General features: G+C 64.0%; 93 protein-coding genes and 3 pseudogenes (2 of these 96 cut by a window edge). 57 read left to right on the top strand and 39 right to left on the bottom strand.

Annotated features, from left to right (window positions below; all coding sequences use genetic code 11):
* Both Rhe02_RS04255 and Rhe02_RS04260 read right to left on the bottom strand, forming a co-directional pair.
* Positions 1 to 21, bottom strand: partial view of a hypothetical protein gene (locus tag Rhe02_RS04255; RefSeq protein WP_203906727.1) — the 5' end (the start) only. Its footprint begins 624 nt before the window's first position; only the first 21 of its 645 coding nucleotides appear in the window; its start codon is at positions 19 to 21; its stop codon lies beyond the left edge, outside the window.
* A gap of 28 nt (positions 22 to 49) precedes the next feature.
* The gene (locus tag Rhe02_RS04260; RefSeq protein WP_203906728.1) at positions 50 to 544 is read right to left on the bottom strand and encodes a GNAT family N-acetyltransferase; all 495 of its coding nucleotides are present in this window, start codon (positions 542 to 544) and stop codon (positions 50 to 52) included.
* Between the two features lie 421 nt (positions 545 to 965).
* Here Rhe02_RS04260 and Rhe02_RS04265 point away from each other — a divergent pair, with 421 nt between their 5' ends.
* From Rhe02_RS04265 to Rhe02_RS04305, 10 genes are all read left to right on the top strand, one after another.
* Positions 966 to 1,871: a DMT family transporter gene (locus Rhe02_RS04265; protein ID WP_275412023.1), complete on the top strand. Its 906-nt coding sequence runs from the start codon at positions 966 to 968 to the stop codon at positions 1,869 to 1,871.
* Positions 1,872 to 2,286: 415 nt separating this feature from the next.
* The gene (locus Rhe02_RS04270; RefSeq protein ID WP_203906730.1) at positions 2,287 to 5,166 is read left to right on the top strand and encodes an AfsR/SARP family transcriptional regulator; all 2,880 of its coding nucleotides are present in this window, start codon (positions 2,287 to 2,289) and stop codon (positions 5,164 to 5,166) included.
* Between the two features lie 152 nt (positions 5,167 to 5,318).
* The gene (locus Rhe02_RS04275; protein WP_203906731.1) at positions 5,319 to 6,164 is read left to right on the top strand and encodes an alpha/beta fold hydrolase; all 846 of its coding nucleotides are present in this window, start codon (positions 5,319 to 5,321) and stop codon (positions 6,162 to 6,164) included.
* Positions 6,165 to 6,178: 14 nt separating this feature from the next.
* Positions 6,179 to 7,012, top strand: coding sequence for an alpha/beta fold hydrolase (locus tag Rhe02_RS04280; protein ID WP_203906732.1), 834 nt, complete (start codon positions 6,179 to 6,181; stop codon positions 7,010 to 7,012).
* Positions 7,013 to 7,014: 2 nt separating this feature from the next.
* Positions 7,015 to 7,593, top strand: coding sequence for an alpha/beta hydrolase (locus Rhe02_RS04285; RefSeq protein ID WP_239123340.1), 579 nt, complete (start codon positions 7,015 to 7,017; stop codon positions 7,591 to 7,593).
* Positions 7,590 to 7,814, top strand: coding sequence for an alpha/beta fold hydrolase (locus Rhe02_RS49615; protein WP_239123342.1), 225 nt, complete (start codon positions 7,590 to 7,592; stop codon positions 7,812 to 7,814). The genes Rhe02_RS04285 and Rhe02_RS49615 overlap by 4 nt, the downstream gene beginning before the upstream one ends.
* 199 nt (positions 7,815 to 8,013) lie before the next feature.
* The gene (locus Rhe02_RS04290; RefSeq protein ID WP_203906733.1) at positions 8,014 to 8,769 is read left to right on the top strand and encodes a PP2C family protein-serine/threonine phosphatase; all 756 of its coding nucleotides are present in this window, start codon (positions 8,014 to 8,016) and stop codon (positions 8,767 to 8,769) included.
* A gap of 364 nt (positions 8,770 to 9,133) precedes the next feature.
* Complete coding sequence (locus Rhe02_RS04295) at positions 9,134 to 9,307, top strand: hypothetical protein (RefSeq protein ID WP_203906734.1); 174 nt, start codon at positions 9,134 to 9,136, stop codon at positions 9,305 to 9,307.
* A 667-nt stretch (positions 9,308 to 9,974) separates the two neighbouring features.
* On the top strand, positions 9,975 to 10,670 hold the full coding sequence (locus tag Rhe02_RS04300; protein ID WP_203906735.1) for a DUF4386 family protein: 696 nt from the start codon (positions 9,975 to 9,977) through the stop codon (positions 10,668 to 10,670).
* 109 nt (positions 10,671 to 10,779) lie between these two features.
* A complete protein-coding gene (locus tag Rhe02_RS04305; protein WP_203906736.1) occupies positions 10,780 to 11,271 on the top strand; it encodes a transposase in 492 nt (163 codons plus the stop codon).
* A gap of 254 nt (positions 11,272 to 11,525) precedes the next feature.
* On the opposite strand, the gene Rhe02_RS04310 is transcribed toward Rhe02_RS04305, so the two are convergent.
* From Rhe02_RS04310 to Rhe02_RS04320, 3 genes are all read right to left on the bottom strand, one after another.
* Positions 11,526 to 14,237 carry an ATP-binding protein gene (locus Rhe02_RS04310; protein WP_203906737.1) on the bottom strand — a complete coding sequence of 904 codons (2,712 nt, stop codon included), beginning with the start codon at positions 14,235 to 14,237 and terminating at the stop codon, positions 11,526 to 11,528.
* 171 nt (positions 14,238 to 14,408) lie between these two features.
* Positions 14,409 to 14,639 carry a hypothetical protein gene (locus tag Rhe02_RS04315; RefSeq protein WP_203906738.1) on the bottom strand — a complete coding sequence of 77 codons (231 nt, stop codon included), beginning with the start codon at positions 14,637 to 14,639 and terminating at the stop codon, positions 14,409 to 14,411.
* A gap of 389 nt (positions 14,640 to 15,028) precedes the next feature.
* Positions 15,029 to 16,249 carry a NucA/NucB deoxyribonuclease domain-containing protein gene (locus tag Rhe02_RS04320; protein ID WP_203906739.1) on the bottom strand — a complete coding sequence of 407 codons (1,221 nt, stop codon included), beginning with the start codon at positions 16,247 to 16,249 and terminating at the stop codon, positions 15,029 to 15,031.
* A gap of 592 nt (positions 16,250 to 16,841) precedes the next feature.
* Here Rhe02_RS04320 and Rhe02_RS04325 point away from each other — a divergent pair.
* Positions 16,842 to 16,991 carry a transposase gene (locus tag Rhe02_RS04325; protein WP_203906740.1) on the top strand — a complete coding sequence of 50 codons (150 nt, stop codon included), beginning with the start codon at positions 16,842 to 16,844 and terminating at the stop codon, positions 16,989 to 16,991.
* A 247-nt stretch (positions 16,992 to 17,238) separates the two neighbouring features.
* On the opposite strand, the pseudogene Rhe02_RS04330 reads toward Rhe02_RS04325, so the two are convergent.
* Positions 17,239 to 17,706 (bottom strand): annotated as a pseudogene (locus Rhe02_RS04330) (ATP-binding protein); the annotation flags it as partial.
* A gap of 96 nt (positions 17,707 to 17,802) precedes the next feature.
* Here Rhe02_RS04330 and Rhe02_RS04335 point away from each other — a divergent pair.
* A complete protein-coding gene (locus Rhe02_RS04335; RefSeq protein WP_203906741.1) occupies positions 17,803 to 18,231 on the top strand; it encodes a hypothetical protein in 429 nt (142 codons plus the stop codon).
* A 919-nt stretch (positions 18,232 to 19,150) separates the two neighbouring features.
* On the opposite strand, the gene Rhe02_RS04340 is transcribed toward Rhe02_RS04335, so the two are convergent.
* Positions 19,151 to 19,870 (bottom strand): integrase core domain-containing protein, encoded by a 720-nt coding sequence (locus tag Rhe02_RS04340; protein ID WP_239123344.1) that lies wholly within the window; start codon positions 19,868 to 19,870, stop codon positions 19,151 to 19,153.
* Between the two features lie 105 nt (positions 19,871 to 19,975).
* Here Rhe02_RS04340 and Rhe02_RS49620 point away from each other — a divergent pair, with 105 nt between their 5' ends.
* The 4 genes from Rhe02_RS49620 (at position 19,976) to Rhe02_RS04355 (ending at position 29,590) form a co-directional block, all read left to right on the top strand.
* The gene (locus tag Rhe02_RS49620) at positions 19,976 to 20,326 is read left to right on the top strand and encodes a hypothetical protein (RefSeq protein ID WP_239123347.1); all 351 of its coding nucleotides are present in this window, start codon (positions 19,976 to 19,978) and stop codon (positions 20,324 to 20,326) included.
* Between the two features lie 53 nt (positions 20,327 to 20,379).
* Positions 20,380 to 28,095, top strand: a complete 7,716-nt coding sequence (locus tag Rhe02_RS04345) for a polymorphic toxin-type HINT domain-containing protein (protein ID WP_203906742.1) — start codon at positions 20,380 to 20,382, stop codon at positions 28,093 to 28,095.
* A gap of 3 nt (positions 28,096 to 28,098) precedes the next feature.
* Entirely contained in the window at positions 28,099 to 28,608 is a 510-nt protein-coding gene (locus Rhe02_RS04350; RefSeq protein ID WP_203906743.1) for an SMI1/KNR4 family protein, read from the top strand.
* 433 nt (positions 28,609 to 29,041) lie between these two features.
* Complete coding sequence (locus tag Rhe02_RS04355; protein WP_203906744.1) at positions 29,042 to 29,590, top strand: tyrosine-type recombinase/integrase; 549 nt, start codon at positions 29,042 to 29,044, stop codon at positions 29,588 to 29,590.
* 631 nt (positions 29,591 to 30,221) lie between these two features.
* Here the strand turns inward: Rhe02_RS04355 and Rhe02_RS04360 are convergent.
* Positions 30,222 to 31,223 carry a LacI family DNA-binding transcriptional regulator gene (locus Rhe02_RS04360; RefSeq protein ID WP_203906745.1) on the bottom strand — a complete coding sequence of 334 codons (1,002 nt, stop codon included), beginning with the start codon at positions 31,221 to 31,223 and terminating at the stop codon, positions 30,222 to 30,224.
* Between the two features lie 146 nt (positions 31,224 to 31,369).
* On the opposite strand from Rhe02_RS04360, the gene Rhe02_RS04365 reads away from it, so the two are divergent.
* From Rhe02_RS04365 to Rhe02_RS04410, 11 genes and pseudogenes are all read left to right on the top strand, one after another.
* Complete coding sequence (locus Rhe02_RS04365) at positions 31,370 to 32,410, top strand: LacI family DNA-binding transcriptional regulator (protein WP_203906746.1); 1,041 nt, start codon at positions 31,370 to 31,372, stop codon at positions 32,408 to 32,410.
* Positions 32,411 to 32,685: 275 nt separating this feature from the next.
* Entirely contained in the window at positions 32,686 to 33,531 is an 846-nt protein-coding gene (locus tag Rhe02_RS04370) for a carbohydrate ABC transporter permease (RefSeq protein ID WP_239123348.1), read from the top strand.
* On the top strand, positions 33,524 to 34,351 hold the full coding sequence (locus Rhe02_RS04375; RefSeq protein WP_203906747.1) for a carbohydrate ABC transporter permease: 828 nt from the start codon (positions 33,524 to 33,526) through the stop codon (positions 34,349 to 34,351). Before Rhe02_RS04370 ends, Rhe02_RS04375 begins: the two co-directional genes overlap by 8 nt.
* 32 nt (positions 34,352 to 34,383) lie before the next feature.
* On the top strand, positions 34,384 to 35,694 hold the full coding sequence (locus Rhe02_RS04380; RefSeq protein WP_203906748.1) for an ABC transporter substrate-binding protein: 1,311 nt from the start codon (positions 34,384 to 34,386) through the stop codon (positions 35,692 to 35,694).
* Between the two features lie 88 nt (positions 35,695 to 35,782).
* Positions 35,783 to 36,883 carry a Gfo/Idh/MocA family protein gene (locus tag Rhe02_RS04385; RefSeq protein ID WP_203906749.1) on the top strand — a complete coding sequence of 367 codons (1,101 nt, stop codon included), beginning with the start codon at positions 35,783 to 35,785 and terminating at the stop codon, positions 36,881 to 36,883.
* Entirely contained in the window at positions 36,880 to 37,791 is a 912-nt protein-coding gene (locus tag Rhe02_RS04390) for a DUF6807 domain-containing protein (RefSeq protein WP_203906750.1), read from the top strand. Before Rhe02_RS04385 ends, Rhe02_RS04390 begins: the two co-directional genes overlap by 4 nt.
* Positions 37,788 to 38,567 carry a cupin domain-containing protein gene (locus Rhe02_RS04395; protein WP_203906751.1) on the top strand — a complete coding sequence of 260 codons (780 nt, stop codon included), beginning with the start codon at positions 37,788 to 37,790 and terminating at the stop codon, positions 38,565 to 38,567. Before Rhe02_RS04390 ends, Rhe02_RS04395 begins: the two co-directional genes overlap by 4 nt.
* 141 nt (positions 38,568 to 38,708) lie before the next feature.
* Positions 38,709 to 41,102, top strand: coding sequence for a right-handed parallel beta-helix repeat-containing protein (locus Rhe02_RS04400; RefSeq protein ID WP_203906752.1), 2,394 nt, complete (start codon positions 38,709 to 38,711; stop codon positions 41,100 to 41,102).
* A gap of 263 nt (positions 41,103 to 41,365) precedes the next feature.
* A pseudogene (locus Rhe02_RS50845) lies at positions 41,366 to 41,575 on the top strand (BON domain-containing protein); the annotation flags it as partial.
* A 21-nt stretch (positions 41,576 to 41,596) separates the two neighbouring features.
* Positions 41,597 to 42,034, top strand: a complete 438-nt coding sequence (locus Rhe02_RS04405) for a BON domain-containing protein (RefSeq protein WP_239123349.1) — start codon at positions 41,597 to 41,599, stop codon at positions 42,032 to 42,034.
* Between the two features lie 102 nt (positions 42,035 to 42,136).
* A complete protein-coding gene (locus Rhe02_RS04410) occupies positions 42,137 to 42,433 on the top strand; it encodes a hypothetical protein (protein WP_203906754.1) in 297 nt (98 codons plus the stop codon).
* 531 nt (positions 42,434 to 42,964) lie between these two features.
* Here the strand turns inward: Rhe02_RS04410 and Rhe02_RS04415 are convergent.
* Both Rhe02_RS04415 and Rhe02_RS04420 read right to left on the bottom strand, forming a co-directional pair.
* Positions 42,965 to 43,627, bottom strand: a complete 663-nt coding sequence (locus Rhe02_RS04415) for a DUF6766 family protein (protein WP_203906755.1) — start codon at positions 43,625 to 43,627, stop codon at positions 42,965 to 42,967.
* Positions 43,628 to 43,631: 4 nt separating this feature from the next.
* Positions 43,632 to 44,108: a hemerythrin domain-containing protein gene (locus tag Rhe02_RS04420; protein ID WP_203906756.1), complete on the bottom strand. Its 477-nt coding sequence runs from the start codon at positions 44,106 to 44,108 to the stop codon at positions 43,632 to 43,634.
* 463 nt (positions 44,109 to 44,571) lie between these two features.
* Between Rhe02_RS04420 and Rhe02_RS04425 the strand changes: the two genes are divergently transcribed.
* The 4 genes from Rhe02_RS04425 to Rhe02_RS49625 all read left to right on the top strand — a co-directional run bounded on the left by Rhe02_RS04425 (position 44,572) and on the right by Rhe02_RS49625 (position 48,069).
* Positions 44,572 to 44,997 carry a TetR/AcrR family transcriptional regulator gene (locus Rhe02_RS04425; RefSeq protein WP_203906757.1) on the top strand — a complete coding sequence of 142 codons (426 nt, stop codon included), beginning with the start codon at positions 44,572 to 44,574 and terminating at the stop codon, positions 44,995 to 44,997.
* Positions 44,998 to 45,296: 299 nt separating this feature from the next.
* Positions 45,297 to 46,235, top strand: coding sequence for a PP2C family protein-serine/threonine phosphatase (locus tag Rhe02_RS04430; protein WP_203906758.1), 939 nt, complete (start codon positions 45,297 to 45,299; stop codon positions 46,233 to 46,235).
* Between the two features lie 147 nt (positions 46,236 to 46,382).
* Positions 46,383 to 47,216 carry an SDR family oxidoreductase gene (locus Rhe02_RS04435; protein WP_203906759.1) on the top strand — a complete coding sequence of 278 codons (834 nt, stop codon included), beginning with the start codon at positions 46,383 to 46,385 and terminating at the stop codon, positions 47,214 to 47,216.
* Positions 47,217 to 47,643: 427 nt separating this feature from the next.
* Complete coding sequence (locus Rhe02_RS49625) at positions 47,644 to 48,069, top strand: hypothetical protein (RefSeq protein ID WP_239123350.1); 426 nt, start codon at positions 47,644 to 47,646, stop codon at positions 48,067 to 48,069.
* A gap of 11 nt (positions 48,070 to 48,080) precedes the next feature.
* Here the strand turns inward: Rhe02_RS49625 and Rhe02_RS50755 are convergent.
* Positions 48,081 to 48,185: pseudogene (locus tag Rhe02_RS50755) on the bottom strand (hypothetical protein); the annotation flags it as partial.
* 51 nt (positions 48,186 to 48,236) lie between these two features.
* On the opposite strand from Rhe02_RS50755, the gene Rhe02_RS04445 reads away from it, so the two are divergent.
* Positions 48,237 to 49,238 (top strand): serine/threonine-protein kinase, encoded by a 1,002-nt coding sequence (locus Rhe02_RS04445; protein WP_203906760.1) that lies wholly within the window; start codon positions 48,237 to 48,239, stop codon positions 49,236 to 49,238.
* 49 nt (positions 49,239 to 49,287) lie between these two features.
* On the opposite strand, the gene Rhe02_RS04450 is transcribed toward Rhe02_RS04445, so the two are convergent.
* Positions 49,288 to 49,794 (bottom strand): Hsp20/alpha crystallin family protein, encoded by a 507-nt coding sequence (locus Rhe02_RS04450; RefSeq protein ID WP_203906761.1) that lies wholly within the window; start codon positions 49,792 to 49,794, stop codon positions 49,288 to 49,290.
* A gap of 362 nt (positions 49,795 to 50,156) precedes the next feature.
* A complete protein-coding gene (locus Rhe02_RS04455; RefSeq protein WP_203906762.1) occupies positions 50,157 to 50,705 on the bottom strand; it encodes a hypothetical protein in 549 nt (182 codons plus the stop codon).
* Positions 50,706 to 51,053: 348 nt separating this feature from the next.
* Between Rhe02_RS04455 and Rhe02_RS04460 the strand changes: the two genes are divergently transcribed.
* Entirely contained in the window at positions 51,054 to 51,389 is a 336-nt protein-coding gene (locus tag Rhe02_RS04460; RefSeq protein WP_203906763.1) for a MerR family transcriptional regulator, read from the top strand.
* 91 nt (positions 51,390 to 51,480) lie between these two features.
* Here Rhe02_RS04460 and Rhe02_RS04465 read toward each other — a convergent pair whose 3' ends face one another.
* From Rhe02_RS04465 to dnaK, 8 genes are all read right to left on the bottom strand, one after another.
* Entirely contained in the window at positions 51,481 to 52,026 is a 546-nt protein-coding gene (locus Rhe02_RS04465; protein WP_203906764.1) for a DsbA family protein, read from the bottom strand.
* Positions 52,026 to 52,493: a redoxin domain-containing protein gene (locus tag Rhe02_RS04470; protein ID WP_239123353.1), complete on the bottom strand. Its 468-nt coding sequence runs from the start codon at positions 52,491 to 52,493 to the stop codon at positions 52,026 to 52,028. Before Rhe02_RS04470 ends, Rhe02_RS04465 begins: the two co-directional genes overlap by 1 nt.
* A gap of 328 nt (positions 52,494 to 52,821) precedes the next feature.
* Positions 52,822 to 53,247: a thioredoxin gene (trxA, locus tag Rhe02_RS04475; protein ID WP_203906766.1), complete on the bottom strand. Its 426-nt coding sequence runs from the start codon at positions 53,245 to 53,247 to the stop codon at positions 52,822 to 52,824.
* Positions 53,244 to 55,850, bottom strand: a complete 2,607-nt coding sequence (clpB, locus tag Rhe02_RS04480) for an ATP-dependent chaperone ClpB (RefSeq protein ID WP_203906767.1) — start codon at positions 55,848 to 55,850, stop codon at positions 53,244 to 53,246. The genes trxA and clpB overlap by 4 nt, the downstream gene beginning before the upstream one ends.
* Complete coding sequence (locus tag Rhe02_RS04485; RefSeq protein WP_239123355.1) at positions 55,841 to 56,125, bottom strand: chaperone modulator CbpM; 285 nt, start codon at positions 56,123 to 56,125, stop codon at positions 55,841 to 55,843. The genes clpB and Rhe02_RS04485 overlap by 10 nt, the downstream gene beginning before the upstream one ends.
* The gene (locus Rhe02_RS04490) at positions 56,125 to 56,955 is read right to left on the bottom strand and encodes a DnaJ C-terminal domain-containing protein (RefSeq protein ID WP_203906768.1); all 831 of its coding nucleotides are present in this window, start codon (positions 56,953 to 56,955) and stop codon (positions 56,125 to 56,127) included. The genes Rhe02_RS04485 and Rhe02_RS04490 overlap by 1 nt, the downstream gene beginning before the upstream one ends.
* Positions 56,955 to 57,452: a nucleotide exchange factor GrpE gene (locus Rhe02_RS04495; RefSeq protein WP_203906769.1), complete on the bottom strand. Its 498-nt coding sequence runs from the start codon at positions 57,450 to 57,452 to the stop codon at positions 56,955 to 56,957. Before Rhe02_RS04495 ends, Rhe02_RS04490 begins: the two co-directional genes overlap by 1 nt.
* Positions 57,453 to 57,462: 10 nt before the next feature.
* Entirely contained in the window at positions 57,463 to 59,376 is a 1,914-nt protein-coding gene (gene dnaK / locus Rhe02_RS04500) for a molecular chaperone DnaK (protein ID WP_203906770.1), read from the bottom strand.
* Positions 59,377 to 59,580: 204 nt separating this feature from the next.
* Here dnaK and Rhe02_RS04505 point away from each other — a divergent pair, with 204 nt between their 5' ends.
* Complete coding sequence (locus tag Rhe02_RS04505; RefSeq protein ID WP_203906850.1) at positions 59,581 to 60,264, top strand: BON domain-containing protein; 684 nt, start codon at positions 59,581 to 59,583, stop codon at positions 60,262 to 60,264.
* Positions 60,265 to 60,269: 5 nt separating this feature from the next.
* On the opposite strand, the gene Rhe02_RS04510 is transcribed toward Rhe02_RS04505, so the two are convergent.
* Positions 60,270 to 61,310, bottom strand: coding sequence for a mechanosensitive ion channel family protein (locus Rhe02_RS04510; RefSeq protein ID WP_239123357.1), 1,041 nt, complete (start codon positions 61,308 to 61,310; stop codon positions 60,270 to 60,272).
* Positions 61,311 to 61,446: 136 nt separating this feature from the next.
* On the opposite strand from Rhe02_RS04510, the gene Rhe02_RS04515 reads away from it, so the two are divergent.
* Positions 61,447 to 63,132, top strand: a complete 1,686-nt coding sequence (locus tag Rhe02_RS04515; RefSeq protein WP_203906771.1) for an FAD-dependent oxidoreductase — start codon at positions 61,447 to 61,449, stop codon at positions 63,130 to 63,132.
* Positions 63,133 to 63,136: 4 nt separating this feature from the next.
* On the opposite strand, the gene Rhe02_RS04520 is transcribed toward Rhe02_RS04515, so the two are convergent.
* Positions 63,137 to 65,719 carry a winged helix-turn-helix domain-containing protein gene (locus tag Rhe02_RS04520; protein WP_203906772.1) on the bottom strand — a complete coding sequence of 861 codons (2,583 nt, stop codon included), beginning with the start codon at positions 65,717 to 65,719 and terminating at the stop codon, positions 63,137 to 63,139.
* A gap of 257 nt (positions 65,720 to 65,976) precedes the next feature.
* Positions 65,977 to 66,426: a DUF1931 family protein gene (locus tag Rhe02_RS04525; RefSeq protein ID WP_239123359.1), complete on the bottom strand. Its 450-nt coding sequence runs from the start codon at positions 66,424 to 66,426 to the stop codon at positions 65,977 to 65,979.
* Positions 66,427 to 66,577: 151 nt separating this feature from the next.
* Here Rhe02_RS04525 and Rhe02_RS04530 point away from each other — a divergent pair, with 151 nt between their 5' ends.
* Positions 66,578 to 69,115, top strand: a complete 2,538-nt coding sequence (locus Rhe02_RS04530) for an excinuclease ABC subunit UvrA (RefSeq protein WP_203906773.1) — start codon at positions 66,578 to 66,580, stop codon at positions 69,113 to 69,115.
* A 139-nt stretch (positions 69,116 to 69,254) separates the two neighbouring features.
* Here the strand turns inward: Rhe02_RS04530 and Rhe02_RS04535 are convergent, their stop codons facing one another.
* The 3 genes from Rhe02_RS04535 to Rhe02_RS04545 form a co-directional block, all read right to left on the bottom strand.
* Positions 69,255 to 69,647, bottom strand: coding sequence for a DUF2267 domain-containing protein (locus Rhe02_RS04535; protein WP_239123360.1), 393 nt, complete (start codon positions 69,645 to 69,647; stop codon positions 69,255 to 69,257).
* Between the two features lie 287 nt (positions 69,648 to 69,934).
* Entirely contained in the window at positions 69,935 to 70,147 is a 213-nt protein-coding gene (locus Rhe02_RS04540) for a hypothetical protein (RefSeq protein ID WP_203906775.1), read from the bottom strand.
* Between the two features lie 546 nt (positions 70,148 to 70,693).
* Entirely contained in the window at positions 70,694 to 71,311 is a 618-nt protein-coding gene (locus tag Rhe02_RS04545) for a Dps family protein (RefSeq protein WP_203906776.1), read from the bottom strand.
* Between the two features lie 844 nt (positions 71,312 to 72,155).
* Between Rhe02_RS04545 and Rhe02_RS04550 the strand changes: the two genes are divergently transcribed.
* The 6 genes from Rhe02_RS04550 (at position 72,156) to Rhe02_RS04575 (ending at position 78,306) form a co-directional block, all read left to right on the top strand.
* Positions 72,156 to 73,418 carry an IS110 family RNA-guided transposase gene (locus Rhe02_RS04550; RefSeq protein ID WP_203906777.1) on the top strand — a complete coding sequence of 421 codons (1,263 nt, stop codon included), beginning with the start codon at positions 72,156 to 72,158 and terminating at the stop codon, positions 73,416 to 73,418.
* Positions 73,419 to 74,437: 1,019 nt separating this feature from the next.
* Positions 74,438 to 75,142, top strand: a complete 705-nt coding sequence (locus Rhe02_RS04555) for a hypothetical protein (RefSeq protein ID WP_203906778.1) — start codon at positions 74,438 to 74,440, stop codon at positions 75,140 to 75,142.
* The gene (locus Rhe02_RS04560) at positions 75,139 to 76,059 is read left to right on the top strand and encodes a hypothetical protein (RefSeq protein ID WP_203906779.1); all 921 of its coding nucleotides are present in this window, start codon (positions 75,139 to 75,141) and stop codon (positions 76,057 to 76,059) included. Before Rhe02_RS04555 ends, Rhe02_RS04560 begins: the two co-directional genes overlap by 4 nt.
* A 167-nt stretch (positions 76,060 to 76,226) precedes the next feature.
* Positions 76,227 to 77,789 carry a B12-binding domain-containing radical SAM protein gene (locus tag Rhe02_RS04565; RefSeq protein ID WP_203906780.1) on the top strand — a complete coding sequence of 521 codons (1,563 nt, stop codon included), beginning with the start codon at positions 76,227 to 76,229 and terminating at the stop codon, positions 77,787 to 77,789.
* Between the two features lie 34 nt (positions 77,790 to 77,823).
* Entirely contained in the window at positions 77,824 to 78,129 is a 306-nt protein-coding gene (locus tag Rhe02_RS04570) for a GNAT family N-acetyltransferase (RefSeq protein WP_203906781.1), read from the top strand.
* Between the two features lie 36 nt (positions 78,130 to 78,165).
* The gene (locus tag Rhe02_RS04575; RefSeq protein ID WP_203906782.1) at positions 78,166 to 78,306 is read left to right on the top strand and encodes a hypothetical protein; all 141 of its coding nucleotides are present in this window, start codon (positions 78,166 to 78,168) and stop codon (positions 78,304 to 78,306) included.
* Between the two features lie 439 nt (positions 78,307 to 78,745).
* Here the strand turns inward: Rhe02_RS04575 and Rhe02_RS04580 are convergent, their stop codons facing one another.
* Positions 78,746 to 78,943, bottom strand: coding sequence for a hypothetical protein (locus Rhe02_RS04580; protein ID WP_203906783.1), 198 nt, complete (start codon positions 78,941 to 78,943; stop codon positions 78,746 to 78,748).
* A 186-nt stretch (positions 78,944 to 79,129) separates the two neighbouring features.
* Between Rhe02_RS04580 and Rhe02_RS04585 the strand changes: the two genes are divergently transcribed.
* The 6 genes from Rhe02_RS04585 to istB all read left to right on the top strand — a co-directional run bounded on the left by Rhe02_RS04585 (position 79,130) and on the right by istB (position 89,668).
* Positions 79,130 to 80,245 carry a hypothetical protein gene (locus tag Rhe02_RS04585; protein ID WP_203906784.1) on the top strand — a complete coding sequence of 372 codons (1,116 nt, stop codon included), beginning with the start codon at positions 79,130 to 79,132 and terminating at the stop codon, positions 80,243 to 80,245.
* A gap of 282 nt (positions 80,246 to 80,527) precedes the next feature.
* Entirely contained in the window at positions 80,528 to 82,051 is a 1,524-nt protein-coding gene (locus Rhe02_RS04590) for a tetratricopeptide repeat protein (RefSeq protein WP_203906785.1), read from the top strand.
* Between the two features lie 1,801 nt (positions 82,052 to 83,852).
* Positions 83,853 to 86,270 carry a P-loop domain-containing protein gene (locus Rhe02_RS04595; protein ID WP_203906786.1) on the top strand — a complete coding sequence of 806 codons (2,418 nt, stop codon included), beginning with the start codon at positions 83,853 to 83,855 and terminating at the stop codon, positions 86,268 to 86,270.
* Positions 86,249 to 86,578, top strand: coding sequence for a hypothetical protein (locus Rhe02_RS04600; RefSeq protein ID WP_203906787.1), 330 nt, complete (start codon positions 86,249 to 86,251; stop codon positions 86,576 to 86,578). Before Rhe02_RS04595 ends, Rhe02_RS04600 begins: the two co-directional genes overlap by 22 nt.
* Positions 86,579 to 87,302: 724 nt before the next feature.
* Complete coding sequence (gene istA / locus Rhe02_RS04605) at positions 87,303 to 88,892, top strand: IS21 family transposase (RefSeq protein ID WP_203906788.1); 1,590 nt, start codon at positions 87,303 to 87,305, stop codon at positions 88,890 to 88,892.
* Positions 88,889 to 89,668, top strand: coding sequence for an IS21-like element helper ATPase IstB (gene istB, locus Rhe02_RS04610; RefSeq protein ID WP_203906789.1), 780 nt, complete (start codon positions 88,889 to 88,891; stop codon positions 89,666 to 89,668). The genes istA and istB overlap by 4 nt, the downstream gene beginning before the upstream one ends.
* A 643-nt stretch (positions 89,669 to 90,311) precedes the next feature.
* Here istB and Rhe02_RS04615 read toward each other — a convergent pair.
* The 4 genes from Rhe02_RS04615 to Rhe02_RS04630 form a co-directional block, all read right to left on the bottom strand.
* Entirely contained in the window at positions 90,312 to 90,776 is a 465-nt protein-coding gene (locus tag Rhe02_RS04615) for a hypothetical protein (RefSeq protein ID WP_203906790.1), read from the bottom strand.
* Positions 90,777 to 90,976: 200 nt separating this feature from the next.
* Positions 90,977 to 91,207 (bottom strand): hypothetical protein, encoded by a 231-nt coding sequence (locus tag Rhe02_RS04620; RefSeq protein WP_203906791.1) that lies wholly within the window; start codon positions 91,205 to 91,207, stop codon positions 90,977 to 90,979.
* 326 nt (positions 91,208 to 91,533) lie between these two features.
* Positions 91,534 to 94,926: a P-loop domain-containing protein gene (locus Rhe02_RS04625; RefSeq protein ID WP_203906792.1), complete on the bottom strand. Its 3,393-nt coding sequence runs from the start codon at positions 94,924 to 94,926 to the stop codon at positions 91,534 to 91,536.
* Positions 94,927 to 96,866: 1,940 nt separating this feature from the next.
* Positions 96,867 to 97,175 (bottom strand): trypco2 family protein, encoded by a 309-nt coding sequence (locus Rhe02_RS04630; protein WP_203906793.1) that lies wholly within the window; start codon positions 97,173 to 97,175, stop codon positions 96,867 to 96,869.
* Between the two features lie 627 nt (positions 97,176 to 97,802).
* Between Rhe02_RS04630 and Rhe02_RS04635 the strand changes: the two genes are divergently transcribed.
* The 7 genes from Rhe02_RS04635 to Rhe02_RS04665 all read left to right on the top strand — a co-directional run bounded on the left by Rhe02_RS04635 (position 97,803) and on the right by Rhe02_RS04665 (position 109,990).
* Positions 97,803 to 99,431 carry a hypothetical protein gene (locus Rhe02_RS04635; protein WP_203906794.1) on the top strand — a complete coding sequence of 543 codons (1,629 nt, stop codon included), beginning with the start codon at positions 97,803 to 97,805 and terminating at the stop codon, positions 99,429 to 99,431.
* Between the two features lies 1 nt (position 99,432).
* Positions 99,433 to 101,427 (top strand): hypothetical protein, encoded by a 1,995-nt coding sequence (locus tag Rhe02_RS04640; protein WP_203906795.1) that lies wholly within the window; start codon positions 99,433 to 99,435, stop codon positions 101,425 to 101,427.
* Between the two features lie 248 nt (positions 101,428 to 101,675).
* On the top strand, positions 101,676 to 103,793 hold the full coding sequence (locus Rhe02_RS04645; protein ID WP_203906796.1) for a hypothetical protein: 2,118 nt from the start codon (positions 101,676 to 101,678) through the stop codon (positions 103,791 to 103,793).
* Between the two features lie 1,118 nt (positions 103,794 to 104,911).
* Positions 104,912 to 105,427: a site-specific integrase gene (locus tag Rhe02_RS04650; RefSeq protein WP_203906797.1), complete on the top strand. Its 516-nt coding sequence runs from the start codon at positions 104,912 to 104,914 to the stop codon at positions 105,425 to 105,427.
* A 370-nt stretch (positions 105,428 to 105,797) separates the two neighbouring features.
* A complete protein-coding gene (locus Rhe02_RS04655) occupies positions 105,798 to 106,721 on the top strand; it encodes a hypothetical protein (protein ID WP_203906798.1) in 924 nt (307 codons plus the stop codon).
* Between the two features lie 486 nt (positions 106,722 to 107,207).
* Entirely contained in the window at positions 107,208 to 108,563 is a 1,356-nt protein-coding gene (locus tag Rhe02_RS04660; protein WP_203906799.1) for a DUF4365 domain-containing protein, read from the top strand.
* Entirely contained in the window at positions 108,560 to 109,990 is a 1,431-nt protein-coding gene (locus Rhe02_RS04665; protein ID WP_203906800.1) for an argonaute/piwi family protein, read from the top strand. The genes Rhe02_RS04660 and Rhe02_RS04665 overlap by 4 nt, the downstream gene beginning before the upstream one ends.
* 232 nt (positions 109,991 to 110,222) lie before the next feature.
* Here the strand turns inward: Rhe02_RS04665 and Rhe02_RS04670 are convergent, their stop codons facing one another.
* Together Rhe02_RS04670 and Rhe02_RS04675 are read right to left on the bottom strand one after the other, a co-directional pair.
* Positions 110,223 to 110,399, bottom strand: coding sequence for a hypothetical protein (locus Rhe02_RS04670; protein WP_203906801.1), 177 nt, complete (start codon positions 110,397 to 110,399; stop codon positions 110,223 to 110,225).
* 133 nt (positions 110,400 to 110,532) lie between these two features.
* Entirely contained in the window at positions 110,533 to 110,781 is a 249-nt protein-coding gene (locus tag Rhe02_RS04675) for a hypothetical protein (protein ID WP_203906802.1), read from the bottom strand.
* Positions 110,782 to 110,962: 181 nt separating this feature from the next.
* Between Rhe02_RS04675 and Rhe02_RS04680 the strand changes: the two genes are divergently transcribed.
* Complete coding sequence (locus Rhe02_RS04680; RefSeq protein ID WP_505973673.1) at positions 110,963 to 111,796, top strand: DnaB-like helicase C-terminal domain-containing protein; 834 nt, start codon at positions 110,963 to 110,965, stop codon at positions 111,794 to 111,796.
* A gap of 391 nt (positions 111,797 to 112,187) precedes the next feature.
* Here Rhe02_RS04680 and Rhe02_RS04685 read toward each other — a convergent pair whose 3' ends face one another.
* The gene (locus Rhe02_RS04685) at positions 112,188 to 112,451 is read right to left on the bottom strand and encodes a hypothetical protein (protein WP_203906804.1); all 264 of its coding nucleotides are present in this window, start codon (positions 112,449 to 112,451) and stop codon (positions 112,188 to 112,190) included.
* Between the two features lie 313 nt (positions 112,452 to 112,764).
* Here Rhe02_RS04685 and Rhe02_RS04690 point away from each other — a divergent pair, with 313 nt between their 5' ends.
* Entirely contained in the window at positions 112,765 to 113,079 is a 315-nt protein-coding gene (locus Rhe02_RS04690) for an ArsR/SmtB family transcription factor (RefSeq protein WP_203906805.1), read from the top strand.
* Positions 113,080 to 113,139: 60 nt separating this feature from the next.
* Here the strand turns inward: Rhe02_RS04690 and Rhe02_RS04695 are convergent, their stop codons facing one another.
* From Rhe02_RS04695 to Rhe02_RS04710, 4 genes are all read right to left on the bottom strand, one after another.
* Entirely contained in the window at positions 113,140 to 113,415 is a 276-nt protein-coding gene (locus Rhe02_RS04695; RefSeq protein ID WP_203906806.1) for a hypothetical protein, read from the bottom strand.
* Positions 113,416 to 113,673: 258 nt separating this feature from the next.
* The gene (locus Rhe02_RS04700) at positions 113,674 to 114,003 is read right to left on the bottom strand and encodes a hypothetical protein (RefSeq protein WP_203906807.1); all 330 of its coding nucleotides are present in this window, start codon (positions 114,001 to 114,003) and stop codon (positions 113,674 to 113,676) included.
* Positions 114,004 to 114,250: 247 nt separating this feature from the next.
* Positions 114,251 to 114,856, bottom strand: coding sequence for a hypothetical protein (locus tag Rhe02_RS04705; RefSeq protein WP_203906808.1), 606 nt, complete (start codon positions 114,854 to 114,856; stop codon positions 114,251 to 114,253).
* Positions 114,857 to 115,053: 197 nt separating this feature from the next.
* Positions 115,054 to 115,343, bottom strand: partial view of a peptidoglycan-binding domain-containing protein gene (locus Rhe02_RS04710; RefSeq protein ID WP_203906809.1) — the 3' portion only. The gene runs 118 nt beyond the window's last position; the window shows 290 of its 408 coding nt (coding positions 119-408); its start codon lies beyond the right edge, outside the window; it ends in the stop codon at positions 115,054 to 115,056.

A 115,343-nucleotide genomic window follows, 5' to 3' on the forward strand; every position in this document is an offset into this window, starting at 1 on the left:
TTCAGAGTCGGTCGGCCACATACGCGCATCGTCCTTCCGCTCGCACCGTTCATCGATTGGGATTCGGTTCGTGGTCGCCAAGCGACAGCTCATATTCCACGAGCACAGGATGCGGAGGAAAGGAGGTGGTGGACCGTGCTCCTGTGGGACGCCAGCCGAGTTTTCTGTAGAAGCTGATCGCCCGGTGGTTCTCCTCGAAGACGCGTAGCCGAACCAGGCTGTGCCCCGCGGCGGCCAGGTGCACCAGGATCTCGTCGTGGACCGCTACCGCCAGGCCGGTTCCCCACGTGTCCACGGCTGTACCGAAATGCAGCAGTTCGTTGCCGCGGGTGGCCGCGAATCCGCTGATGACGCCGGTGTGCTCGACAACGTAGACGTCGATATCCGGGTGGGCGATCTCAGCGATCCACCGTGCATGGATCTGGTCGCGCGGGAACGGATAGTCTTCTTGCGGAAAGATATGTCCGAGCCCACGCACCGCCCCGACGTGTTGAAGGTCGACCAGAGCATCCAGATCATGGAGACCGGCAAGTCGCAGCAGCATCGCTGGATCCTCATCCAATGCCTGCGCTGAACGCAATCGAATAGATGCCGCCGCGATCGGTGTGGGACACCGCGATTGGCGCCATCCTCGCCCTGACGGTTCCGGTCACGGCCACGGCACCATCCGAAGAGGTGCCCACAGCCAGCTGAAGACACCAGCGCGGTGTGGCCAGGTACTCACCGGAAGGTACATCGGCTGGTCGGCTCACCTTCGCCGGCGTCCCAGTGATCGGGAATGATCCGGCGCGACACCCGCAGGGTCGTTACTGTCCTGCCGCATGAGCCGTTGCCTCCTTCCTCCACCAGTCGTCGCCTGAGCGCGAGCGACACCTGCTGAGCTTGCCGGGCTGCATTAAGCCCGGCCGGTGAGTCGTTCGCACAGCCGTATCCGGCCCGACGACTTTCCACAATGGAGCTAAAGGATGCACAAAGCACTTCAGGGCGCTGTCTATGTGGCAGTGGCCGCGATCGCCTGGGGCATGGGCGGTGTGGTGGCCTCGGTCCTCTATCGCACAAGCGGAATCGGCCCACTCGCGGTTTCGTTCTGGCGGGCGGCGTTCGGCATCGCCGTGTTAGCGATCGTCCAAAGCGCACGGCGCAAGAGCGTTCGGCAGAATCACAAGGTCATCGTCGTGATCGGGATCGGCTTGGCGGTCTATCAGTCCGCGTACTACCTCAGCATCGCGCAGGCAGGTGTGGCCGTCGGCACCGTCGCGACCCTCGGCGCCTGCCCGGTGATGGTCGCCCTGGGCGGACGGCTCTTTCTGCGTGAACGCCTCGCTGCGCGTACGGTTCTGGCCATCGGGATCGCCGTCGCGGGTCTCGCTCTGCTGGTCAGCGGAGGAGCTGTGGGTCCGCATCCGGTCGCCGGGTTGCTCTGGGCGCTCGGGTCCGCCGCGGGCTATGCGACGGTCACTCTCGTAGCTCGCGAATACGCGTACCACATTGGACAAGACGACATAGCAACAACGCTGAAAACGTTCGCTGTCGCAGCCGTCTGTCTGCTGCCCTTCGCCGTGGCCGAGGGTATCTTCCCGACCGCGCACGCCGAAATGGCTTTTGTCTGGCTATTGTTTTTGGGAATCGTGCCTACCGCCGTTGCTTACACCCTGTTCTTTGTGGGTTTGAGGACCGTGACCGCCTCCGTGGCTGCGATCTTGGTGCTGCTGGAGCCGGTGAGCGCGCTGGCAATGGCGGTCGGGTTGCTGGGCGAGCGGCTGACGCTATCAGCGATCCTAGGCACCGCGCTGTTGCTGGCGGCGGTAGTCACGACGATACGCGGCAGCCAGATGCGGCGAATTCAAAGACCCGCACCCCATCCCGGCTGATGCTGGGTCAATCGAGGCGTAGCAGATCCATGCCCGCCAACGGGGAACGATGGCGGCGGGCCAGACCGAGCCCTACCTTGGACGCTCAGGGGTATTCCGGACATCAGCGATATCGCTGGCCAACTCAACCTTTTGCGCGGTTGCTGGAACTCACTCGCGAAGCCGATCTGGCCGGTTTGCGAGGGAAGTAAGGCGAATCGGTCCAAGGCTGGCAGGTCTGCGCGATGCCGCAGTTCCGCGCGAGTCGAAGTATGTGATCTACTACTGGCCGGGACGCTCGAAGGCGCGAGTCCTGGTCGAAGAACGATTGGGCGGCTCGGAGCGGTTCGACGGCAAGATGCGCTGCCCGATAAAGAAACTTGCTTCTCGGGCGGTGTGTTCAGGTGGGCTTGTTCGTCGAGGTCCGAAAGCGCGTGTGGCATCGCATGAACTGGCCACTGCGTGCGATCCGGTGCGACACGGCGGTCTGCCGGTGAGCGGGCAGGTGCGTCTGGCGGTCCTGGGGTCGATTCGCGGCTGGCGCAACGGGGTCGAGTTTGCGCTTCGCCCGCCACAGGCACGCGCGGTGCTGGCGGTCCTGCTGGCCCGGGTTGGCCGGCCGGTCAGTGTGACGGACATGTTGGACGTCGTGTGGGGTCCGCAGGCGCCAGATGCTGCAGCGAACGCCGTTCATGTCCACGTGCGGACGCTTCGCCGGTTGCTGGAACCCGAGCTGGTGGCTCGTGACGGCGGCGAGTGGCTCCTGCGCGGCAGCGGTGGATACCAGATCGACGGCACTCACGGCGTGATCGACCTGCTGGAGTTCCGCGGGCTGATCGATCAGGCAAGGTCGGCTCAGGACACCGCATCCGTGGTGACAAGCTATCGGTCCGCGCTGAAGCTGTGGACGGGCCCGATCGCCGGCAACATTGACGCCACGGTCCGTTCGCATCCGCTGTTCCAGGAGGTCGAACGCGAATGTATGGAGGCGGCACGCACCGCCGCTGACGCAGCGCTGGCTGCGGGGCAGGCCACCGCCATGTTGCAAGCCATCCACACCATCGCCGAACGTGACATCCTCGACGAGTCGATGCAGGCCAGGCTGGTCTTGCTGCTTGCCGCGGCGGGCCGCCAGGCGCAGGCCCTGGAAAGGTTCGAGCTGGTCCGCCGGACATTGGCCGACGAACTGGGGGTCGACCCAGGCGAGGAGTTGACTGCCGCCCATCGCGAGGTGCTGCGCCCGGCAGCGGTCATACCGCTGACGTCGACGGGACAGGCGAGCGCGGCCGCGGGACCCGCGCAGCTGCCACCCGATCTGCCGACGTTCACCGGCCGCGTCGCCGAGCTTGCCGCTGCGGCGGCGCTTAAGCCCGACGGAGGCGCCGTGTGGCCGCTGATCACCGTGGTCGGCATGGCCGGTGTGGGCAAGACCGCGCTGGCGGTGCGCCTGGCCCATGAGGTGGCTGACCGCTATCCCGACGGCCAGCTGTTCGTCAACCTGCGCGGCTTCGACCCCGGCAGCGCGCCAACCGACCCGGCCGACGCGCTGCACGGGTTCCTCGAAGCGTTCGGGATCACTGCGGCGAAGGTGCCGCGCACGCTCGACGGGATGGTTACCTCGTACCGCAGCCTGCTGGCTGGGCGGCGGGTCCTAGTTGTCCTCGACAACGCCCGCGACGCCGAGCAGGTCCGTCCACTTCTGCCCGGCAGCCGCGGCTGTCTGACTGTCGTCACCAGCCGGACCACGCTGTCAGGCCTGGCGGTGACCAACGGTGCGCATCCGCTGCCGCTGCAAGCGTTGTCCACACAGGACGCCCTCGACCTGCTGGCCCACCGACTCGGCCGCGAGCGGGTCGACGCGCAGGCGCAGGCAGCAACCGCGATCATCCGGTACTGCGGCGGCCTGCCGCTGGCCCTGGCCGTCGTCGCTGCGGCGGCTGCCACTGACCCGGCGCTGAGCCTGGAGGCGATCGCCGCCGACCTTGCGGCCACGCACGGTCGCCTCGACGCGTTCGCCGCCACCGAAGCGGTGACCGACGTGCGCGCGGTGTTCTCCTGGTCGTATCAGGCCCTCAGCGCTGAGGCCGCCCGGCTGTTGCGGCTTCTGGGCACGGCGCGGGTCGGACCGGACATCGGCGTTGCTGCGGCGGCAAGCCTGGCCGGGGTGCCGCTCGCGCAGGTTCGCCCGCTGCTGTCTGAGTTGCTCCAGGCCAGCCTCGTCAGCCGGTCCGCGGTGGATCGGTACGTCTTGCACGACCTGATCGCAGCGTTCGCCGCCGAGACTGCCACTGGCGACGGCGAACGTCAGGCGGCCCTGCACCGGTTGCTCGACTACTACCGCCTCACCGCGCTGGCCGCCGAGCGCCTCTACCTGCCCGTCCGAGAACCGATCCAGCCGGACCTGCCCGCGCCACCGGTCGAAGGCCCCACCGACCGCGATGCGGCCGAGGCGTGGTTGACCGCGGAACGGCTCACCCTCCTGGACGCGGTACGCCAAGCGGCGGCATTGGGGATGGCCGACCACGCCTGGCACATCGCATGGAGCACCGCCCCTTTCCTGCACCTCACCGGGCAGTGGGACGACATGCGCACCGGCCTGCAGCTGGCGCTGGCGGCCTGCTCGGACACGGCGGACGCCCAGACGGTGGCAAACATCTGCGTGGATTTGGGCATCGTCACGACTGAGCTGGGTCTGCATGAGGAGGCCCAGACGCATCTCGTGCGTGCCGGTGAGATCTTCGGCACGCTCGGCGATCGCAGGAATCAGGGCAGGGTCTCCCGGCAGATGGCGTACCTGTGCGTGCAACGCGACAGCCTCGCCGAGGCGCTGGCGCATACCGCCGACGCGCTGGCGCATACCATCGCCGCCGGGTACCGGGCCGGCGAAGCTTCGGCATTGAACTTTGCCGCCTGGATCCACGTGCTTGCCGGCGAACCCGCGCTGGCCATCGACAACGGCGAGCGTGCGATAGCGATCTTCCAGGAGGTCGGCAACGAGCCTGGCGTCGCCAGCTCCTGGGACACGCTGGGTCATGCGCACCACAAGCTCGGCGACTTCGCGCGCGCTGAGGACTGCTATTTGGCTGCGCTGTCCCTGCGCCGCAAGCAACGAAGCCGCGTCTTCGAGGCGGATATCCTGCACCGCCTCGGCGACAACCACCTTGCCGCAGGCGCATCCGACAAGGCGCGGGAGCATTGGAAGCAAGCCCTCGTCATCATGGAGGAGATGGGCGGCCCCGGCGTTGAGGAGCTGCGGCGCAAGGTCGCCTCCAGCGCGGCCGCTCAGGCCGATCACGTCACCGTGCACCGCCGCTGAGGCGCTAGCCCGTCACCCCGCGTCGCGCTGTGGCGGGCGCGTGGCTTCCTGCCGTTCAGATTTCATTCAGACCTCGCCATCCGTCGTGTCCATACCGTGGTGCCACACCGAGATCCGTGGCCGCGGCCACGGGCACCGACGGAAGGAAACCCATGGCACACCACACATCGCGCGGCGAATACCGCCGCCGAACCTTGCTCACCGGCGCGCTCGGCGCCACGGCGGCCGTGCTCACGCCGACGCTGTTCACCTCGGCCGCCTCCGCCTCGGTCGCACCGACCTCGACCGCGCAAGCACGTCCGACCGTGGTGCTGGTCCACGGGGCGTTCGCCGACGCCTCCGGGTGGGGCGATGTCATCCAGGCGCTGCGCCGCGACGGCTACCCGGTGCTGGCGCCGGCCAACCCGATCCGCGGCGTCGCGTCCGATTCCGCGTACCTGGCATCGATCCTGCACACCATCACGGGGCCGATCGTCCTGGTCGGACACTCATACGGCGGGGTGGTCATCACCAATGCCGCCACCGGCAACCCGAACGTCAAGGCGCTGGTCTACATCGCAGCGTTCGCCCCAGACGAGGGCGAAACGGTGTTCGGGCTGCAGACGATGTTCCCCGGCTCCAAGCTCAGCGAAGCAGCGCTGGACTTCCGGCCGTACTCGTTGCCTGGCGGCGCCGCCGGAGTTGACGGGTACGTCAAGAAGGACGCGTTCCGTGAGGTCTTCGCCGGCGACCTGCCCCGGGCGACCACCGACCTGATGTGGGCCACCCAGCGTCCGGGCGATACGAACACCCTGCAGCAGGTTTCCGGCCCACCGGCGTGGAAGACGATTCCGTCGCACTACCTGGTGGCCCGCAACGACAACCTCATTCCCGCCGCCGCCCAGCGCTTCATGGCCACCCGTGCGGGCGCCCGAACGGTCGAGGTCAATGCCTCCCATGTCGCCATGATGTCCCGCCCCGACCTGACCACAGACCTCATCAGGCGCGCCGCGCGCTGAAAGGAGCAGCTCCGATGGGCTACGTCACCACCGAGGACGACACGCAGATCTTCTACAAGGACTGGGGTACGGGCCGTCCGGTCGTGCTGTCGCACGGCTGGCCGCTCAACGCCGACAGCTGGGAGGCGCAGGCACTTTTCCTTGCCGCCAACGGCTACCGGGTCATCGCCCACGATCGGCGCGGGCACGGCCGTTCGACGCAAACCTGGCACGGCAACGACATGGACACTTACGCCGACGACCTCGCCACCCTCATTAACACGCTGGACCTTAGCGACGCCACCCTCGTCGGGTTCTCCACCGGCGGCGGCGAGGTCGCCCGCTACATCGGCCGGCACGGCACCGGCCGCGTCGCGCAGGCCGTCCTGGTAGCCGCTGTGCCGCCGTACATGCTGCGCACCGCCGACAACCCCGGCGGCGTACCGGTCGAGGTGTTCGACGGTATCCGCGCAGGCTCCCTGGCCGACCGCTCCCAGCTGTACAAGGACCTCGCCGACGGGCCGTTCTTCGGCCACAACAGGCCGGGTGCCAACGTCTCACAGGGCATCCGCGACGCGTTCTGGCTGCAGTCGATGGCATCAGGGCACCGCAACGCCTACGAATGCATCGCCGCGTTCTCCGCCACCGACTTTCGCGGCGACCTGGCCCGATTCGATGTCCCGACATTGATAATCCACGGCGACGACGATCAGGTCGTGCCTTTCGAGGTCGGCGGCAAGACCTCCGCGGCGCTCATCAAAGGCGCCGAGCTGATCGTGTACCCCGGAGCGCCGCACGGCATTACAGACACTCACAAGCAGCAGCTCGGCCACGACCTGCTCGCCTTCCTTAACACGTTCGGAGTCTGACCGTGACCGACAAACCCGACACCATCGTGCTCGTGCACGGCTTCTGGGTCACCCCCCGCAGCTGGGAACACTGGATCACCCACTACGAGCGCAAGGGCTTCCGCGTCCTCGCGCCCGGCTACCCAGGCTTCGACGTCGAGGTCGAGGCCCTCAACGCCAACCCCGACATCATCACCGCCGTCACCGTCCCGGCCATCATCGAACACCTCGAAGCGGTCATCCGCCCGCTGCCCAAACCGCCGATCATCATGGGTCACTCCGCCGGCGGCGCGTTCACCCAGATCCTGCTCGACCACGGCTACGGGGCCAGTGCGGTCGCGCTCAACTCCGCCCCGACCGAAGGCGTTCACGTCGTGCCGTTCTCCCAGGTGCGCTCGACGCTTCCGGTGCTGCGCTCGCCGGCGAACCGGCACAAGTCCATAGGGCTCACCTTGGAGGAGTGGAAGTACGCCTTCACCAACACGTTCAGCGATGAGGAGTCCCAGGCGCTTACGAGCGATACCACATCCCGGCCAACGGCGGCATCCTATGGGGCAGCGTCCTCGCCAACTTCCAACCCGGCCACCAGGACACCTGGGTGAACTACCGTAACGACCAACGAGCGCCACTGCTTTTCATCTCTGGCAGCGAAGACCACATCATGCCCCCAGCGGTGCAGCGCTCCAACGTCAAGCACTACAAGTCGAGCACTGTCACCGAACATGTCGAGTACGACGGCTACGCCCACCTGCTACCCGCGCAGAAGGGATGGGAGGACATCGCCGACTTCGCCCTCGACTGGGCCTTACGCCACGCCCGATGAACCTGAGGCGCATCACCCACATGGCGGCTCGTGCGAGGCCGGTGATGGCGCCATCTGTGCCGATGTAGCCAACTGACCATCGCCCACCAGGAGCCGTCCCGTCACTGTACAAAGCACATCCTGACGGGACGGCTCCGCTCGGCGGTCATTTCGTGCGGGCGCATCAAAGTCGCGCGCACCTCACGACAAGGAGAATGACGTGATCGATGTCGCCGCCCCCAGCCTCGGCAAGCCGCAGAGCCTGCGACACCGGCTGGCCCGTCAGCGTCGCATCAACCAGCTTCTGCAAGAGGCGATTCAGCCCACCCCCGGCCTGGTGACCAATCTGGGCGGGCTGAGGATCGCGGCGCGCTGCCACAGCGCCGACCCTCAGGTCCACATCGGAGGTGACTGGTACCTCGCCACACCGCTGCCTGACGGGGACCTGGTCCTTGCCGTCGGAGACGTTGAAGGCCGCGGCATGCGCACTGTCGAATCGATGGTCGGTCTGCGCTACACCGCAGCCTCCTACGCGGCCGCGGGCGAGCCCCCGGCAATGATCCTGTCGAGGTTGAACACCCTGCTGCGGCACGCCTCAGGCGCCATCTCAGCGTCCGCTGTCATAGTCAGATACCGGCCCAGCCTTGGCAGGCTGGTGTGGGCCCGGGCCGGGCATCCACCGATGCTGCTGTCGAACCACCGGCGCGTGGTCCAGCTACCCCATCCACGCGGCCCCCTACTGGGCATGTTCACCCATCCGCCGTACGAACAGCACTCGCGTCACTTGCGCATAGGCGAATCAATCATGCTTTACACCGACGGCATGATCGGGCGGGGGACCCTCGAAGAGGGCGTCCGCCAGCTTGCCGATCGCCTCGTCGGCGTCCACGATCCCGCAGCTCTGCTCGAACAGCTCGACTTCCACGCCGCCCCTGGACACGACGCCTGCGCCCTCATCGCCCGACGCACCGACTAAACCCCCGCCGCGTAACTACTGGCGGGCTCGCGGTGAGGTTGGCAAACCGGCCATCGCGTACCCTGACCGCCCGGCTCACAAGCATGAATCGCACGGGTGTCCCCCCGGGTGCTGGCCGATCCAGTGCGTATGTGGACTGTGCGATGTGGATATCGGCGTTTCTCAGGCGGTTGTTTACGTTGGTCGCGGAGGCAAGCCGGTATGGATGAGTGCGCGGCCGGTGGAGCGGCGGGCGAAGGTCGCGGGTGGGTGCGGCGCTTGCAGCAGAACAATTCCGGCTCATGGACGAGGATGTGTTCGCTGCGGCGTCCACCACGGTCTGGGCGTCATCGCCGCCAGGACCTTGTAGGACGTCGAGCTCGTCGTGGACACCGGCGCGCGCACCTTTGACGCCTACCCGAACGAATCGCTGGCCCTCAACGACTGGGGCTACACCGGCCGAACGAACGTCACCGACCTGTCGCTATCCCGGTTTCCAACCGCCGGCTCGATCACGACCACCTTGGACATCGACCACCTCAGCGTCATCTTGGGCTGAGCCCCCACATACCTACCGGAATCCCGGCCCGGCGGCCCGCTTCCCCGGGCCGCCATCACTTGACGGACGGCGCCGCGTTCGATCAATGATGATCGCCGTGGTCAGCAAGCTATCCGGATACCTCGCCCTGGTGCTACTCGCTAGCACAGCCTGTTCGGCGCCCGTAAAAAGCGCCAGCGTCGCCCACCGCTCTGGCTGAGGCAACGGCGTCGGGCGGAGACGGTGCCCGCAGGCACCACCCCGCCCAATCCCGGTCGGTACCGGGTCCGGGCGGGTCGTTCCGGGCCGTTGCCTGACATGACCCTGACACAATCTGGCCTATGGGAGTGGTGGTCTGTAGGCCAGATTTGTATTGGGGACAGGGCAAGCCGGGTGTCAGGCGCATTGGCGCGGGGCGTCGGAAGACACGACCGATCCATAACCGCCGTGTTGTGGTGGGGCTCGTAGCGGCTGTGCGCCTGGGATGCCCGAGGGAAGGTCGTGATCACCGTCTGACGACCGGACCGACGAGAACGACCCAACCCGGTGCGTGTGCACGCCCAGACCTGCCGCCAGCCCGGCGGACGAACCGCTCCTGTCGAAAGAAAGAACCGATGACCATCTCAACGAAAACCCCGAACCTGCTCGACAACCCGCCGGTCATCCGACCGTAACGAAGGAGTAAGAGATGAGCTCACCGGAGAACACCGCCACCACGCCAGCCCGCAGTTGGCTCGTTCGAGGCCGGCTCGTCGGTGCCGCGGCGATCGCGTTCGCGGTGTTGGTGGTGATCGAGAACGTGTTGTTTGCGGTAACGGGCGCGCCGGGCTACGACGCTCCGATCGAGGACGTGCTGGCCTACTACGCGGCCAACCGCGACGCGGTCGCGATCGTGTCCGGTCTGGTAGCCCTGTACCTGCCGCTGCTGCTCGTGTTCGTGACGGGCCTGCACGGCCTCGTGGAGCGGCGCGGCGGAGCGGGCGCCGACTGGTCGCGCCTTGCCTTGGCCGCTGGCGCGACGCTGTCGGCCATCTTCGTGCTTGTCAACGTCCTGCAGATCGGGCTCGCGCTGTCCGCCGGCGGGCTCGCCGAGCCGACGCCCGCGTTCGGGCTCGTCTGGCAGATTCACGGGGCGGCGTTCGCGCTGGCGCTGCCGATGCTCGGCACCACCTGCATCGGCACGGCCCTCGCCGCGCACGCGAGCGGGCTGACTCCGGCTTGGCAGCGGCTGCTGGGCATGGTGGGCGGGAGCCTGCTGCTCGCCGCGGGGCTGGGCAACCTCGCGATCGCCGACGGCTCGCCGCTGATCTTCGTCGGGCTCCTAGGGTTCGTCGCCTGGCTCGTCTGGCTGCTCGCGACCGGCGTGCGCCTCGTCCGGTCGTGACCGAGATGAGGGCGGTGCCGAGGTCGCGCACGCGGGCGAGGACTCCGTGGAGGGCGCCTGGGGATCTTTATACAATCGACGCCCCTCAGCTCGGTCGCGGCGTTCGGGGATGCTTCCAGCGGCCTACGCGGGGCTGGGAGTCATCATCAGTGCCAGAATCCTGGCCGAGATGGGCGATGACCGGCAGCGGTTCGGCAGCGCCCGTGGGCTCAAAGCCTATGCCGGTTCCGCGCCGATCACGAAAGCATCAGGACGGGCCCTGACCATCACCCACCGGCCTAACAAGAACAACAGGCTCAACGCCGCAGGGATCCTGTGGGCCAGCGTCACGATCCTTCACCCCGGCCCGGAACGACAGCACTACCTGCGCCGGCGCGCCCACGGCGATCGTCACGTCGCCGCGGTGCGACACCTGTTCAACCGGATGCTCGGCCAGCTTCACCGCTGCCTGCAAGCCGGCCAACACTTCGACCAGGAAGTCGCCTACCCCGAATACTTCAGCCCGGCTGTGCTCGAAGCGATCGACTTGGACGGCACAGCGGATCTATCGGTGAACAATCTTGAAACTAGCTACCTAGACCGCTTGGCAGCCACCCACTAGCGTCGAAGTCGAGGCGGTCCAGGCCGCGGTGTGGGGGTTGGCCCACTGGTTTGTGACCATCGCTGGTTGGCCTGCCCGTTGCAAGTCCACAACGCCACAGCGGTGCCGTGGCTTGGCGCGTGCGGTGTGCGCAGCGTCCGGCATCGCCAGCGTCCTTGCTGAGGCGCCGACGACCGGGCTGTAAGACGGCGAACTCGTTGTCCCACAACAAGGCAGGTGGTATCCCACGAGCAGGCAGGTGCGGTCATCCGCTTTCACTCAATGGCGGTTGGTGGATGTTGTTTATCGAGCTTGGTGAGCTGGGCGCGGATGTTGGGGACACTGGTCTCGATGTCTTCTGTGTGGTCGGTGCCGAGGCTGGTGAGGATGTCCAGGGCATGTTGCCAGTGTCGGCGGGCTCGGTCGTGGTCGTTGAGGGCGTGGTGGGCGTGGGCTAGGCCGTCGTGGGCGCGGGCTTGATCGTCTGGCTGGTTGAGGTCGGTCGCGTACCGTAGCGCCTGTTCGTGGTGGGTAAGTGCGAGGTCGGGGTGACCGGTGGCGTGATGCAGGCGGCCAAGGCCCTGTAGGGCTTCGTATTGCCAGTTGTCGCTGCCGAGCTCACGGGCGAGGTTGTATGCCTGCTGGTAGCAGTTGGCGGCTTCGCTGTAACGGCCCAGCATGCGGTGGACAAGGCCGTGACCGTTCAGCGCGTTCAGCTCGCCGTTGCGGTTGCCGATAGCTTGGGCGATCTGCAACGCCCGCCCGTAGTAGTCGCCGGCCAGTTCATGCAGGCCTAGCGTCCAGTGGATGTGGCCGAGACCGTTCAGCGCGGACAGTTCGCCGATGCGGTTGCCGTTGTCCTGGGCGATCTGCAACGCCCGGCCGAAGTAGTCCGCGGCCTGCTCATGGTGGCCCAGCATCCAGTGGATGTGGCCGAGACCGTTCAGCGCGGAGAGTTCGCCGCCGCGGTCGCCGATGTCGTGGGCGATCTGCAGCGCCTGGCTGAAGCGGTCGCCGGCCTGCTGATGGCGGCCCAACATCGCGTGGACTTCGCCGAGACCGTGCAGCGCGGCCCGTTCGCCGTCGCGGTCGCCGATGTCGTGGGCGATCTGCAGCGCCCGCCCGTAATGGTTGCCGGCCTGCTCGTGGCGGCCCAGCATCCGGTGGACATAGCCGAGACCGTTCAGGGCGGTGAGTTCGCCGCCGCGGTCGCCGATGTCGTCGGCGATCTGCAACGCCCTTCCATAGTGGCCGCTGGCCAGGTCATAGCTGCCCTGCATCCGGTGGGCTTGGCCGAGGCTGTTCAGTGCGTTCATCTCGGCTGGGTGGTTGCCGTGGTGACGGGCCAGGTGCAGGGCGTGCTGGTGCAGTGTTTCCGCATCGCGGTAGGGCCCACGCGTACGCAGATGGCGGTCCAGGGTGGCTGATAGCTGCCAGGTGTGTTCGGGCCATCCATGCTCGGCGACGGTAAGCAGATTGGCCAATTCGGTGTCCAGCCACAGTTCGGCTTGCTTCTGCTCAGCCAGGTCTGGTGTGGGGGTGTTGGCAGCTGGGATCGTGGGGCCGCGGTGCCGGGCGTGGGGGCGGGCCAGGTTCATGGCGGTCGCGGTGGTGGCCACGTAGAAGTCGAACAGGCGGGTCAGAGCTGCGCGGCGTTGCGATGGATTGTCTTGGTCGTCAGCCCGGCTCGCGGCATAGGCACGTACCAGGTCGTGGAAGCTATATCGGCCTGGGGTGGCCTGCTGCAGCAGGTGATCGCGGCACAGGTGCTCGAGCATCGTGCCGGCGGTGGGCGGGTCTGTGTCGGTCAGGGCGGCGGCGGCATATGCGTCGAAGTCTTGACCGGGGTGCAGGGCCGCCATACGCAGCACGCGCTGCAGGTCGGTGGGCAAGTGTTGGTAGGACAGGTTGAGGGCAAGTTCCACACCGCTTTCCAACCGGCGGCGGGTGTGGCGATCGTCGAGCCGGTCGGCGTGATCTGTCAATGTCCAGCCCGGTGTGTTCCGGATGTGCCCGGTGACCAGTCCCAGGGCCAAAGGTAGGTAGCCGCAGCGGCCGGCGATGCGGGCCGCAGCCTGCGGATGCGCGCCGACGGGAACCTCGGGTACGGCAGCGGTGAGGAACGCTATGGCCTCGTCGGGGGTGAACACGTCCACGGTGAGGTGGATCGCCGATGGCAGGTCGGTGAGGCTGCGCCGGCTGGTGACCAATGTCAAACACCCCGGCGTTTGTGGGAGCAGGGGCCGGATCTGCTCGGCGTCAGCGGCGTTGTCCAACACGACCAGCGTGCTGGTGCCTGCCAACCGGTCACGGTAGGCCGCGGTGCGGGCGGGCAGATCGTGGGGGATCTGCTGCCCGGGTACCCCGAGCAGGCGCAGGAACCCGTCGAGGACGGCGGCCGGGTCGGCCGGTGGCTGTGCCGGGTCGGGATAAAACCCCCGCAGGTTGACAAACAACACCCGATCAAATGCCTTCTTGCGGGTGAACAGATGCCCGGCGCGGACGGCCAGCTGGGTTTTGCCGACCCCGGCCATCCCGGCTATCGCGGTGATCACCACCGCCTCGCCGTGCTGCCGCGCGTGGTGAAGGGCCTGGCGGAGTTGTTCCAGCTCGATGGTGCGGCCGGTGAATTCGGCCAGATCCTGTGGAAGCCGGTCCTGGACTCGGACTTGCGACGCGGCCTCGATCTCGCCGCCGATGACCCGCAGCGCCTGGCGCCACTGGGTCACATACCCCACGTCCGGATGCAGCGCCTGCACCACCGCGACGACCAGGTGGGGGTTCAACCGCCGCCGACCGATCTCAAAACAACGCACCACAGTTGTCTTGCTCGCCAGCTCAGCCGACGGACGGCCAGCCGCGCCCCACACCGCGTTGATCCGGTCAGTGATCCGCTCGTAGGACGGGTCGCCTGCCCACACCTTCAACAGCCGTAACCGCTGCACCAGGTCATCCAGGGTGCCGGCCTGGCCAGGATCAGGCGGCACCGCAAACCTTTCGACCGCTGGGTTGACCGGTTCCCGTGAGGACGGCACGGCTTCCCCCAAAGCCTCGGATCAATACCTCGGACGCGGCTAAGGCTACCGACCAACCACCGTGCCGGTCTGCCCCGCGACGCTGCACCGCCGAGAAAATTGCCGCATTCGCCGGGCCACGACCTACTTCGAGCTCGACGAGATCGCCGACCTGATCGGCCGCCCTCGAACCGGATTTTTGAACCGTTCGAGCATGTCAGCGACGCCGCCAGTGACCTGGCGTCCATCGAAGATCTCGCTCGTCGGCATGAAGCACAGGATGTCGGTCCCGTCGGCGACGGCCTCGTCTTGGACTGCGACAGTCTGTTCAGCAGTCTCGCCGACGGCGATGTGCGCGGCGGGGACATGCCACACGCCCGGCTACTCGGATGCGGTGCGAGTGCGCTGGCGCACCAGAATGTGCCCCGCGCGGTTCACCAGCAGCATCGCTGCCATCCGGGCGGTCAGGCCAGATTTCCGGCGGCGGGGGTAGGCGTTGATTGGATGCCGAACTTTTCGATCACAAACCGCCAGAACAGCGGGACGCCGTCATCGAGCGGCCGAATGACGGCCCGCGTGAATGATCGACGCCGAAGTAACGGAGCAGGATGGTCCGGCGGCGTCGACGTCTACAACGAACCAACGCGTTGCTGGACCCAACATGGTTTGATCATCTTTGGTCAGCTGACGCGGATCCACTTGCGCCTTCCTGTGACGGCCGACGGGGTGACCCAAACCGAGCCGGCTAAGGCCACCCCATTGTTCTACGGGATTACCTCGACGTAGAACGGGTCAGCGACGCCGCCGACATCCAAGATCCGGTTGTTCCAGTAGAAGGTGCCGAGTTTGACGCCGGCCTGTTCGTTCTGCCAGCTCGGTATCATTGCTCGGCTGAAGTTGCCTCCCGACATATAAGCGCCCTCATAGGTCGACTTGAAGGGATACTCGTCACACTGTGTACCTGGCGGGCGTGGCTCCGACGGTGGACAGGCGAGCAGCGTGTTCGCGTTAATTGACGGCGCATCCGTCAGTCGGTGCAACGGTGTGGTTCCTGGAGCACCGGGCAGGCCCCGTACTGTTTGGGCATAAGTAACATGGTTGGCGTAATCTGGCCACAAGCTCTGTGAGTATTGCAGGACCGGATGAAAGTCGGTAAAAACGCAGCCCGCATTTGGACCGAGGTAGGACATCCAGTCGCATCGGATATCTCTGAGCGCTATCCAATGGTCCGTCGATGGCGCGCCCGGCATAGAGAACCAGAAGATCAGGGTGTTCTCCACGTGAGTCACACCGTTGTACGGCACGTTGCTCTTGTTGGTCTGCTGTCCCTCGGCCGGAGTGTTCGTAATGGAGATGGGATAGGGCTGGATTCCCTGATCATCGATGATCTGACAGTCGTAGGTGGCATCCACGCACCACCAGAAGCCGGCGACCGTGATGCCGCTGATGTCGCCCGCCTGACCGGTCTTCTTGATGCTGGCGGTATTGAGCATGTAGGCGCTCGTCGCTGTCGTCATGGTGTGCATCTCGATTTTCCAAAACATCGTTCCCACGATGTACGGTTCGCCGTTCGATGCCCACGCGATTTTGTTTACTTGGCCGGATAGCCAGCCACACATGTCGTATCTGAAAGCCTTGAACCCAGCAGCCATCCCGACACATTCGGCGGGAAGCGAGTTCAATGAGGGGCCTTGCTCGCCAGTCTTTCCTGTGCCCTTGGCATCGGTGGATACGCATAGTGCACTGGTGTATCCCTGAGCCAGGGCATTGGCCTTCCGCTGGTTACAGTCGGGCTGCCCGCTCTTCGTGGCAGCCATCGTGGCGGCGGCCCGCTCGGCGAGATTGACGCGCGGTGCCTTACCGGTCTCACCGACCTTGGCGGCAGCCGGACTGGCCACCGCGATAAGCCCTGTCACGACAGTCACCGCCAGCGCGCGAAAGAACCTTCCACGCGTCTGTCTACTTGCCAACCCCAAGATCGTCACATTTTCTCCTTCGGAAAGCTTGCATTGATTGATGCAAATCTCACGAGTGCAATTGACATCCGGTCTGTCAGACTGCTCGCTGATGCACACATTTGGATGTGGACCATTTTCACTGGGTCGGCAGCCACCTCGGCTAACAGCTGCCGCTGACGTGGCGGGCAGAACTATTGCCGCGAAGAGAGTTGGTGCCGTGGGCCAGCATTCTCCTCATAGGCCTCCCTTTTGAGAGACGTGGTTCGATGTGCCGCGTTCAGCGTGCGAGGCGGCAACGCGTACACGACGAAATGGACTGGCAACTTGCCTACTGGCCGCGCCTCCTTAAGGTGGGGTACTTATCTGCCTGCCGCCGACTATCCCGAGTGGATGGATACGGCGGGGGAATCCGGGCCGAATCGGAACGGCCGTGAAGGCCCGGCACTCGCGTGTGGAGGATGGCGTCACGTGCAGACAACTGGCCGACGCGGGACGCTCGAGTGGCTTGCGGTGGCTTGGACGGGCCAGCAGGTCCCCGGCTGGCCGACAAGCTCGCGGTGCCGGTGCACCCGTCCGGCCGATCCACAGGATCCCCGCACCGCGGCAGCCAGCTCCGCGAGTGTTGGGCGTCGACGACTTCGCCGTCCGCAAGGGCCACACCTGCAACACCCTTCTGGTCGACATCGAGACCTCGCTTCCGGTGGATGTGCTCCCGGACCGCGACGCTGACACGCTCGCCGCGTGGCTGACCGCCCCATCCCGGCGTTGACATGGATCTGCCGCGACCGGGCTGCCTACTTCGCTGACGGTGCCTCACGGGCGGCGGAAACGCGATCCAGGTACCGACCGATGGCATTTGATCCACAACGTATGCAAGGCGGTCGAGTGTGCGTTCAACGGCGACGCAAGCATCTGCGCCCAGATCCGCCGAAGCTGCAGATAACGCCCACGGACACATGTCAACGCTTCCCGAAAATTGATCACTCACGGATTCCTGAAAATTGCCCCCTGGGCGGTCATGCGTTGCTGGCGCGGTTCTCTTTGGCGAGGAGCTCGCGTCGTTGCCTGGTGCGGTAGGAGTCGTCGGCGAGGGTGAGCACCTCGGCGTGGTGGACGAGCCGGTCGATCATCGCGGCGGCGACTACTTCGTCTCCGAAGACCTCGCCCCAGCGGCCGAAGGGCAGGTTGGAGGTGACCATGATCGAGCCTTGCTCGTATCTGGACGCGATCAGCTGGAAGAACAGGTTCGCTGCATCCTGGTCGAACGGGATGTATCCGACTTCATCAATGATGATCAGTTTGTAGCGGCGTATCTTCTTCAATTCGGCGTCCAGGGCGTTGGCCTTGTGTGCCGTGCTGAGGCGGGTGATCCAGTTGCTGGCGGTGTCGAACAGCACCGAGTAGCCGGCTTGAGTGGCTTTGACACCCAGGCCGATGGCCAGGTGGGTTTTACCGATTCCGCTTGTTATCCGAGGTGGAGCGAGTTTCTGCGTTCGTTTGCCCAGCTTGTGCCGGTGTTGATATGGCAGTGACAGGGTTTGCTAGGACGTTGAGCAGCGCGGCGTCCGTAGGATCGCGGCATGCCCGATGACGAACGCGTGATCCGGTCAATGTTTGCCGGTCGGCTCCAGCCCATCTCGGTTCGTCGGCCGATGCCGTCGGTGCCGCGCCGGAGGTGGTCCGACGAGGATTGGGCGCGCATCCAGCTGGGTTACTGCTCCCGGGACATGGATGACAAGTGGGACGTCTTGGTCGAGGGAAATGTCGTCTTTCTGTATCGGAGCTGGACCGGTTACGGGATATTCGAGGCGACCTTCGCCCGGGTGGAGGAAGGCAGTTGGCGGATTACTGAAGCCGTGGTGGAGCGCGACCAGGAGCGTTATCGAAATGACGATGAGGAGTACGACTGTGTGATCCTGGAACTGCTGCTTAGCAATGTCGTGCTCGGTGAGGCTGCGTTGGAGCTCCGTGCGAAGTTCGTGGAGTTGACGCGCAAAGCGTCGGGTTGATGTGAGGCTCCTGTTGGGCTGGCGCAGCTCGGCGCTGTGATTCGTGCTCAGTTTCGTCCGTTTGATGCCAGAGAAAATCATCCTGGCGAGGTGCCGGGATGATCTTGTCTGGTCCAGCCGCGCCGGTGGAGTTCGCGGCGGAGGTCGAGGTGTTCGCCGTGGGTTTGTGCCAGGGCGGCTTCGAGGGCTTGGACTTTCTTGGCGATGCCGCGCTTTGAGCTGGCTGATCTGGGTGGTGAGCACCAGGACGAGGGTGTCGTTCTCGTTGGGTTGGATACGTTGGCCAGGTGCGGGTTGGGTTTGTGCGCGTAGGTGCTCGATGCGGCTGCGCAAGTCGGGGTGGTTGTAGAGGAAGGCGTGCGACACGCCTGCTTCTTCGAGCAACGCCGGCCAATCGGATAGGCGGCGTCAGCTCCGGATCGGATTGACGGGCAAAGACAGTTGGACGATCGACGTGGCTCCGTGATGCCGCCGAGGGTATCGGTGGAGCGTTGTTTGGCGCCGAGCCAGCCGTGAGTGCCGTCGCAGTCTAGTCTTCGGGATGGGACCGATGCTTCGGCATGTTTCGCCTCTTTTCGCGCCAGCGCCACAACTCCAGGAACAACATCACCGCAGTTGCGGCCATGAAGCCGCCACCGAGTACTCGAGCAGCCACGTTATCAGGATGATTTGCGTAGAATATCCATGCCACGAAGAACCCGGACGCCATGCTGATGACCCAGTTCTTTGCGCGAGCGTCAGGCATCAGCGGACGCGCCTACGCACTCTTCCACTGTATCCGTATCCATATAGCCATTTTGGACTGCCTCCCATAACCGTGGAGGTCGTTGTACAGGTCATTGACACCCATCCAAGACAGCGCAAGCAGCGCCGCGCCTTTCGCGGTCTTGCCTATCGGGCTCGTAAAACCGGGTTTAGGTTATGCGGCCTGCGTGTATTCGTTAATCAGCCCGCCGAGGATCGGGCGTCGCTGAATCCGTGCGGCGGTGAGGTCGATGACTTGTGGTGGTGGGTTTGGTGGTTGCTGGCCCAGCGATCGGTGTGGCCGGTGGCCGTTGTAATGGGCGGTGTATTCGGTCGGGACGCTGGACAGATGCTGTTCGCCGACGATAGGCATCCGGTCGGTGCACTCGCGCCGCACCGTGCCGACCCAGCGTTCCGCGAAGGCGTTCACCCTTGGCGCCTGAGGTGGTGTGCGGAGAACGTCGATACCGGCGGCGGTGAACACCCTGTCGAACGCCGCGGTGAACTTCGCGTCCCGGTCACGCAGCAGGAACCGCAGCCAGCCGAAGCGTTGGTCCAGAGCCATTAGCGGATTGCGGGCTTGCTGCGCCACCCACGTGCCAGGGGGATGTGCGGTGACACCGGCGACGTGGACCTGCCGGGTAGCCAGTTCGATGAAGAACAGCACGTAGATCCTTTTGAGGAACACCGTGTCGACCGTGAAGAAATCACAGGCCAGGATCGTGTGTGCCTGGGCAGTCAGGAACTGCCGCCAGGTAGGTCCGGCCCGGCGGGGTGCTGGGTCGACCCCGGCCTGGCTCAGGATCTTCCAGCCGGAACCGGCCCCGATGCCGACGCCCAGGTGGGATGTCAGATCGGCAGTCAGCCGATGGGCGGGGCGTGCCTGAGCGACCACGCCGGACACGCTGCGAGCGCTCCGGTCTTCCGTGATGCCGCCATGACGTGACCATGACGGTGCTGAGGATCCTACGCGGGACAGTCCGACCGAAGGAGTCCTGTCATGGCAAAGTCCTATCTGGCAGAGCGTCTGACACCCATAGGCAGGTACCCGACAGGCGGCTGTGAGTCGAAGTACGCAGACGACGCTCGTGCGGAGCGCCCCAATGGGCGCATGACTGTTGATATCCGGTTGTTGGGCGTGATTGAGCTGCACGTCGACTGTCGCGTGACCGGCATCGGTCATGCCCGGCAGAAGTGTGTGCTTATTGGCAAGGGCAGCTGGTATGGGTACAACACCTTCGCTGCTGCATCCACAGTGGACAGGTACACGTTCATTGAGCCGCAACAGATCCCTGAACCTATTGGTGTGTCTGCCAGCGGGCAGTCGACTGTCTGGGGGAGATTGTCGTGAATGTCAGCCGGCCTTTTGGCCATACTCGCAGGCCGCTCGCTGTGCTGCTTGTCTTGACTGTTGGTGTGCTCGGTTTGCCCGTCCCGATGGTGCGGGCCGTTGCCGTGCCGGGAGCGGAGCCGATCCGGTACGCGTACGACGACGCCGCGCGCCTGGTCGGCGTTACTGATCCGGCCGGTGACACCGCGGCCTACGCCTACGACGCGGCCGGGAACCTGACCAGCATCAACCGGTACCCGTCATCGCAGGTTTCGGTCCTGAGCCTTACGCCAAGCCGAGGTTCGGTGGGCATTGAGGTGGTCGTCAGCGGCACCGGATTCAGCGCGACCGCCAGCGACAACACGGTGACGTTCGCGGGCACGGCCGCTGCGATCGTCTCGGCCAGCCCGACGCAGTTGGTGGTGACTGTGCCGGCTGGGGCCGCGTCTGGCACGGTCGCCGTGGCGACCCCCACCGGCAATACGGCCAGCATCCAGCCATTCACGGTGGAGCAGGCCGCCGGCGCGCCGACCATCGGCGGGTTCTCGCCGGCGAGCGGCGGCGAGGGGACCGTCGTCACCATTAGCGGCACCGGATTCGACCCGGATCCCACCCGCAACACGGTGTTGTTCAATCAGGCGGCCCGCGGGAAGGTCACGGCCGCCACCTCAACCAGCTTGACGGTCGAGGTGCCGAAGGTAGGCGCTGGAACGATTGCGGTGCGCACCAGCGCAGGCGTTGCTGTCAGCGCTGAGGACTTCAGCGTCGCGCCCGGTGTCTACGCCCTGTCCGAGGTGAGCACGACCACCCGAGTGGTGGTGGGCGGGGCGACGGCGACCGCGACGGTCAGCACGCCTGGAAAGGTTGCGGTGCTTCGCTTTGACGGCGAGGTGGGGCAGCGGCTCAGTCTGGCGTTCACCGGTAAGACCATTGCGGGCAATGTGAAAGTCCGCTTCTACCAGCCGGTTGGGGCCGAGTTCAGCGGCGTCGAATTCAGCGGGGCCTACTCGGTCTTCAGCAGTGCCAGCCTGCCGTTGCCGCCGCTGCCCGCGACCGGGACCTACCAGGTCGTCGTTGACCCGGATGATCAGGCCGCGACGGGCTCGATTGTCGCGACGTTGTCGCAAGACCTGGACGCCGGCACGCTCACGCCGACTGCGCCTGGCAACGCCGTCGCCATCTCTCGGGTGGGCCAGCGGGCCCGCTTGGTCTTCGACGGCAATGCCGGGGAGCGCTACACGGTCGCGTTGTCGGGCAATACCCCCGCGAGCGGCTCGGTGACGCTCAACGTCCTGTGGCCCAACGGCGAGGCAGTCTTCTCGTCGGCGAACTTCACCGGAAACCGAACGGTGGCACTGGATCCGCTGCCCCAGGCGGGCCGATTCCAGGTGGTCGTCGACTCGGGGATCACCCTGCGGTCATTCACGGTCAGCCTTTCCACACCGACCGACCTGGGATCGATCAGCCCGGCCGGCCCCGGGGTCGCGGTCTCGTCGGCCAGGCCCGGGCAGAGCACATTGCTGCGCTTCGACGGCGCCGCGGGGCAGCTGCTCACCCTCGGAATCACGGCCTCCACCTACAGCTCCAGCCTCAGTGCCACCGTAATCAAGCCGGATGGTGAACCTCTCACCTACTTCCCGCTGGCCTTCTCAACCACGCTGCTCCTACCGGAGCTGCCGCTGACCGGGACCTACGAGATGTTCCTCAGCCCGGCCGCGGGCAGCACCGGGGTCGCCACGATCACGCTGTCGCTGGAGCTGGACGGCGGGTCGCTGACCACGACCGGCCCGGGAACCGTCGTCACGGTTGCCCGGCCGGGGCAGAACGTGCGGTTGCGCTTTGACGGGACAGCCGGGCAGCGGTTGGGCCTGGGGTTCACGGGAGTGTGGTTCACCGGCTCCTCCTCGGTCAACGTTTTCCAGGCCGATGGCACGGCCTTGGTACAGGTCGAATTCCTCTCTGGAGAGGGCTCCATCAATCTGCCGGTCCTGCCGGTGACCGGGACTTACGAGGTTCTCGTCAGCCCGGTGAGCGTTCGCACGGGTACAGCCACGGTCACCCTCTCAACCGATCTGGACAGCGGCTTGCTGTCCACAACCGACCCCGGGATCGGGGTCACGATCAGCCGGCCGGGTCAGAACGCGCGGCTGCGGTTCGAGGGAACAGCCGGGCAGCGCCTGGGCATGGGCTTGACCGCCGCGACTATCAGCAGCTACCGGGTGAGCGTGCTGAAGCCGGACGGGACGTCGCTGATGTCTCCGGCATCGGTCAGCGGTGTCGCAGCCGACATCGACGTTCCGCTCCTGCCGGTGAGCGGAACGTATGAGGTTCTAATCGACCCGGTCGGTGCCCGGATCGGCTCGGTGACGGTAACGCTTTCGGCCGAGGCAGATGCCGGCACCGTCGATGCTGCCGGGGCGGGGACCGTGGTTACGGTTGCACGTCCGGGTCAGGACGCACGGGTGCGGTTTGACGGGACGGCCGGGCAGCGGTTGAGCTTGGCGGGCACCGTTGTGACATTCGGCGGCTCCTACTTCCTCAGCGTGCTCAAGCCGGACGGGACGGTGCTGGTCACGCCGAAGCTGTTGAGTAGCACGGTCCCTGACGTCGACCCGCCGGTGCTGCCGGTGACTGGGACCTACGTGGTGCTGATCGACCCGCAGCTGGCGAAGACCGGCTCGGTGACGGTGACGCTGTCGGCCGATGTGGAGGCAGGCGTCCTCGCCATCGGTGGCGTCGGCGTCGTGGTCGCCTTGGGACGTCCCGGGCAGAACGCCCGGCTCCAATTTGCTGGCACGGCGGGCCAATCGTTGACCGTTGCGCTCAGTGGCACGACCTTCGGCGGCTTCATCGCGCTCAGTGTGCTCAAGCCGGACGGCACGGCGATGATCACCCGGAACATGACTGGAACGGGAACCCTTGCCCTGGCAGCCTTGGCGGTGACGGGTACCTACGAGATTCTGGTCGACCCGGTCGCGGGCCAGACCGGCTCAACCACCGTGGCGCTGAGGCCGACTGTCAACGCCATCGGCACCGCGACCGAGGATCGGTCAGCTCAGCCCGCCGTCGAGGAGTTCTCCGAGCACGATGAGTGGCTGGCGATGCGAGCCTGGCGATTGGCGTCGGCCGAGTTGGCTGCGAGCCCGGATGACGCGTGGACCCCGGACGTGGTCAACCTCGCCGGGAAGGACTGGCGGACCCGCCTGTCCAGCCCGGATGACCTGCAGGCGCCGGCCCAGCGCACACCGCGCGGCGTGACGGCCTTGGCCGGTCACGTCCAGACTTTGGCCGGCCGGCCGCTGAACGGCATAAGCGTCCGCATCGATGACACCACCGCAAGCACCGATGCCGACGGCCGGTTCCTGCTCACCGGGCTATCGGCCGGCCACCACGAGCTACTCGTGGACGGCCATGTCACCGGCAGCCAGCGAGGCGGCTACGGCACCTATGAGATCGGCGTCGACATAGCCGCCGGGGGCACCACCGAGCTGCCCTATCCCATCTGGCTCACCCGCATCGATGTCCACAACACCGTCCATTTCCCCTCACCCACCACCACCGAAGTAGTGATCACGACCCCGCGGATTCCCGGGCTGGAAGTCCATTTGCCGGCCGGTTCGGTCGTCAAGGACACCAACGGTCGTGTCGTGACCGAGCTGGGTATCACCGCGATCCCGGTCGACCGGCCGCCGTTCCCGTTGCCCGAGCACATCATCGTGCCGATCTACTTCACGGTGCAGCCGGGCGGGTCTTACGTGTTCCCCAAGGGCGCCCGGATCGTGTACCCGAACTACACCCATCTGGATCCAGGAACCCGCGTGGAGTTCTGGAGCTACGACCCGGAGGGGCGCGGCTGGCACGTCTACGGGCACGGCTCGGTCACCGCCGACGGCCGCCAGGTCGTCCCCGACCCCGGCGTTCGGGTGTACGAGTTCACCGGTGCCATGATCAACACTCCCGGGCTGAACGGGCCTGGCACCGGGCCGCTGCCGGACTTCCTCGCCTGGCTCAGCGGCGACCCCGTCGACCTGGGCACAGGGCTGTTCGTCGACACCCACACCGACCTGTTCCTGCCCGACGTGATGCCGATCTCGCTGAGCCGTACCTACCGGCAGGCCGACGGTTCGATCCGGGCCTTCGGTTTCGGCCAGAACTTCAACTACGGCATCTTCCTGCAGTCGGCCGAGCAGTATCAGGAGGCCGACCTGGTGCTCGCCGACGGCGGCAAGGTCCACTACGAGCGAATCTCGGCCGGGGAAAGTTTCTCCGACGCGGTCTTCCTCAACACCACTTCACCGAACGAGTGGTACCACTCCACGCTCAGCTGGAACGGCAACGGGTGGAACCTGACCCGACGCGACGGCATGACCTACGTATTCGGTGACACCACCCCGTTGCAGGCGATCCGCGACCGCCACGGCAACCAGATCACCATCACCCGTACGGGCGCGAACGGCAACCCCAGCGCGGGCTCCATCACGAGGATCACCTCGCCCAACGGAAAGTGGATCAAGCTGACCGGAGGCGGCCGTGTCACCCGGGCCGAGGACAGCCTCGGCAGGGTGGTCGAATACGGCTACGACAGCCGGGCACGGCTGGTCAGCGTCACCGACCCCGCCGGAAAGATCACCGCATACGGGTGGAACGAGGCCAACCAGGTCGTCACGATCACCGACCCGCGCGGCATCACCTACCTGACGAACCTTTACGACGGCAACGGACGGGTGCAGCGCCAGACCTTCCCCGGAAACTCAGTGATCGAGTTTGTCTACACCCTCGACGCGGACAGGGTCGTCTCGACCCGCGTCACCGACCCCAATGGCCATGTGCGCCGAGTGATTTACAACGCCAACGGCTTCGCTATCAGCGATACCTACGCCGTCGACACCGACAAGGAGCAAACCAAGACGCTAGTTCGCCAGCCAGGCAGCAACCTCGTCACGCGCAGCATCGATTCGCTCGGCCGCGAAACTGCCTACGCCCATGACGGATTCGGCAACGTCACCTCCGTCACCGCCTTCGACGGCACCGATCACCCGGTGACCTCCACCACCGTGTACGGGGGGCCGTTCAACCAGATCACGGAGGCCACCGATCCGTTGGGCCACACCACTGCCTACGCCTACGACGTCGACGGCAACCTCACCACCATCACTGACCCGGAAGGCCGGGGGGTGACCTTCACCCACACCCCGACCGGCGAGGTGGCCACCACGACGGATCAGCTCGGCAATACCACCACCTTCCACTGTCAGCTCGGCGACCTGGTCGCGACGACCGACCCGCTCGGCCGCACCACCCACCTGTTCAGCGACGCCGCCGGACGGGTGCTGGAGAGCAGGAACCCCCTCGGGATGGCTACCCGATTCACCTACGACCAGCGAAACCAGCCCACCACCGTCACCGACCCGCTTGAACACACCACCACATTTGTGTACGACGACAACGGCAACCTGTTGAGCCGCACTGCAAACGAACACACCTCGATATGGACATACGACGCCGAAGACCGGATGGACACCTACACCGATCCGTTGGGCCACATCACGCGGTACGGCTACGACCCGGCGGGCAGGCTCACGACGCTCACCGCTCGCAGCGGCACGGTCACCACCTTCGGCTACGACGAGCTGGACCGGCTCATCACCACCAGCTACGGCGTAACCGGGGCCGGGAGCGAAAGTTCCGTGACCAACACCTACGACGCCGGCAACCGTCTGGTTGGGATCGTCGATTCCCAGGCTGGCGCGATCGTGCTGACCCCCGACGATCGTGACCGCATTGTCCAGGAGGTCACACCACAGGGCACCATCACCTACGGCTTCGACGACGACAACCGTCGCACGTCGATGCAGATCGCTGGGCAACCTGTGGTCACCTACGCCTATAACCACGCCGGCCAGCCAACCTCGATCACCAAGGGTGACCAGGTGGTCGGCTACGCCTATGACACTGCCGGGCGGCCGACCACGCTCAGCCTCCCCACCGGAGTCAGCCAGGCCTACGCCTATGACGATGCCGGCCAGCTCACGAGCATCACCTACCTGCGCGGCTCCAGCACGCTGGGCGAAATCACCTACGGCTACGACCGCCTCGGCCGGCGCACCACCGCTGGCGGCAGCTACGCGCGGACCGCCATCCCCGACCCGTTCACCGGATCCCTCTACAACGCCGCCGACCAGCTCACCACCCTCGGCGCGGCCAGTTACACCTACGACGCCGACGGCAACCTGACCAGCGACGGCAGTACCACCTACACCTGGAACGCCCGCGGACAGCTCACCGGCCTCAACGGGCCTAGCACCGCCGCCTCATTCGCCTATGACGCTCTGGGAAGGCGGATCGCCAAGACTGTCAACGGAACCACCGTCGGCTACCTGCACGACGGTGACACCCCGGTTCAGGAGCTGAACGGCACCACCCCAACCGCCAACCTCCTGACCGGCGGCACCGACGCCTTCTACACGCGCACCGACGACACCGGCAACACCACCAGCTACCTCACCGACGCACTCGGCAGCACCGTCGGCCTCGCCGGCGATACCGGCCCGCCCGCGACCGAGTACACCTACGAGCCGTTCGGCGCCACCGAAACCAGCGGCGCCGCCGACGACAACCCGTTCCAATACACCGGCCGGGAAAACGACGGCACCGGCCTGTCCTACCACCGGGCCCGCTACTACCACCCGGGCCTGCAACGGTTCATCAGCCAGGACCCCCTCGGCTATGCCGGCGGCGCCAACCTCTACGCCTACACCGCCAACAATCCCACCAACCTCGTCGACCCGAACGGCACCTTCGCGTTCCTGGCTGCGCTGATTCCGATCGCCATCTCCTTCATTTCGGGCGCGCTGATCGGCGGCGCGATGAGCTTCGGCATGCAGCGCCTGTCCGGTCGCAAGGTCGACTGGAGCCAGGTGGGCTTCGACGCCTTCCTAGGCGGCGCGCTCAACGTGATCACCGCCGGAATGGGTGCAGAACTCGCGCTCATCGACGACATCGCCAGAACCCCCCGTCCCTGCAACAGCTTCACCTCCGACACGCCTGTGCTCATGGCCGACGGCACCACCAAGCCGATTGAGGACATCAAGTGGGGTGACCAGGTGCTTGCCACCGACCCGCAGACCGGTGAGAGTGGCGCCCGGGCCGTCACGGATTTGATCGAGGGCGAGGGCGTCAAGAAACTCGTCGACATCACTATCCACGGCGAGACCATCACGGCGACCACCGAGCACCCGTTCTGGGACGCCGGCAAAGGAACGTGGGTCGACGCCGAGGACCTCGAAGTGGGCGACCTCCTGCGCACCGCCGACGGCGAGCGGGTCATCGTCCAGAAGGTCGCCAACCGTACCGCCACGGTGCAAGCCAACAACCTCACGGTCGCAGATTTCCATACCTACTACGTCGTCGCTGGCAGTACGCCCGTCCTGGTACACAATTGTGGTGACGTGGTTCCCTATCGGCCCACGCATGCGGGCCTTGAAAATCATCACGGCGTACTCGATGTATGGGCGAAACACAACGTACCTGGATACACGAGCCGCGCCGCCGGAAGCACGACGGTAGCGTTGGCCCCGGCTGAGCACGCGGCGACCAAGGTCGTCTATCGTGATTGGCTTGAAGGGATGACAGGAAAGCGCGTCGGCGGAAAGGTGGACTGGACAACCGTAGGTCCCCGGGATGCATTCAATTTGTCCGAACGGATGTTTGATGCGGCAGGCGTCTCGCAGACAACGCGAAATGCTTACTACGCTGAATTCAATAGATATATATACGGCCTAGGGCAGTGACTAGTGAGCCAGTTGCATGAGCTTGTCGCAGGGTTGCGCGAGGACCCGACCTGTGTCTTCGCGCAACCTGTCGATCAGATGGGAAAGACGTCGCTCACATTGCCAGACGATCTTAGGCAATTCTACGAGGCCTGCGGCGGCCTTGTTCTATTTCAAGACGCGCCATTCGTTTGGGTGATTGTTGGCGCTCACCAAATGATTCCAACAAACTTGGAAGTCATCGGCGAACAGGTCGAAGATGACATCACCTCAACGTGGTTTGTAATAGCGAGACAACGCGGCGATAGCAACGCTCTAATTAGCATTGACCTAGGCGCGAGTCGTCTTGGTTGGTGCTACGACAGCGATGTCGAGGTTCACGGTCTAGTTGGCAACAGTGCGGTCCTCGCTAACTCGTTTACGGAATTGCTTGAGCAGCTCGTCAAATCGCGCGGGCAATACGTCTTTTGGGAGGACCCCAGATTCGTGTCCAAAGGCGATGCCTACGACGCCATCGACAACTCCAGCGAGTGAGGGGGCTGCTAGAGCCCTGGGTTGGCAATCGAATCCGGTCGAGCTACCTGCGATTGGTGGGACGGTCAGCAGGCTAGCCCTGGACCGCGCACAAAACCGCACGTCACAGCGACGAATCCGGATTAACGAGCCCCACAGGTCAAGGCGTATCGGCTGCTGCGGGCGGTGTTCAACACGGCTGTCAAAGAGGATGAGCTGCTGAGGTCGAATCCCTGCCGCATCAAGGGGTTCGACAAATACCACACTCCGGAGCGGCATACTCCGACCTTGATGGAGGTCCGGGCGCTGTCGGAGGAGATGCCTGCTCAGTTCTACGCACTGATCATGTTGGCGGCCTATTCAGGTCTGCGGTGGGGTGAGCTGGCGGCGCTACGACGGTGTGACCTCGACCTGGCGGCGGGCACGGTGAAGGTGCATCGCAACCTGGTTAGCGTTGCGGGGCAAGCTGGTGATCGGGCCGCCCAAGTCAGAGGCCAGCAAGCGAACGGTGAACCTGCCCTCGGCCGCGACCGAGGTCATGCGGCACCACCTCACGCACAACATGCTCAGTGACGACCGAGAAGAGCTGCTGTTCAAGGGGACCAAGGGCGCGCCGATGCGGTCGAGCAGCTTCCATCGGGCGGTCTGTTGGGCGGAAGCGGTCGAAAGTGCCGGCCTTCCGGCAGGATTCCACTTCCACGACCTTCGCCATTTCGGCAACTCTCTAGCGGCCGATGCCGGAGCCAGTACTAAGGAAATGATGCACCGGCTTGGACAGTCGAGCATGCGGGCGGCGCTGATCTATCAGCACGCCACACAGAGGCGGGACAAAGAGATCGCGGCGGGCATCGACAAACGGCTAGCTGAGCAGATGACCGAGGACGATGACGACAGTGACGACAATGGATCGGCGGGAGCGCTGGTTCCGGTCAGCTATTCGCACGCTAATCGCACGAAGGCAAATTCAGGAGGTAGGGACATTGAAAGCATTGGAAGGATTTAGGTCCTTCACCAGGGCTTTCACATTTGGAGCGGGCGACGGGAATCGAACCCGCGCAATCAGTTTGGAAGTTACACGGCTATTGTCCTGGACTATCCCGGTCGGGATTGGATAGTGCCGCTGGCCTGCTGATTCATTTCAGCTCTATCCCAGTCGGTTCTGGCCCCGAGCGGTCTATTCCGGACCGTTCCCTCCCACGACCCTCCGACGATCGGCCCACGGAAAGGGTTCGACCATAGGCCTATTTCTATTGCGAGACCGGGGGAAATGCACATGTGGCGGATTTGATAACCCTCCAGATCAACGATCGAGGTGAGGCGGTGCCGTGCGATCAATTGCCGGTGCTGCGCAGCTGCGTCGGCCACGGTGACGGAGAAACGTCGACCAATGGGGTCGGGGCAACAGGCGCGATAGTGCTGCCAGCGGCTAATCCGCTGGGGTATGCGGCAGTGTCGCGCCTAGAGGAGCGTCGCAGGCTGGATCGATGGAAAGGGTTTCGCCTAGCATGTCGTGTCGCAATTGGGCACTGTAGCTGTTAAAGGATTGGCAAGACGGTGGGCGAAATTCCCGCGCGCCCGAGGTCTACAGATATCGACAACCGCCTCATGAAACACAGACATTCCCGCTCGTTAGTTCATAGAATCCGCTCGCTGGATCGCGTGGGTGTGCTTTCCCTGATGGCGACTTCAGTGGGAATGATGACGAGCCTTGGGGTTTCGCCGGAAAGGGCGAGTTGTAAGGCCCTCAGGCCTATCTCGCGCAGCGGCACCCGGACGGTGGTGAGGGCCGGCACTACGTCCATCGTCGAGCCGATGTCGTCGAATCCTGCTACCGCGATGTCCTTTCCTGGGGTGAGCCCTGCATCGCGGAAGGCTGTCATTGCACCAATGGCCATCATGTCGTTGACGGCGAAGATGACCTCAATCTCGCCCAATCCTTGCGCGACGAGAGTTCGGGCTCCTTCTATGCCACCGTCGCGGGTGAAGGCGACCTCGATCGCGCCGCATCTGGTGATGCCGGCCTGGCGTAGTCCGTCGATGAAGCCGGTGCGGCGGTCGTGCGAGGTGCGGATGGTGTCGTCACCATGCATGATGGTGAATTTCCGGTAGCCCCGTTCGGCCAGTGCGAGCGCCAGCTGTTTTGCGCCGCCATGGTTGTCTATATCGAGCGTGCCGAAGGGCAGATCATTCTGGCTGATCACGGCGATCCGGCCACCTGTGGTGTGGTACATCTCAAGTTCTTCGATGAGCGCGTCGCGGGTGCCGGTGCCGTCAATGCGGCTTCCAGCAATGACTATGGCGCGCGGGTGCTGACCACGCAGGCTGCGGACGATTTGTAGTTCGAGTTCGGGGGAGCGGTCGGCTACCGCCATGGTGACGATGAGGCCCGCGGCTTCTGCGGCTTCGGTGACACCGGCGGCGATGGAGGAGAAGTAAGGGTCATCGACGTCGCTGACCACTAGGGCGACGGTGCTCGTGGAGCCTCTGGCGATGGCCTGGGCCGACAGGTGGGGTGCGTAGCCGAGCTTTTGGGCTGCGGCGTGCACGCGGGTCACATTTTCGGCGCGGACCGTGCGATCGCTGCCGTTGAGTGCGCGCGAAGCCGTGGCGTACGAGACGCCGGCCTCGCGTGCCACATCATGCAGCGTCACGGGCTTGCGGCTCGTGCTCGCGCGGGGCGCACTGTCCATGGCGCCGATTGTGCCACTGCGGCAGGCTATCCTTTTGGCGCTGCCCTCTTTCGGTAGTCAAATGCTGTGCGGTTCGAGAGGAAACCACTGGCGTGCCGCATTCATCGAGGCCGACTGTCACGTTGCGCGATGTGGCCGCGGCCGCTGGCGTATCGGTGGCGACTGCGTCGCGGGTGCTTGGCGGCAGTTCGCGGGCGGTGGCACCGGAGCTTGAGCGCAAGGTACTTGCCGCGGCCGCGGCGTTGCGCTACACCTCCGACGTGTCGGCGCGTGCGATGCGCCGCAAAAGTGACGCTATCGCCCTAGTGGCAGACGACCTGACCACGCCATCGATCGGGCTCGTGGTGGCCGCGATGGAGCGGCAAGCGCGCACCATCGGTGCTTTCGTCAGCGTCTCCTCCACCCGCGGTGTGCCGGAGCGGCAGTACGAAACCGTACGTACCCTGTGCGCTTTGCGTCCGCGGGCTCTCGTGCTGACCTCCAGCCGGATCCAGGCCAAGGTGCTGGATGGCCGGCTCCTCGACGAGCTGCTGGCCTACGAGCAGCAGGGCGGCCGCGTCGTCATTTTCGGCGACACAGACATGCCCTTCGACTCGATCAGTGTCGACGATCGAGGCTCTGCCAGGCTCATGGGCACTTACCTGGCGTCGACTGGCCATCGACGGGCGGTCATCCTCGCCGGCACGCGTGACAGGGCCAACGTTTCGGCCCGCGCCTCGGGTTTTGTCGAGGGCATGCTGGGCGGCGGCGTGGACGCCCAAGATGTGCGCATCGTCAACTGTGAGGTCAGCCGGCAGGGCAGCTACGAGGCGACGATCCGGTTGCTTGATGAAGGGATCGGCGATACCGACGCCATCATCGCCGCCAACGACGTCATCGCGATCGGCGCGCTGGCTGCCTGCCGTGCCGGTGGGGTCGATGTGCCTTGGGATGTGTCGGTGACGGGTTTTGACGATATTCAGCTGGCGGTGGACGTCACACCCCGGCTGACCACCATCGCGGTGCCGCTGGCCGAGATCGGCGCAGAGTCGATCCGCCTTGCATTGGCGTCTCCCGCCGGCGATTCTCCGGTGCGTGAGACGGTCCAGGGCACGCTCATTGTGAGAGACAGCACGGTGTCTCGCTCGCGCTGAGGTCGCGCACCCGGATACCCGGTGCCAATGTCGTACCGTTGGCCACTCGTTGACAACTTCACCGCGAGATCCTCCGGTCACACGCCTGAAACTCTTGACGTCGCTCCCCGTCTGGATGCAGACTGCGGAATACGTTTTCCCGACCAGTTCGCCGGCCGGTGTCTTGCTCTTATGTGCATGTGAGGGAGGGTCGTGTGACCGCTCTGGGCGAGCTTCAGCGGCTCCGCGCTTCTCGCGGTGGTCCGCCGCGGAAGCGAGAAAACAAAGCCGCGTTCTTGTTCCTGCTGCCTTGGTTCGCTGGGCTGCTGCTCATTACCGCCGGCCCGATCGCTGTCTCGCTTGTGCTCGGATTCACCGACTACAACCTGATTCAGCCACCGGAGTTCAACGGCCTGGACAACTTCAACCGGATGCTGTCCGACGAACGTCTGCACTCGGCGCTGCGCGTCACATTTACCTACGTCTTGGTTTCTGTGCCACTGCAGCTGGCCTGTGCGCTGGGTCTAGCGCTCCTGCTCGACCGGGGGCTGCGCGGGCTGTCGTTCTATCGCTCGGCGTTCTACCTTCCGTCGCTGCTTGGCTCTAGCGTGGCGATTGCGGTGCTGTGGCAGCAGATCTTCGGCGCGGAGGGAATGGTCAACCAGGTTCTCGGCCTGATCGGTGTGCAGGGCCGAGGCTGGATATCCGATCCGAGCACGGCACTGTCGACGCTGATCGTGCTCAACGTCTGGACATTCGGCGCGCCGATGGTCATCTTCCTCGCCGGGCTACGGCAGATCCCGGTCATGTACTACGAGGCCGCAGCAGTCGACGGGGCCAACAGGTGGACGCAATTCCGCAAGATCACCGTTCCGCTCTTGTCGCCCATCATCTTTTTCAACCTGGTGCTGCAGGTGATCCACGCGTTTCAATCATTCACCCAGGCATTCGTGGTCTCCGGCGGTAGCGGCGGACCGTCCGACTCGACGCTTTTTTATACGCTCTATCTCTACCAGCGCGGATTCAACAACTTCGACATGGGGTACGCCTCGGCGCTCGCCTGGCTGCTGCTCGTCATTATCGCCGGATTCACCGCGGTCAACTTCTGGGCCGCCAAGCGTTGGGTTTTCTACGATGACTAACCTTCGCGCTGTTCTCAGGCATGCCTTCCTCCTTCTGCTCGCCGTGGTCATGCTTTATCCGGTGCTGTGGATGGTGGTCAGCTCGCTTCGCCCCAGCAACGAGATATTCCGAACCCCGGGCCTCGTGCTTGACGGCCTTCAAGTCCAGAACTACTCCTTGGGCTGGGATGCGCTGGCCGCGCCCTTCGGGCACTACATGGTGAACTCGGCGATCGTTGTGCTCGGCGCCATCATCGGTAACCTGGTGTCTTGCTCGATGGCGGCCTATGCCTTCGCGCGGCTCGAGTTCACCGGCAAGCGCATCTGGTTTGCCATCATGCTCGGCACAATAATGCTTCCGATCCATGTGATCATCGTGCCGCAGTACATCATGTTCTCTCAGGTCGGCTGGGTGAACACGTTCCTCCCATTGATCATCCCGAAGATGCTCGCCACCGATGCGTTCTTTGTCTTCCTCATGGTTCAGTTCATCCGGGCGCTGCCCCGCGAACTCGACGAAGCGGCACGCATTGACGGCGCGGGGCATCCGCGGATCTTCTTGCGGATCATCCTGCCGCTGATGGTGCCGGCGCTGGCCACGACCACCATCTTCACCTTCATCTGGACCTGGAACGACTTTTTCAGCCAGCTGATTTACCTCACCGATCCTGATATGTACACCGTTCCCGTCGCCCTGCGGTCCTTTGTGGACGCCACGGTCGACACCTCCTGGGGATCGATGTTCGCCATGAGCGTCGTTTCGCTGGTACCGATCTTCCTTGCCTTCCTTATCGGCCAGCGGTACCTGATCCGGGGCATCGCGACGACAGGAATCAAGTAGTTCCCCTTAAACACAACCTTTTGAAAGGGCACATGATGCGATACACACGCCGGTCAGCTCTCGCCCTGGCTGTCTTATCGACCGCTTCGGCCGCCCTCGCCGCGTGCGGCAAAGACGGCGGCAATGCCAACGAGGAGCTGTCCAAAGACCCGGTCACCCTCCGGTTCACCTGGTGGGGTGCGGATGCCCGCCACCAGCGCACCCAGCAGGTTATCGACCTGTTCCAGAAGGCGCACCCCACCATCACGGTGAAGGGTGAGTTCAAGGATTGGAACGGTTACTGGGACAGCCTCGCCACGACGGTTGCAGCCAACGATGCGCCGGACCTCATTCAGATGGACGAGCTTTACCTAGCCTCGTACGCCGAACGCGGCGCCCTGCTCGACCTCGGCACCGCCAGCAAATACCTCACCACCGGTGATTTCGATCCCAACGCGCTGGCCACGGGGGTGGTCAAGGGTAAGCAATACGCCCTTCCCGTTGGCCTGGCCGCCTACTCAGTCGTTGTCAACACTGACCTGCTCGCGCAGTACAACATCGCGTTGCCGGACGACTCCAAATGGACCTGGGACGATCTCAAGAACCTGGGCGCACAGATCTCCAAAGCCAGTGGGGGCAAGGTAACTGGCGTGCAGTCGTGGGGCTTTGACGTCGGTGGCGTCAACATCTGGGCTCGGCAGGCCGGCGCGTCGCTCTACGACGACAACGGCAAGGTCGTCGTCCCACCGCAAGCGCTCGCCGCGTACTGGCAGTACCTGGCCGACCTTGCGAAGGACGGCATCGCGCCTGCCCCCTCGGTGACTATCGAGCGCGCCAGCGCCGGCCTCGACAAGTCCGGTACAGCCACCAACAACTCAGTCTTCGGCACATGGTGGAACACCCAGCTCACCTCCCTGACCAAGGCAAGTGGCAAGAACCTCAAGCTGCTCAAGCTGCCGGGCGATGCCCAGGCCGCGTCGCCGGGCGCGTATTTCAAGCCGTCCATGTTCTGGTCGGTCTCGTCCCGGTCCAAGCACCCTGCTGAAGCAGCGCTCTTCGTCGACTTCCTTGCCAACAGTCAGGAAGCCGCCGACATTCTCCTGACCGACCGTGGCGTACCGGCCAACAAGAAGATCCGGGCCGGGATCGCGGCGAAACTCACCGGTACGGACAAAGCCGCAGCCGACTATCTTGACGCGATCAAGGTTGGCAAGCCGCCACGGGTTACGCCGAAGGGAGCCAGTAACGTCGAGGCGATCCTCAAGCGCCACACCGAAGACGTGCTGTTCGGGCGGGCCACACCACAGCAGGCGGCCGAAAAGTTTATCGCTGAACTTCAGGCCGAGATCAACGCCGCCGCCTAACCTCTTCGTGTGCGACCGGTGCGTTCGCCATTGTTGTCCGGCGGGCGCACCCGAGCCGTACAGAGATACAAAGGAGCAGTAGTAAGTCATGCCTGAGCCTAAATACCGGATGGCGATCGTCGGCACCGGAGGCATCGCCACTGCCCACGCGCAGGCACTGCGTGAGCACAACGGGCGTGCTTTGCTGGTCGCAGCGGTCGATGTGGACCCCGATCGGGTTCGCGCATTCGCCAAGACATGGGAGGTGCCGTGGGTATATCCAAATGTGACGGAGCTCTTGCAGGATGCGCAGGTGGACGTGGTTCATCTGTGCACCCCGCCCTCCTCACACGCCCCGCTGGCGCTCGAGTGTCTTCGGGCCGGAGTCACGGTTCTGGTGGAGAAGCCGCCGACACTGTCGCTCGCTGAACTCGACATGCTCGCTGCCGCCTCGCGGGAAACCGGGGCGCATCTTGCCACCGTTCTGCAGCACCGGTTTGGTGCGGGCGCGGTCCGGTTGCGAGAGATGGCCGCTGCGGGTCACCTCGGACGGTCATTGCTGGCGACCTGTGCCACGCAGTGGTACCGCGATGACGCCTATTTCGACGTGCCATGGCGCGGGCGCTGGGAGACCGAGGGCGGTGGCCCCACCATGGGCCATGGCATACACCAGTTCGACCTGCTGCTATCGGTACTCGGGCCGTGGGAGTCGGTAGCGGCCGTCGCCGCCAGGCGAGCTCGTCACGTTGAGACCGAAGATGTGTCGATGGCATTGGTGACATTCGCCGACGGCACCGTGGCGTCAGTCGTCAACTCGGTGGTGTCCCCACGGCAGACCTCCGTGCTGCGCTTCGATTTCGAGTACGCCACGATCGAGCTCGAACATCTTTACGGCTACACCGATGCGAATTGGACCGTGACAGCGGCTCCTGGGCACTCCGTGGTGGAGTCCAGATGGGCTGCGTCGCTTACCGAAACCATGAGCGGGCACGCTGGACAGCTCGCCGCCGTCTTTGACGCGCTCGACGAGGGGGTGCCACCACCGGTGACGCTCGTCGACACGCGCCGCACACTGGAGTTTATTGCTGCCCTATACGCATCCGCGTTCACCGGGGAACGTATCCAAAGTGGACAGATCGGCCCGGACAGCCCCTTTGCTCAGCGCATGAACGGAACAGGAACCCCATGGCAAGCAGTGACCACCCGATGACTATTCATGTCGATCATGCACTAGGCAGGTCGGTTGACGTCCGAGCTGGCGATGTTCCGCTATTCACCTATGTGTACGCCCCTGAAACCGCACGCCTGGAGTCACCGAAGCCCTACCTGCACCCGATACGCACCCTCGCCGGTGACGTCGTGTCGTTGTTCCGCCCGCACGACCACGTCTGGCACAAGGGGATTGCCTGGTCTCTGCCACATGTTGGTGAGCACAACTTCTGGGGCGGGCCAACCTACGTTCACGGCAGCAGCTACGTGCAGCTGGAGAACAACGGCAGCGCCGTACATCGTGAGATGACCGGACTGTCGGCCGCTTCAGATCGCGCGGACGTCTCGCACAGTCTCGACTGGATCTCACAGGATGGGCAAAAGGTTATCGACGAACACCGCAGGCTGGCAGCCGCGGTCCTCGATGCCGCCAGCTGGGTGCTCATCTTCGAGACCGCCATGTCCAATGTGTCCGGTGCGACGTTGAACATCGGATCGCCCACCACCAAAGGTCGTGAGAATGCCGGTTATGGTGGTCTTTTCTGGCGTGGGCCACGGTCGTTCACCGGCGGCACGGTCCAGTCACCGGCAGGCACGGGTGCCGACGACCTTCGCGGTACCCGCGCGGATTGGTTCGCCTTTCGCGGCCGCCATGACGAGAATGGGCGATCGTCGACCATCGTCATGATTGACGATTCGGCCAACCCGCAGCATCCGCCGCAGTGGTTTACCCGGAGCGAAGAGTTCGCCTGCCTGTGCCCGGCGCCGTTCTTCAGTGAGGAACTCCCGCTTGAGCAGGGTCAGACGGTCAGGTTCCGATACGCCGTCGTCGTCGCCACCGGTGACCACGGTACGGAAGGCACGGCGGCATTGGCCGGCAAAGGCCGCCTCGTCCTGGAGCGAGAATGAGCAGCCTGCCTTCGTTTCCCGGCGGGACATCGGTGACCAGACTTTCTGTCTACTCGGGGCAGTGCGCAGACGGCTTAGCCGGTGGCACCCCGCATCTGCACACCGCCTCCGCCGAGGCGTATGTCGTGACCGGAGGCGAAGGCGCGCTGCAGACCCTTGATGCCTCCGGATTCCACGAAACTGTGCTGCGTGCCGGTTCGGCCGTATGGTTCACTCCGGGCACCATCCATCGGGCCATCAACTACCGTGACCTGCAGATCGTCGTCGTGATGCAGAACGCCGGGCTGCCCGAAGCCGGCGATGCGATCATGACGTTCCCGCCCGAGATCCTCGCCGACCCTGCCCGCTACGCGGCTGCCGCTGCTCTGCCGGCAGACGTCTCCCCGGACGTGCTGGACGAGGCAGTCCGGCTGCGGCGTGATCTTGCCGTAGATGGCTTTCAGCGACTGGTGGCTAGTGCGGCAGGCGGGGACTTCTCGCCACTGCAGAACCTGTATGACAGCGCCGCCGCACTGGTGCGTCCCCGGCTAGCCGATTGGCGAGCGACTTGGCAGGAGACCGTTGAGCGAGAGACCCGCCGCACCGAGGAGGTCTTCGCCGCCCTCGAACGCGGTGATGGCCAGCACCTGAGCCAATCCGTTCTACTCGCGGCCCCGCCGAGTGATACAGCCCGTTGGGGCATGTGTGGGCGCTTGTACACCCACGATGTCGCCCACCCCCTCGTCCTGGCCGGACTGTCGGCCCCGGCGCGTCCACAGTCAGCCCACTCTCAATAGCCAAACGGGACACTCGCCGCGAAGGTCCTAAATGGACTGTCGCGGCAATGAGGCATGTCCTCGCCTCGACATCGTTACGCGTCAAGCAAAGTCGTCGTTGAATGTCGCGTATCCGTATGATGGAATACGTTTTCCGATGGCTTGCGCGAGCCGCCCGGGTTCGCGGGCCCTCGATGTTCGTCGTCCTGGTTCAGCCGGCGACGAACGAGTGCTCAGTCCTGTGCATCGGTCCACCCACAAAGGAGCGCACCAATGTCCCCAGTGCCCTCACGACCCCCCGCCCTGCGCCATCTCGTCGCGCCAGTTGCCGCGTTGATCGTCGGTGGCATGGCCCTGTTTGCCGTAACACCGGTCCTGGCAGCCAACACCACCTACTATGTGGACGCTGTAGCCGGCGCCGACACCAACACCGGTCTCGACCAAGCACACCCCTGGAAGAGTCTCGGCAAAATCAACTCAACAACTTTCGGCAGCGGAGACAGGATTTTGCTGAAGGCCGGCAGCGTCTGGACCGGACAGCTCTGGCCGAAAGGCTCGGGTGTCAGCGGCTCGCCGATCGTCATCGATTCCTACAGCACCGGAAACAAACCACGCATCAACGGTGCCGGCGGAGTCGCCGACGCTGTGCGGCTGTTTAATCAGGAGTACTGGACGATCCGTAACATCGAGGTGACCAACACCGTCCCCGCGAGCGGCACCCCCGGCGCGAACCTGGGTGACTTCCGGGGTATCCATGTCAGCGGCGACAACAGCCAAACTCTTGACGGGTTCATCATCGATACCGTGAACGTGCATGACGTCAGCGGTCAGGTCAACTGGATCGGCGGCGACCGCGCTGACAACGCACCCGGCATCACCTTCCAGACAGGCTGGGACGCGTCGAAGAGGACCGGTGGCATTGTCTTCGACACAACCGTCCCCAATATCGGCGCCCCGCCAGCCAATCCGACGATCCTCAACAACGTCGTCATCCAGAACTCGACGATCTCCAACACCTCATTCGCCGGAATCGTCGTGAAGCAGTACACCGGATCCAACTCAGGTGCGGTCTCCGTCGGCTGGGGAACACGCGCCAACGCCGGCGACACCAACTTTAAGCCCCACACCAACTTCGTGATCCGCAACAACTACATCACCCAGGCTGGTACCGCATACGGCTGCAACGGCATCTACCTCACCGACGTCCGGGGTGCCACGGTCGAACGCAACGTCGTCGACAAGACCGGGACCTCTGGCATCGAGACCTACTTCGCTGACAATGTCACGATCCAGTTCAACGAAGTCTTTGGTACCTCGCAGAAAGCGGGTGGAGCCGATTCCAACGGTATCGACGCAGACAAGGCAACCACCGCCCAGACCATTCAATACAACTACGTTCACGGCAATGGCGACGGTATTCTGTTGTGCCAGTTCGCCTTCGGCAACGTCGTGTTACGGTACAACGTCATCACAAGCAACACGCGCTACCAGATCTACCTGCACTCGGATTCCGCGGCCAGCGCGAAGATTTACAACAACACGCTATATAACGACGCGAGCAATTACCTCATCTACGGCTACGGGACCTACCTGTCAAGCAGCTACGCGATCTCCAACAACATCCTGTATTCGACCAGGGCCAATGCCACGATCTCGACGAGTTCGTCGATTGCATACAGCCATAACCTCTACGGCGGCGCGACCCTCACAAGGCCAAGTGGTGAGCCGGGACCTGTTGTCGCTAACCCACAGTTCGTATCCGCTCCCATCAACGCGCCATCTGGCACCGCAGCCACCGGGCCGGCCCTCGCCGCCGCCCACGAACTGCAGGTGCCATCCAACTCGCCGGCCGTCAACGCCGGCGTCAACGTCACCAGCAACGGGGGCCGTGACTACGTGGGCAACACGCTCTACAACGGGACCGCTGACATCGGTGCCTTTGAACAGCCCGGGGGCACGCCAGTTCCCCCCACGCCGGACGTAATGCGGCACACGTTCGACGCCCTCGCGACTGGAACACTCGCCAGCGGAACCGACGGCCTGACAGTCAACAGCGCGGGCGGCTCGGTCGCGGTGGTGGCCGTGCCAAGCGCAGCCGACAAAAGCGTGCGGATCACGCGCACCACCAACAGCGGCAGCACAAGCGTCTCGCAGACTTTCGGCACACCACTGACCGGAACCGTAACCATCGAGACCAACGTCATGCGCGAGTCCGCCTGGGTATCCGGCAACGACTACTTCGCCATTCCATACATTCGCGGCTCCAACGGTGTCAACGCCGTCAGCCTGGCGATGACGAAGAACAACATTCAGGCCTATTCCGGTACCACGCTGGTCACCATCGGCTCCTACACACCAGGGCGCTGGTACAACCTGCGTGCGGTGATCAGCACGGTTGGCCAAACGTTTGACCTCTACCTCGATGGGGTGCTGGTACTCGACAACAGCACCTTCCGCAATGCGCTGCCTGCGGTAGCGCAGATCGACTACTACGCCAACAGCTCGAACTTCGGAAGTGTCGTCATCGACGACATCGCGATCTCCGTAGCCGCCTAGACGGGAAGGGCGCCGGGTCTGTGCCCGGCGCCCGAGCGGGACTCGAATGAGCAGAATGTTGACCTGTCGAAATCCGTGCGTTAGGCGCTGCGCCCGCTCGACTTTCCGATGCTGGCGTAGCTCGAACTCAATGGTTTGGCACACGCGGCAGGGAGACGATTTCACAATAAATATGAGCAATTTTTAATTTTTTAAATATTTATTTTAGTTTGTATCAATTGCCCCTGGCGCCTAACGGGATGAGGTCCATGGTCGGACACATGATGCAGACAACGCACCAAACTGATCAGGACATTCAGGCCAACGTCAGAGAGGAACTGCAGTATGACCCCAGCTGCCAGGCGCGACATCTCACGGTGACTTCCCAGGGCGGAACCGTGAAACTGTCCGGCGAGGTCACCAGCTTGCACGACAAACTCGCAGCGAAGCGATCGGCCATGCGAGTGCGAGGTGTGAAGGCCATATCCGATGAGATGACAGTGCGAAGCCCGGGTGTGAGCGGCGACGCCACCGATGCCGACATCACCCAAGCTGCCCGTCACATGCTCGACTGGAGCAGCGACGTTCCGGCCAAATCGGTCAAGGTCGCCGTTCATGACCACAAGGCAACCCTGTCTGGCACCGTCGCCTGGGGCTACCAGCGCGATGCGGCGCTCAAGGCAATGACGAACCTCAGAGGGATCACCGCGGTCAGGAACGAGATCGTTCTCGATCAGGCGGCCGCGGCAACTCCGGCAAAGACCGCGATCGTGGCAGCGTTGCAGCGCAATGCGCAGCTGGATCCGCAGTCGATCAACGTGGATGTCAATGGCCATGATCTGGTCCTTCGCGGCAACGTGCGCACCTTCGCGGAATACCGCGAGGCCGAGCACACCGTGTGGAACGCGGCGGGCGTCACGAGCGTGCAGAACAACCTGGTCGTCACCTCCTGACCGGCTGAACAGCTGAGGAGCCCGCGTCTACACGACGCGGGCTCCAATCTTTGGCGAATGTTCGGTAGCCGCGGCCGTCCTGTGGGTCTTTGTTCGTGATTTGTGTTGGGCTGGTTTTTTCTGCTTTCGCTTGGCCCGGACCAGCCGGGCAGCGGCGACATGCCGAACGCGGAGATGCACGAAGCGTCGATTATCTTGGCTGCTAAGGGTACCGGGGTGTTGCTGGTGCTCATCGCTATGTTGCGAGTGTGGCGTGGGTTCGCCAGCGGCCGCCTCGAGCGGGTTCGCCGGTCGCAGGCGGCGCAGTTCCAGAAGGCTCACGCGGCCTGGGATATGCGCCGCAAGAACTACCTCGAGGCGGAGTGGCAGCGGGTTGACGGGTTGGCCGAGTGGGGTTAGGTGCAATCAGATTTCCTCACGGAGTTCCGGAGGTGATTTCAATTCGAGATCGGTTGTCGCGGGAATGTTTTGACGATGCCTGAATCGGGCATCCGTGCAATTTGGCAGGTCAGCGTCGTACGAATGGCCGCTTGGCTGGGATGGCTGCGGGATTCGATGTTGGCTTAGGTCTTCGGATGAAGATCCCTACCAATTCCCTTCCCAAATCAGAACGCCTCGATCAGATAGATCATTGATCAGCGCTCTGAGCTGTGAATATAGAGAGCGGGCGACGGGAATCGAACCCGCGCAATCAGTTTGGAAGTTACACGGCTATTGTCCCAGGTCATCCCACCCGGGGCCGGATAGTGCCGCTGGCCAGCTGAATCATTTCGGTTCAATCCCAGCCGGTTCCGGCCTCGGGTGGCCTGTTCCGGGTGGTTGCCTCCCGCGCCCCTCCCACGGATCGGCCCGATGTGTCACTAGTGCTGGTATCACGCCGCCTCGACAATGTGGTAGACGACCACCTCCGTCGCGAGTTTCGCCGTCGCCTCATTCGGCGCCGGTTTGTGTATGTGGGGCTTTGACCGGTTTCGACTGTGGGGAGCCGTGCTGGCGTAGCACGATGCTGAGCAGGACGAGGGCGGCGACGGCGAGGAACTCGGACTGCCAGTTCTGCATGGACTGGAACCAGAAGTCTGCGCTGCCGAAGAACTGCCATATCCCGATCGGTGCTGCGCCCTGCTCGAGGGCTTGCTGTTCGTTGTATTCGGCTGTACCGGCGAGCAAGTGCCCGGCGAAGGAAAGCACGAAGAAGCCGAACAACCCTAGCGACAGGCTGTTGCGGTAGAACCATTGCCGCCACCCACGCGTCTTTGACCACGCTGGCGAATCGGCGCCGGCGTTGTCCGGGTCGTCTTCTGCACGGTCGTCTTGTTCTAGCGGCTTCGACTCCGGCGATCCACGCTGCACCAGAAACGCTGTGAGCAATACGTAGGCGCCCATTTGGAGGAACTCTGATTCCCAGTTTTCGAACAGCGCTTCACCGAAGTGGCCCGTGCCCAAGTAGTGCCAGAAGGTGTCGGCGGGCAGGCCCGCGGTGAGCAGGTCTTCGTTGCGCACCTGCCAGCCGGCGAAGGCCTGCCCAACCACGAACACTACGAACGCCGTCAGCAGCACCGCTGATAGGGCGTGGTGCTTCAGCCAGACGCGCACCGGGTCAGGCCCTGGCCGACATGAGGGACAGGGGATCGGCCGGTGCGTTGGCTTTGGCCGCTGCCATCTGCTCGCCGAGCTCGATGAGGCGATTTCGGCCGAGCGCCTTGCGGACCTGTGGGAACCATTCCTGTTCTTCCTCGTCGGCGTGATGCTCCACGTTTTCGATCAGGACGGTGACCTTGGCGTCGAAGGTCTCGTGCGACGGGTCAAGGTTTTGCAGCTCGGAAAGCAGCCATGCGACGACGTGGTGTTCTTCCACCGACTCCAGAACATGATCTTTTGTTTCTGGTACGCCTTCCTGCGCTGCCGGATAAAAGATTGTCTCCTCGATGTAGGCGTGAGTGGTCAGCTCCTTGAGGATGGTGTCCACCAGGGCCCGCTTCTCTTGTGGTGACGCCTTCTTGTGGGTCTTTTCGAACTGGCGGAACAGCCGCTTGACCGTCTTGTGATCTTCCTTCAGCAGAACGATGCCGTCCACGCGAGCCCCCTCAACCTTGATCAATTGTGCTTCAAGAACGCGATTCGAGGTGGAATTTGCCCGCAACGGGCCGGTGCCAAACAGCCCTCACCCGGCGCGTCAGCGACCGCGCTGCGAGCGTGCGTCGCCATATGGCGTCATGCTTGCGGACAAGGGCTGCTTTTCCGGCCAGCGGCGCGTGGCGGGCAGGATCAGTCCTAGCCCGCCCAACAGCTCGGCGATACCGATCAGCCGCACGGCGCCGGGTCAGAGATCTCCGACAGTTGAGGGGCGGACGTGAGTGTTCAGGCGACGGTGATGGCGATTTTGCCTAGCTTGCCGCTGCCGAAGTCGGCGGACGCCGATGGAACCTCGTCGAGGGCGTAGGTGCGCGCGACTGGCACGGTCAACCGTCTGGCGGCCAGGTCGGTGGCAAGCCGGGCCAGGGTGCTGCTGGCTGGGTGGGCCGTAGTCGGGCTTGCGCGTGGATGCCGAACGCAACCGTGAGCGCATCGTCGCCGCCGCCCGCGACGCGTTCTGCGAACATGGCCTAGACGTCCCGGTCGATGAAATCGCCCGCCGTGCCGGAGTGGGCGTGGGCGCTCTCTACCGCCGCTACCCGAACAGGGAGGGGCTGATCGCTGCCGCGTTCGAAGCCAAGATGGCCTCCTACGCCGGTGCCGTACGCAAGGCGCTGGCCGACCCTGATCCGTGGTCAGGGTTTTGCGACTACGTCAAAGACGTTTGCGCCATGCAAGCAGCCGACCGTGGCTTCACCGATGTGCTCACCATGACGTTTCCCGCCGCGAAGCGTTTCGAAGCCGATCGGGACAGGGCGTTCGCCGATTTCGCGGTTCTGCTGTCCGAGACCAAAACCAGTTTTCTGCCGCCGATTGGTGGGATGCTGTAGCCGAATCGGATGGGGCCGAAGGGGGCGGCAGCGTGGGGGGAAAGCTTGCCCGGCTCTGGGACAGGGCTCAGTCCGAGCTGCTGGTTCGGGCCGCGCGTGCGCGCCCTGATGAGCTTGTAGGACAGGCTAATGCGGTGCTGATGCAAATCGGCGTCACCATTACCGTCTACCTGGTTGATCACCAGCAGCGGACGTTGCGCCCATTGCCGCAAGCGCCCGCCCACGCCGAGCCGACGTCTTTGGACGTTGAGGGGACGGTGGCAGGCAGGGCTTTTACGACCATCAACACGGTATCCGGCATGCAGGCCGGGCACTGGTGGGTGCCGCTGATAGACGACACCGAACGCCTTGGCGTGGTGGAGTTCGTCAGTCATCGTCCGGTGCTGCATGGAGAGGATCTCGGTGGGCACGGGGAGGTCTTCGCCAGCCTGCTGGCTCACCTGCTGGCCACCAAAGTCGACTACGGGGATGTGCTGCACCGGGTTCGTCGCACCCGGCCAATGGCAACCTCTGGTGAGCTCTTGCTCGCGATGTTGCCACCGTCTACCTTTGCCTGCCGCGAACTGGCGATTTCGGCGATCCTTGAGCCGGCTTACGAGGTGGGCGGCGATGGCTTCGACTACGCCGTGGACCAGGACAAGGCTCGATTCCTGGTGCTCGATGCCATGGGCCACGGACTGCAGGCGGCGTTGACCACGGCGACCGTGCTGGCGACAATGCGCTCCGCCCGCCGTGATGGGCAAGGGCTCTACGCCATGGCGGCGGCGGCCGACACCGTTCTGACCGAGCACTTCGGTGATTTGCGCTTCGTTACCGCGGTTCTGGCCGAGCTGGATGTCAACACCGGCGCGTTGCGCTACATCAATGCGGGACATCCGCCACCGGTAGTGGTGCGTGAGCACCAGGTCATCGCTGACCTGCATGAGGGCCGGCGAATGCCACTCGGTTTGGGTGATGGGCAGGTCGACGTGGCCGAACTGGCCCTACAACCGGGCGACAGCCTGTTCTTTTATACCGACGGGGTGGTGGAGGCTCGTAGCAGTGACGGCACTCAATTCGGTCTCCAGCGCCTGGTCGACCTGGCTGAACGTCACGCGGCGGCGGACCTGCCGGCACCGGAGACACTACGCAGAATCTCGCAGAGCATCCGCGACCACCGGCAAGCACCGCCGGCCGACGACGCCACCATGATGTTGGTGGAATGGTCGCCGCTGGCAGCACGCCGAACCCGGCCCTGAAGCGGCTCCCGCGGCCAGACGCAGCCATCCTCCAACCGCCGAAAAGCCACCGGCGCGGCTACCAGAACCTTGGCTGCCAATGCCGCGCATCTTGCCCGGCTGCTGCGCGAGCACCCGTATCCGCCGAGCTGACGAGAAGGGAAGCTAATGAACGAGCCGACACAGCAACCACCGGGTAGCACCGAGGCGATGCGCCGCAAACCCGACCACGGCGAGGACTCCTACCGCGGTTCGGGTCGGCTGGAGGGTAAGAAGGCCATCGTCACCGGCGGCGATTCCGGCATCGGCCGTGCGGTGGCGATTGCGTTCGCCCGCGAAGGCGCCGATGTGCTCATCGCCTACCTGTCCGAGCAAGACGACGCACAGGACACCGCCAAACTGGTGGAGCGGGCCGGGCGGCAGTGTGTGCTGGTGCCCGGTGACCTGGCCGACCGCGACCAATGCGAAGAGGTAGTGCGCCGCGCGGTGGAGGCGTTCGGCCGTGTCGACGTTCTGGTCAACAATGCCGCTTATCAGATGACCCATGAGAGCGTGGAGGAGATCAGCGACGAGGAGTGGGTGCGCACCTTCGACATCAACATCACGGCGATGTTCCGGTTGGTGAAAGCGGCGTTGCCGCACATGGGCCGTGGAGCGTCGATCATCAACACGAGCTCCATCAACTCCGACATGCCCCGTCCGACGCTGCTGCCTTACGCGACCACGAAGGGCGCGATTGCGAATTTTACCGCCGGGCTGGCGCAGCTGCTGGGGGAGAAGGGCATCAGGGTCAATAGTGTCGCGCCGGGTCCGATATGGACGCCTCTGATTCCGTCGACCATGCCGCCAGAGCAAGTGGCCGAGTTCGGCAAGAACACGCCGCTTGGCCGCCCGGGCGAGCCTAAGGAGGTCGCTCCCGCGTTCGTGCTGCTGGCTTCCGATGAGGCGAGCTACATGTCGGGTGGGCTGATTCCGGTCACCGGCGGAAAGCCGATCCTCTGATCTGGTACCACGAAAAAGAGTTAATGATGCCCCAGGATCGTCACCGAAACGAGAGCGCCAGTACAAGCACATCAAGGCCGCAGCGCCCAAGCGTATCTCGGATGTTCGATGCCGACCTTTTGTTGCGCAACGAGTGTCACGGTTGGCCGCGCTAGAGTCCACGCCTTGAGCGACGACACGTACTCCATTGCCATTAAAGCGTTTCGCCGATGGCTGCCCAGGGCACAACTCTGAAATCATCCAACGCGCAGAAGGCGATGCGGCCGTGACGGCGCCTAGCCAGACTTCATCCACAACCGCACTACCGTGCGATTACCCGCCGCACGCATGGACACGTCATCGCAAACCTGCTCCACTGGCGGACGAAAGGGAACGGGTAGCCGATCGTTACGAACACGCGCAAGACCGGCGGGAGGTCTACTGGGCGTTGCGCGTCTTAACGGCCGACGACGCGACCGAGGCGGCTGCGACCCAGGCCGCCGTGCGCAGGGCCGAGGAAGCGGTGCGCCGGGCGCAGGCAGAGCTGGAACGCACGCGGCAGGCCGCCATGCGGGTAAGGGCCCGCGCCGCACTTCGCTACGCGGGGAGCGAGCGGGCCGCGGCCATCCTCATTGGACAGCAGACCGAGGCGATTGCCGTGGTAATGGCACAGCGCCACAACGAGGTCGACCGTCGCACCCGTTGGGCGTTGGCAGGTATGCCGTCTCACGGCCGGTTGTCTTTGCCGTCCAGCCATAGCGTGTCGGATTCGTGGCGATGCGTGCCGGTGGTGCCGACGTGTTTCGCGCTGATCCTCGGGCCGTTCTTAATCACGTGCACCACGGCCATCGCGTGGCCACGCCCGAGGCCATAATCCTCCTTGAGCCAATCCACGATGGCACCCGCCTTGGTGGCGGGCTGGTCGAAACGGTGCTGTTGGGCCAGCGCGATGAACTGGCGCGGGGTGAGTGACGTTTTCGGTGCGGAAATCGCTGGCGCCTTGTCGCGTGTAGCTTGAGCTAGTCAGGGCATCGCAGGAACATGAGCGAGTCTGTGGCAGCGACGGGTGTGATGTTTGATGGCCGTTACCAGCTTCGTTTGGTGATCGCCGACGGTGCGCTGGCTCGGGTGTGGCAGGCACGCGACGTGCGCCTGGGTCGTGAGGTGGCGCTGAAGGTGCTGGCGCCACGGGCTGACGGCGACCCGCACGCGGCCGAAAGGTTCGCCCGTGAGGTCCAGGCGGCATCAGCGTTGTCGCATCCGCATGTCATCACGATCTATGACAGTGGCGCCACCCACAACAGCGCGTATCTGGTGATGGAGCTGGCCCGGTTGGGCACTCTCGCCGCTCAGATCGCCGGCGGGCAGATGCCGGCCGAGTACATCGTGAAGGTTGCCCAGCAGGTGTGCCAAGGCTTGTCCGCAGCCCATCGGGCCGGCATCATCCACCGCGACCTCAAACCCGCCAACATCTTGCGCACCAACGAGGACACCGTCAAAATTAGCGACTTCGGGGCAGCGCATCTGGCCGGCAGCGACATCGAGCTGACCGCCACGGGCACGGCGGTGGGCACCGCTCCGTACATGTCACCGGAACAGGTCAGGGGCGAGCCGGTCGGCCCGGTTAGCGATCTCTACAGCCTCGGATGTGTCATGTATGCGATGGCTGCGGGTAAACCGCCATTTGCCAGCGGCACTCCAGCCGGGATTGCCTGGCGGCAGCTGCACCAAGAGCCGGTCCCCCTGGCCCGCCGCCGCCCGGACCTACCCCCGGCGATTGACAGCGTGGTCTCGGTCCTGTTGAACAAAACTCCTGTCGCCCGACCGGCTAGCGCCGGGATAGTCGCTCAATGGCTTAGCCAGATACTGCTGACCCCGCACGGTAGCGACAGTCTGCTGGAAAGGACACAAAACAGCACGACCAATCGAAACGCTGAGCACACGACAACGGCCAGAATGCTCCGCGTCCCTGAAGCTGCATGCCGAACAAGCGATGCGAAATGTCACGCCGTCTCGCTGCATGAGGGCCGCGACCTGCCTTGACGGGGCGCTCGGCAGGCCGCGGCTGCGATCAAGGTCGCTTAGTGTGCCGCTATGCGCCCACGGCGGTGAGCTGACGGTCGGTGCCGTCCTGGGTGCCGCCTCCGGTCTGGCCGGTGATTACCTTATGGCCTTCGCCGGTTTCGATCGCGGTGTCACCTCCCGCCCGGCTGACCTCGATCCTGCGCGGCTTGGCCTGCTCGGCGACTGGGATCGTCAGCGACAGCACGCCGTCCTGGTATGTGGCCTTGATCGCGTCGGTCGCCAGGCCGTCGCCGAGGACCAGTTGACGGCGGTAGGTGCCGGACGGGCGCTCCGAAACCAGATAGGCGGCGTCCTGTGGATCGCGGCGGCGGCGCTCGGCTTTGACGGTCAGCGTGTTGTTTTCGGCCGACACCTCCAGCGAGTCGGCGTCGATACCGGGCAAGTCGAAACGGACTACGAACTGGTCACCCGTGCGCAGGCAGTCCATGGGCATCAGCGCGGGCGTGCGTGCCGCGCCGAACACCTCACTGGCGAGCCGGTCGAAATCACGGAAAGGATCAAAACGAACGAGCATGACCAACACACCTCCAAAGTGTTTGCCGTGTAACGGCTTGTCGTGATGGACGGGCGCGGTCGCACGCCCGCATGTGCAATTGGTTAACCGATCTAGTTGCGCCGGTTCGGAGGGCGCAGGCACTGGGCACTCCGTCGTGCCCTGCGCCGATCGTAGTGAGCCGGTACCAGCAAGGCCACCGCAATCACTCCTCAACAACTACCCTCGCCGTTACAGGAACTCTAGCTCAGCTTGCGCATACATTCTATATCCGCCAGCACAGATTTCAAGAGGAAATTCTTCCGACTTTGCGGACATTCTGATGGCCACCCGCTCTCGTGGACCGACGGAGTACAGCTACGCCTTTGCCGCCGTGCGGGCGGCTACAGCTGACCGGCCCAGCGGACATGAGTAATCACTCGCCTAGAAACCATCCTCGCCGATTTGGTGCTGGCGACCGCGTCGACAACCACAAGATCCAGATCATTGAGGGCCAGCCAGGTCGCAGCAGCTGATTTGCAGCCAGGCAATCCGTCACGTAATTGCGACAGCCGCCACGTGTTGACATTGATGCATTTGAACTGCGGCATCTTGGGGTAAAGCTGCGCCATGAAGTACGTAGCGAGACATGCATGGCATTGAGTTCCGCAAGCAGCGTTGGGTCCGATAGCCAGACGATTGCCGTGTGCGGGCGTCGGGTGGCGGTCACCGTTGCGGGTTCCGGTGAGCCGCTGCTCCTGCTCCACGGCCTGGGCGGCACCCGCCGAAAATCTGTCGGCGCGATAGTAGACATCTGCATGGGGCGTGTGTATGGTCTTAGTTGTTGCGAAGGACGATTTAGTGCGGCAGGAGAACTGGCGCACCAAGCAGTTGAGCTCGTGTGATGCGGGTCTTGCGGCCACGAAGGTGAACAGGGCTGCGGGATGGCTCACTGGGCAAGGTGACCGGACCGTTCCGGCACCGCAGGTAGGTAAGTAAGAGCAGTCAAGTTGGTGTGAAAGCAGTAGGTAGCAGCGGAGAAAGGAGTTACGCCATCGGATTACCCACCTCGGCCGCGTGACGCGCCGGTGGGAACCGCAGACCCCAAGGAACGGAAGGTGGTCCCCGGTCAATATCCACGCCATAGGGCCGCAGCACTGCCTCACGGCGGAAGCAGGCGGGCAAGACGAAAACCGGTGCAACTTAACGGCCGGTGATGGTAGATAACTTCCCAATCCGCAGGGTCCCGGCACCGATATGGCGCCGGGACCCTTACCCGCGTTAAGCAGACAAGGATGTGTATGACCGCTGAGCAGGCCCCGTCGCCGGACAGATTCGACGACGAGCATTACCCGGCCTACACCATGGGCCGTGCCGCGGAAATGATCGGCGCCTCCGCTGCGTTCCTACGTTCGGTCGAAGCAGCCAAACTGTTTGACCCGCTGCGCTCCGGCGGCGGGCACCGACGCTACAGCCGCTACCAGCTTCGCCTGGCAGCCCGGGTGCGCGAGATCGCCGACCAGGGCACCAGTGTTGAAGCCGCCTGCCGAATCGTGATCCTGGAAGACCAGCTCGCCGAAGCACAAGAGCTCAACAGACAATACGAGCGCGGCACACCGCGCACCACGACGCGCTAGACGCCCTGGGCTTGAAAGTTTGCTGCTGTCGGGTGTGCCACTGAATCCGTTCACGCGGTTCGCCAGAGCCACACCGTAATCTCCTTCTACCTCAACGGAATTCGTCGACCGCCTCGGTGAGTGCCTCCAGTGTCGCGGGGCCTTCATATCGCGCGCCGTTGATGAAGAAGGTCGGTGTTCCGTTGACCCCGCTACGCAGCCCGGTCATGAAGTCCTCCTGAACCTTCGGGAGGAAGGCGTGCGCGGCCAGATCCTGCGCGAACCTGTCGATGTCCAGGCCTATCGCGGCAGCGGCGGCCATCACCGCCGAAGGCTGCAACTGCCTCTGGTGCTCGAAAAGCCAGTTGTGCATCTCCCAGTAGTGTCCCTGTGCGCCAGCCGCTTCGGCTGACTCGGCGGCGAACTGCGCATTTTCGTGCACGTTGGTCAGCGGAAAATGACGAAACGCGAAAAACAACGCGGAAGCCCGCTCGTCCAATAGCGCGGTCACAACCGGATGGGCCGCACCGCAGTAGGGACACTGATAGTCGCCGAATTCGACCAGGATGACCGGCGCGTCCGGGGAACCAATGGTGTGGTCGCGTCTGCTGATGGGCATTTGCAGCTGGCCCTGCTGGATGTCCAGAGATGTTCTCATTAAGGCACCGCCTTTGCAGTCATCGCGTCGAGCGCGGCCAGAATTCCGTCCGCACCGGGGTTGACCCCTGAGGGCGATAGGTAACTCCAGGCCACCACCCCTTGGTGGTCCAGCACGAAAAGAGCCCGCGCTGCCAACCCGTCGTCGGTGTCCAGCACGCCGTAGGCCTGCGCGGCGGCGCCGTGCGGCCAGGCGTCGGCCAACAACGGAAACTTCAGCCCGCGTTGTTGGGCGAAGGCTTGATGGCACCAGACTCCATCTGTGGAGATACCCAGTACTTGAGCGTCGTACTTGGCGAAGGCTGGTGCGGCTGTTTGGTAAAGCGACAGCTGATCCGTGCAGACCGGGCTGAAGTCGGCCGGATAGAAAGCCAACACAACCGGCCGGCCGTGAAGCCCGGAAATGCGCACGGTCTGTGTCGGTGAAGCCTTGAGCTCGACGTCGGGCGCTGGCTCCCCGGCCGCCACTATTTTATCCGGAGTTGGGTACATAATTAGACAAATACCCCGCTATCAAAAGAGTTAATCCCGCTATGTGTGCCTATAACGAGGACGTGTACGTCCACGTCCGCTACCCCCTCAGCGAGCGATGCTGACATCCATCGGGTTGGCCGGGGAAATCCGTTGTGCTACTTCGGTCGTTGCTCGTATCGAGCGACTAAACCGATTGCGCGTCGGCGCCTCGGAGCCGGTCGCCAGGTTCAAGAAAGGAACACCGCCACCACATCAACCTGTGTCGAGGTGCCCGTGTGCGGCCGCTATCACAACTATCCGAGCGTGGTCGCCGAGGGGCCTCCTAAAGTGCTTTGTCCACGAAGGCCATCAGCTGGTCAGGCGGGGTGGCGCCTACCTGCTGGCTGACCATGTTGCCGTTGCGCAGCATCACCAGCATCGGGATCGACCGGGCCTGGAATCTCTGCGAGATCTGGGGAGCTTCGTCTACGTTTACCTTGACCACCTTCAGTTTTCCGGCCCGTTCCTGCGCTGCGCGGGCCACGCCGGGTTCGACGACGCGGCAGGGGCCGCACCAGGGCGCCCAGAGGTCGACGAGCACCGGTAGGGAGGCGTGGGTGGCTATCGCGTCGAAGTCGTCGTCGGTCGCGGTGGTGATCCAGGGCAGGTCGGTCTGGCATTTGCCGCAGCGTGGTGTGCCCGAGGCGTCGGCCGGGACGCGGTTTTTCTGCCCGCAGTCGGGGCAGGTGACAATGTCTGAGGTGGTCATGCCATCGCCTTTTCGTAGTCTACGGCGAGCTCGCCGTCGCGGGCGTCGACGCGGATGACTGATCCGTCGGGCAGGTCGCCTTTGAGTAGCGCGCGGCCGATGCGTGTCTCGACCTCGTGGGAAATGTAGCGCCGCAGCGGGCGGGCGCCGTAGACGGGGTCGAAGCCGCGTTCGGCGATGAGTTTGCGGGCGTCCTCGGTGAGCTCCAGGGTGATGCGCCGTTCGGCGAGCCGCTGGCGCAGTTCGTCGATCTGCAGGTCGACGATGTGCTCGATCTGTTCCAGGGTGAGCCGTTTGAATAGGATGATGTCGTCGACGCGGTTGAGGAATTCGGGGCGGAAGTGGCCGCGCAGCTCGGCCATCACCCGATCTCTTACGTCGTGCGGGATGTCGCCGCTGGACACCGTGCCGGTGATCAAATGCTCGGCGCCGATGTTCGAGGTCATGATGATGACGGTGTTACGGAAGTCGACGGTGCGTCCCTGCGAGTCGGTGATCCTCCCGTCGTCGAGTACCTGCAGCAGCGTGTTGAACACGTCGGGGTGCGCCTTCTCGATCTCGTCGAAGAGCACGACCGAGTAGGGCTTGCGGCGCACCGCTTCGGTCAGCTGGCCGCCCTCCTCGTACCCGACGTAGCCGGGCGGAGCGCCGACGAGCCGGCTGACGGTGTGCCGCTCCTGGTATTCGCTCATGTCCAGGCGCACCACGTTGTCCGCGCTGTCGAACAGCGTCGCTGCAAGGGTTTTGGCCAGTTCGGTTTTACCGACGCCGGTCGGTCCGAGGAAGATGAACGAGCCGATCGGGCGGCGTGGGTCCTTGATCCCGGAGCGGGCGCGGATGATGGCGTCGGAGACGAGTTGGACGGCCTCGTCCTGGCCGATGACCCGTTCGTGCAGGATTTCGTCGAGGCGCAGCAGCTTCTCGCGTTCGCCCTCCTGCAGGCGGCTGACCGGGATGCCCGTCCACGCGGCGACGATCTCGGCGATCTCGTCCTCGGTCACCACCTCGCGCAGCAGCCGCTGCTTGCCCTGTTTGGCGGCAAGGGTTTCCTCCTCCGCACCGAGCCTGCGTTCCAGCTCTGCGAGGCGGCCGTAGCGAAGCTCGGCGGCCCGGTTGAGGTCGTAGTTGCGTTCGGCTTCCTCTGCCTCCAGGCGCACCTGTTCCAGCTCGGCGCGCAGCTGCTGCACCTTGCGGATGGCCTGCCGCTCGGACTCCCATTGCGCGCGCTTGGCGTCGGAGGAGGCGCGCAGATCGGCCAGCTCGCGGCGCAGCTGGTCGAGACGGGCGATGCTTGCCGGGTCGGTCTCTTTGGACAGCGCCGCTTCCTCGATCTCCAGCCGGGTCAGGCGGCGGGTCAGCTCGTCCAGCTCGGCGGGCATCGAGTCGATCTCGGTGCGCAGCCGGGCGCAGGCTTCGTCGACGAGATCGATCGCCTTGTCGGGCAGGAACCGGTCGGTGATGTAGCGATGGCTCAAGGTCGCCGCCGCCACGAGAGCCGAGTCCTGAATCTTCACGCCGTGGAACACTTCGAGCCGCTCGCGCAGCCCGCGCAGGATGGAGATGGTGTCCTCGACCGTCGGCTCGTCCACCACCACCGGCTGGAAACGCCGGGCCAGGGCAGCGTCTTTCTCCACGTGCTTGCGGTATTCGTCGAGGGTGGTCGCACCGATCATGTGCAGCTCCCCACGGGCGAGCATAGGTTTGAGCATGTTCCCGGCATCCATCGAGCCTTCGGCGGCGCCCGCGCCGACCACGGTGTGCAGCTCGTCGACGAATAGCAGGATGCGTCCCTCGGCTGCTTTCACCTCGGTCAGCACGGCCTTGAGCCGCTCCTCGAACTCACCGCGGTATTTAGCCCCGGCCACCAGCGCGCCCATGTCGAGGGCGAAAACTGTCTTGTCCCGCAACCCTTCCGGCACATCACCGCGCACGATGCGCTGGGCGAGACCTTCCACGATCGCGGTCTTGCCGACGCCGGGATCGCCGATGAGGACAGGGTTGTTCTTGGATTTGCGCGACAGGATCTGGATCGTGCGGCGGATCTCGGCGTCGCGGCCGATGACCGGGTCGAGCCGTCCCGCGCGGGCGTCGGCTACCAGGTCGCGGCCGTATTTTTCCAGCGCTTCGTATGCTGCTTCAGGCATGGCCGAGGTGACCCGCTGGTTGCCCCGGATGCGGGTCAGTTCGGCCAGGAACGTCTCTCGGGTGACCCCGTGCTCCTTGAGCCGCCGGCCGGCTGCGGTGGAGGAACCCTCGTCGGCCAGGGCGAGCACAAGATGCTCGACGGACACGTACTCGTCCTTGAGCCGCTTGGCTTCCCGCTCAGCCGTGTCCAGGATGCGGGCCAGCCGCTGGGTGACGAAAACCTGGCCGGGCGTGGCTCCCGGGCCGGAGACGCGCGGACGGCTCTGCAGGTCGCGTTCCACATCGGCGCGCAGCGCGGCGGAGTCGGGGATCAGCCGTGCGGTCAGACCGTCGGGCTGGTCGAGTAAGGCGAGCAGCAGATGCTCGCCGTCCACTTCGGACTGGCCGAAGCGCAACGCGATCGTCTGCGCGTCGTGCAGGGCCTCCTGCGACTTCTGGGTCAGCTTGTTCATGTCCATGAGCGGTCACGTCTTTCCAGTTCGTCAATCCGGTCGAGCAGGTCGAGAACGAGCCCGATCGCCGAGTAGTTCAGGGAAAGTCCTAAGTGGAGCCGTTGCACCCGGGCGACGGTCACGGCGGCATTCGGGGCCAGCCAAAGGCGGCCGGAAGAATCGCGTTCGGCGTCAAGCAAACCGAGCTCGATGAATCGGAGCAGCAGCTGCGGATGCACACCGGTCTGCTGGGCGAGACGGCCCACACTCAGCCTTGCCGGCAACGCCAATGGGTAGACCATCATCGCTTCCTCGGATCAAAGTCGGAAACCTTTGCCAACTCTTCGAAAAGCTCGCTTTCGCGCGGGCTCGGTTTGACGGGCACCATAATTTTCACTTCAGCGTAGAGGTCACCGGGGTGACCGCGAGCGGGAATTCCCTGACCGCGCAACCGAAGCCGCCTTCCCGTGGAGGAGCCGCCCGGCAGCTTCACCGACGCCTCGCCGCCGGGGGTGCGCACCGGCACGCTCGCGCCGAGCGCAGCCTCCCACGGTGTCACCGGCAGATCGATGTAGATGTCCTTGCCCTTGAGCCGGAATCGCGGATCCGGCGCTATCCGCACGATCAGATACAGGTCGCCCGCCTGGGCGCCGGCGCGTGACCGCCCGCCCTGGCCGGCCAGCCGAATGCGTTGCCCCTCCACCACACCGGGCGGGATGGTGACGTCGTAGGTGCGCTGCCCGGCCGGGCCGGTCAGGGTCAGCTTGCGGCTTCCACCGCGGTAGGCCTCCTCCACGGAGAGCTCCAGCTCGGCTTCCTGGTCGGCACCGCGAATCGGCCCGCGTGCGGAACGCCCGCCGAACATGCCGCCAAAGAGCTCTTCAAAATCAATATCTTCTTGTGGGGTACCGTAAAATGCTTGTTCTGGTTGAGGGCGGTCATATCGTTGGCGGCGTTCGGGATCGGACAGCACATGATAGGCTTCATTGATCTCCTTGAACCTGTCCTCCGCGCCCGGACTCTTGTCGACGTCGGGGTGGTGGCGGCGGGCCAGTTTGCGATAGGCGCGCTGGATGTCCTGCGCTGAGGCGTCGCGCCCGACTCCCAGAATCTCGTAGTAGTCGCGGGCCATCAGCTGTCCTGCTGCTCACCGGCGACCACGACCGCGGCAGGGCGCAACTGTTGCTGCGCCTTGCCGTAGCCGGGGCGTACCACCGACACCACCGTGCCCGGCTCGCCACCGCCGGGCATCACTGAAACCGCCTCGTGGCGCACCGGATCGAAGCCGATGCCGGTTTCGTTGTCGCGCGGGTAACCCAGCGCCGCCAACAGGTCAAGAGCTTGATCCCGGACGGCCTTGATGCCGGTGACGATCGGGTTCGCTTCGTCGGCGTGCGCCAGCGCGAGCTCGAGGTTGTCCACGATGGGCAGCCAGGCTGCGGTGACCCGGCGGCGCTCGGCTTCCTGTGCGGTGGCAAGATCCTTGGCCAGTCGCTTGCGCAGGTTCTCGGTCTCGGCCAGGGCCCGTTTCCAGCGATCCTCAAGCTCGGCAACCTTGGCCTCCAGCTGCTCCACCGTTTGCTCTGGCGGTGGTTCGGCCTCTTGCGGTTCAGCGTCCTTTTTAGACATGGCGGCGGCCTCAGCTCGACTGGGTGAAGTCCGCGTCAATCACGTCGTCGTCGCCGGAGCCGCTGCTGGATTGCCCACCGCCCTGCTGCTGCCCGCCGGGTTGCTGTTGCCCGCTTTGCCCGCCGGGTTGCGACTGAGCCGCGTTCAGGCTTTGTGCCACCTGTTGGAGCTCGCTGGTGAGCGAGCGCAGCCTGTCCAGCGGCGCTTCGCCTTTGACCGCGTCGCGGGCGTCGTTGATGAGCAGCTCGGCGCGGGCCTTCTCGTGCGGCGGGGCAGCATCACTCAGTTCGCCGAGCCGCCGCTCCACCTGGTAGGCGATCGCGTCGAGCTCGTTGCGGGCGTCGATGTGCGCTCGGATCTGCTGATCCTCGCTACGATGCTGTTCGGCCTCGGCGACCATCCGCTCGACGTCGGAGCGGTCCAGGTTTCCGCTCTCGGTGATGCTGATCTTCTGCTCCGTCCCGGTGTCCTTGTCTTTCGCGGATACGTTCAGAATGCCGTTGGCGTCCACGTCGAAGGTCACATCGATCTGAGGCACACCGCGCGGCGCAGGCCGGATGTTCTCCAGCCGGAACCGGCCAAGCGTGCGGTTGTCCGCGGCCCTTTCTCTTTCGCCTTGCAGCACCACGACATCGACCGCTGGCTGGTTGTCTTCGGCGGTGGAGAAGGTTTCGCTGCGGCGCACCGGAACGGTGGTGTTGCGGTCGACGACCTTGGTCATCACACCGCCCATCGTCTCCAGACCCAGCGACAGCGGAGTCACGTCGAGCAGCACGACATCGGGGCCCTCACCAGTGAGCACACCGGCCTGGATCGCCGCACCCAAGGCGACAACCTCATCGGGGTTCACCGACATGTTCGGGTCCTTGCCGCCGGTCAGGCGGCGCACGAGCGCCTGCACGGCCGGAATGCGCGTGGACCCGCCGACGAGGATCACCTCGTCGAGGTCGTTCGCGGATACCTTGGCATCGGCCATAGCCTGGTTGACCGGCTCCAGACAGCGCTCGACCAGATCGGCGGTGAGGGATTCGAAGGTGGAGCGCATCAACGAGGTGGTCAAGTGCTTGGGGCCGTTGGCATCGGCGGTGATGAACGGCAGGTTGATCTGGGTCTGGGTGACCGAGCTCAGCTCCACCTTCGCCTTCTCCGCCGCCTCGAACAACCGTTGCAGCGCCTGGGGATCCTTGCGCAGATCGACGCTGTTCTCCTTCTGGAAGCCGTCCGCGAGGTGATCGACGATGCGGCGGTCGAAATCGTCACCGCCCAGATGGCTGTCGCCGGCCGTGGCGCGTACCTCCACCACGCCGTCGCCGACATCGAGGATGCTCACGTCGAACGTGCCACCACCGAGGTCGAAAACGAGAACCGTTTCGTGGCCCTTCTTGTCCAGCCCGTAGGCCAGCGCGGCCGCCGTCGGTTCGTTGATGATGCGCAGCACCTCCAGACCGGCGATCTTGCCGGCGTCCTTGGTCGCGGTGCGCTGAGCGTCGTTGAAGTAGGCCGGGACCGTGATGACCGCCTTGGTCACCTTCTCGCCCAGGTACTTCGCCGCGTCGTCGGCCAGCTTCCGCAGGATGAGCGCGCTGATCTCCTCAGGCGAGTAGAGCTTTCCCCTGATGTCGAACTTGGCCATCCCGTCAGGCCCCTCGACCACGTCGAAGCCGACCGCTTTGGCCTCCTCGGAGACCTCGCTGTATTTGCGTCCGATGAAGCGTTTGGCGGAGTAGATCGTCCCTTTCGGGTTGAGGATCGACTGCCGCCGGGCGAGCTGGCCGACCAGGCGTTCGCCGGATTCGGTGAAGGCCGCCACGGAGGGTGTGGTTCGGGCGCCTTCGCTGTTGACAATGACTATCGGCTGACCGCCTTCGAGAGTGGCGATCACCGAGTTGGTGGTTCCAAGGTCGATGCCTACTGCTTTGGCCATGGCAGACTCCGTTCCCCGTCGAATCGCTCCTGTCGACCTTTCCACCTCGGGCCGAGCGAAACCTGAGATCGGCAATATTGCTCAGCGTTGTGCATGAGCGGGTGAGCGCTGCTCACTCTTGGCGGGTGATGAGTCCTCATCCTGCCGCGCAGGAGCATCAAGAAAGGCAATCACGCACGGCAATCGTGAAGGAGTGGGTTCGTGATGGGGACGACAACCGCTACGCGAACAGATGAGGAAATCCAGCGAGACATTCTCGAGGAGCTCAGGTGGGACGCCCGCGTGCAGCCCAACGAGATCGGGGTAATGGTCAAGGATGGTGTGGTGACCCTGACCGGCTGGGTGGACAACTACACCAAGAAGTGGGTCGCCGAGCGGGCAGCGCATCGTGTGCGGGGAGTGGCGGCCGTCGCCAACCAAATCGAGATCCGGCTGTCTACCACAGCTGAACGTACCGATACCGATATCGCCGCGGCCGCGAAGCAGGCATTGGAGCACGCCGAACTGGTGCCTGAGCAAAAGATCGAGGTGACGGTGTCGGGGGGCTTGGTGACCCTCAAAGGCGAGGTGGAATGGCAGTATCAGCGAATAGAGGCTGAGCGTGCCGTCCGTAGCCTGGCTGGAGTACGCGGAGTGACAAATTTGATCATGGTGAAGGCGCGTCCCCAGCTGTCGCCCGAGGAAGTTAAGCGGCGCATAGAGCAAGGGCTGATTCGCAGCGCCGAGACCGATGCCAAGCAGATCACCGTCGAGGTCGTCGGCCAGAAGGTGGTGCTGGAAGGCACGGTGCGGTCGTGGGCCGAGAAGGCAGAGGCCGAGCGCATCGCTTGGACTATGCCTGGGGTGACATCGGTGGAGAACCGGATCGTGATCGTCCCGATGTTCTGAGAACCCTACGACTGCGGTAGCGAGATCCGGGTACCGGGCAGGCACTGTGGATAGTGCGTCCGCAGGAACGCGATTAGCTGCTCGCGGATCTCGCATTTGAGATCGAAGGCGCTGGGCCCATCTGCGGCGTCGGCCAGTACCTGGATAACCATGGTTTTCTCGGTGGTGTCGACCACCTGCAGCACCCACTCGTGGCGCGCCCACAGCGGCGAAGCCTCGATGATCCGCCTGGCCTCTTCGCGCAATGGTGTGATGGGCATGGTGTAGTCCAGGTAGAGGTTTACCGAGGCGACAACCCGGGCTTCATTGCGCGTCCAGTTCTGAAAGGGCGTGGTGGTGAAGTAGGTGGTCGGCAGGACCAGGCGCCGCTCATCCCAGAGCCGCACGACGACGTAGGTGAGCCGCAATTCCTCGATGCGTCCCCATTCGTTGTTCTCCACGACTACCACATCGTCGATGCGCAGGGCATCGGTGAAGACCAGCTGCAGTCCGGCGAAAACGTGCCCAAGGGTGGTGCGGGCGGCCAGTGCGGCCACCACGCTCAGGAATCCAGCGGAAGCCAGCAGCGAGGCGCCAAAAGCCCGCAGCGGCTGGAATGTCACCAAAATAGAACCGGCCGCCACCAGGATCACGGCGACGGCGGTGAGCCGTCGCAGCACACCGATCTGGGTGCGGGCACGTCGCATGCGGCGGTTGTCCGGCACGTCGACCGGCAGCCTGCGAAACGTCGCGTCCTCCAACACGAACAGCGCCTTGACAAACAGCCACGCGCAGGCGGCGATCAAAGCGATGACGAGCCCGTGCCGGATGACGGCCTGGGTGGGATCGGGGATTGCGGTGTGGGGAAGGACAATCAGCTCCGCACTCACCAGCAAGGTGATGCGCCAAGGCCGCCGGCAGGAGTGGCTGAGCTTGGCTAGCAACAGCTCGTAACGTCGCCGGCTTACCAGCTCGACCAGCCATGCGGAAAGCAAGCCGAGAAGCCATGCGCACACCGCGGCGCCCCCGGCCAGCAATGCCGCCCGCGTCAACTCCCCGGTGCTCATGCTGTCGAGTCAACCCCATAAGAAGCCGGTCGCGCTGGCGATGTCCTCCAGCGATTATGGGTGAGGTGGCATCGTTGAAGCCGGGTGACGGGCGATTCGTGCAACAGCGATACCGTCCCGCTGACATAGTGGGGTGATGGGCAAGGCCGCGCTCACACCTGCAGCCGAGACGCCGGATCGCTACGGTGCCTACCCACGTCTGAGCGCCGAACAGATCGAAACTCTCGCCCGGCACGGAAACCGGCGCCCGACCGCGGCCGGTGACCTCCTTTTCCACGAGGGTGATCCGGCCTCAGATCTTCACGTGATCCTGGCCGGTACGGTCGCGGTCACCGAGGCATACGCCAGCCCCGCCGAACGCGTGATCGGTCTGCACGGGCCGGGCCGCTTCCTCGGTGAGCTCAACCTGCTGGCCGGGCAGCCCGCCTTCTTGACCGCGGTGGTTCGCGAGCCTGGTGAGGTGCTGTCCGTATCCGTGGACGCGGTGCGGGCCTTGGTCGCCCACGACCCCGCGCTTGGCGACCTGATCCTGCGCGCTTTTCTGATCCGCCGCTCAGTGCTCATCGAGTACGGCGCGGGCATGCGCATCATCGGCTCCCGCTACTCGCCTGATGCTCGCCGGATCCGCGACTTCGCCGCGCGTAACCGGTTGCCCTACCGCTGGATCGACCTCGAGCAGGACCAGATAGCCGAGACGCTGTTGCGCCAGATGAACGTTTCGCCGCAGCAGACCCCGGTTGTCATCTTGAATGGGCGGCGGGTGCTGCGTAACCCCAGCAACGCTGAGCTCGCCCAGGCGGTCGGGCTGAGCTCGCTGAGCATCGCGGGCGCGGATTTCGATCTGATAGTGGTCGGGGCTGGTCCCGCAGGGCTGGCAGCCGGCGTGTATGCCGCATCGGAAGGCCTTTCCGTGGCCGTGGTGGAGGCAATCAGCGCCGGTGGACAGGCCAGCACCTCCTCGCGGATAGAGAACTACCTCGGTTTTCCGGCTGGGATCTCGGGCGCGGACCTGGCCGAGCGGGCTGTTTTGCAAGCGCGCAAATTCGGCGCCCACGTGGAGGTGCCGGCGTCGGTGGTAACGCTTGGCGCGCGCGACGGCAACCACCTGATCGGGGTGCAGGATGGTGCCGAGATCTCCTGCCGCACGGTGCTTATCGCCACCGGCGCCCGGTACAGACGCCTTGATGTGCCTGGGATGCCACGACTCGAAAAAGTCAGTGTGTTTTACGCGGCCACCCTTGCGGAGGCCCAGCTTTGTCAGCGCGATCCGGTTGTAGTGGTAGGCGGCGGAAACTCCGCTGGACAGGCAACGGTTTTCCTTTCCGGGCATGCTGCCCAGGTGCATCTGCTCGTGCGGCACGACGCCCTGGACAGGGACATGTCCCGGTATCTGGCCGATCGAATAGGTGAGCTGCCAAACGTGACCGTGCACACCAACGTCGAAGTCCGCGAGCTGGCCGGCGAAGACGCGCTGGAGGAGGTGGTTCTCGCCGACGTGCACACCGGGCGGGAGAGCCGGTTACCCGCCCGTGCCATGTTCGTGTTGATCGGCGCGGATCCTTGCACCCCTTGGTTGGCCGGGCAGCTGGCGATGGATCGGCGCGGCTTCCTGCTCACCGGCTCGGCCGTGGGATCCGGCGCTGTCGACGGTATAGCGCAGGAGACTCCGCGCCGGCCATTCCTGCTGGAGACCAGCAGGCTGGGCGTCTTCGCCGCGGGCGACGTCCGCAGCGGCTCGATCAAACGAGTGGCCTCCGCGGTGGGTGAAGGCGCGATGGCGGTCGCGCTGATCCATCAGCACCTCAACCCGGCGCGCAGCTGACTGCCTACAAAAGCTGCATGTCGCGTGCCCGTCTTACCGCATCGCGGCGGGAAGTGGCCTGTAGCTTGCGGTAGACACTGCGAACGTGGGTCTTGATGGTGTTGACCGACAGGCAAAGCTCGCTGGCAATCTCCGGATTGGACAGAACGCCCTGCAAGTAACGCAGCACCGTGAGTTCGCGTGGGGACAACGGCTCCGCCGGGAAGCCGTCATGTGGCAAGGCCGGCTGATCAGCGAGCAAGGTCTGCACCAGCGGCCAGTGTGCCGTCCCGCTGTCGAGGTGTTCGGCCAGCACCCGCTGACCGGCCCGCCCGGCACCCACAAAAACCCGCCGGAAGCCCTCGGTCTCGGCCAGCCCCAGCACGACTTCGAGCGTTCTCGTGGCACAGTGACGTTCACCAAGCCGATGCGCGGCCAGCGCCTGCACCATCCCGGCCTCCAGCCGCAACGGCGTCGTCAGATCCTCGGCTTGCTCCCACGGGGGCAGTGCCCGCATCGCCTCGCCCGCATCGCCGCCGCGCAGATGCGCCTTAGCCAGCCCCACCGCCACCGGAGGCGGCCGGTCGCCGGGAAGCGAGCACAGCAGAGTTATGGCGGTGTCGGCGTCGCCGTGGATGGTGTGTAGATCTGCTTGTGCCACCGCCAGCTCGCACGCCATAGGGTCGCTGCCGAAGTCGGCCCGCTGAAGGCTGCGACGTCCGTCGAGGAGCGCCTTGCTCGCGCCGACGAGATCGCCCTGGTCGGCCAGGGACTGGGCCAAGGTCCGCTCGATAGAGATCACCAATGCGGGTTGGTTCCTTGCTTCGCAAGCCTTGGCGGCGGCCCGCAGATAGCGCTGAGCGTCGCCGGGCTCACCGCGCTGAAGCTGCACAGTGGCCAAGGCCAGCAGCGCGGGTGCCCGGTGCGCGTGGCCGGCCTGCCCTGGGCAGGCCGGCATGTCCAGGGCGCGTTGCGCTGTCGTTTGCGCGGCATACAGTTGACCGTCCGAAGCTTGGGCCAAAGCAAGCGTGCTGCTGGCAGCCAGCCGAAGGCATCCGGCGCTGGACGAGTCGGCCTCGTCCACCGCCCGTTGCAACGTCTGCAGCGCCCGACTTGTCACGCCGCCGACGAGCTGAGCTTCGCCCTGCATGGTCAGGATGCTTGCCCGGCCCGCCCCGTCATGGTCGAGGTCGAGGGCCAGCGCCTGGCTGGCGGCGACGTCAGCCGCGGCCACGTCGCCGTGGGCCTGGGCGATCGCCAGGCGGAAGGAGGTGGCGATCAGCGGGAAATTGCTCTGTTCCTGGCGCTGGGACCGGTTCTCGTGCAGGCGTTCGGCCACCCGCAGGCAGCGGCTGACGCCGTTGATGTCATATGACTGAAGGTGACCTGCGGCGAATGCGAGCGCTAGCATCGGGTCTGCGCTGTCCACCTTGTTCGGTGCCGTCTGCGCTGGCCAAGCAGCAGGCACGCACTGATGCCCGGGTAGCACCAGTTGCGGCCAGTGCGCATACAAAATGCTGACCGCGAGATCGTCGTCATCGCCCGACAGCGCGTGGTGCAAGGCTTGTGCAGGAAGATCGTGGGTCAGGTGCCAACGCGCCGCCCGGCGGTGCAGCTCCGGGATCTGCTCGCTCGCCTCGCCCATCAATCGGGCTCTGAGCAGCTCGGCGAACATCCGATGGAAACGGTGAGTCCACGGTTGATTGACCATCCGCACCACGAACATGCCCGCGCGTTCAAGGTGCTCCAGAAGGGCAACACCGCGGTCTCCCAGGGTGAGCGCGTCGACGAGCTCGCCGCTTAGGTAATCGCCGATCGACGCCATGCAAAGAATCTCGGCCAGCTCCGGTGGCAAGGCGGCGATAACCTCCTGCTCGATGAATTGGACAGCGTCGTCGATATCGCCATCTTCGGCGGCGGCCCCGAGCCGGATCCCGGCGGCCCAGCCCTCGGCCCGCTCGTGCAAAGCGACCACCGCATCCGCGGGCAGGTCACATCCCATTCGGGCCAGCAGCTGTTGCGTCTCGGTCAGCTTGAACGCCAGCTCACCGGCGTCTATCTCGGTCAGGTCGCCAGCCAACCGCCATCGGTACAACAACAACTGAGGCCTTTCCCGCGTAGCGACAACCAGCCGCAGCATTCCGGCCGCGTGCCGGAGCAGAAACTCCAAGCCACGCCAGACTTCTTGATTGCGTAGGTGCTGGGCGTCGTCGAGGACGAGCACCACCGGCTCGGCCAGGCGGCTCAGCGTGTCGGCGAGCATGATCAGAAACTGATCATGCTCGGGCTGGCCGTCGGTGGTGGGCGGCTCGGGCATAGACGCGATGGACAACGCTCGACACAGGCAGGACCAGAAAAACCTGCCGTCGTCACCCGGCTCCAGCGACAGCCATGCAAGAGGTCGCACCGAGCCATCGCGCCGGGCCCAATCGGCCAACAGGGCGGTTTTGCCCCAGCCGGCCGGGGCCACGAGCGCCGTCACCGGCCGTTCTGTGCCCAGTGCAACCCGCGCTACCAGACGCTGCCGCACGATCATGTCTTCGGGCGGCTGCGGAACGAGCAGCTTGGACAAAAGAATCGGACGGTCTTTCAGCTGTGTATCGTGCATCGTTCGCCCCCCCTGCCGGACGCACTTTCGTGCCTGTACCCATCCGTCAGGGCTTCAAGTGCGGGGGTTCCAAGATTTACTACGATCAGTCGACTCCACGAGCGCTCCGATGACCTTGACCCAGACGACGTGAGGGCGCGCCGTTCGCCCTGGGGGGTTGACGCACATCAGCCCCACCGCGGAGCGAGATTCGCAGGGCCGGAGCCGCCACGGCCGTGGGAGCACAGCGGCTGCTGGCACAGTTTCCGGCGGCGGCGTCAAAGAAGTAGATCGAAGATGCGCTTAGCGCGGTCCCAGTGCTCGGTCGCCGGATTCTTCACGGCTGGATCCAGGGTCTTGAAAGTCAACGCCAACGCCAGACTGATCCCGCCCACGATGGGTACGAGCCGCGCCTCCGCCTCTTCACTTAGCACCACATCCAACGGCGGCCGTGCGGCCAGGTATTGGAGAATCGGCTCGAGCTCAACCTCCGCATCGATCTTGCGAAAGTCGTTCATACGCTCCTGAAGGCCCTTCGTGATCGGCAGGTCCCACGGCTCAAGCACGTCGCGATGATTGGCCTTCGCCGTGGCCTGACCCATGAGGAGCAGGTCGTAGAGCTTCTCGTAAACGAACTCCTGGTAACGCTTCAGGTCGTCCTTGTCGACGTCGAGGCTCGCGGCGACACGGAAGAAGCGCTCAAATTTGGCCACTCCCATAACTGGCATGTTTCCCATGATGGGCTCCCGGTAGGTGAGCCCGCCTCGCCCGAAGGGGATGATTCACGTCAAGCCCGGCTTCGACAGAACGCGCCAGTCGCCGGCCCGTTCGCCCGATACGCTGGTATCAGCACCATTCGCCCGGCCCGGGAGGAGACCCGTGCCCAGGTCACCGCGACCGTCCGACGACCCCTACGTGCGGGTCCGTGGCGCGCGGGTGCACAACTTGCGCGATGTCGACGTCGACATCCCGCGCGGTGGGCTGGTCGCGTTCACCGGCATCTCCGGCTCGGGAAAGTCCTCCCTCGCGTTCGCCACCATCTACGCCGAGGCCCAGCGCCGCTATTTCGAGTCGATCGCGCCCTACGTCCGTCGGCTGCTCAACCAGATCCCGGCGCCGCAGGTCAAGGAGATCACCGGGTTGCCGCCGGCGGTCGCGTTGCAGCAACGGCGCGGCGCCGGTGGGGTCCGCTCCACGGTGGGCACGCTGACGACTCTGTCAAACCTGCTGCGTCTGCTGATGTCGCGGGCCGGCACCTACCCGCCTGGCACGACGGATCGGCTCGACTCCGACGCTTTCTCCCCCAACACGGCGGTCGGCGCCTGCCCGACCTGTCACGGGCTCGGCCGTACCCACGTCGTCTCGGAAAGGTTGATGGTTCCCGATCCGAATCTGAGCATCCGCGACGGGGCGATCGCCGCGTGGCCTGGGGCCTGGCAGGGGGTCAACCTGCGCGACATCCTCGTGGCGCTCGGCTATGACGTCGACCGGCCGTGGCGTCGGCTGCCCAAGCGTGACCGTGACTGGATCCTCTACACCGAGGAGCAGCCGGTCGTGGAGGTGCATCCGCAGCGCGACCGCGGCGAGGGCATCTACAACGGACGGTTCTGGAGCGCCGCTTCGCACGTGATGCACACTCTGACCAACTCGAAAAGCCCGAAGATGCGCGAGCGGGCGCTGCGCTTCGTTGAGGTGGGACCGTGCCCGACATGCGACGGCACCGGGCTCAAGCCGCAGGCACTGGCGGTGACGTTCGCCGGGCACAACATCAGCGAGCTTTCGGCGCTGCCGCTGGCGCAGCTCGCAGAGGTGCTGCGACCGACCGCGACCCTGGCCGACCCCGAGCCGGCGTGGGAGTCGTCGTTGTCCGGGGAGCGCAGCGAGGTGGCGGTGACGCTCGCCGCCGACCTTTGCGACCGGATCGCGGTCCTCGTCGACCTCGGGCTGGGCTATCTCCAGCTCAACCGGCCGACGCCGACGCTGTCGCCGGGCGAGGCGCAACGGCTGCGGATCGCCACCCAGCTCCGCTCCGGGCTTTTCGGCGTCGTCTACGTGCTCGACGAACCGTCGGCCAGCCTGCATCCGGCTGATGCCGAACCCCTCATGCGGGTGCTCGAGCGCCTGCGCGCCGCCGGCAACTCCATCTTCGTCGTGGAGCACGACATGGATGTGGTACGCCGTGCCGACTGGATCGTCGACGTCGGACCTGGCGCTGGCGAAGGCGGCGGACGCATTGTCTACAGTGGACAGATCGCCGGTCTGCGCGACGTCGAAGGCTCGGCGACTCGTCCCTACCTTTTCCCCACGCGCCGTAGGGCACCGCGCCGGGTGCCCCGCGAGCCGGCCGGATGGCTGCGGTTGCGCGGGATCGACCGGCACAACCTGCGCGACCTCGACGTCGACCTGCCGCTGGGCGTGCTGACCGCCGTCACCGGGGTGTCCGGATCCGGCAAGTCGACGCTGATAACCCAGGTCGTCGCCGGGATCGTGCGCGAGCACCTCGGCTTGCCGGCGCCAGCCGAGCCCGACGACGAGGAGCCGGGCGGTCCCGGTTCGGCACCCGCGCCCGACGGGCCGACCACCGCCGCCGACGTCCACGGGCTGGACGCCTTCGACCGCCTGGTGAGCGTCGACCAGAAGCCGATCGGCCGCACCCCGCGCTCCAACCTCGCCACCTACACGGGCCTGTTCGACGCCGTACGCAAAGTGTTCGCAAACACTGACGGGGCGCGGGAACGCGGCTACGACCCGGGCCGGTTCTCGTTCAACGTGGCGGCCGGCCGGTGCCCGACCTGCCAGGGCGAGGGCTTCGTGACCGTTGAGCTGATCTTCCTGCCGGGCACCTACGCGCCCTGCCCGACCTGCCATGGCGCCCGGTACAACGCGGAGACCCTGGAGATCACCTACCAAGGCGCGACGATCGCCGACGTGCTCGCGATGACCGTGGACACCGCCGCGAGGTTCCTCGCCGACGTGCCGGCGGCCGCCCGGAGCCTGCGGACGCTCCTGGACGTCGGGCTGGGCTACCTACGCCTGGGCCAGCCGGCCACCGAGCTGTCCGGCGGCGAGGCACAGCGGATCAAACTCGCGACCGAGCTCCAGCGCGCCCACCGTGGACACACGCTCTACTTGCTCGACGAGCCGACAACCGGGCTGCACCCCGCCGATGTCGAGCTGTTGACCCGCCAGCTCCAGGGCCTCGTCGACGCCGGCAACTCCGTCATGCTGGTGGAGCACGAGATGAACCTCGTCGCCGCCGCCGACTGGGTCGTCGACCTCGGTCCCGGCGGCGGAGACGCCGGTGGGCGAATCGTCGCCGCCGGCCCACCCCACGAGGTCGCCACGGGCGACGGCGACACCGCGCGCTACCTGGCCCGGGCGCTCGCAGGCCCATCCCGACGGCGCGCGGACGCATGATGGAGTCGATAACGCAGATCAGCCGGCTTTGGCGTGGATTCGAAAGATCGGGGCCAGCGGCGGTGTCGTTCACCAGGGGCTAAGCGCGTCCTGCTATCGCCATGACCTCCTATCAGTAGATCATCTAGTCGCTTTGCCGCTATGCCAGCACCGACGTCAAACTCCTAGGCACGCTTGCCTTGATGTCCTCCCACTCGCCCTCGGTCACGTGGTGCCGAAGGCTGTGCACCACAGTCTGGACGAGATGCTCCATCCCGCCTTTGACGTCGTAGCTGAACTCTCGCCGGACCCGTTGCAGAAAATCATCTTTAGACATCTTCTGGGGTACCCGGCTAGGGTCCCAACCGCTGTAGTGAAGCCCACGGATCAGCATCGGCAGCTGTGCGGCGAAGTGAGCGGTCTCGTCAACAGTCAGCCGATCCCTCAGCGCATGAAGCACCGCTCGCAGGGCCGCATAGGACTGGTTTCGACGCTCCTCCGGCCAGCCGTATTTCTGCTCGATTTCTTTGAGCACCCGATTCGTCTTGTCCACTGTGGAACTGAAAGTCGCAAAGCCAGTGTCAACCATGTCGCGCCCCGCATTCACACGTTAGGTTTCGGGAACATCTGCGCACACCCGGCGAGCCGTCGGCTCCAGCAGCTCGAGCGCATGAGTCTGATCAATGTTGTGGTCAGGCATCGCTACCTCGATCCGTCCATCAGTCCATGCAGATGCGCTGCCGCGTTCTCGATGTCGTGGTACTTGTATTGGCCCGCCCGCGATTCTGCGGCGAGCACCCCGCAACGGTGAACCTTCTTGAAGTCGCCGTGAGGGAACTTCTACCGCGCCTTGGTGTTTTCGCGCTCTTCGTCGTCGTCGCCGAGATGCCATTTCCGATACTCATTAAAGCCATGCTTTTCGATGAACTCGTTCTCCTGTTGGGCCGAGGGCTGATGCTCACTCCAGTCCTCGCGTTCATCGACGACAAACTTTCCGTCCTTGACCAGCCTTTGTGCAAACTCATACGAGCTGTCTTTCAGCTTCACAGCCACAGCAGATCACCCCGCTCCATGCCCGGTTCATCTCGGTCTTGCCATCATTGGCCGCGATCGGGTGAGGAACCGCCACCCTGCCAAGATGAACACGCCGACCAGTCGTATCTTCGGTCATGTTGACCAATCAACGATGACCTGTTGCCCGCCTCATCGATGGATGGGCTGAATCGCTTGCCTTCCAATCCCGTGCAGTCCGCGCAGCGGCAGATCCACAGATTAATGAGGGATCTTGGGCACGAATCGGGATAGGCAAGTGCGATTCGGCACTCGCGCTGGCTTTGCCGCCAGTCATATCCAGTGACCGACGCCTGTGGGGCAATCCGATGCCTTCTGTTGGCTGAGCGCTGCCCGGCCACTGCCAACAAGAGGCTTCCAAGGCCGCCGTAAACAGCTGACCCGCACGCGGGCAGTGGAACTCGCGGCCGCGTCAACGCTGTAGCTCCCGGGCCAACCTAAGCGAAGCCCTTGCCGCCGCTGCGCGCAACCACGCCGCCGCCCTTTTGCTGCGCTCGCCCCGACTACCCTTGTTCGAAGGCTCCAGGTTCAGGGTTGCTCGACCAGGTGCTCGGCGATGAACCACACCTGAAACTCATTGGTGCGCAACACATTACTGGTGAGGATGTCGTTGGTGCCGGCGTCACCGATGTTGGCTGTGGTTTCGATGGCATCGCGGACTTTCGCGATGATGATCTCGTGGGCTTCCAGCAGTCGCGACAGCATGGCCAGCACCTCTTCCGCACCGTTTGGCGGCCGCGGAACCGTCGTGATTTCCGCGACATGACGCGGGTCGCCCACCGCCACACCGCCCAGGGTCTGCACCCGCTCGGCCATCACATCGACGAGCTCGAGTTGCTCGCCTGCATGCTTGTCCAGCAACAGGTGCAGCTGGTAGAAGGTAAGCCCGCGCATGAGCCAGTGATGCTTCTTATAAAGACTGTAGAGGATCTGAGTGTCGGCCAGGATCCGGTTGAGCTGCTCGCACGAGCGGACCCGTGCGTCATGGCTAAGCGCTATCGGCAGCAGCCGCATCGTCCCGAAGTCCTGGATCTCGGTCCCCAGCTTATGCAGCATCGGCTGGCTACGGCCGCCATCACCCTCGAACAGATGCTGATAACGCTGCCGCACCTGCGCGGCGTCGGACTGCCGTCCCTTGGCCGTCATCCTGGTGTCCCTTTCCGGCGAGGATCCGTACGCGTTGACGTTGCCACAACGATCCCGTGCCGCGCGGTGGTTCGCGCAAATCGCCGCCACACCAAACAATCGCCGACGGCGGTGAGGAGCCGGCAGTCACTCGCTCGGCTTGCGAACCGTCGGGTGAAATGTCGATCGGCGTGCCAAGCGCGGCTGACCTTGGTAGCGCCGGACCCGGCAGTGATGCTTCGGGCAATCGAGGGCTGGCGACGGCGACGGACAAGCGCTGGCGGGCTGGGAGTTCTCAGATGTTGTGTCCGCTGGTGTCTCTCACCTTTCCCGGCGGTCGGTACAGTGCGCCAGCTGCCGCGGACCTGCCGGTGCCGTGCATGGTCTCTGGCAGTTGATGTAGTGGGTGGTCTTCAGCGGTGAGGATGTCTCATGATCCCCGAGTGCCCGAGCTCTGTGGAAAGGGCTGACACCTGCCGTCGGGACCACCCGCCTAAGGCCGGCCCGGGCTATGACGGGATTCAGCTTGCCGGGTGACTGGCGTCGGGCGGGGTTGTCTGGTGCCATGAGAATGCCTTCCGTGGTGTGATGCCTGATGACTCCCGGACCGTACGAGTTCTGGCAGGTGAACGGCTGGCGCATGCCGCGGGAGGCGCCTGCGGCGGGGGAGTGCAGGGAAAGATGGCAGCGCAGTGTGGTGTCGCTCGTTTCGGGGATCGCGGCCACGATTGTGGTTGTCCACAATGGTGGCAGCGGTATGAGACGCCTGATGGTTGCCGGAACTGTGTAGTTCCAAGGGAAGAACGGCGCATGGCCGCACAGTCTTCAAAGCGCGGGTGGTGACGGCTGGGTTCGGGGTGACCGGATGGGTGCGCGGTGGTGCGGTATCGACTGGTCCGAATCCCGCCATGATGTGGTCCTGGTCGACGAGCACGGCCGGGCTGTCGTGCGGGTTAAAATCACCGAGGACCCGGCAGGGGTGGCCCATCTGCTCGGGATCCTGACCGGCGCCGTGCAGGCCGGTGAAGATCCGGTGCCGGTGGCGATCGAGACACCGCATGGCCTGCTGGTCGCGGCGCTGCGCTCGGCCGGGGTGACGGTGTATGCGATCAACCCGCTCGCGGTGGCCCGGTACCGCCAGCGCCATTCGATGGCCGGCCGTAAAAGCGACTACACGGATGCGTTGACGCTGGCCAACATCCTGCGTACCGATGCCCACCAGTTCCGGCCGATGCCCGCCGACAGCGAAGAAGCGCTCGCGCTGACCGTGTTGGCGCGGGCGCATCAGGATGCGGTATGGCGGCGTACCCGCTCGGTCCGAGAGCTGCGCTCGGTGCTGCGCCTGTACTTTCCGGGGTTCCTGGAAGCGTTCGGGCCGCGCCTGGCCCACCTGTATGCACCCGATGCTCGCACGGTCCTTGCCCTGGCCCCCACACCCGCACACGCTGCGGCGCTGACCCAGCCGGTGGTGGAGCAGCGGCTGCGCCGTGCCGGGCGTTCCCGCAACGTCGCGGCGCGGGCGGCGGCCGTGGTGCGGGTGTTCGTCCAGCCGCGCCTGCGCCAGCCGCGCGAGGTCGAAAACGCCTACGCGGAACGAGCTTTATGTTCGCTGGCCACTTTGGACGCCGAGTGTGACAGCGTGGCTCACCTCGACCGTAAAGTCGTCGCCGCGTTCACCCGGCACCCCGACTACCGGATCGTCGCCTCGTTTCCCGGCCTCGGCCGGATACTCGGCGCGAGAGTCCTGGCCGAGATCGGCGACGACCCCACCCGCTTCGCCAGCCCCCGCAATCTCAAGGCGTTCGCCGGTTCCGCGCCGATCACCCGGGCCAGCGGCAAAACGGTCACCATTGTGCACCGGTACATCAAGAACCGGCGACTCGCTGCGGCCGGCTACCAGTGGGCCACCACCGCAGCCATGACCTACCCGCCCGCGCGGTTGCATTACCGGCAGCGCCGCGAACACGGCGACACCCATGCTGCCGCCCTACGCCATCTGTTCAGCAAAATGCTCGGCCAGCTCCACCACTGCCTACAACACCGCGAAACCTACGTGCCCGACAAAGCCTGGCCACCAGCACGAAGCCCACCACCACAACGCGAACAATCAGACTCAACACATCGGTAACGGTAAATTTTTCGAGCCTAACGCTTCTAGACTCCTTACCAACGCCCTACCAAAATGGCCAATAGAGCCAATGACCATCGATTTTCTGATCCACAAAAACAGCCTGTGAGCTGCTGAAACTGTTGGAGCGGGCGACGGGAATCGAACCCGCGCAATCAGTTTGGAAGTTACACGGAGATCGTCCCACGTCATTCCGCCCGGACCCGAATCATGCCACTGGCCTGCTGAATCATTTCAGTTTGATCCCAGTGGATTCCGGTTCCGGGCGGTCCATTCCGGACCGTTCCCTCCCAAGATCCCTCCCGATTGCCGGGCATGATTGTCGATGCCCAATGGTGAAACGATTGGGGAGCGATGGCGATCGGCCGAACCCGAACGGGCGACCAGCGGTGGCGGTTCGAGTCCCTGCAGCCCCACAAATTCAGGGGGGACTCGAACCGCTGCGTTAATCAAGTGGTTTGAGCTGGGATTATGGGAACTGACTTATCTTGCGAGGGATTTCGGGTGGCGACTCGATCTGCCATGGCTCCTCGAATGGCGGTATCCGAACCGCATTCGCCCAGTTCAACGCGGACGAGATCGAGCTATGGTCCAGTAGTCAAAGGTGGCTGAATTCGAACCCACTTAGTCGTCGTCCCGCTTACGTTAGCCGTGGCCCGTGTGAGCTGCGCACCTTCATACGATCGGCGACTGTGAGCACCTTTAACGTCACGCTCTGTGTGGATCTGGTTGATCCGATCATCGTGCTTCGGGCAATAACGTCGTCTCAGTCCGCGCAGTCCACATGCGTACAACGGCATAGGTCAACTTCTGTCCGTCATGGAACGTCCAGCCGCTCCACCAACTTCGGTTGTCCGCGCTCGCTCTGACCGTCCAGTTGAAAGCAGGTCCTACCTTAATGTCAGGAAGGCTGACCGCTGATCGGCCGGGTTCGGGGGCGCGCGGTCCAGCCGCCTGAATCAATCGAAAATCGCCGTTTTGCCTGAACACATCGAGCTGCGACAGTGAAGGCGCCCAGCGTGGACAAGACAAGCGCACCTCGTGCACAACTTGGCGATCGAAACCGTGTGTTTCTTCTCGTGTCCAACATCTATCCGGCGATCCTTGGCACCATGATATGGGAGCTGATATCGCAGATACCGACCGATCCGATCGCCTGGATCGCCACTCTGCTGATCGTTTCTCACTTCACGCTTGATCTCCTTTACCTGAAGCTGAACCTCGATTTCTACAACGCCGAGGACGATTTCCGGTACGGCTGGTTGTTGTTCCTCGTGGACGTGGCGATCGTCGCCTTGATCCGCCTGGCCTTTGGCACCATTCCTGCGCTTGCAGATTCCCGCCACGCAATCGTCAATCCGATCACCTGTTTCGCGGTAATCTACGTGTTGTATGTGACATGGGAATACCTTTACCGCGCGATGAACCGGGCGGAGAAGCGGTCGCCAGATTCATCCACAACCCATTACTGGTACCTCGCTGCCTGGTTCGCGATATGCACGGCAACGTACTCCGCCAGTATCTTGGCGAACCTTCCGGCCTGGATCCACACCGCCACGGTGATCGGATTCCTTCTCGGCATTGCCGCTGCGTGCGCAGAACTCTATTGGAGCGTCTTTTTGGCGGTCAATGACCGAAAGGCTACCCAGGACAAGCGAGCAGACGCCGCGCCGGAGCGTACCGCCATCATTCCCACTCCCCAGGAAGAAGGAGCGGCTCCGTGACAAGTTTGCCCGCTCACCGGACGGTCACCGTCGAACTCGCTGGTCCATCAACGACAGCCGCTGCTACAACGCAGATCTCATCAGCGTTGAAGTGGCGAGATGCCAATGATGCTCGCCAGCTCATCGTCAAAATGCTGGTACAGCACGAAGCCGGCTTACCGGAAGTGGAGCACCTCGTAAGGCACGTTGACACGATCGCCGCTCCCCATCGGGACCGTCCCACCCTTCGCGTCTACTGCCTTCTCCCGTCGAACATCGAGCACCTGATCGGCCAGCTCGCGAAGGCGGATATGCAGACACCACGAATCGAAGTGATTCGAGTCCTCACACAACCTCTCCAGCCTCCACGCCTAGCGCAGCTCATGGGGGAAGCAGCGTCAGCAGAAACGTCGCTGCTCCAAATCTGGTCGTACCTTGAACTTTCGTCCGTTGCCGAGCTTGCCCAGCTTTCCGATCTTCTGAAGGAACGCGCTGTCGACTCGGCCGGCCAGCCCGCATTCCGGAGGTTTCCTGTCGTCGAGGTTCCAGGTTCGTTCAGCATCAACGATGCAGATCCGATCGCGGACTTCTGGTATCAGCATCCTCAAGTCCAAACGGCATCGAGTCGAAGCCTTCACGGTCGCCTGGAGACGTTCTTCCGGCTCTTCGAGCTTGCCCGCCTAGCTCACATCCTTGCCGGACTACCGCACGTCGCCGCCGATGACGCCGAACTCGGGGATCGTGAGCATCTGCCCGCTTTTGAGGACTGGCTGCGTCGACGCGAGCTGTTGACCACCGAGCCCTATTTACAGAACGCCATTCTCGAGCACGACGTCGACCTGCTCGCCGACAGCCACGAGTGTCAGTCTCCGGTCTTCACCTTCGCCGCGTTGCCCCGCCACCTCGACGCTGTTCGATCTTCTGGAGGTCTCCAGTGACGACGAATGCGACCATCGGGCCTGTCCGGCGGAGGGTCGGCGGGCAGGTAGATGCCTACCTCGTAAAGCTACCGAATCACAACATCGATTACCCCCACCTCGCGACCCCAACGCTGACCGCCCGGCTTCGTTCGAAGCTCTTCACCGTCGAACAGCTCGACATCAATATGGAGCTGCACGACTACCTTCTCACTGCGGAGGCACTCCGGCGCATCGAAGAGGAGCTCATCCCGCAGCTGCTCGACTTCAATCGGGTCAGCGTCGAGGAGATCCGCCGGCTGCGCCGCTTCCTGGAACAGTTGCGCGGTGTAGCTCAGACGGTGGGCTATGCCGAGATAGAGCACCAGAAAACGCTCATGCAACGACGCGACTACGCGGCCGTCTTCGGACACGCTGCGACTATGCCTCCGCTCGCAGTCTTCAACATCGCCAGCATCAATCGCGTACTCGTGGACCGGGCGCTCGCAATGGCCATGCTCGGCGAACCCACCATGATCTCGCAGTTCCTGGCTACCCATGCGGTCCGGATCGCCTCCCTGCGCCCAGCGGTCGTTGGCATCTCGCTGCTGCAGATACAGCGCCGAGCGGCGATCTGGTTCGCCCAGACCCTCAAGTCATTGGGCGACATGACGATCGTCATCGGTGGTCCCGATGCCACGAGCTTCGGCGAGCAGTACCTGCGCGCGTACACGTGTTTTGACGCAGCATTTCAGTTCGAAGCCGAGGACAGTTTCGCGCGCTTCATGGACGGGGCCCCGCCCGAATCGATTCCGGGCATGGCCTACCGCGACGCCGATGGCCAGGTACGCGCCAACCTTGCAGACTACGACAAAGCTCAATCGACGTTCCTTCCCGATTTCTCGGGTCTGTCGCTCGAAAAGTACCTCCTGCCGACCCTGCCGCTAAGCGCCTCCCGAGGTTGTGCGTTCGCGAAGTGCAAGTTCTGCAATCATTTCCGTACCTACTCCGACTACTACGAGAACGACGCTCATAAGACGGTCGACAATCTGTCCGCGCTGGCGTCGCGATACGGCACGCAATATTTCCACTTCGTCGACGACATGCTGGAGCATCGGCTCGGCACGGCCATCGCTACGGAGATCCTGCGCCGTGACCTTGACGTGAGAATCATGACCTATGCACGGTTCGAGCCGAGGTTCACACCGGACGAAGTGGACATCTGGTCGCGGGCCGGGATCAGGTTGATCGAATGGGGTCTCGAATCGGCAAGCCCGACTGTCCTCAAGGCGATGAGCAAGGGCATCTCGCTTCAGCAGGTCGATGACCTGCTATCGGCCGCTGCCGACTCCGGCGTGCTGTCGAAGGTGCTGATGTTCCACAACTATCCCGGCGAGTCGGTCGATGACCTTCGCGAGAGCATCGACTTCCTCCGCCAGCGGACCCTGAACCGTCGGCTCCGCCCATTCTTCGCGCTACGCGGGCGATTCGAACTGCGCCTCGACACTCCGATCGAGGTTTCCACCCGCGGTGACGCCACCATTCTCGGCAAGCGCTTCGAGCGAAGCAGTGCACTCTCCAGCCTGATCGAGTACCACGACGGGCCCGCCTACGATTTGAAGCGGGACGAACTCGAACGGTTCTTGCGCGAGATGGCCGAGTTGACCGAGGCACGCAATGTGCTGCCCGCGAACGACGACTACGTCTCCCTCGACCTCATCCTGCTAGAGCTGGCTGCGTCGGGAGTGCCGTTAGCGTGGCGGCCAATTTGATCCATTGACAGTATTAGTTCGTTCGGGAAGAGAAATGCGAAGCATGAGCGGCTCCTCAGATACTGTCATCCGATCCATCGAAGAAGACGACATCGAGGCCTGCGCGGCAATCTTTGTGAAGGCGTACGCCGAGGTCTACGGAGAGACGTGGTCGGTCCAAACAGCAGAAGCTCGCATCACGCACGTGGTGGGGGCTGGCCGGCCCCACTGTCTCGTCATCGAAGGTGACGGTGCCGAGGTCATGGGATTCCTCCTCGCCCGACCATATCCCTGGTACGACGGCATTCGGCTGTGGATCGAGGAGATCGTCATCGAAACGCGGTACCGAGGGATCGGCTGAGGCCAACGGCTACTGGAACGACTCGATGAGATCGCGGTGGCTGAAGGCATCACCGGCTTTGCTCTGATCGCCCAGAACGGATCCGTTGCCGACAAGCTCTACCGCAAGCTGGGATACACCCCGGCCACCTGGATGCATCTAGAGCGCCCAGGCCCGAGCACTGACCAGGACAGCTAGCTTCCCCGATCGGGGAAGCTAATCCGTTCTGGCAACGCCGCTTCCAACTTCCACGGTCGCGGAGATTAGGTCCTGATTGGATTGTCCTGTTTGCGATGTGGGCTTATGAGAGATGCTGAGCGGCAGGAGGGCTTTGCCGCGTGGCCGTGCTTTGGTCAATTTGCGCGAGGTGGTGCGCGGCGCGTGGCCCTTCGGTTGGGTGGTCTGAGGCGATTGCCAGCAGGGCATTTCGCGTGTCGGCGTATGTGCTACAACGACTCGCATGATCGTCGTGGATGCCAGCATGGCGATGGCGGGCATGCCGTAGATCATCGACAGCCGAAGTGCGGCCCTAGGCCATGACTGGCGGTAGTAGAATGTGGGGTCGCAACGGTGAGAGCCTGGGCAGGCAATTGCCGGACCAGGCTCTCGATGCTGATAGGGCTGAGCAGTGTGGCGATCAGTGGCTGATCAGTAGCCCGAGGGTCAGGAGCTCGATGGTAAGGGTGCCGCCGAACGCCACTCCTCCGCGGATCAGAGAGTTCGGCAGAGACGCGCCGCCGAGCATGCTGAGCCAGGCTGTTGCGATGCCAGTCAAGACGGCCGCCACGACGGCGATAGCCACCGCGAGGAGCGTCATGGTCAGGAATTGGGGCATGGGAGACTCCTTAGTCCGGTTGGGTGGCAGCGGCACGCGCTGCACGGCTGCCATTAGCCCGCAGGCCCCCTTCTGGCGGCGAACGCCCATGGTTGGCGATCGAGGGTTGACCCTGGTCACGACCCTTGTATGTGGTTTCCGGTCCGGTCCGGTCCGGTCCCGGTCCGGCGTCGCACGGCGTGCGCGATGACCAATGTCGACGACGACGCTAGGGAGTTTTTCGCCACCCAGCTGAAGCGGCTGTGGGAAGCGGCGGGCCGTCCGAAGCTCGCGGCCGTCTCGGATGCCGCAGCATTGAGCGGTCCTCAACGGATCAGCGACTGGATGAATCGCAGGCACATACCCGATGCGCAGTCTCTTGCGCGCCTCGTGAAGGCTCTGGTCCAGCGGATCAAACCCGAGCGCCGGCCCTCGTACGGCAATCTTCTCGACGCATCAATGTGGCAACAGTGGCGGATGGCCGCAGGGAAGCCGGGCCGTCACGGCGAATCTGAGCCGAGCCGCGGAGGTGACACGGAACTCGGCTGGCTTCTGTCAGAACTGGCCGAATCCTTCGCCTTCAGCCTGGGCATCCATCCGGCGATCGAAGTACCTGGAATGCCGGACACGAGCCCGTTGCCCGCCTACGTCCGCCGCCCGCACGACGACGAGCTTGACGACGCCGTTCGGTGCGCGAGTGAACAGAACGTCCTGCGGGTCCTGGTCGGCGAGTCGACATCGGGCAAGACGCGTGCCGGTTGGGAGGCGCTCGACAAGCTGCCAGCCGGCTGGCGGCTATGGCATCCGATCAGCCCAACACCGATAGAGGCATTCGATGCGGGCCTTGGAAGCCTTTGTCCGAAGACTGTGATTTGGCTCGACGAGATATACGAATACGTGTCATCCGAGCGGGTAGCGGCACAGCTATTCGACCTCTTGCGCAACCCCACCTATGTTCCGCTTCTGATACTCGGCACTGCCCGGATTGCTCCATGGGAATCCCTTGTCTCCGAGCCGCCGAACGGCGCCCTCGATCCGCACCCTCGCGCTCGGGCTTTGGTCCGGGGAACCGAGATCACGGTGCCGGGCGCGTTCCTCCCGGACGACCTTGCGGCACTGCGGCGAGCCTCGACGGCCGATGGCCGACTGCGACTCGTCCTTGACCAGGACACCAGCGAGGTGACCCAGTTCTTGGCCGGCACGCCAGAGCTGTTACGGCGGTACGCGCGGGCACCAGCCGAGGCGAAGGCGGTCATTCATGCCGCCATGGACACTTACCGCCTCGGCATGGCCCGGCTCCTGCCAGAGCCGTTCCTACACTGAGCAGCCGCTGCCTATATAGAAGACCGAGCGTGGGAGCGGGTCGGCGCAGGCCCCTGGTTCGGCACCGCCATCGATTGGCTTGGCCAGCCCGCCCTGGGCGTGCCAGGGCCAGTCACGTACGTACCTCCGCGCCCCGACGACCGCCCGACCAGTTATCGCCAGTACCGGCTTGCCGACCAGCTCATCGAGCTAGCCACCGTCGAGCGTCGAACCGACGTCCCCCCACCAGCGATGTGGCAGGCGGCTCAGGACCACATCGATGACCCCGCTCTCCTGATGGCCATGGCCCGGTCCGCATTCGACCGGGCCTACTACCGCATCGCCGCGTCGTTGGCTTTGAAAGCCGCCGAAGGTGGCAGTGAAGAGGCAGGGCGGATCCTGGCGAACCTCGCGCAGATTCAGGGCCAGAACGAGTTGGCAATGGTCTGGCGGCTCTGGTGCGCCAGGAATACCACCGATTCAGACGTCACGTGGCGGCTAGCGCAAGCGTACGAGGAGAAAGGCGACACGACAGCGGCGCGGCACTGGTGGCGCCGTACGATCGAGCTTGATCGGGGCCGCGCGATCTCGGATCTGCTGCCCACTCTGAGAGCCAACGGCTGGTTACTGGACGCAGTGGAGTGGCTGCGGTCGGCAGCCGACACGGGTCATTCGTCGGCCTTGGCAGCCGTCGCGCGGTTGCTTGATGAGGCTGGCCAGGCTGCGGAAGCCCTGATCTGGTACGAGCGCGCCGCCGCTGCCGGTGACGAGTACGACGCCTCAAATTTGGCACACCAACTGGCAGAACTGGGCCGCCATGAGGAAGCGGCGGCTGTCTGGCAGCAGCGAGCAGAGCTGGGTAACGGATTAGCGATGGTCTATCTCGCGAAGTGTCAGCTTGCTATGGGAGCTGACCCGTACGTGTGGTTGGAGAAGGCGATACCGACTGGCAGCAAGGGATACCTAAAGATCATCGTACCGCTGCTGACCGAAGCCGGTCGCGTCGACGACGCCGTGCGCCTGATCCTGCTACACGCCGAAGGAGGAGACTTCAGGGCGGTCGCCCGCGCCAGCAACTGGCTGATCAGGCTCGGCCGATCCGAGGACGCCCGCCAAGTCTGGCTGCCCCTTGTCGAGAGCGGTGACCCCACCGCCATGCTGTATCTAGGGCGCCTGCTCGAAGCAGCAGGGGAGCAGGACGCGGCCGAGCGCATGTACCACGCTGCCGCAGTCGCCGGTGACATATCGGCGCTACGCCAGCTTGCCGACCTCCACCTCGCCCGCGGCGAACCAGACGCCGCGATAACTCTGTGGCAGAGCGCGGTCGATGCGGACCGGACGTGGGCAGTCGTGCCGCTCGCGGAATTGCTGACCGCCAATTGCCGCCGTCCGGAGGCGGAGGCCCTGGCGCGCGAGTCCGCGGAACGCGGAAACCGTTCCGCGATGCAGTTTCTCGGCGAGAATCTCTTCGACCCGGTCGAGGCCGAAGGATGGCTCCGTGCCGCAGCCCGGGACAGCGTCGAAGGGGCACGCGCGCTCGCCAACTGGTTTGAGAACGCCGGACGCACGAATGAGGCCGCCGAGGTCTGGCAGCCGTTCGTACGGCGTGGCGATCACCGATCCCTGCGACGGATGATCGATGTCCTGCGCCGGGCTGGCGATCTAGATAGTGTGGACCGCTTGCATCGGACGGCCATAGAGACCGGCCACCTGGGTGCCAAGTCGTTTCTTGATACCGACGAAGCGTTGGCCTGCTACGGCATCGAGCCCGGCGGTGCATCCGCAGCGCCTTGGTCCATCCAGCCGCCTCCGGGATGGTGCCCATAGGAGGTCTGTGACCGCCGCGTTTCATATCGCCAGTCGCCTCGGCGGTGGTCCAGCTGTTCTTATCCGCCAGCGGCGCCGGCAATCCCAGCACATACCTACGCGCCAACGTCGAGGTTCCACACGCCCGAACCGGCGTCTTTCCCGCGCCCCTCCCACGATCGGCCCACGGACACGGTTTCGGCCGTGGGCCGATTTCTATTGTGGGACCGGGGAATGCACAGGTCGCATTCTCCGCGGCTAGACGCAGACCAGCGAACGCTTTTGCCGGTCGATAGATGGTCGGCCGGGGCGTGCGCGTCGATACGTCCAATGCCGTGCGTTCAATGGCCGGTGCCAGCGCGGCGGCGTGGCCGGGGTGGCGAAAACGCCTGACCATTGCGGTCGGGGTAGGAGGGGCGATAGCGCAGCCAGCACCACCCTGTCAGCCGGTTGCAGGTCGGGGCGGTGTACTTGTCGGCGCAGAACGGCCACCTGATGCCGCAGCACCCGAAGTTCGACGTCCTTGGCGCCGCCGCGGGCGACTGGGTCAGCATGTGCAGAACTTGGCACGCAGCCGACATGCTCTGCATCGTCACTGCCCAGATGCCCAGATGCCCAGATGCCCAGATGCCCAGGACCGCGCATAAACGCGCGTCACAGCGACGAATCGGATTAACGAGCCCACAGCCCTAGCGAACCCCAACGCGATTGGTCCTCCGTGGGCCGCCGTCCGCGCCGCCTAGTGGGCGAATCGCACAATGGTCGGGACGAGAATGCCACGACGCCATTGCCGCCCCAAGATCAACGTCGCGAGGTTCCAAACATGGTCCTGGCTCAATAGATGACTAGGTTAGATTTGTCGCGATCCGCAATCGATATGACCCCTGACCAGCGCGAACGCGGTTCGGATTCTGCCACCTTCGGTGTCCACAGTTCAAGGGGACTCGAACCGCATCGTTAATGAAGCGGTTCGAGCTGTCCCTATGGAGAAGCGACTATTTGATCAGAGCTGCTGGGATAGCGGCTAGTTCTAGCGGTGACTCTCGAGGGGCAATGTCCGAACCGCACTTACCCTGTTCAATGCTGGGTTGACCGGCCGATGCTTGTTGGGGTAATGGTGGCAGAGTCCGAGCCGGCGTTATCCGCGGCCAGAGCGGTAGCGCGAGCACGCGGCCTATCCATCCGCATTGGAAACAGTGACGGGGTGCTGCTTGCGCGTCTCGGGGCTTCCGGGACGGCGGTGTTAACGCTTTGCTTTGTCGGTGGAAAATCTAGGTTTGCGGCTTCGAACGTCCTTATTGGACAACCGCGATTTCCGGCGCACCGGTCTGGCTCCTGTTCCTCGACGTTTGCGAAGATGTTGTCTCGTAACTATGAGACCGGTGATCAATCCGAGCAGTGTTGAAAAGAACTCGATGAACGCCGTCGCGTCGTGCAGCCAATCTGCTATCGATCTTGCAACAAGTACTTGAACACGTACCACTGGGTCCTCCAGTCGACCGCCGATGCGACAAGCGTGGTCGACCGAGTCTCCAGTTTCGTCTAGTCTGGACACCTGGTGCAGACTGGATGAAGGACAGTTAGCGTGGGACAAGATCCGGCTGTTGCCATACAGTCAGATGCGCTGGACTTCTTGCGGCAGCGACTGCGTGGCCTCCATGATCGTGCTGGCCGGCCATCGTATGCAAAACTGGCTGATCAAGCCACCCACTTAGGCCTTCGGCTCCCAAATGCGACGGTCGGCACGGTGCTAAACGGGCCTGGTTTACCTCGATGGGAGACGGTCCGTGCGTTTGTGGAAGCGTGCGTCCAATTTGCCAAGGTGACGCGTCAGACGGCGAACCTAGAACCTTTCGACCGCGACCTACGGCATTGGCTGGGCCTTCATGACGATGTCGTGGAGCGCGTGCGTGCACGAAAAGCCCGAGGAAGGTCTCCACATCCCGTCAACGTCGAGCTCTCAGGCAGCGACCTTCACGGCTACGTTTCCCAGCTCCGGCAGCTGGCGCCGACGAGTCTGCTAGATCGCTCCGAGGAATTGGCGGAGCTAAGTGCCTTGTCTCTTCGCGGCGAACCTATTGTCTGGTGGCAGGGCGCTCCCTACGCAGGTAAGACTGCTTTAATGTCGTGGTTTGCGCTGCATCCACCACCCGGAGTCGACATCGCCTTCTTCTTCGTTACTGCGCAGCTTGTCGAGCAGTCCGACAGCTTGACGTTCCTGGATGCGATGATTCGGCAGCTGAGCACGCTACCTGGAATGCCGGACCAGGGATCGACCGAGTCTAGGGATCGCGAGCGCGAATATCTTCGCCTCTTGCGGGCCGCAGGAGGGCGTGCAGTCAGCCAGAGTAGGCCGTTGGTGATCCTGGTCGATGGCCTGGATGAGGACCGAGGAGTAGACGCCGACAGCGCGTGCGCAAGCATCGCATCACTGTTGCCACGCCGCCCGATTGAAGGTATCTCCGTGGTCGTCGCTAGTCGCTCACATCCTGACCTTCCGGATGATGTAGCAGACGACCACCTCCTTCGATCTTGCGCGATTCGGCATCTCGCTTCGTCAACTCATGCCGGCAGACACCGCATCGCGGCAAGGAGGGAGATCCACACGCATCTTGTCCATTCAGATAGCCTTCCTAAGCTCATTCTGGGGCTCGTCGCCGCATCCGGAGGCGGACTTGCGCTAGCCGACATTTCAGAGCTTGCCGACGTTCCTCAGCACGTTGTTGGCACACAAATCAACGGAAGCCTGGGACGAAGCCTTCGGGCTACCACCCATTCGACATCACGAGAAGCGACCTATCTGTTTGCACACGACACCCTGTTGGAGACAACGCGAGAGCTGCTCGGAGGCGAACTTCTGGAGTTCGAACAACGGCTACACGTGTGGGCCGATCGTTATGCAGCGCTTGGCTGGCCAGTTGACACCCCCGCGTTTCTATACGCACCGTATAGCCGCCTGTTGGCCGCCACCAGGAACGTCCATCGCCTTTTCGGACTTGCTACCGACGCTGCGCGCCACGTTCACGGCGAACGAAACCGGCGTGTCAATCTCAGCGACCTAGGCGGTGAGGTTAGGTCGGCCGAACGTTTCCTGTTGAGCGAGCGGTTGCCCAACTTGTCTATGCTCTGCTGTGTATCGCTACACCGTGAACGATTTGCTAACCGGTACAACGAGTACAACGATGATCCCTGGTTCATACCAAGGGAACTGCCGATGCTTTGGGCACAACTCGGTGACATCAGCAGGGCCGAAGAACTCGCGCTAGCGCTTGGCCCTGACGTCGAGGTAATTCGGGCCTTAGCTAACGCCAGCGTGGGTGCGCGCTCGGTCGATTTGGCCGAGGAAGCCGATCGGCTAGCCCATGACGCTCTTGAAAGATTTAGACAGGCACGCCTAGTTGACAACGCCTTCGACAACCATCGCACTTACGCACTGGCTGACCTAGTCAGGGCATACACCCACGCCAGCGACTGGAAGGGTGTGCAGAGGCTTGTTCGCCTCGCGTCGAAAGATACCCGCGGGATCCTAGGGCAGGCGCTGGAGGATCTCATTGACACGCTCGTCCGCGGTCGCAAGCTGGCAGTGGCTGAAGAGATCGCTCGCGTCATCAAGGACCCGGGCGAGAGGAATCGTGCTTTCGCACGGATCGCCGAGGCCAGCATCCTAGATGGTGACGCAAACTCAGCAATTCGCCTGGTCGAGGGCATTGGGGACGCGACCGTCCGAGTGCGAGCACTCGGCGCCGTGTCACGAATCTTGAGCCAAACGGACATGCATGTCGCTGCGGGTCTAATGCGCGAGGCTGAAGTAACGGCTCGCAAGATCCAGCACTTCTGGCCAAGGGTTATGGCTCTTGCTGATGTCGCTGAGGCCATGGCTACCATCGAACCTGACACAAGTGACCGCCTGGCGTCCGAAGTAGAGGAATGCACTCCGCGGATGATGCCCGAGTCAACGCGGGGGTTTGCTGCCGTTGCGTTGATCGCCATAGCGCTAAAGCGGCAACGATTTGGACGCATTCGTGAGTTGATGAATTTGTGCCCTGAAGCCAATGGCCGCAGTTACGCTGCGGCTCTCACCGTCAATATGCTACTGAACATTGGTCGGTTCCGGGAGGCAAGCAGCATTGCGAAGTTGATTGAGGAGCCATACCAGCAAGCGAAGGCATATCACGCTCTGAGCCGTGCGCTTACCCTCCAGCAAAGTGGGAAGCCGCAGTGCGTGTGGCAGCAGCCATAGCGGAGCATTCGGCCGCTACGGTGCGCCCTGAAACTGAGGCTTTGCAAGCTGACGCCTATCAAGCGCTTGCCGCTGCGATTCTGGAGTCATTACCAAAGAAGCCGTCGGGCCGTCCTGCAGCCTTGCAGAGAGCGCAGCGTTTTGTCGCTCTGGGATTGCGTTCAGACAACTGGTGGTGTGCTCTGCTGGTCGTCGCCTACTTTGAGCCAGACATCGTCGCTACGTTGCACGAGGCTGTGATTCAACTGATCACCGTGCAGCGAGATGACCGAGTCGGGACGCAATTTGATTTCGAGCATCACGAGTGAGCCTGCAGCAGTGCCTTGGCTGATCGCGGTAACTCATAGTCAATTCGAGTAACCGGCTCACCGCCGCCGGATCCTCTGGGCGAGCGCGGAGATCCCGCGCACCCGCCACCACTACCTGCACCGGCGCGCCCGCGGCGACCGCCATATCGCGGCGCTACACCACCTGTTCAACGGGATGTTCGGCCAGCTCCACCACTGCCTGCGGACCGGCCAACACTTCGGTCAGGAAGCGGCTACTCCGAAAACTTCGCCTTGGCGGCGCTCGAAGCCATCGACCTCGACCGTACAGCAGAACCATCGGCAAACGACCTTGAAGGCTAGCAACCTAGGCCCGCTTCCCCTCCGCCGTGGTCCCTCAGCGTCCCCGCCGCAAGGACGGGTATTGCGCCGTGGGTTCTCTGTGGACGGAACGGTTGATGTCCGCCAATGCATGGCGTCGATATAATTAGTTCTCCACCGCAGTACGCGAGGTGACCTGTCGGGCTCGCAAATCCGGTTCGATTCCGAGGTTGTGGACGGTGTCGCCTGCCACGAGCATGGGACCACTTTGAAAGATCTTTAGCCACTTGATGGGACCACCCGGTTGCCAGTGATGGGACCACCTGGTTTGCCAGTTGGTGGACCACCGGCGTGTCGCCGGGGTGGATCGATCACTGCCATTTTCGATCTCTTCATGTTCATCGATCGACATGGAGAGAGATGAGTGGCATACCGGGAGGTATCTGTGATCGAGGTACGAGAAGTGTTACGTGGCTGGCTTTCTGGGGTCGGCTTGCGTGTGGTCGCGGCTCAGGCGGGCGTGGACCGCAAGACCGCCAGGCGCTATGTCGCTGCGGCGCAGGAGGCGGGGCTTACCCGCGGTAGCGGGTTTGAGCAGGTCACCGACGAGGTTGTGGGGGCGGTGGTGGCCTCGGTACGGCCGGCTCGTCCGGCCGGGCACGGTTCGGCGTGGCAGCAGCTGACCGAGCATCAGGAGCAGATCCGCGAGTGGGTCGAGCAGGGCGTGACCGCGGTGAAGATCGGCACTTTGCTGGGGCGGCGCGGTGTCGATGTTCCGTATCGCACGCTGCACCGGTTCGTGGTGGCGTGCTGCGGGTTCGGGCGCAGGGACGAGACAGTCCGGGTCGCTGACGGCGAACCAGGAGTCGAGCTGCAGCTGGATTTCGGCAACGTCGCCACGATGCTCGATCCGGCGACTGGGCGTAAGAAGCTGGTGCGGGCGCTGATTTTCACGGTCGTGTACTCGCGGCACATGTTCGTGTGGCTCAGTTTCTCGCAGAAACTCGACGATGTGATCGCCGGATGCGAAGCGGCGTGGGTCTTCTTCGGCGGGGTGTTCAAAGTCCTCATTCCGGACAACATGGCGGCGATCGTCGCCGACGCGGACCCGGTCAATCCGAAGTACACCAACGGCTGGCTGGACTACGCGCAGCACTGCGGGTTCGTCACCGACGCCGCCCGGGTCCGCCGCCCGAAGGACAAACCGCGGGTGGAGCGGGCCGTTCAGTACGTTCGCTCGTCCTGCATGGCCGGGGAGACCTTCATGGACCTGGAGCAGGCACGGGCGCATGCCCGCAACTGGTGTCTTCAGGTCGCGGGTAAACGCATCCACGGCACGACCCAGCAACGACCGGTTGAGCATTTCCAGGCCGAGGAGGCAGGGCTGCTGCTGCCCGTCGCGGCGCCTTACGATGTTCCGTTGTTCAAGTCGTGCAAGGTTCACCGCGACTTCCACCTGGAGATCGGCAAAGCGCTCTACTCGGTGCCGCGGGCCTATCTCGGGCAGCAGGTCGACGTCCGCGCCGATTCGCGGCTGGTGAAAGTGTTCTGGCATGGGCAGCTGGTCAAAACCCATCCACGGCAGCGGCCTGGAGGCCGCTGGACAGATCCCGACGACCTTCCCGCGGAGAAGGTCGGCTACGCGATGCGTGATCTGGATCGGCTCATCGCCGCCGCCGGTCAACACGGCCCGGACGTCGGCATCTACGCCCAGCGGCTGCTGGACGACCCGTTGCCCTGGACCAGAATGCGGGCGGTCTACCGGCTCCTCGGGCTGGCCCGCCGCTACGGCAGCGACGCGGTCAACACCGCCTGCGGCAAAGCCCTGGACGTCGACGTCGTCTCCGTCACCAAAATCGACGCGATGCTGCAACGCGGCACCGAGAACAACACCACACCCCCGCCCAGAGCCGTCGCTGCGGCCGGCGGCCGGTTCGCCCGCGACCCGGGCGAGTTCGCGGTCAGCCGCCCACGCCTGCGCGTGGTCACCCAGGCACCCCAGCCGTCCCTGTTCGACGAGGCGGTGAACCAGTGAGCGCCAGAAACCAAGCCAAGACACCAGTTTTAGCCGACCCGATCTCCACCGACCTCAAGACGCTCATGCGCTCGCTGAAACTGGGCAAGCTGCTCGACACCCTGCCCGAACGGCTGGCCATCGCCCGCCAGCAACAACTGCCCTACGCCGAGTTCCTTGAGCTCATCTTCGGCGATGAGGTCACCCGCCGCGACACCAACTCCGCAGCACTACGCGCCCGCGCCGCCGGCCTGGACCCCGCCCTGCGCCTGGAACGCTGGGACACCACCGCCGCAGTCCGCTTCGACCAGCAACTATGGGCCGAGCTGACCACCCTGCGGTTCCTCGACGGACCCTACGGCGCGCTGATCCTCGGCCCGGTCGGCGTTGGAAAAACCCACCTGGCAACAGCCCTGGGCCACATCGCGGTTCGCCGCCGGATCCCCGTCCAGATGACCCGAGCCGACAAACTATTCAAGCGCCTCAAAGCCGCCCGCCTGGACAACAGCGTCGAAACCGAGATGCGCCGCCTCGCCCACACCCCACTACTGATCATCGACGACTTCTGCCTGCACTCCCTCGACGCCACCGAAACCGCCGACTTCTACGAAATAGTCGTTGAACGCCACCAGAAAACAGCCACCGTGGTCACCTCCAACCGCGAACCCAACGAATGGCTGGCCATGATGGCCGACCCGCTCCTGGCCCAATCCGCAGTCGACCGACTCGTCTCCACCTGCCACGAGCTAGTGATCGAAGGCGACTCCTACCGGCGCCGCCAACGACCCACCAGATAACCACCAACCACAACACCGAGCCGGCCGCGGGACGCCACCCAGGCCGGCTCATCCATTGACTAACCCTAACCCTCTCGGCACCATCAAACCGCACCAGGTGGTCCCATACTCGTGGCAAAACCCTGGTCCTATGCCGCTGGCTAGCGACAGACGGGCAGTTCGAGCTTCTCTTCTGTCCGAAGGCGTCAAGCCGGCAAATAGCAGGAAGACACCACGTGCGGGGTAGGTCGGTCTGTTGTCGGCGAACCACGTTTTTGCAGCGGTGAGTCGTCAGGCGTTGCTCCGGCGGCTAGCCCAATCCAGCCGATCTTGGGGGCCTGACAACCAAGACCGCTTACTAGATGGACTGCCTCAAGTTTCTCCGCAGGAGGCAGCGTGGATGAGATGCGGTCGGCGGCTACGCGACTTGAACAGGATCTGCTGGTGTGCTGCCCTCAGATCGGCGGCCAGCGGGCGCAGTTGCGCGCGGAGCTGGATCTGCCTCATGTTTCGGCTATGAGCTGCTGGTTAGGCTTCATGAATCGGTTGTAGGTACTGAGCCGGACTTCGTTCTGCTCGACCCAGACGGCAACGCGTACGAAACGCTCTCCAACACCTTTTGGAGGCAGAACAATCCACCGACAGTCGCATCCGTACGCAACGATCAGTGGCGGCTGGCGGCCTCAGCCCGCACCTTGGTGACGAACTCGGCGGTGACTTCATGCTCGGGACGTTCCTCCGTGTCGTCCGACTCGTCGTCGAAGCTTGCGTAAATGCCGTACACCTGAAGGCAGGCGTCCATGCCGGCGAGCAGGATGTCCAGCAGGTCCGTCTCGTCGATTCCAGTTTCCAGGATCTCGGCGATGGCGTCGGGAGGAGCAATCTCGTCGTCGAGGACTCGGTTCACAACCGCCTCCATCAGCTCCCAGTTGGGCACCTGGAACTCGTCGGCGGCCTCGGGGAATACACGGTCGGTTCCGGCGCCTGCCACGTCGGAGGTCACGTACGCCGCCGCGGTGAGCCAGCGTGTAGCTGTAACACAGGCCTCGCCTGGTGGAATGTGGGCGGCGAGGAGGGCAGCGCCGAAGGGGTCCTCGGCCATCAGCGCTTCGGCACGATCAGAACTCATGGCCGGTGAGCATGCCACATAAACAAACAACCTGGGTGACTGAGAGCAGCCACCGTACTGGGTAAATGAGAAACGCAGGTCCTGAGCGTCGACGGGTCGATCAAGCATCCGACCTGTCCGTTGAGGGATTCGCGCCCTTGGCGGGCCTGTTGGATGGACGAGTCACACGAACCAAAGCCGTGTCCGAAGTGGAGCGGCGGTCAGACAAATAGCAGGCATGATGCTTCGCTCGGCGACGACCTCTGAGCTGCGCGGCCAGGCAGCACCAGCCCGCGCAGCTGGCGGTCGATCGGTGGCCGGCCGGGCTGTGTATGCGGGTAGGTCCAGTGCCGGGCGATCAGATGTCGGTGCCAGCGCAGCAGCGTGGCTGGGGTGACAAAGAACGCCGACCACTGTGGTCGAGGCAGCAGCCGTGACAGCGCCGCCAGCACTACCCGATCCTCAGGCTGCAAATCTGGGCGGTGTACCTGTCGACGCAGGACCGCCACCTGATGCCGCAACACGAGCAGCTCGACGTCCTTCGCACCGCCATCGCGGGCAAGCTAAGGCAGCAACCGCAGAATCTGGCGCAAGACCATGTACACCAATGACGCCGACATGCTCCCGATCGTCGTCACCGATGCTCCCGCGGCGGCACACAAAACCGCACGTCACAGCAACGAATCGGATTTACGAGCCCCACACGCATAACCCAAGAACCGATTTTACTAGCCCACAGGTTACGTTTTCTTGAGGAGCGCCATCCGCGTATGTGGCGTTAGGCCGCTTCAAGGCGCTCTCGGGCGATAATCCTGACCAGGTCAGGCGAAATTGTACGCAGGGAGGACAGCGACACAGTCCAATGGCACCCGATCAGTGCCTGGCTGGCTATGTGGGTAGCGTCGGGCGCAGCCATCGCGATCTTGAGTAGCGCTCGCGCACGGCGCTCGAGGTGAGGTTCGTTGTTGGCAAGGTTCAGTGCCTCCCTGTGCTCGCCGAGCTCAGCGAGCCGAATTGCAACCGTTGCCCTTGCCTCGGCCAGGCGAGGACTATTTCCGCTGGCATCGATGGATTGCTTCCACCACAACGCCAAGTCAGTATCCCCTACCAGGGCGAGCGGTTCCGCCAAATGTACAAGGGCCTCGCCACCCAGCTCAGCTGCGTCGGCAACGATGTCCAGCAGTCCCCGTTTCGCGGCGGAAATCTTTCCCTGGTGCGCTAACCGCGTCACCAAAAGGGCCGAAGCCTCCACGCGAGCGTTAGAGCGCCGCATGGTGGCGACGACTCGGCTAGCGTCTTCGAACATTTCCACCGCGGCGAGCGCTTCGACAATGGATACCTGGGTCGCCTCCCGTTCAGCCATGGGCAGTCCTTGGCTGAGATGCAGAGCCGCTTCCAACGCGTTTTCGGCTGTTTCCGGTCTTCCCTGTCGGGTCGCTGCAACGATGACTAGATTGAGGGCGTCGACGCTCGGTCTCCCGCTTTTCAACACGACCTCCAAAGCCTGGTCGACCAAGCTCTGTGCAAGAAGGCCACGTATTAATGCCAATTGAAAAAGCAGGTTGCCGTAGCGGCTGCTGGCCGCTGCCATCACTTCAGCTCGCTTTTGAAGGCCAGATGCAGCCATGCTCTCGATGAGGTCGGCGACGTGCAACTCCAGGACTAAGGGATCACGCGATAGGTCATAAGCGAGGTCGGCGATAGCAGATGCTGATTCGTGCTTTCCAGCCTTCGCATACAGCTCCATTAAACCTACCAAGCTTGCAAGGCGTCTCTCAGGATCGGCAATGCGAGCGAGCATCGCCTTCGCAGCTCTGGCAAGGTTCAGCGCCCCCGACTCGTCGCCTAAGTCGAGGCGTGTTTTCGCCAGCAATAGCCATGTTGAGAACCGCCGTTCCGGCGATGCGCCAGCTTCGATCAAGCTCTCCGATAGGTGCGTCAATTCTGTGGCACTCACTCGATCTCCGGACTCCGCGAACGCCTCGGCGAAGACGGCCGCTGCGAAGGCGCGCTCTTCCGGCGTGAGAAATTGATCCAATATGGCCTGCACTGCCGTTCCCTGTCCACGTGATATCAGCGTGCGTCCAAGACTCGTCAGTGCAACGTACCTCGCACGCGGACTGGTGATCGCGGAAATGGTGTCCTTGGCTCGCTGAATGAGATTTGCCTTGGTATACGCCTCCGCAATCCCGCCAAGCAACGTCGACCGACGCTGTTCGTCGTCGACTAATAACGCTCTCGCATACGCGACATTGCCCACAGCTTGGATGGTTTCGAGGTCTCCGTCGAGTGCGGCAGGCTCAATCAGACCCATCCATGCAGATGCCTCTTCCTCAAAATCGGTTGCTGTCCTAGCGACTGCCTCGGTGGCTGCAGCCAGACGCTCGCCCTCCCCAGGGTCACCGGCAACGGCCACCGCGCGGGCGAGTTCGGCAAGCATCCATGCCCGCCGACGCGGCTCCTCTATAGAGTCCGTCAACTTCTCACATTCTCTTGCCAGCCTCACGGCCGTCGAAATGTCGTTGCTCTCTTCGATCTGTGCAATGAGAATAGGAATATCGGGGTTCAGACGGGATCTTCCGTAAAGGGACCGCATGACGTACTCGAGGTGGGCGAGCACCTTTTCCGCTCGCTGAGGCAAGCGGAGCGCAGCCTCAGCGTGGGCTTTCTGTTGAGGATCGATGATCGAATCCGTGATTGCCCTGGCCCGATCAAGCTCGCCTGTCAGGACCAGGGCGATGATGGCCAAGGTGAGTGCCTTGGCTTGCCGCTCGGGATTAGCGATGAGACGGGCCAGCGATTCGGCACGGACAGGCTGTCCAAGATAGACCCAGGTAGCGGGCAGATTGGTAGGTACGTTCAAATTGCGGGCAAGCAAGTCGTCTCGCCGTACCGCTAGTCTGACTATCGTCAACAGATCGATGCTCGACTGATTCATCATCAGCTCCTGCGCAGCGCGGATTTCGACCATCGCTGTGGAGTCGCCCCCGGTGACCCCCAGCAGGCGGTCGTGACGGGCGGCGTCGACAGCCAATGCCGTCAACCGCCCGACGTCGTGCTGGCTGTGGAGCATCCTCGAATATCCTCGCAAAAGATACTGTCCTGTGTCGGACGGCCATCCCTTTTGTCTGTATCCGTCGGCCCACGTATTAATTCGATTCATAAAGGAGTTGAGGATCTCACCGCGAAGGCGTTCGATGGCCTCGACGCGTAGCGACTCATGCGCGAATAGGAACAGCCTGCTCGGCGCTTCCAGGGTGTTCTCTTCGCGGCCGACGATGGTCCTGCCGAAGACGCCATGCAGCAGCCCGTCGAGCAGAAACCTAGGCCTGCCAGTCAGCTCCTGCAGCTCAGGCAGCGTCAAACCACCACCACATGCGGCCACGAACCCGATCACCTCAAGCGATACCTCATCACCCACCAACAGTTCGTCGAGCTCCAGCTGCGCCCGCTGCCGTACAGCCTGCGCGTGTGGCCAGGCTTCGAGCCTGCGGACGCGACAATCTCGAAGCGGATGGTCGTGCGCCACGTCCAGCGGGATTGGCGGATGTGGCCGGCCTGCCAGCACGATCCGCAGTCCTTCTTCGGGCAGCTTCGGCAACAGCGACGCGATGCTTGGAAGGCCAGAGCCGGCCCGCGTTCCGGCGTCCTCGTCGAGGCCATCAACGACCAACACAACACGGCGACCTGCCTCTCGCGCCCTCGCCACAACAGCCTTAAGGAGCGCACGCCGGTGACTGTCGCGGGCCGACGCGGTCAGCAATGCCGGAAGCTGCTCGCCGTGCATCGCGGCTAGTTGCTCGAGAAGCGCGTCAGTGAATGCGTTGCTATCCGCCTGGGAAACCAGTCGAGCGGTAACGAAAAAGGACAGGACATCAACCCCGGCTGGCGGATTAAGTACAAAACTGGACATCAGGGCAGACTTACCGGCCCACGGTTCGGCTTGCCACCATAGATAGGCTTCAGTCCCAGCGCAGAATCCGGCCAGCTCGTCCAGCTCCGCCTCGCGCCCCATAAGACCGCCGGCCGGCGCTATGTCGCGAACCTGTTCAAAATATCCTGATCGTGATAGCCACACCGAGCGCGGCGGTGTGACGTCGTCAAGGGCGTGACTGAGCGGTATATCCAGGAGACTCGATAGCCGTTCGCGATCGGACTGGTCTAGTGCCATAAAAGAATGATCTAGACGCGTAGCCGCAAGCCTATTAAGTCCCTCCCGCGGGAATTGCTCCGTGAGCACGCCCACAATTCGATCGTTCACCCAGACAGGCGCCCCGGACATTCCCTGCCACGGCGAAACGCCCGCCTCGGGATCCTCACCAGGCGGCTCGACCGTCACCTCGAGTCTTCCAGTGCGGCGATTGGACAACACACTCGAAAAGCCATGCGCATGATGCAGATCTCGGAATCTCTTCCGGCTTGGACCTTCCCCTCGGCTGCGGACTTTCCACCGGGGGAAGCCCGCAAAGTGGACCTCAACCACCGAAGCCATGTCGGCCATGCCTCCATAGCGTGCCGCAGTTACCGTCTGATGTGCATCTGGCGGTAAGAATGACACGACGACGACATCACTACCTCGCAGGCGAAAGGTGTCCGTTACCTGAACCACCCACTCGCCTGGCTGCCCGGCATCAAACCGCAATGTGATCGACCTGGCGCCGGCGACAATGTGCCACGCTGATAGGACGGTACTAGAGGTGATCCGGTAGCCCGAGCCGCGGATCGTGGCTCCTGCGGCCGAAACAGCGATGACCTCAGCGATCCGGGCCGGTGCGATACCGCCAATAGACAAAAAACCTCCCGCGACACGAGACGCGTCGAACCATCATCGCTCGTGATGACGGCACAGGGAATGGTCAAGGTCAATCGTCCGAGTCGGTTTGCTGACACTTGCGCCAACGCAGCGCTCTTTGTCATTCGCCGGACTGGGAGACGTCACCGACACCGGAATTTGGCCGAGCCGGGCAACGACCCGGCAGCGCCCGCGGCAAAAGCCGATTCCGGTACAACGCTGATCACGAGGGCCTTCCGGCACCTTGGCACCACCCCCAGATTTATCAAGAGCAACAGCTCACCGGCGCCGGGATCCGCGATGTCAGCCCCGCGATCCTGAGCCCCTGGATCAGACGACAGCGTTACCTGCGCTCCTCTTGCTCGCCCCACGACAGGCGCCTCAGTCCTCGGTACGCAGCCGGGACGAATGCCCAGGCTTCTATGTCGCTGGCTCATCGCCTTGGCCCTTCGAAGCCCCGCTCGATCCAGTTCTGGGCGAGCTGGCACAACGCTTCTGGTTCAAAATGGCCAAGCAGGTCATAGGGAGTATTCCAGCGGGGACGGAGTCACGAGTAGATCGGTGAACAGCCGGCGAGCGAGGTTGCGGTCCTGGATTGCCAGAGCTGCCCGCACAAGGGCCTGCAGCCTTCTGGGCCGACTTGGTGCATGGTTCGCGATCACGCATTCCTCGGCTAAAATAAACGCCTCGAGTTCGGCATTTGGCAAAACCCCAGAGCTGCGGCGGCCGCAATCGATTCTAAAAACTGGTCGTATTCATGCACGTAAGTGGGGCCGACGTCGAGCTGCCGGATCTCGGCAAGAAAGGGCCTGATTCGCTGCACGTCGGCGATGTCCACATATCCGGGTTGAGACGGCCGAACCTGAGCACACCCGTGACATCCGGCAAGGCACCATGTTCCACGGTGACAAGGCCGATATCGTCGCCCACGTCGTGCCAGCCGGTGGCCACGGGCCGCCGTCGTCCCGGTCGAGGCGGACGATCACCTGCTGGCTCCGGCAAGCACGTGCCAAGCGGTGAGCACGGCGTTTGAAGTCAGACTGTAGCCGGTGCCGCGTCCGTCGTGACCGCTGATTTCCGTGGCTATCTGAAAGATGCGATCTATTTCCATCGGCAGCCAGTCACCTACAGCTGGGCCGTGCGTGCTGACCTTCAGCACTGAGCATGCCTGCTGTGGGAGCGACGGCAATGGCAAACCACGACAGGTTCAGCGTGACCTCCGGCCGGATCCGCCGGCACGCGCATATGGCGGCTATCCTGCTCGCGTCCACCACAGACCCCAATCTGGCTTCCCGATCCACAACAGCAAGTTCGGTCGTCTACTCTTCGTCTGGCATCGCCAGGTCGGATATCTGCGACGGCCGCCCGTCCGGGCCGACCGGCTGCAGCGTCAGCTTGATCCGGTGTGCCGTTTGTGACGATCGTGCAGCAGCGGCGGAAACGTCCAGCAGCACCAACTTGGCGGCAACTCCGCCAGAGCGCGACATGTCCAGCACAACCGATACCTCCAGCTCGATCGGGCCTACGACGAACTTCGGATCCTTGTTCCGGCCCTGCCACGCCGCCAGGTTCAAATCCCCGCGCAGCTGATAGATCAGATCAGCTAGCGTCAATGCATCATCTGACACGATTCGCAACCTTCAAGATCGGAAAAGTACAACGACAGCCATCATCGCGCCGATTCCAAGATCAAAAAAGCATCCGAATAGGTCGTACTTCTCAAACGTCAAGCTTTCACCTTGGGTTCAGCCAGGACGGGCACAGGCAACAGGTCACAAAGAGGCCTCGCAGATCGGTCCACGTGACCTGACCACTGAGATCCATTCAGGAGGGCTTAGCAACATAGACCTCTTACCAAATCCCAATGTCATCAATGCAACATTGTGGCGCTTTTGATACCGCCAGGACATCCGGATTCCGGCCGCTGTAAGTCGTGCAGCGACACAGAAGGAACACCGACAGCGCACCAGCCAACCGAGCGTTGTTTGCTTCCTCGGCGGCTTGGATCTGCTGCAGCCCACTGTGAATGTGACCGGTTGGCCCAGCTTCTCGCCTCCAATGTCGTTGCTGCAACACTGTTGCTCCTTGTGCCTCCACGCCATCAGGATTGCAATTCCGATTCCTTGACCGCCAGGCCGACAGGGGGACCGCACGGCGTAGGCGGCGATCTGAGTCGATCCGTACCACGATGGGGATCCGCGAAAGGGCTGATCATCCGATTCATTGCGTAGACCATGATAACTATGATGCGTAGTGTGACAGATGCAATTGGCATCGAGGAAGGTCCGGCGGTGCCCGCGCCGCCAGCGGTCGAGGCACCTGCGGCGCGGTACGGGGCCGCGGTACAGCAACTATTTGACAGCGACCACGTCGTCCGAGAAGCGCTGCGGGACAGGCTGGTCGACGTGACATCACGGTCCCTGGAGCTGCGGGCGGAGGCGGCGGCAGCCTTCTCGGGCTTCTACCCGAGCCGGATTCCGGTGGCCGACAGGGAGCGAACGACCTACCTCGCACCCGGCGACGACCTGATCGTTCTCCAGACCGAACAGACGAACCTGACTCTCGAGCGGCAGCGGGCCGCGCCCCTAGCGGGTCGTCTGCGGCTGCACCTCACGCCGGAATTGCTAGATCTCATCGACAAAACCGACGCGAACGACGAGCGGGTAGGGCGAATCCCGCTGGCCGCGCTCCTCGAGCTTTTACGTGGGTCGGTGCCGCTGCCGTCGGCCGATCCGGTGTCGGTATGCCGTGCCGAGGCCCGAGCCGACGACCTACTCAAGGCGATCACGGAGACTCGGCCCAAGCCGAATACGCCTGGAGATGAGGTGAAGAGGAACGTTGACGAGGCCACGGGGCCAACGCATCCCCCGAAGTCGAAGCCATCGGAACCGCCGAAGAAGGAGCCGAACCAGCCCGAGGTGCTCACGAAGATTAAGGAACTGCTTGCCGCGATGCGGACCCCCGAGACTGCCCCCGTCTTCGAGGTACCCTCACGCGCCGATCAGGGGACAGTGCGCGAAGGCCTGGCGACGTTCGAACTGCGTTCCGGCCCGGCCGATGTCACGTCCTACCACGACTTCACCAGCTTGCGGATCGCGTTTCAGGGTGTTTGGACCGAGGTTTTCGATGGGCAGCTCGAGTCGACTGGCCGGCAGCTGTACGAGGAGTCGGTGAAGCTGAAGTCCTTCGCTGGCCTCGACCCGCGGGCGCAGGCGATCGACACTCTGGACGACCTCAAACGGCTGATGGCCGAGGTGCGCGACCTCGCGCAGATCACGTCCGACGCCACCCCCGGTGTGGTCCGCCCGCCGGTCTCGGCCGGCGGCGGCGCGGTCAGCCAGAGCACGACGGCCGTCGACGTGGCGAGGAACGCACTGCTCGGTGGTCCCACCGGCGATCCTGTGGTCGACGCCATCCTCAACCCAGGTGGCGCGCTGATTAACGCCATCGGCAATCTCTTCGCCGGGAAGCCGCAACTCACCTGGGATTCGTTCCCCGGCCCGCTGCCAGTTGGAAACGATGTCATCACGGTGCGGTTCGAGCCCGACGCCGTGCCCGTCGGCACGGTCGAGATCATGATCGAGAACGGCCCGCAGGCATGGTGGTGGAAAGGCATCGAGTTCCGGGAGTTCGATACGCACGGGAACGTGATCTCGAACTTCCGCATTTCCAACGACCCTCGCGACTCCGGCGTGTGGCAGAAGGACAGCTACAACCGGCTGCCCCTCTATACGCCGCAGCTTCAGAACGGCGTGCTGGAGTTCCAAAAGGCCGCGCCCGGCATCGGGTTCGGTGTCCACACCGGTTACTACTTGCTCGCGGGTCTGCCCGCCCGCATGCCTGACCGTATGAGGGCGATCTTCCGCTGGGAGAAGGATTCCTGACGTGGCGATCCCCGACGGAACTGGCTCCTCGCGCCTGGAGAACCTGCTGCGCGACCTCGACCGGATGCTCAAGCAGCCGTATGCGTTCCACGTCTTCGCCGCCGACTCCGTCAACTTCGGTGTGCTGACCACCTACCGGCAGACCTGGGAGTCGCAGAGCTACCAGGTCGGTGATCTAGTGACGACCATGCCCCTGGCCCCGAAGGAGGTCCAGCGTTACACCACGCGCCGGGTCGACAAGAGAAGCCGGGCCAAGAAGGAGGTCGACGAGAACCTCCGCACCCAGCGGACCGAGACCACCGACACCGGCCGCGCCGAGTCGGAGATCGTCGAGAAGGCGGCCAAGAAGTCGAACTTCCAATTGACCGCCAATGAGAGCTTCGGCAGCGACGAGACCATGAAGGTCACGGCCAACCAACTCGTCGCGGGCTCGCAGGACAAGGAGTCTCAGAACACCAAGCGGACCTTCCACGAGAACGTGCGCAAGAGTGCTCAGGAGTACCGTCAGCAGCACCGCATCGAGATCGAGACGACCACGAGCTCGGAGTTCGAAGAGACCTCGTTCCGGGAGATCCAGAATCCGAACGACGAACTCACGGTCACCTATCTGTTCTACGAGCTGCAGCGGACCTACCGGCTGAGCGAACGACTGCATGGCCTGACCCCAGTGGCCCTGGTCGCCAACGACGTGCCGGCGCCAGACGAGATCGACGACTCGTGGCTTGTTGCGCACGACTGGATCCTGCGACGGGCGATCCTCGACGACTCGTTCCGGCCGGCACTCGACTACCTGACGAAGAGTTTTGTCGGCGCCGAGGTGAACATCGCGATCCTCGAGTCCAACGCCGAGGCCCAAAAGAAGGTGGTGGAGGCGCTCGGCGAGCAGGTGCGTGCCCAGATCGGCTTGCTCAGCGTGAGCGAACGAGACGTGCTCTCCGCCGTCCAGAATCTTGGTTCTTCTGAACAGCAACAGGGTCTACTGGACATTGTGAAGGGGATCTTCGACCCGCTTGGCATTGCGGGCACCTCTGACACCGGTGCGGTCGATGCGGCTCAGCTGATGGTCGACTATGCGAAGGAGGCGCGTGACCGGGCGGATCGCGAGCGGGCCAGGCTGCTCGACCAGTTCACTCTTGCTGTCAGCGGCTTGCAGGTGGCGATCGATAGGCTGTCGGCCTCGGTTCGCGAGCACTACGACAACGTGGCTGCGATCGACCGGCTGCGGGTACATGTGAAGGACAACATCCTTTACTACATGCAGGCGGTCTGGAGTCACGAGCCGCCTGACCAACGGTTCTTCCGGCTGTACAACATCGACGTCCCGATGGTCGAGTTCTCCTCCGAGGGCATCACGGTCGACGTGATCAAGGGCGGCGGAAGCCTGGCCGACGACCTGCTCGGCCGCGACTTCGGAACGGTTGAGCTGCCACTGCCGAAGACGACGGTCGTGAAGCGCAAGCTGGCCGACGTCGCTGATCTCGACGAGGTGCTTGGCTTCAAGGGCAATTACACGATCTTCGCTCTGAAGGAGAACAACTACCTGACCCTGCGCATGATGCAGGACTATTTCGAGGTCGGTGACGACCTGGTGCTGCGCGATCCAGACGAGTTCGGCGAGCTCACGGTGGAGCAACTAGCCGAACTGGCCACCTGCCTGCATAAATGCGACCCCCAGCGGTTCGAGGCACGGTTCGACCAGATCCGTGCGGCCCTGATCGACAAGCTGGCCTCACCACGGGCTGGCTCTGACTTCGTCATCGTGCCGACGAGTTCGTTGTACATCGAGGCCCTCGTGGGGACGCACCCGCTGCTGGAGGACTTCAAGCTGATCCACCGCGCGCTCGACGTGAAGAAGGTACAGGCCGACGTACGGCGCCAGGAGCTAGAAAACCTGCGCCTGGCCCGGCGCCTGTTCGCGGGGAAGGATGACGACCCCGACATCGACAAGAACATCGTCGTCACCGAAGGCACAAACCTAACCCTCGAAACGGACTGACCCCGGTGAAGGCCTCGCCGCAACAGCGAGCGGCGGCTGCTCGGCTGGGTGCCGCCTACCTGATCACGACGGCCACCGGCGGCCGCCTCGATCGGGAGGCCATTCCGTCGGCTGCGCGGGACGGTTCGCTGCGGCCTGACCTACTCGCGGCCCTCGAGAGGGTTTATGGGACGGACAACGAGCGGGCCAGGCAGCCTCGCCCATATAGCAACCGGTATTCGCTCTACAAGGCCGACTACGACGCTGTCATGCCGATGGCGGAGGACACGATTCGAAGCTGGACGAGCGCCACACTGACCGCGGAGCTAGTGCAGCTCTCGATCTTCGCCTCTCGCCTCAAGGATCAGGTGGTCGGTTCGGACCTGCACCGGCGGGCCCAACAGGTGGGCGTCGCCAGCGGGGGCTACGAACCCCGAGCCGACGAGATCGTAGCCGCCTACGGCAATCCCCGGTTGAGGCAACGGGCGGACGGCTGGTGGGACCCGGCTCGGGAACGCTACATCGAGCACTACGCCCCGATCCGGAAGGAAGAACGACTGCAGCGGCTGGTCCGGGCGCGGCTGGCCGGACCCGTGGCGAAGGAACAGGACGAAACCCTCTCCACATTGTTCGTCCATCCGAATGGCGTCGACATCCTCGCCGAGTACCGATCCGGGGCCGCAGCGGGGCTGCGATGCGCCAGCTGGCACGTGGATGCCGCCGACCGCGCCATGATCGAACTGTTTGGCCGCCTTACCGCGCCTGGCAACACCGACATCTGGCACTACCCGCTGCTCGTCGTGGGTGGCATCAACGCCAGCGGGCTAGGCGGCGTCCCTGGATTCCCGGAGTACGTCGCCGCGCTCGGTCAGGTCCTCGGCTCCGACAGCCTCGACTTGTGGCTCGGGGCGGCTGGGATCACTGTCCTTGCCCTGGGGATCTTCTTCACCGGCCCAGCCGCGGCCCTGATCCTGGCGACCGCCGATCTGGCCCTCGCGGGAATGGGCGTCGGTGTCGCATACCTGCGCGACCGCGAGCAGGACCTGACCGCGCAGGCCACCTCATTGCGCCCCGAGGAGGCACGGCTCGCAGAACCCAGCACGTACGCCGGCACACTCTTCGCCGGAGCGGCGGCGCTCCTGAGCGGCATGGCCTTTTTCAGGGCGGCCAAGGAATTCCGGGCGGTGGCCCAGGCCCGGCCGACCACGGTCGCACGAGCGCTGGCCCAGCCAGAGGCGGCGATCCCCGACTGGGTGCGGGTCCGGAGCAGGCCCATGGTCGAAAAGGTCGAAACCGTCCACCAGTCTGCGGGCGCCAGCCTTCCTCATGGCTTCGGCACGCGGAGCAACGCCTTCGACCCGGCCACCTACCGAGCCGTTCAGCGGGGGACTGAGGGGTTGCCACCGAGCGCGGCGAGGTCGACCGGTCAGCCGGCACCTGCAGCAGAAGCCGCATCTGCTACGACGCGCCCGGTGGCCGAGACTGTGCCGACCGGCAACCGCCCCGCCGCGGACATCCCGCCGAACGCGCCGCGCGAAGTCTCCGTAACCGCGCCGGCTGACGCACCGCCGACTCCTGAGACGGCCCGGGGCATAAGTAGGCACGACTCGGGGCGCTCGACCGGATCGGGCACCGACGAGCCGGTGCTCCGATCCGACGATCCACGGGCGACCGGTGAGCGCGGCACCGGCGCGCTCACCCGTGAGCAGCTACAGGCTCACCGAGCGGAACTACGCGCCGCCCTGCAGGCCAAGATTGAGGCCAAGGAAGCCGAAATTCTCTCCGAAGAAATACGTTTAGCCAGAACGAAGAGAGAAGTCTCCGAGGTCAATCATCAGCGGCGGGTTGCGTATGAGGCTGGCCGAATCGACGAAGTCAGGGCACTACGGCCGAAGCTGGAGGAACTTAAGGACGAAGTAGATTCGTTCACCATCGATGCGTTGAAAAACGACTTGAAGCGATTCAAGAAACAGCTCGGGATTAGCGCCGAGGAGCATTACCTGAGGATCACCGCGGCAGGTGCTAGCCACGCAAACTCAGTGCTGGTCCGAGCCGGCCCAGCCAGCCCGTTGTTCCGCCCATCCACGACGGGGACCTATTCGGTAGAACACATTTGGCCGCGCAGCCAGATATTCCTCGAACCGGCTTTCCTCGGGCTCCGGCGCGAACAGCAAGTGGCACTGATGGCCTACCAGCCCAATCTGATCAAGATTCCCGCCGCCGCTAACTCGGCCCGCGGCAATCGCGCCTACCGCACCGTGAGCGCCGAATTTACGAGGACCTTCCTCTCCAGCCCGGCGGCGCAGGCGGAGTTGGCCCGGATGGAAGAGCTGATGAAGGCCGACATGATAAATCTGATGAAGAACCCTCATCTGATCCCCCTCTGAGCCCACCCGATGCCACGCGTCATGGCGGTGCGGAAGGGACCAGTTGAACCAGGAACAGGTCATCGATCAGCTCGAGCTCGGCGACTCCGGATCGGAATGGCAAAGAATGCATGGTTCTACTGACGCATAGGTTGACGCCTGCTGCATCTGATGCTTAGTAGTAGCGATTTTCGGTCAGCGTCATCAGCCGGCCTTAGAGGTAGTGGCGGATTTCGCTTGCTATGACGTGCGGTTTTGTGCGCGGTGCTGGGGAACGTGGAACTGCTGGTGTCGCGCCATCAGGTGGCGGTCTTGCGCCCGGCAGGTACACCGCGACCTTGTGGGCTCGTAGTTCCGATTCGTTTGCCGTGACGTGCGGTTTGTGTGTGCCGGGCGCGGAAACAGCCTGGGTCGGTGGGGTGCGGTTTGCGCGTGGTCTGTGCAGCGGTGACGGCAACGATTCGGCTATGAGCGCTTCGCTGGTGTATCTGGTCGTGCGGCAGATCTTGCAGATGCTCAGGCTCGGCCGAGATCAGCGTCGTCAACGCCAAGCCCTTTGTCATCATGAGCCGCCTGGAGGTTGGCCCTGACGGTACCTTTCACCGTCCCGCTGTCGGCCGACATGAGGGACGCTGCACATGATCGCCGCTATGGGCGGTCGCTTCGTGGTCACGAGGTACCGAACGCGAGTGCGCTGCGGGAAGCCTGGCGGCGTCAACACCGAGCCCACGCCGGGACGACGAGGCACCACTCGAGGAAGCAGACCAAGCTGCTTCGGGAGCGGAACCGTCTCATTGCGTATGCGCAGCACCAACATTCGGCTGAGTCGCAACAGGATCGGCCCATGCTCGGATGATTTCCGGCCAGGATGATGCTCGTCATTTGACGAGGCTGGCAACAGCCTCAACCAGCTGCGCCAGACCGGTCAGCACAGCTGCAACGGCGAGGAGCACGCCTACGATCTTCGCGGACGTAGAGAATCGAGAACCACTCGGTTCGGGGAGCTGGGCCACGGCCGTCAACCTCTCTCGATGGGCATCCCAAGTTAGGGATTTCCATCGGGGTTCATCGCGGCGCCAACACCGTTATAGACGGTGTCTCCGCTACAGACAAATAGAGAATTGGGAATGCTTTAATTTGTGGAGGCTGGCCTGCCCGCTGGCAGCCTGAAGTCTTCCGGCGCCGCCGGGAGCGTTCCGGCCGCCACTCCGCATCACCCACGTCGCAGGCCGCTGGACCTGGGCATTCATGGCGAAGCAGAAAAGCCGACTGTCCGCCGTAGGAAGGTAAAACCATGGCAGCCCGAGTTGCTCGGCCAATGGCTCGACTCCGTCAGCGACCATCGCCTTTATCCCGTGTTCCACCTGGGAGCGTTCGCCGGAGTGCGCCGTGGCGAACTTCTCGGCCTCACCTGGGACGATGTTGACCTTGACAGGGAACAGCTCACCGTAAGGTGGCAGATCGCGATCGTGAGCTACGGGAGAGCCCGCAGGGCGATCAAGACTGGGGGAGTGCCGCAGTACCTCAGGCCACCCAAGACGAGGGACGGCGAGCAGCGGACTGTCGACCTGGACCCACACACGGTGGAGGTGCTCCGTCGGAGCCGGAAGGCTCAGGCCACCCCGCAGCTGTCGTTCAGCGGTGGAGTTCCGTAGACGGGCTGCAATCCGAACGGCGCCTTCGATCGCCTGGGGCGTGGAATCTCTCCGCGCGGTGACAACGAACCGCACGGCCGGGCCACGTGCCATCGAAGCGCTGGACGAGAAGGCTAACCCGATCCGTGATTGTGCTCCTGGTGGCTCGAGTGCGTCCCGCTGCATCTGACCTTGATAGAAGCAGAACTCGAATCGACCATACCAACCAAATTGACATCAGCGATCGGGCACGCGTCTTCCTACCGACGCCGACTATGCGGTCGCTCGGCGTGAACGTCAAGCGAGGATGTAGCAGCACATAGCATAGTGGCACCTAAGAAAGCCGATCTGACTTCCATCTTGGCTTGAGTATGCAGTAATGTGCTTCCTCGTGACCCCCGACGAAACGGATCCGTTCGCAGGCCTGACCGACGAGCTCCCGCTCGACGGCGCCGGCGTGCGCTCCCGGCTGCTCGCCGAGGCGCTACGGGGGTATGCGCCGCTGCGGAAGGTCTTCGTCCAGAGGCCCAGCGGCTCGGAGACGCGCGCCTCCGTGCTCGCCGCGATGGTCACTGCTCGCCAGGAGCGGGCACTCGACGCGTTCCTGCTCATTCACGCGCTTATGCCCGTTCTCAGCGAAGATCCCTTACCTTTGGCAACTTGGGCAAGAATGCTGAATCGCGGCAGGACTCCCTGCACACTGCGCGTGGCGTCGGCAGCGTTCCGCCAGCTGGTGGACTACAAGTTGATCACGAGAGAGGATCGCGGCCGTAAGACTCTGGTCACACCGTTGTTGGAAGACGGAAGTGGTGACGGCTGGACAAGGCCTGGCCGAACCCGGCACGCTCTAGGCCACGGGTACCTCACCATCCCGTACGCCTACTGGACCAATGGGCTTGTCGATCGTCTCCAGCTCGCCGGTAAGGCGATGTTTCTGATCATGTTGTCCGAGACGAGCGTTCAGACCACCTTTTCCATGGCCGTGGAACGCGCTCCTGCCTGGTACGGAATCTCCGAACGCACCGCTGAACGTGGCTACAAGCAGCTACGAGACGTAGGTGTACTGCTCGAGCATCGCCAGTTTGTCAACGACCCTCGGTCACCGACAGGCTTTCGGGCGGTCTGGCACCGAACTCTCGCTCCTCCGTTCAGCACTGCCGCCCGTCACAGACTGCAGATGGCCACTCGCGCGGCGGTCCACCGCAAGCTGGAAAGAGCGGCGACGCCGACCGGGTCTGCGAACGCACCTAAGGCGCGGAGGGGAGGTGAGAAAAGAGATGAGGCCAAGGGCACCTACACCAGCAGGCGGGCCTGAACCGAGGACCGGCATTTGGTCGACGATTCAGGCCGCCATCATGGGCGGATGGGGACCGACTACCCGGTTCATCCTGATCATCGGGGCGCTAGCCCTCCTGATCATTTTTGCCCGCTCTGGGGCGGCAACCCTGATCGCGGACATGTTCAGCCACTAGCACAGACCATATGCTGGCCACGGGCAGTGCGTCCACCGGGCTGCATGCCTGTGGCCAGCAACGGCGCAACAATCGGCGTCCTGCTCTGCAAGGGTCGTCACCAGACGGCCGTCGCGGTGCGGTTAAAACCGTGGCGAGGCGGGTAGCGGCAACTCCGAACTGTACGAGTGATCCATCGACGTTTTAGATGATCGGGCTCCAGGGTCGGCGAGTACGAAGCGTTGTCGCACCCCGACCGTAACGTGGGAGTGCGGACTTGATGGGGCCGCCGGTGGTCGCCGGTTCGTCCCGAGCGATTTGATCAACTTGGCATCCCGGAAGGCCCCCCGTTGAAGAAGATCGACAAGAGCGCCCACACCGGTGACGGAGCGATCGCGCTGATCCATCAGCGTGTCTACGAGATGGGTTTCGTCTGGCACGAGCGCAAGACCGACGCGGGCATCGACGGCGAGATCGAACTACGTAACACTGTGACGGGTGAGGTCGCCAATCGGGTGCTGTTCGTCCAGAGCAAGGGCAAGGGCGAGCGCCGTTTCCCGGGCGAGAACGACACCTCCTTCCACTTTCTGTGCAGCGAGGCCGATGTCGACTACTGGATGAGCGCGCCGGTGCCGGTCCTGCTGGTGTGCTCGCACCCCGAGACCGGCGAGGCGTGGTGGATGCATGTTCAGGAGTGGTTCGCCGATCCCGCTCATCGCGCGTCAGGGCGGGTCGACTTCGACAAGAACACCCAGCGGTTCGACCGGTCGGCCGCCCATCGGCTGCTCAATCTCGCCGACCCGCACGGTAACGCCCACGTCCCAGTCGCGGAGGACAAGCCCGAGACGCTGACCAGCAATCTCCTCAGTGTCACCATGCCGAAGATCATCTACCATGCGCCGATCGGCACCCAGGACCCACGCGATGTCCTAATCCGCCAGCGCGATCTCTACCCCCATCTGCCGTTCGCTGAGGACTTCATCCTGCGCAACGAGCGCATCTATACCTGGCGCCCACCGCATTCGACGGCTCTCGAAAAGCTGATCAAGGGGCCGGTGAAGGAGATGGCGGTGGGGGAGTGGGCCGACGCTGGCGACGACGTTCGGCAGCGCTGGCTAGTGCAGCTGCTCAACAACGCGCTGCGGGCCGACGTGGCCGCTGACTGCGCCTGGCATGCCGGACGGAAGATCGTCTACTGGCGAGCGACACCCGACCTCGCTGCGAGGCACATCCGCAGCGCCAGCGGCCGGACCCGGCAAGTCTTCACCCCGAAATACAAGAAGAAGGACATAAGCCAGATCGGGTACTACCTGCACGCGGCACTGGAGTGGCAGTTCCTCGACATCGCCGGCGATTGGTACTGCGCGCTTGTGCCGACCTATCACTACACCCGCGACGGGCACCGCGATTCCTACTACCTGTCGGAATACTTGGCTGGCATCAAGCGCCTGGACCGTAACCCGGCTGTCTACCACCAGACCCGCATGTGGGCGCACTACCTTCATGGCGAAGACGATGCCATCGACTTCCGCAACTCCATCCTGGCCTACGGCTCCCTCGAGACCCTCAATGCCGACAAAGGTATCGACGACAAGGCTTGGCTGACCGACCCTCGCAAGCCAGCCGACGAAGACTCGCTTGAGGACAACACGGTCGCTATCACCGACGGCGAAGAGGAACTCACCTTGTTCGAGGTGCCCCGATGAAGCTCACCATCTTGGACGAGCCGAACCTGGAATTCGGTGCCGGTGCCCGGCACGTGGACCCCCGCCACGGCATCACCGACTACGGACCCGCCGACGCCACCAACAGCGCCGTACGCACCATCCGCGCCGGCATCGTCGGTACCCCCGCTGCCATCCAGGGCCTCCGCCGCTGGCTGGACCGCTGCCGACGCCCGATCGAGGCCAAGGACAGCCGCCTCGGGCACCTGTTCGTCCCGTTCCCCGGCTTCGACACCGCCGCCGGATTCCATTCCACCTTGGTCTGGGACTCCCGTCTAGAACGGCCCATCCGCGAGCGCGACCTCAAACGGCTAGAAGGTCTCAAGGCCCAGGACGCCATCAACGCGGCCCTCGGACTCTACCTCGCCGAGCTGGACATCCTCGACGAAGAGCCCGGCTGCGACGTCATCCTCGTCGCCCGCCCGGAGGAACTCGCCGAACGGCCACAGCGCGAAACCGACCCCGAGGCGCCTTGGAAGAAGGCACCACTGCCCGAGCCAGTCGACGACTTCCGTGCGCTGCTCAAGGCCCGCGCCATGCGGCACAGCCGCCCCGTCCAGATCATCCGGCGCACCACGTGGGACCCGGCTTACAAGCCTGTTGCCACCGAGAAGCCCCGCCTGCAGGACGAGGCCACACGCGCCTGGAACTTACATACCGCCCTCTACTACAAGGCCGGCGGCGTCCCCTGGCGGCTACCTCGCGACCCCAGCGACCTGACCAGCTGCTACGTCGGAGTTACCTTCTACCGCAGCGGCGACAACACCACTCTAGAGACCAGCGTCGCGCAGGTCTTCAACCAGCGCGGCGACGGAGTCATCGTCCGCGGCGCCCCCGCCAAGGTCTCCCGCCACGACCGCCAGCCCCACCTCAGCCGCGACGACGCCAAAACCCTGCTCACCGAAGCCCTAACCCGCTACCGAGGAGAACACCGCACCTTGCCCGCTCGGGTCGTCCTACATAAGACCTCGTCCTACACCACCGACGAGATCGCCGGATTCCGCACCGCCGCCGACGCCTCCGACATCGACATCCTCGAGCTGCTCTGGCTACCCAGCAGCGACCCGGTGCGCCTGTTTCGCTCCGCCGACCACCCGCCCCTGCGAGGTACCCTGCTCAGCCTCGACGACGAACGGCACCTGCTCTACACCCGCGGCAGCGTCCCGTTCTACGGCACCTACCCCGGTATGTACATCCCCACTCCTCTACCGTTTCGGCTCGTCGACACCGAATCAAGCCCCGAATATCTCGCCGAAGAACTCCTCGCCCTGACCAAGATGAACTGGAACCAGACCCAACTCGACGGCCGCCTGCCCATCACCCTGCGTACCGCCGACCGCGTCGGCGAGATACTGCGTCACCTCGGCCCTCACGACCGCCCACAAGGCCGATACGCATTCTATATGTGAGCCAGCCCGGGCAGCGGCGCATCACGTGGCTCGCACCCCAATCGGGTGTGTTCGCGCATCCAGCACACGCTCACGCAACTCGCTGCCGGGAACTGCCACGAGAACCACCGGTTGTCGCCCAGGTAGGGGCCTTGTGTTTTCTAATGTGCCGGGTCGCCTTCTGAGGGGTCGCAGCTGCTGTGCCGCCACGACGGCGGCCGCGATGACCCGGGCCGCACCAACCACACGCTGCTCACCGTTGCAACCATGAGCCGATGAGGCCGACGAGCTGCGCCGGGATGTTGGGGCGCAGTTTCATGATTGCCAGCGCCTTCTTGTCGTAGGGAGGCGGTAGCAAGACGTGCATCAGGCCGAACAGCAGGTAAAGCCCGACGGGGGCAAGCAGCACCACCCACAGCAAGGTCACCACTACGGCCTGCCCTTCCAGATGGTCTCCAGCCGTGCGGCTGGTGCGGAGGAGGCATCGTCCATGAACTCAGTCTGAGGGGGTGTAGGCGCCGCTTTACATGCGCTGACGACCGATGACGCATCTCGGCATTGCGTTACATCACCTGACAGAATCCATACGGAGCACTATCGCCTGCATGGTCGAGAATGGCTCCATGGCAAGCGAAATAGCACTCGATCGGCTGCGGCGGCGAGTTAACGAGATCCACGTGCATCAGGGCGAGCCCAGTACCCGCGTGATCGCCTTGGGCTTGCGGCGTGCCATCAGCCACACCACCGTCAGCAACGTGCTCAAATGCGCTAAGTTTCCTGCGTGGAACCATCTCGAGCTGGTTGTCGAGCATCTCGACGGCGATATCGAGGAGTTCCGTGGCCTTTGGCTAGCGGCGCGGCAAGACGCACGCGGCACCCGCGAAGATGCCAACGATCAAGACGCGAAACTCGCTGATCAAACAGCCGCGTCGACCTTTGCGCTGTCGAGCGGTCCGGCCTTCGTGCACACGACGGCGCTTGGCGACCTCATCGATGATTTCACCAAGAAGCTCATCGACCGGCAGACCTCGGCTGGAGACGGGCATACAAACCGGCTTCACCGACCTCGACCGGCTTCTCTCGCCGGGTCTGGCACCGGGGCAGCTAGTACTCGTCACCGGCTGCCCGGCCGTCGGCAAGACCACCCTGATGATCAATCTCGTCCGGCATGCAGCCATCCGGCAAGGCGTGGTCTCAACGATCCTCACGCTGGAACTTAACGAGCACGACATCATGCAGCGCATCATCTCCGCCGAGGCAAGGATTGCCGCTCACGTGCTCGCGAGCGGACAGCTCCTCGACGACGACTGGGCCAAGCTCACGCATCGCACTGGAGAGATCAGATCAGCGCCGCTGACAGTGTGTCAGGTCCGGGGAGCCTCCCTCGCCGATCTCACCTCAACCATCACCAACGCTGTCGAGCAAGACCACACAAGACTCGTGGCGATCGACAGTATCCGGCAGATCCGGTTCGATGACATTGACCAAGACAGCCTGCCTGCCACCTGCCGCGCACTCAAACGACTAGCCGTCCAGCTCGGCGTCACGATCCTCGCCGTCGTGCCCAGCCCTGACCGAATTCCCCTACACGAAGGCGAATCACCTGACCTAGCCAACCTTGGCGAACTCGCCGGACACGTCACGCACATCTCCGAAGACGCGGACATAGTGATTCTCATCCACCGCGACGACCAGTACGACCTGGAAAGTCCTCGAGCGGGAGAGGCCGACCTCATCGTTGCCAAACACCGCAACGGCCCCTGCGACATCATCGTCACCGCAGCCCAACTCCATCTATGCCGATTCGTCGACATGGCGATCGGTTAGATTCCTGCGCTTCATCAGCCGCGTGCCCCGTCTGCGCGACGGAGAAGTCCACAAACGATATTGCTTGCGGTTGACGTGACACGCCTCATTGGTCGGCTCAGCACGAAGCTTCCGGCTGGTCATCCATATGTACTAATGTTCCTGGGCTATCGCTCGGGACGCTCGCTTCAATTCGTACGGTCTTCTGGCCCGATCTTCAGACTCTCGATCGCTTGGCCTCGATCGGGTATGCGATCTCCCCCCGGTCGACGCGTCCAACTGACGGGCGATGCGTAGGAGGAGTAGTGCCCGCTTGTGCCGCAGGCGATTGCGGCGCCGACCACGAAGGCGTTCGGGTTCACGGCTGCGGCGGCGAGGGGTGCGCCGGCTTTGGCGAGGGTGATGGGCAAGGTCATGATGCTGGCGATGGTTGCGTACTGGCCGGTGCCGTAGCGGTTGGCGAGGACGGCCGGCGCGCAATGGTGGCGACGCCGAAGGCGAGTCCGAAAGCGACGACGCACGCGGCGGCGCCGGTGATGGCGCCGCGAAGGAATGGCAATGCCGCTGCGCCGATGGCTTGAACGGCGAAGACGGCTGCGGTGACGCCGGCCACGCCGATGCGCTTGGAAAGGCCAGCCGTGGCGAGGCGGCCGGTGACCGACAGGATGCCGAGCAAGCCGGACAGTGTGGCGGCTGTGATGGCGGCATGCCTGGCGCGCAGCAAATAGGTGACGAGAAGGATGCCGACGGCGGAAATCGCCGCGCCGTGGATGACGAACGCGGCGGCCAGGAGCCAGAATGCCTTGTTTCATAAGGCTTGCGGCGTGCCCCACGGTCCTGAAGGGGCGTGGGCGTTCTTGTGCTGATCTGGATTAGTTCATGCGCCGAACGTCCGCCGTCCGGATGTTGGCCGTTGTTGGTCCTCGGATCAATGGATCGCCGCAGGAGCTATTCAGCGGACGGGTACGGCTGGCCTTATCCTCTGCTGCATGGCCGCCGCGAAGACCGTCCAACCCTCGGCCGACCTGTCAGAGGACGACGCCGTAAAGCTGGCCGCCGTCCTAAGAGCCCTCGCACACCCCGCTCGTTTGCAAATACTGTCCCTGATCAATGCGGCGCCCGGTGCTGAGTCCAATGTCTCCGAACTTCGGCCGTTCTTCACGATGAGCCAACCGGCGCTCAGTAAGCACCTGGCTGTTCTGCTCGATGTGCAAATCGTGCTTTGTGACAAGCGGCGGAGTTGGCACTGGTACCGGCTCAACCTGCCAGTCATCAGCGAGCTGGTTAAGCAGCTGCCTGGTTAGATCCTTCGAGGCGCCAGCGGGCGGCATGGCCCGGATCTAAACCGTCTTGAAGAGAAGGTCCTACGATCCCGCTTCACGGCGATGATCGGTATCCATGACAATCCGGGTGAGGTCGCGCCAGCCGTCTTCAGCGGTGCGCTCCAGCATGCCGGTGACGGAGGCGCGCGCGTCGACCTCACTCTCGAAGTGGCTATGCCAAACCTTGGCGTCGTCTTTGCCCTGGCGAGCATCGACTCGCCAGGTGCCGTCGACTTGGAATAGCCAGACGTCGCGTCGGGCCATCCCATATTTGCCGTTCCACCAGCGTCCGGCTATCTGATCAGTCACGGTGAACACGCTATCGAACAAACGTACGAGGCGCGGATGGGCTGGCCGGTCAAAGGTATGGGTATCGCCGCGGCGGGCTCAGAACACGCTCAACGGGCATCGCCGTGCGCGCGGACGTGGCATGGCCGACTAGGCAATTTCTTGGTGGCTGGCTCGGTCGGGCAGTGCTGCCGTCTCGCCGAAGAAGTGGCGGATGGTGGGCACGCGCCTGAACATCGGTGATAACCGGGCAGCCCACCGTCGCCATACGTCCGTGCGGTGTGCTGGTTAGGGCAGGTCGTTGTCGTAGAACACTGCGATGCGGGCCAGCCCCCAGAGGGCGATTGATGTAGCGGTCAGGACCATGCCGAGCAGGTGCAGGTCGGCCACGAACAGCAGCCCACCTGCGCCTGCGGCGCCGGCAACAGCTTTGGTGAAGCCTGACCACCACAACGGCCGCCCAAGACGTGAGTCGCTAACGGTCTGCTGCGGCATCGGTGACCGCACGGCGTCGGAAGGCGTGGAGGTCGTGCTGTCGTAGTTAGACGGGTCGTCGCGGCCAGTGCGCCTTGCGTTGATGGCTATGTCCCGGGCCGGACGAAACGGTGGGGAGACCATTACCGACACCCTGAGCGGTAGGACGGGCGGTCGGCTGATATCGCGGTGGACTGTGCGCGGGTGCGTCGGTAACGGCTGAAATCGCGCCCAGTGGCGGTGCAGGCCGTGGTGCATGTCGGCGGGTATGTGTCGGTCATAGCTGGTGTGTTCCTTCGCATCGCAGCGTTCGGGTTGAGTGGGTGCTCCAGAAGGCGCTCTGTCTTGGGTTACGCTGGGGCCGGTCGTGTGTGCGGGTGGGCAGGCGTGACTAGGCGGTAGGCAGTTTGTTCAAGGTGGCTTTGGCAGTAGTCACGAGGCGGCGTTCGATGTCGGACGGAAGCGTCTTGCTGTCATTCACTGCGGCGGCTGCGACGGCGAGGTGGGCGTTGCCGTATTGGACGACCAGGTGCGGCCCGAGTGTGGGGTCGGCGAAGAAATAGGCCGCGGCTCCGACTCCAGTCACGTCGCGCGCGCCGGGATTGTCTTTGAACACCACGTCACGGAAACCTTCGTAGTTGCCTTGTGCGCCAACGGCGTCTGGAAAAAGATCGACACCGACACTGACCAAGACGGCTTTGTCGAGGGCTCCAAGGGTGATGACGCAGGTCGACGAGGAGCGCCTTTCGGATTGGCTGCGGGCCATCTCCGAGGTTTTCGGTGGTGTCGCGGGAGCGAGATCGGCGAATGCGTCGCTGCTGACGGAGCTACATAAATTGGTGGGCATCTTATAGGTTGGTGGCGTGGCGGGCGACGATGGTGACGGGCTGCTGCTTTCTGGTGTGCTGGCAGCGGGATTGCCGTCGTCAGTGCATCCAGTCATGAGCAAGGATGCAGCGAGTGTGGCTACCGTGAGCGAGGCGTTGCGGCGCTTCATGTGTTCCCTTGTGATTGGTGGACGCGAGGTGACGGACGATGCTGAGCAAGTCGTACGCGTTCTCGCTGGATATGGTCTGGGATGGACGTGTTGGCGGGGCGGCCACATGGCTCGTTGAGAGGAAAGGGGCCGCCCCCGGCTCGGAAGGATTGCCCTGGGGCCATTTGCCCCAGGGGCGGCTTTGCTTTGCCCATGGGCTACTGGAGAACAGCACCGTCCATCCGTGCGCACACAAGGCGCAGTCCGCGTATCCCCATGAACTTGAGGTAATAGGCCTCGTCATCGGTGTATCGGCCCAGATCGCGGGTCGCTCCGTGCCGTTGCTGCGCCCTGATTAGTGCGGCCTGGGTTCGCGGGCCGAACTGTCCGTCGAGGCTAAGGCTTTCCCCATAGCAGCGGTTGAGTGTCTGTTGCAACGCGTACACACCGCTGCCGGAAGCTCCCCGGCTCATCGAGCAGCTGATGCCGTCCGCGCCATCGTTGGCGG

This window comes from Rhizocola hellebori, from assembly GCF_016862955.1.
Classification (GTDB): domain Bacteria; phylum Actinomycetota; class Actinomycetes; order Mycobacteriales; family Micromonosporaceae; genus Rhizocola; species Rhizocola hellebori.

Bases quoted from the DNA above. Each gene is read 5' to 3' on its own strand.
- Rhe02_RS04260 (WP_203906728.1), bottom strand. From the start codon at position 544: ATGCTGCTGCGACTTGCCGGTCTCCATGATCTGGATGCTCTGGTCGAC.
- Rhe02_RS04265 (WP_275412023.1), top strand. From the start codon at position 966: ATGCACAAAGCACTTCAGGGCGCTGTCTATGTGGCAGTGGCCGCGATC.
- Rhe02_RS04275 (WP_203906731.1), top strand. From the start codon at position 5,319: ATGGCACACCACACATCGCGCGGCGAATACCGCCGCCGAACCTTGCTC.
- Rhe02_RS04280 (WP_203906732.1), top strand. From the start codon at position 6,179: ATGGGCTACGTCACCACCGAGGACGACACGCAGATCTTCTACAAGGAC.
- Rhe02_RS04300 (WP_203906735.1), top strand. From the start codon at position 9,975: ATGAGCTCACCGGAGAACACCGCCACCACGCCAGCCCGCAGTTGGCTC.
- Rhe02_RS04305 (WP_203906736.1), top strand. From the start codon at position 10,780: ATGCTTCCAGCGGCCTACGCGGGGCTGGGAGTCATCATCAGTGCCAGA.
- Rhe02_RS04335 (WP_203906741.1), top strand. From the start codon at position 17,803: ATGCCCGATGACGAACGCGTGATCCGGTCAATGTTTGCCGGTCGGCTC.
- Rhe02_RS49620 (WP_239123347.1), top strand. From the start codon at position 19,976: ATGGCAAAGTCCTATCTGGCAGAGCGTCTGACACCCATAGGCAGGTAC.
- Rhe02_RS04375 (WP_203906747.1), top strand. From the start codon at position 33,524: ATGACTAACCTTCGCGCTGTTCTCAGGCATGCCTTCCTCCTTCTGCTC.
- Rhe02_RS04380 (WP_203906748.1), top strand. From the start codon at position 34,384: ATGATGCGATACACACGCCGGTCAGCTCTCGCCCTGGCTGTCTTATCG.
- Rhe02_RS04385 (WP_203906749.1), top strand. From the start codon at position 35,783: ATGCCTGAGCCTAAATACCGGATGGCGATCGTCGGCACCGGAGGCATC.
- Rhe02_RS04390 (WP_203906750.1), top strand. From the start codon at position 36,880: ATGACTATTCATGTCGATCATGCACTAGGCAGGTCGGTTGACGTCCGA.
- Rhe02_RS04395 (WP_203906751.1), top strand. From the start codon at position 37,788: ATGAGCAGCCTGCCTTCGTTTCCCGGCGGGACATCGGTGACCAGACTT.
- Rhe02_RS04430 (WP_203906758.1), top strand. From the start codon at position 45,297: ATGCAGGCCGGGCACTGGTGGGTGCCGCTGATAGACGACACCGAACGC.
- Rhe02_RS04435 (WP_203906759.1), top strand. From the start codon at position 46,383: ATGAACGAGCCGACACAGCAACCACCGGGTAGCACCGAGGCGATGCGC.
- Rhe02_RS04445 (WP_203906760.1), top strand. From the start codon at position 48,237: ATGAGCGAGTCTGTGGCAGCGACGGGTGTGATGTTTGATGGCCGTTAC.
- Rhe02_RS04450 (WP_203906761.1), bottom strand. From the start codon at position 49,794: ATGCTCGTTCGTTTTGATCCTTTCCGTGATTTCGACCGGCTCGCCAGT.
- Rhe02_RS04460 (WP_203906763.1), top strand. From the start codon at position 51,054: ATGACCGCTGAGCAGGCCCCGTCGCCGGACAGATTCGACGACGAGCAT.
- Rhe02_RS04465 (WP_203906764.1), bottom strand. From the start codon at position 52,026: ATGAGAACATCTCTGGACATCCAGCAGGGCCAGCTGCAAATGCCCATC.
- trxA (WP_203906766.1), bottom strand. From the start codon at position 53,247: ATGACCACCTCAGACATTGTCACCTGCCCCGACTGCGGGCAGAAAAAC.
- clpB (WP_203906767.1), bottom strand. From the start codon at position 55,850: ATGGACATGAACAAGCTGACCCAGAAGTCGCAGGAGGCCCTGCACGAC.
- Rhe02_RS04485 (WP_239123355.1), bottom strand. From the start codon at position 56,125: ATGGTCTACCCATTGGCGTTGCCGGCAAGGCTGAGTGTGGGCCGTCTC.
- Rhe02_RS04490 (WP_203906768.1), bottom strand. From the start codon at position 56,955: ATGGCCCGCGACTACTACGAGATTCTGGGAGTCGGGCGCGACGCCTCA.
- Rhe02_RS04495 (WP_203906769.1), bottom strand. From the start codon at position 57,452: ATGTCTAAAAAGGACGCTGAACCGCAAGAGGCCGAACCACCGCCAGAG.
- dnaK (WP_203906770.1), bottom strand. From the start codon at position 59,376: ATGGCCAAAGCAGTAGGCATCGACCTTGGAACCACCAACTCGGTGATC.
- Rhe02_RS04505 (WP_203906850.1), top strand. From the start codon at position 59,581: ATGGGGACGACAACCGCTACGCGAACAGATGAGGAAATCCAGCGAGAC.
- Rhe02_RS04510 (WP_239123357.1), bottom strand. From the start codon at position 61,310: ATGAGCACCGGGGAGTTGACGCGGGCGGCATTGCTGGCCGGGGGCGCC.
- Rhe02_RS04515 (WP_203906771.1), top strand. From the start codon at position 61,447: ATGGGCAAGGCCGCGCTCACACCTGCAGCCGAGACGCCGGATCGCTAC.
- Rhe02_RS04520 (WP_203906772.1), bottom strand. From the start codon at position 65,719: ATGCACGATACACAGCTGAAAGACCGTCCGATTCTTTTGTCCAAGCTG.
- Rhe02_RS04525 (WP_239123359.1), bottom strand. From the start codon at position 66,426: ATGCCAGTTATGGGAGTGGCCAAATTTGAGCGCTTCTTCCGTGTCGCC.
- Rhe02_RS04545 (WP_203906776.1), bottom strand. From the start codon at position 71,311: ATGACGGCCAAGGGACGGCAGTCCGACGCCGCGCAGGTGCGGCAGCGT.
- Rhe02_RS04550 (WP_203906777.1), top strand. From the start codon at position 72,156: ATGGGTGCGCGGTGGTGCGGTATCGACTGGTCCGAATCCCGCCATGAT.
- Rhe02_RS04565 (WP_203906780.1), top strand. From the start codon at position 76,227: ATGGAGCTGCACGACTACCTTCTCACTGCGGAGGCACTCCGGCGCATC.
- Rhe02_RS04570 (WP_203906781.1), top strand. From the start codon at position 77,824: ATGCGAAGCATGAGCGGCTCCTCAGATACTGTCATCCGATCCATCGAA.
- Rhe02_RS04580 (WP_203906783.1), bottom strand. From the start codon at position 78,943: ATGCCCCAATTCCTGACCATGACGCTCCTCGCGGTGGCTATCGCCGTC.
- Rhe02_RS04585 (WP_203906784.1), top strand. From the start codon at position 79,130: ATGACCAATGTCGACGACGACGCTAGGGAGTTTTTCGCCACCCAGCTG.
- Rhe02_RS04590 (WP_203906785.1), top strand. From the start codon at position 80,528: ATGGCCCGGTCCGCATTCGACCGGGCCTACTACCGCATCGCCGCGTCG.
- Rhe02_RS04615 (WP_203906790.1), bottom strand. From the start codon at position 90,776: ATGAGTTCTGATCGTGCCGAAGCGCTGATGGCCGAGGACCCCTTCGGC.
- Rhe02_RS04625 (WP_203906792.1), bottom strand. From the start codon at position 94,926: ATGGCACTAGACCAGTCCGATCGCGAACGGCTATCGAGTCTCCTGGAT.
- Rhe02_RS04645 (WP_203906796.1), top strand. From the start codon at position 101,676: ATGCCGATGGCGGAGGACACGATTCGAAGCTGGACGAGCGCCACACTG.
- Rhe02_RS04665 (WP_203906800.1), top strand. From the start codon at position 108,560: ATGAAGCTCACCATCTTGGACGAGCCGAACCTGGAATTCGGTGCCGGT.
- Rhe02_RS04675 (WP_203906802.1), bottom strand. From the start codon at position 110,781: ATGCTCGACAACCAGCTCGAGATGGTTCCACGCAGGAAACTTAGCGCA.
- Rhe02_RS04680 (WP_505973673.1), top strand. From the start codon at position 110,963: ATGATTTCACCAAGAAGCTCATCGACCGGCAGACCTCGGCTGGAGACG.
- Rhe02_RS04690 (WP_203906805.1), top strand. From the start codon at position 112,765: ATGGCCGCCGCGAAGACCGTCCAACCCTCGGCCGACCTGTCAGAGGAC.
- Rhe02_RS04700 (WP_203906807.1), bottom strand. From the start codon at position 114,003: ATGGTCTCCCCACCGTTTCGTCCGGCCCGGGACATAGCCATCAACGCA.
- Rhe02_RS04705 (WP_203906808.1), bottom strand. From the start codon at position 114,856: ATGAAGCGCCGCAACGCCTCGCTCACGGTAGCCACACTCGCTGCATCC.